At 72.6% G+C, this 113588-nt stretch carries 106 protein-coding genes and 1 pseudogene; 60 read left to right on the plus strand and 47 right to left on the minus strand.

The features are described 5' to 3' along the window. Positions 1–609 precede the first annotated feature (609 nt). The 3 genes from PZC42_RS00005 to PZC42_RS00015 all read left to right on the plus strand — a co-directional run bounded on the left by PZC42_RS00005 (position 610) and on the right by PZC42_RS00015 (position 3548). Positions 610–1605 carry an LLM class flavin-dependent oxidoreductase gene (locus PZC42_RS00005; RefSeq protein ID WP_308199814.1) on the plus strand — a complete coding sequence of 332 codons (996 nt, stop codon included), beginning with the start codon at positions 610–612 and terminating at the stop codon, positions 1603–1605. Positions 1606–1690: 85 nt separating this feature from the next. After that, complete coding sequence (locus PZC42_RS00010; RefSeq protein WP_277207162.1) at positions 1691–2278, plus strand: amino acid permease; 588 nt, start codon at positions 1691–1693, stop codon at positions 2276–2278. 13 nt (positions 2279–2291) lie between these two features. Next, positions 2292–3548: an arginine deiminase gene (locus PZC42_RS00015; RefSeq protein ID WP_277207163.1), complete on the plus strand. Its 1257-nt coding sequence runs from the start codon at positions 2292–2294 to the stop codon at positions 3546–3548. 3 nt (positions 3549–3551) lie between these two features. Here PZC42_RS00015 and PZC42_RS00020 read toward each other — a convergent pair whose 3' ends face one another. Beyond that, on the minus strand, positions 3552–3956 hold the full coding sequence (locus tag PZC42_RS00020; RefSeq protein WP_277207164.1) for a VOC family protein: 405 nt from the start codon (positions 3954–3956) through the stop codon (positions 3552–3554). 74 nt (positions 3957–4030) lie between these two features. Here PZC42_RS00020 and PZC42_RS00025 point away from each other — a divergent pair, with 74 nt between their 5' ends. Beyond that, positions 4031–4621 (plus strand): TetR/AcrR family transcriptional regulator, encoded by a 591-nt coding sequence (locus PZC42_RS00025; protein ID WP_277207165.1) that lies wholly within the window; start codon positions 4031–4033, stop codon positions 4619–4621. Positions 4622–4802: 181 nt separating this feature from the next. Here PZC42_RS00025 and PZC42_RS00030 read toward each other — a convergent pair whose 3' ends face one another. Beyond that, positions 4803–6572: a glycoside hydrolase family 2 protein gene (locus tag PZC42_RS00030; RefSeq protein ID WP_277207166.1), complete on the minus strand. Its 1770-nt coding sequence runs from the start codon at positions 6570–6572 to the stop codon at positions 4803–4805. Between the two features lie 395 nt (positions 6573–6967). Here PZC42_RS00030 and PZC42_RS00035 point away from each other — a divergent pair, with 395 nt between their 5' ends. The 7 genes from PZC42_RS00035 (at position 6968) to PZC42_RS00065 (ending at position 14048) form a co-directional block, all read left to right on the plus strand. Next, complete coding sequence (locus PZC42_RS00035; protein ID WP_277207167.1) at positions 6968–8137, plus strand: inositol-3-phosphate synthase; 1170 nt, start codon at positions 6968–6970, stop codon at positions 8135–8137. Next, positions 8134–9042 (plus strand): SCO3242 family prenyltransferase, encoded by a 909-nt coding sequence (locus PZC42_RS00040; RefSeq protein WP_277207170.1) that lies wholly within the window; start codon positions 8134–8136, stop codon positions 9040–9042. Before PZC42_RS00035 ends, PZC42_RS00040 begins: the two co-directional genes overlap by 4 nt. Beyond that, positions 9039–9917, plus strand: coding sequence for a sugar phosphate isomerase/epimerase family protein (locus PZC42_RS00045; RefSeq protein ID WP_277207172.1), 879 nt, complete (start codon positions 9039–9041; stop codon positions 9915–9917). Before PZC42_RS00040 ends, PZC42_RS00045 begins: the two co-directional genes overlap by 4 nt. Next, positions 9914–10522, plus strand: coding sequence for an EboA domain-containing protein (locus PZC42_RS00050; RefSeq protein WP_277207175.1), 609 nt, complete (start codon positions 9914–9916; stop codon positions 10520–10522). Before PZC42_RS00045 ends, PZC42_RS00050 begins: the two co-directional genes overlap by 4 nt. A gap of 77 nt (positions 10523–10599) precedes the next feature. Next, positions 10600–11481, plus strand: coding sequence for a TatD family hydrolase (locus PZC42_RS00055; protein ID WP_277207177.1), 882 nt, complete (start codon positions 10600–10602; stop codon positions 11479–11481). 3 nt (positions 11482–11484) lie between these two features. Further along, complete coding sequence (gene eboE / locus PZC42_RS00060) at positions 11485–12663, plus strand: metabolite traffic protein EboE (protein WP_277207179.1); 1179 nt, start codon at positions 11485–11487, stop codon at positions 12661–12663. A 5-nt stretch (positions 12664–12668) separates the two neighbouring features. Then, positions 12669–14048, plus strand: coding sequence for an alkaline phosphatase family protein (locus tag PZC42_RS00065; RefSeq protein WP_277209240.1), 1380 nt, complete (start codon positions 12669–12671; stop codon positions 14046–14048). Here PZC42_RS00065 and PZC42_RS00070 read toward each other — a convergent pair. Then, the gene (locus tag PZC42_RS00070) at positions 14014–15219 is read right to left on the minus strand and encodes an ROK family transcriptional regulator (protein WP_277207181.1); all 1206 of its coding nucleotides are present in this window, start codon (positions 15217–15219) and stop codon (positions 14014–14016) included. The genes PZC42_RS00065 and PZC42_RS00070 overlap by 35 nt on opposite strands. A 439-nt stretch (positions 15220–15658) precedes the next feature. Between PZC42_RS00070 and PZC42_RS00075 the strand changes: the two genes are divergently transcribed. The 3 genes from PZC42_RS00075 to PZC42_RS00085 all read left to right on the plus strand — a co-directional run bounded on the left by PZC42_RS00075 (position 15659) and on the right by PZC42_RS00085 (position 20660). Further along, entirely contained in the window at positions 15659–18946 is a 3288-nt protein-coding gene (locus PZC42_RS00075) for a PQQ-dependent sugar dehydrogenase (RefSeq protein ID WP_277207183.1), read from the plus strand. A gap of 99 nt (positions 18947–19045) precedes the next feature. Continuing rightward, positions 19046–19984 carry a sugar phosphate isomerase/epimerase family protein gene (locus PZC42_RS00080; RefSeq protein ID WP_277207185.1) on the plus strand — a complete coding sequence of 313 codons (939 nt, stop codon included), beginning with the start codon at positions 19046–19048 and terminating at the stop codon, positions 19982–19984. Between the two features lie 217 nt (positions 19985–20201). Further along, positions 20202–20660 (plus strand): DUF2255 family protein, encoded by a 459-nt coding sequence (locus PZC42_RS00085; protein WP_277207187.1) that lies wholly within the window; start codon positions 20202–20204, stop codon positions 20658–20660. A gap of 30 nt (positions 20661–20690) precedes the next feature. On the opposite strand, the gene PZC42_RS00090 is transcribed toward PZC42_RS00085, so the two are convergent. Continuing rightward, the gene (locus PZC42_RS00090; RefSeq protein WP_277207189.1) at positions 20691–21836 is read right to left on the minus strand and encodes a winged helix DNA-binding domain-containing protein; all 1146 of its coding nucleotides are present in this window, start codon (positions 21834–21836) and stop codon (positions 20691–20693) included. Positions 21837–21977: 141 nt separating this feature from the next. Here PZC42_RS00090 and PZC42_RS00095 point away from each other — a divergent pair, with 141 nt between their 5' ends. After that, a complete protein-coding gene (locus PZC42_RS00095; protein WP_277207190.1) occupies positions 21978–22247 on the plus strand; it encodes a GlsB/YeaQ/YmgE family stress response membrane protein in 270 nt (89 codons plus the stop codon). Here the strand turns inward: PZC42_RS00095 and PZC42_RS00100 are convergent, their stop codons facing one another. Continuing rightward, entirely contained in the window at positions 22248–23105 is an 858-nt protein-coding gene (locus PZC42_RS00100) for a Cof-type HAD-IIB family hydrolase (protein ID WP_277207191.1), read from the minus strand. Between the two features lie 103 nt (positions 23106–23208). Here PZC42_RS00100 and PZC42_RS00105 point away from each other — a divergent pair, with 103 nt between their 5' ends. Next, positions 23209–25614: a beta-L-arabinofuranosidase domain-containing protein gene (locus tag PZC42_RS00105; protein WP_277207192.1), complete on the plus strand. Its 2406-nt coding sequence runs from the start codon at positions 23209–23211 to the stop codon at positions 25612–25614. 19 nt (positions 25615–25633) lie between these two features. Here PZC42_RS00105 and PZC42_RS00110 read toward each other — a convergent pair whose 3' ends face one another. The 7 genes and pseudogenes from PZC42_RS00110 to PZC42_RS00140 all read right to left on the minus strand — a co-directional run bounded on the left by PZC42_RS00110 (position 25634) and on the right by PZC42_RS00140 (position 34638). Beyond that, on the minus strand, positions 25634–27079 hold the full coding sequence (locus tag PZC42_RS00110; RefSeq protein ID WP_277207194.1) for an RICIN domain-containing protein: 1446 nt from the start codon (positions 27077–27079) through the stop codon (positions 25634–25636). A 163-nt stretch (positions 27080–27242) separates the two neighbouring features. Further along, a complete protein-coding gene (locus PZC42_RS00115; protein ID WP_277207195.1) occupies positions 27243–28928 on the minus strand; it encodes a ribonuclease J in 1686 nt (561 codons plus the stop codon). 111 nt (positions 28929–29039) lie between these two features. Further along, on the minus strand, positions 29040–30611 hold the full coding sequence (locus PZC42_RS00120) for a SulP family inorganic anion transporter (protein WP_438802878.1): 1572 nt from the start codon (positions 30609–30611) through the stop codon (positions 29040–29042). A 169-nt stretch (positions 30612–30780) separates the two neighbouring features. Continuing rightward, the gene (locus PZC42_RS00125; RefSeq protein WP_277207197.1) at positions 30781–32007 is read right to left on the minus strand and encodes an MFS transporter; all 1227 of its coding nucleotides are present in this window, start codon (positions 32005–32007) and stop codon (positions 30781–30783) included. Between the two features lie 106 nt (positions 32008–32113). Beyond that, positions 32114–33705, minus strand: a pseudogene (locus PZC42_RS00130) (peptide chain release factor 3). Beyond that, positions 33702–34118, minus strand: a complete 417-nt coding sequence (locus PZC42_RS00135; protein WP_277207200.1) for a MerR family transcriptional regulator — start codon at positions 34116–34118, stop codon at positions 33702–33704. The pseudogene PZC42_RS00130 and the gene PZC42_RS00135 overlap by 4 nt, the downstream one beginning before the upstream one ends. A 151-nt stretch (positions 34119–34269) precedes the next feature. Continuing rightward, positions 34270–34638, minus strand: coding sequence for a winged helix-turn-helix transcriptional regulator (locus PZC42_RS00140; protein WP_277207202.1), 369 nt, complete (start codon positions 34636–34638; stop codon positions 34270–34272). 90 nt (positions 34639–34728) lie between these two features. Between PZC42_RS00140 and PZC42_RS00145 the strand changes: the two genes are divergently transcribed. From PZC42_RS00145 to PZC42_RS00170, 6 genes are all read left to right on the plus strand, one after another. Then, positions 34729–35133, plus strand: a complete 405-nt coding sequence (locus PZC42_RS00145; RefSeq protein WP_277207205.1) for a nuclear transport factor 2 family protein — start codon at positions 34729–34731, stop codon at positions 35131–35133. A gap of 229 nt (positions 35134–35362) precedes the next feature. Next, a complete protein-coding gene (locus PZC42_RS22420) occupies positions 35363–35509 on the plus strand; it encodes a CGNR zinc finger domain-containing protein (protein WP_277209242.1) in 147 nt (48 codons plus the stop codon). Between the two features lie 42 nt (positions 35510–35551). Further along, positions 35552–36229, plus strand: coding sequence for a pentapeptide repeat-containing protein (locus tag PZC42_RS22425; protein WP_277207207.1), 678 nt, complete (start codon positions 35552–35554; stop codon positions 36227–36229). Between the two features lie 31 nt (positions 36230–36260). Then, positions 36261–36995 (plus strand): response regulator transcription factor, encoded by a 735-nt coding sequence (locus PZC42_RS00160; RefSeq protein ID WP_277207209.1) that lies wholly within the window; start codon positions 36261–36263, stop codon positions 36993–36995. Between the two features lies 1 nt (position 36996). Next, complete coding sequence (locus PZC42_RS22430; RefSeq protein ID WP_277207210.1) at positions 36997–38355, plus strand: sensor histidine kinase; 1359 nt, start codon at positions 36997–36999, stop codon at positions 38353–38355. Next, positions 38352–39314 (plus strand): TAXI family TRAP transporter solute-binding subunit, encoded by a 963-nt coding sequence (locus tag PZC42_RS00170; protein WP_277207212.1) that lies wholly within the window; start codon positions 38352–38354, stop codon positions 39312–39314. The genes PZC42_RS22430 and PZC42_RS00170 overlap by 4 nt, the downstream gene beginning before the upstream one ends. Before the next feature lie 116 nt (positions 39315–39430). Here the strand turns inward: PZC42_RS00170 and PZC42_RS00175 are convergent, their stop codons facing one another. Continuing rightward, complete coding sequence (locus PZC42_RS00175) at positions 39431–40408, minus strand: LacI family DNA-binding transcriptional regulator (RefSeq protein ID WP_277207214.1); 978 nt, start codon at positions 40406–40408, stop codon at positions 39431–39433. 200 nt (positions 40409–40608) lie between these two features. Here PZC42_RS00175 and PZC42_RS00180 point away from each other — a divergent pair, with 200 nt between their 5' ends. The 7 genes from PZC42_RS00180 (at position 40609) to PZC42_RS00210 (ending at position 51788) form a co-directional block, all read left to right on the plus strand. Then, positions 40609–41529, plus strand: coding sequence for a carbohydrate ABC transporter permease (locus tag PZC42_RS00180; RefSeq protein ID WP_277207216.1), 921 nt, complete (start codon positions 40609–40611; stop codon positions 41527–41529). A gap of 44 nt (positions 41530–41573) precedes the next feature. Continuing rightward, complete coding sequence (locus tag PZC42_RS00185; RefSeq protein WP_306573612.1) at positions 41574–42452, plus strand: carbohydrate ABC transporter permease; 879 nt, start codon at positions 41574–41576, stop codon at positions 42450–42452. A gap of 60 nt (positions 42453–42512) precedes the next feature. After that, positions 42513–43841 carry an ABC transporter substrate-binding protein gene (locus PZC42_RS00190; protein ID WP_277207217.1) on the plus strand — a complete coding sequence of 443 codons (1329 nt, stop codon included), beginning with the start codon at positions 42513–42515 and terminating at the stop codon, positions 43839–43841. 105 nt (positions 43842–43946) lie between these two features. Next, entirely contained in the window at positions 43947–46052 is a 2106-nt protein-coding gene (locus tag PZC42_RS00195) for a beta-galactosidase (RefSeq protein WP_277207218.1), read from the plus strand. Positions 46053–46116: 64 nt separating this feature from the next. Further along, entirely contained in the window at positions 46117–49413 is a 3297-nt protein-coding gene (locus tag PZC42_RS00200) for an RICIN domain-containing protein (RefSeq protein WP_277207219.1), read from the plus strand. A gap of 129 nt (positions 49414–49542) precedes the next feature. After that, on the plus strand, positions 49543–50748 hold the full coding sequence (lhgD, locus tag PZC42_RS00205) for an L-2-hydroxyglutarate dehydrogenase (RefSeq protein ID WP_277207220.1): 1206 nt from the start codon (positions 49543–49545) through the stop codon (positions 50746–50748). 32 nt (positions 50749–50780) lie between these two features. Next, on the plus strand, positions 50781–51788 hold the full coding sequence (locus PZC42_RS00210; protein WP_277207223.1) for a LacI family DNA-binding transcriptional regulator: 1008 nt from the start codon (positions 50781–50783) through the stop codon (positions 51786–51788). Positions 51789–51810: 22 nt separating this feature from the next. On the opposite strand, the gene PZC42_RS00215 is transcribed toward PZC42_RS00210, so the two are convergent. After that, complete coding sequence (locus PZC42_RS00215) at positions 51811–52482, minus strand: cation diffusion facilitator family transporter (RefSeq protein WP_277207225.1); 672 nt, start codon at positions 52480–52482, stop codon at positions 51811–51813. Continuing rightward, complete coding sequence (locus PZC42_RS00220) at positions 52479–52850, minus strand: ArsR/SmtB family transcription factor (protein WP_277207227.1); 372 nt, start codon at positions 52848–52850, stop codon at positions 52479–52481. The genes PZC42_RS00215 and PZC42_RS00220 overlap by 4 nt, the downstream gene beginning before the upstream one ends. A 73-nt stretch (positions 52851–52923) precedes the next feature. Here PZC42_RS00220 and PZC42_RS00225 point away from each other — a divergent pair, with 73 nt between their 5' ends. Further along, the gene (locus PZC42_RS00225; RefSeq protein ID WP_277207229.1) at positions 52924–53709 is read left to right on the plus strand and encodes a hypothetical protein; all 786 of its coding nucleotides are present in this window, start codon (positions 52924–52926) and stop codon (positions 53707–53709) included. A 37-nt stretch (positions 53710–53746) separates the two neighbouring features. Here PZC42_RS00225 and PZC42_RS00230 read toward each other — a convergent pair whose 3' ends face one another. The 8 genes from PZC42_RS00230 to PZC42_RS00265 all read right to left on the minus strand — a co-directional run bounded on the left by PZC42_RS00230 (position 53747) and on the right by PZC42_RS00265 (position 61749). Then, positions 53747–55243: a tripartite tricarboxylate transporter permease gene (locus PZC42_RS00230; RefSeq protein WP_277207230.1), complete on the minus strand. Its 1497-nt coding sequence runs from the start codon at positions 55241–55243 to the stop codon at positions 53747–53749. Between the two features lie 10 nt (positions 55244–55253). Next, positions 55254–55703, minus strand: a complete 450-nt coding sequence (locus tag PZC42_RS00235; protein ID WP_277207232.1) for a tripartite tricarboxylate transporter TctB family protein — start codon at positions 55701–55703, stop codon at positions 55254–55256. An 81-nt stretch (positions 55704–55784) separates the two neighbouring features. Beyond that, a complete protein-coding gene (locus tag PZC42_RS00240) occupies positions 55785–56786 on the minus strand; it encodes a Bug family tripartite tricarboxylate transporter substrate binding protein (protein WP_277207234.1) in 1002 nt (333 codons plus the stop codon). Positions 56787–56936: 150 nt separating this feature from the next. Further along, positions 56937–57602 carry a response regulator gene (locus tag PZC42_RS00245; RefSeq protein WP_277207236.1) on the minus strand — a complete coding sequence of 222 codons (666 nt, stop codon included), beginning with the start codon at positions 57600–57602 and terminating at the stop codon, positions 56937–56939. Further along, positions 57599–59266 (minus strand): sensor histidine kinase, encoded by a 1668-nt coding sequence (locus tag PZC42_RS00250; RefSeq protein ID WP_277207238.1) that lies wholly within the window; start codon positions 59264–59266, stop codon positions 57599–57601. Before PZC42_RS00250 ends, PZC42_RS00245 begins: the two co-directional genes overlap by 4 nt. Continuing rightward, on the minus strand, positions 59259–60218 hold the full coding sequence (locus tag PZC42_RS00255) for a Bug family tripartite tricarboxylate transporter substrate binding protein (RefSeq protein WP_277207240.1): 960 nt from the start codon (positions 60216–60218) through the stop codon (positions 59259–59261). The genes PZC42_RS00250 and PZC42_RS00255 overlap by 8 nt, the downstream gene beginning before the upstream one ends. Positions 60219–60275: 57 nt before the next feature. Continuing rightward, positions 60276–61082: a hypothetical protein gene (locus tag PZC42_RS00260; protein WP_277207242.1), complete on the minus strand. Its 807-nt coding sequence runs from the start codon at positions 61080–61082 to the stop codon at positions 60276–60278. 97 nt (positions 61083–61179) lie between these two features. Beyond that, positions 61180–61749 (minus strand): TetR/AcrR family transcriptional regulator, encoded by a 570-nt coding sequence (locus tag PZC42_RS00265; protein ID WP_277207244.1) that lies wholly within the window; start codon positions 61747–61749, stop codon positions 61180–61182. Positions 61750–61861: 112 nt separating this feature from the next. Here PZC42_RS00265 and PZC42_RS00270 point away from each other — a divergent pair, with 112 nt between their 5' ends. After that, entirely contained in the window at positions 61862–62704 is an 843-nt protein-coding gene (locus PZC42_RS00270) for an alpha/beta fold hydrolase (protein WP_277207246.1), read from the plus strand. On the opposite strand, the gene PZC42_RS00275 is transcribed toward PZC42_RS00270, so the two are convergent. Beyond that, on the minus strand, positions 62694–63383 hold the full coding sequence (locus PZC42_RS00275) for a response regulator transcription factor (RefSeq protein ID WP_277207248.1): 690 nt from the start codon (positions 63381–63383) through the stop codon (positions 62694–62696). The two genes, PZC42_RS00270 and PZC42_RS00275, sit on opposite strands and share 11 nt — an antisense overlap. Further along, the gene (locus tag PZC42_RS00280) at positions 63380–64648 is read right to left on the minus strand and encodes a sensor histidine kinase (RefSeq protein WP_277207250.1); all 1269 of its coding nucleotides are present in this window, start codon (positions 64646–64648) and stop codon (positions 63380–63382) included. Before PZC42_RS00280 ends, PZC42_RS00275 begins: the two co-directional genes overlap by 4 nt. Before the next feature lie 149 nt (positions 64649–64797). Here PZC42_RS00280 and PZC42_RS00285 point away from each other — a divergent pair, with 149 nt between their 5' ends. Continuing rightward, the gene (locus PZC42_RS00285; protein WP_277207252.1) at positions 64798–65214 is read left to right on the plus strand and encodes a hypothetical protein; all 417 of its coding nucleotides are present in this window, start codon (positions 64798–64800) and stop codon (positions 65212–65214) included. Next, complete coding sequence (locus PZC42_RS00290) at positions 65211–66746, plus strand: multicopper oxidase family protein (RefSeq protein WP_277207254.1); 1536 nt, start codon at positions 65211–65213, stop codon at positions 66744–66746. Before PZC42_RS00285 ends, PZC42_RS00290 begins: the two co-directional genes overlap by 4 nt. A gap of 43 nt (positions 66747–66789) precedes the next feature. On the opposite strand, the gene PZC42_RS00295 is transcribed toward PZC42_RS00290, so the two are convergent. After that, positions 66790–67146, minus strand: a complete 357-nt coding sequence (locus tag PZC42_RS00295) for a hypothetical protein (RefSeq protein ID WP_277207256.1) — start codon at positions 67144–67146, stop codon at positions 66790–66792. A 291-nt stretch (positions 67147–67437) separates the two neighbouring features. On the opposite strand from PZC42_RS00295, the gene PZC42_RS00300 reads away from it, so the two are divergent. The 4 genes from PZC42_RS00300 (at position 67438) to PZC42_RS00315 (ending at position 70057) form a co-directional block, all read left to right on the plus strand. Further along, entirely contained in the window at positions 67438–68460 is a 1023-nt protein-coding gene (locus tag PZC42_RS00300; protein ID WP_277207257.1) for a 1-aminocyclopropane-1-carboxylate deaminase, read from the plus strand. A 122-nt stretch (positions 68461–68582) separates the two neighbouring features. Beyond that, complete coding sequence (locus tag PZC42_RS00305) at positions 68583–68816, plus strand: helix-turn-helix domain-containing protein (protein ID WP_277207259.1); 234 nt, start codon at positions 68583–68585, stop codon at positions 68814–68816. Then, on the plus strand, positions 68809–69426 hold the full coding sequence (locus tag PZC42_RS00310; RefSeq protein ID WP_277207261.1) for a HipA N-terminal domain-containing protein: 618 nt from the start codon (positions 68809–68811) through the stop codon (positions 69424–69426). Before PZC42_RS00305 ends, PZC42_RS00310 begins: the two co-directional genes overlap by 8 nt. Continuing rightward, positions 69374–70057 (plus strand): type II toxin-antitoxin system HipA family toxin, encoded by a 684-nt coding sequence (locus tag PZC42_RS00315; RefSeq protein ID WP_277209244.1) that lies wholly within the window; start codon positions 69374–69376, stop codon positions 70055–70057. The genes PZC42_RS00310 and PZC42_RS00315 overlap by 53 nt, the downstream gene beginning before the upstream one ends. A 26-nt stretch (positions 70058–70083) precedes the next feature. Here the strand turns inward: PZC42_RS00315 and PZC42_RS00320 are convergent, their stop codons facing one another. The 4 genes from PZC42_RS00320 to PZC42_RS00335 form a co-directional block, all read right to left on the minus strand. Continuing rightward, a complete protein-coding gene (locus PZC42_RS00320) occupies positions 70084–70905 on the minus strand; it encodes a hypothetical protein (RefSeq protein ID WP_277207262.1) in 822 nt (273 codons plus the stop codon). Beyond that, a complete protein-coding gene (locus tag PZC42_RS00325) occupies positions 70902–73025 on the minus strand; it encodes a serine/threonine-protein kinase (RefSeq protein ID WP_277207263.1) in 2124 nt (707 codons plus the stop codon). Before PZC42_RS00325 ends, PZC42_RS00320 begins: the two co-directional genes overlap by 4 nt. Next, entirely contained in the window at positions 73025–73390 is a 366-nt protein-coding gene (locus tag PZC42_RS00330) for a hypothetical protein (RefSeq protein WP_277207265.1), read from the minus strand. The genes PZC42_RS00325 and PZC42_RS00330 overlap by 1 nt, the downstream gene beginning before the upstream one ends. 84 nt (positions 73391–73474) lie before the next feature. Beyond that, complete coding sequence (locus PZC42_RS00335; RefSeq protein WP_277207267.1) at positions 73475–74176, minus strand: hypothetical protein; 702 nt, start codon at positions 74174–74176, stop codon at positions 73475–73477. A 180-nt stretch (positions 74177–74356) separates the two neighbouring features. Between PZC42_RS00335 and PZC42_RS00340 the strand changes: the two genes are divergently transcribed. Both PZC42_RS00340 and PZC42_RS00345 read left to right on the plus strand, forming a co-directional pair. Continuing rightward, the gene (locus tag PZC42_RS00340; RefSeq protein ID WP_277207269.1) at positions 74357–74845 is read left to right on the plus strand and encodes a hypothetical protein; all 489 of its coding nucleotides are present in this window, start codon (positions 74357–74359) and stop codon (positions 74843–74845) included. Between the two features lie 36 nt (positions 74846–74881). Next, positions 74882–75760, plus strand: coding sequence for an alpha/beta fold hydrolase (locus PZC42_RS00345; protein WP_277207271.1), 879 nt, complete (start codon positions 74882–74884; stop codon positions 75758–75760). A gap of 20 nt (positions 75761–75780) precedes the next feature. On the opposite strand, the gene gad is transcribed toward PZC42_RS00345, so the two are convergent. Then, positions 75781–77157, minus strand: a complete 1377-nt coding sequence (gene gad, locus PZC42_RS00350) for a glutamate decarboxylase (protein WP_277207273.1) — start codon at positions 77155–77157, stop codon at positions 75781–75783. A gap of 162 nt (positions 77158–77319) precedes the next feature. Here gad and PZC42_RS00355 point away from each other — a divergent pair, with 162 nt between their 5' ends. Next, positions 77320–78237: a ribokinase gene (locus tag PZC42_RS00355; RefSeq protein ID WP_277207275.1), complete on the plus strand. Its 918-nt coding sequence runs from the start codon at positions 77320–77322 to the stop codon at positions 78235–78237. A 17-nt stretch (positions 78238–78254) separates the two neighbouring features. Here the strand turns inward: PZC42_RS00355 and PZC42_RS00360 are convergent, their stop codons facing one another. The 3 genes from PZC42_RS00360 to PZC42_RS00370 form a co-directional block, all read right to left on the minus strand. Beyond that, positions 78255–79367 (minus strand): class I SAM-dependent methyltransferase, encoded by a 1113-nt coding sequence (locus tag PZC42_RS00360; protein ID WP_277207277.1) that lies wholly within the window; start codon positions 79365–79367, stop codon positions 78255–78257. Between the two features lie 97 nt (positions 79368–79464). Then, positions 79465–81153 carry a LuxR C-terminal-related transcriptional regulator gene (locus PZC42_RS00365; protein ID WP_277207280.1) on the minus strand — a complete coding sequence of 563 codons (1689 nt, stop codon included), beginning with the start codon at positions 81151–81153 and terminating at the stop codon, positions 79465–79467. Between the two features lie 95 nt (positions 81154–81248). After that, positions 81249–81884, minus strand: a complete 636-nt coding sequence (locus tag PZC42_RS00370) for a PepSY domain-containing protein (protein ID WP_277207282.1) — start codon at positions 81882–81884, stop codon at positions 81249–81251. Positions 81885–81956: 72 nt separating this feature from the next. Here PZC42_RS00370 and PZC42_RS00375 point away from each other — a divergent pair, with 72 nt between their 5' ends. From PZC42_RS00375 to PZC42_RS00395, 5 genes are all read left to right on the plus strand, one after another. Then, a complete protein-coding gene (locus PZC42_RS00375) occupies positions 81957–82841 on the plus strand; it encodes an oxygenase MpaB family protein (protein WP_277207283.1) in 885 nt (294 codons plus the stop codon). A gap of 101 nt (positions 82842–82942) precedes the next feature. Beyond that, the gene (locus tag PZC42_RS00380; protein ID WP_277207284.1) at positions 82943–84202 is read left to right on the plus strand and encodes a serine hydrolase domain-containing protein; all 1260 of its coding nucleotides are present in this window, start codon (positions 82943–82945) and stop codon (positions 84200–84202) included. A 41-nt stretch (positions 84203–84243) separates the two neighbouring features. Further along, a complete protein-coding gene (locus tag PZC42_RS00385) occupies positions 84244–85329 on the plus strand; it encodes an AI-2E family transporter (RefSeq protein WP_277207285.1) in 1086 nt (361 codons plus the stop codon). 106 nt (positions 85330–85435) lie between these two features. After that, complete coding sequence (locus PZC42_RS00390; protein WP_277207287.1) at positions 85436–86194, plus strand: MerR family transcriptional regulator; 759 nt, start codon at positions 85436–85438, stop codon at positions 86192–86194. 36 nt (positions 86195–86230) lie between these two features. Continuing rightward, complete coding sequence (locus PZC42_RS00395) at positions 86231–86653, plus strand: hypothetical protein (protein ID WP_277207290.1); 423 nt, start codon at positions 86231–86233, stop codon at positions 86651–86653. A 24-nt stretch (positions 86654–86677) separates the two neighbouring features. On the opposite strand, the gene PZC42_RS00400 is transcribed toward PZC42_RS00395, so the two are convergent. The 6 genes from PZC42_RS00400 to PZC42_RS00425 form a co-directional block, all read right to left on the minus strand. Further along, complete coding sequence (locus PZC42_RS00400; protein ID WP_277207292.1) at positions 86678–87898, minus strand: hypothetical protein; 1221 nt, start codon at positions 87896–87898, stop codon at positions 86678–86680. 27 nt (positions 87899–87925) lie between these two features. Further along, positions 87926–88888 carry a hypothetical protein gene (locus tag PZC42_RS00405; RefSeq protein WP_277207294.1) on the minus strand — a complete coding sequence of 321 codons (963 nt, stop codon included), beginning with the start codon at positions 88886–88888 and terminating at the stop codon, positions 87926–87928. Then, positions 88885–89811, minus strand: a complete 927-nt coding sequence (locus PZC42_RS00410) for an FAD-dependent oxidoreductase (RefSeq protein WP_277207296.1) — start codon at positions 89809–89811, stop codon at positions 88885–88887. Before PZC42_RS00410 ends, PZC42_RS00405 begins: the two co-directional genes overlap by 4 nt. 181 nt (positions 89812–89992) lie before the next feature. After that, entirely contained in the window at positions 89993–90778 is a 786-nt protein-coding gene (locus PZC42_RS00415; protein ID WP_277207299.1) for an amino acid ABC transporter ATP-binding protein, read from the minus strand. Then, positions 90771–91424, minus strand: a complete 654-nt coding sequence (locus PZC42_RS00420; RefSeq protein ID WP_277207301.1) for an amino acid ABC transporter permease — start codon at positions 91422–91424, stop codon at positions 90771–90773. The genes PZC42_RS00415 and PZC42_RS00420 overlap by 8 nt, the downstream gene beginning before the upstream one ends. Before the next feature lie 111 nt (positions 91425–91535). After that, complete coding sequence (locus PZC42_RS00425) at positions 91536–92342, minus strand: amino acid ABC transporter substrate-binding protein (RefSeq protein WP_277207303.1); 807 nt, start codon at positions 92340–92342, stop codon at positions 91536–91538. Positions 92343–92539: 197 nt separating this feature from the next. On the opposite strand from PZC42_RS00425, the gene PZC42_RS00430 reads away from it, so the two are divergent. Then, positions 92540–93022 carry a heme-degrading domain-containing protein gene (locus PZC42_RS00430; RefSeq protein WP_277207305.1) on the plus strand — a complete coding sequence of 161 codons (483 nt, stop codon included), beginning with the start codon at positions 92540–92542 and terminating at the stop codon, positions 93020–93022. A 34-nt stretch (positions 93023–93056) separates the two neighbouring features. On the opposite strand, the gene PZC42_RS00435 is transcribed toward PZC42_RS00430, so the two are convergent. Beyond that, entirely contained in the window at positions 93057–93848 is a 792-nt protein-coding gene (locus PZC42_RS00435) for a polysaccharide deacetylase family protein (RefSeq protein WP_277207307.1), read from the minus strand. Between the two features lie 98 nt (positions 93849–93946). On the opposite strand from PZC42_RS00435, the gene PZC42_RS00440 reads away from it, so the two are divergent. From PZC42_RS00440 to PZC42_RS00475, 8 genes are all read left to right on the plus strand, one after another. Next, entirely contained in the window at positions 93947–95449 is a 1503-nt protein-coding gene (locus PZC42_RS00440; RefSeq protein ID WP_438802879.1) for an amidohydrolase, read from the plus strand. Next, positions 95439–95852 carry a TraR/DksA family transcriptional regulator gene (locus PZC42_RS00445; protein ID WP_438802880.1) on the plus strand — a complete coding sequence of 138 codons (414 nt, stop codon included), beginning with the start codon at positions 95439–95441 and terminating at the stop codon, positions 95850–95852. The genes PZC42_RS00440 and PZC42_RS00445 overlap by 11 nt, the downstream gene beginning before the upstream one ends. Positions 95853–95926: 74 nt before the next feature. Continuing rightward, the gene (locus PZC42_RS00450; protein ID WP_277207311.1) at positions 95927–96565 is read left to right on the plus strand and encodes a nucleoside/nucleotide kinase family protein; all 639 of its coding nucleotides are present in this window, start codon (positions 95927–95929) and stop codon (positions 96563–96565) included. 168 nt (positions 96566–96733) lie between these two features. Then, complete coding sequence (locus tag PZC42_RS00455; protein ID WP_277207314.1) at positions 96734–97441, plus strand: hypothetical protein; 708 nt, start codon at positions 96734–96736, stop codon at positions 97439–97441. Beyond that, entirely contained in the window at positions 97425–97913 is a 489-nt protein-coding gene (locus tag PZC42_RS00460) for a phage holin family protein (protein WP_277207316.1), read from the plus strand. Before PZC42_RS00455 ends, PZC42_RS00460 begins: the two co-directional genes overlap by 17 nt. Then, positions 97910–98491, plus strand: a complete 582-nt coding sequence (locus PZC42_RS00465; RefSeq protein ID WP_277207318.1) for a DUF3618 domain-containing protein — start codon at positions 97910–97912, stop codon at positions 98489–98491. The genes PZC42_RS00460 and PZC42_RS00465 overlap by 4 nt, the downstream gene beginning before the upstream one ends. A gap of 121 nt (positions 98492–98612) precedes the next feature. Continuing rightward, positions 98613–100010 carry a class-II fumarase/aspartase family protein gene (locus PZC42_RS00470; protein ID WP_277207319.1) on the plus strand — a complete coding sequence of 466 codons (1398 nt, stop codon included), beginning with the start codon at positions 98613–98615 and terminating at the stop codon, positions 100008–100010. A gap of 107 nt (positions 100011–100117) precedes the next feature. Continuing rightward, on the plus strand, positions 100118–101833 hold the full coding sequence (locus tag PZC42_RS00475) for a ribonuclease E domain-containing protein (RefSeq protein WP_277207321.1): 1716 nt from the start codon (positions 100118–100120) through the stop codon (positions 101831–101833). 467 nt (positions 101834–102300) lie between these two features. On the opposite strand, the gene PZC42_RS00480 is transcribed toward PZC42_RS00475, so the two are convergent. Beyond that, on the minus strand, positions 102301–102642 hold the full coding sequence (locus tag PZC42_RS00480; RefSeq protein WP_277207323.1) for an ArsR/SmtB family transcription factor: 342 nt from the start codon (positions 102640–102642) through the stop codon (positions 102301–102303). 79 nt (positions 102643–102721) lie between these two features. Between PZC42_RS00480 and PZC42_RS00485 the strand changes: the two genes are divergently transcribed. The 6 genes from PZC42_RS00485 (at position 102722) to PZC42_RS00510 (ending at position 108796) form a co-directional block, all read left to right on the plus strand. Further along, on the plus strand, positions 102722–104092 hold the full coding sequence (locus PZC42_RS00485) for an FAD-dependent oxidoreductase (protein WP_277207326.1): 1371 nt from the start codon (positions 102722–102724) through the stop codon (positions 104090–104092). A 124-nt stretch (positions 104093–104216) separates the two neighbouring features. Continuing rightward, positions 104217–105203: a PstS family phosphate ABC transporter substrate-binding protein gene (locus PZC42_RS00490; RefSeq protein WP_277207328.1), complete on the plus strand. Its 987-nt coding sequence runs from the start codon at positions 104217–104219 to the stop codon at positions 105201–105203. Between the two features lie 90 nt (positions 105204–105293). Beyond that, entirely contained in the window at positions 105294–106265 is a 972-nt protein-coding gene (gene pstC, locus PZC42_RS00495; RefSeq protein WP_277207330.1) for a phosphate ABC transporter permease subunit PstC, read from the plus strand. After that, complete coding sequence (gene pstA, locus PZC42_RS00500; RefSeq protein WP_277207332.1) at positions 106262–107182, plus strand: phosphate ABC transporter permease PstA; 921 nt, start codon at positions 106262–106264, stop codon at positions 107180–107182. Before pstC ends, pstA begins: the two co-directional genes overlap by 4 nt. A 118-nt stretch (positions 107183–107300) precedes the next feature. Further along, positions 107301–108074, plus strand: coding sequence for a phosphate ABC transporter ATP-binding protein PstB (pstB, locus tag PZC42_RS00505; protein ID WP_438802914.1), 774 nt, complete (start codon positions 107301–107303; stop codon positions 108072–108074). Between the two features lie 5 nt (positions 108075–108079). Next, positions 108080–108796 (plus strand): winged helix-turn-helix transcriptional regulator, encoded by a 717-nt coding sequence (locus tag PZC42_RS00510; RefSeq protein WP_277209246.1) that lies wholly within the window; start codon positions 108080–108082, stop codon positions 108794–108796. A gap of 34 nt (positions 108797–108830) precedes the next feature. Here PZC42_RS00510 and PZC42_RS00515 read toward each other — a convergent pair whose 3' ends face one another. The 5 genes from PZC42_RS00515 to PZC42_RS00535 are packed head-to-tail and all read right to left on the minus strand — an operon-like array spanning position 108831 to position 113586. Further along, positions 108831–109790 (minus strand): arsenate reductase/protein-tyrosine-phosphatase family protein, encoded by a 960-nt coding sequence (locus PZC42_RS00515; protein ID WP_277207335.1) that lies wholly within the window; start codon positions 109788–109790, stop codon positions 108831–108833. Positions 109791–109827: 37 nt separating this feature from the next. Next, on the minus strand, positions 109828–110172 hold the full coding sequence (locus PZC42_RS00520; protein ID WP_277207338.1) for an ArsR/SmtB family transcription factor: 345 nt from the start codon (positions 110170–110172) through the stop codon (positions 109828–109830). 24 nt (positions 110173–110196) lie between these two features. After that, positions 110197–111477, minus strand: coding sequence for an APC family permease (locus PZC42_RS00525; protein WP_277207340.1), 1281 nt, complete (start codon positions 111475–111477; stop codon positions 110197–110199). 7 nt (positions 111478–111484) lie between these two features. After that, positions 111485–113173 carry an FAD-dependent oxidoreductase gene (locus PZC42_RS00530; protein ID WP_277207341.1) on the minus strand — a complete coding sequence of 563 codons (1689 nt, stop codon included), beginning with the start codon at positions 113171–113173 and terminating at the stop codon, positions 111485–111487. Beyond that, entirely contained in the window at positions 113170–113586 is a 417-nt protein-coding gene (locus PZC42_RS00535; RefSeq protein WP_277207342.1) for an arsenate reductase ArsC, read from the minus strand. The genes PZC42_RS00530 and PZC42_RS00535 overlap by 4 nt, the downstream gene beginning before the upstream one ends. Between the last annotated feature and the right edge of the window lie 2 nt (positions 113587–113588).

Raw genomic sequence — 113588 nt, forward strand, 5'->3', positions numbered from 1 at the left:
CGGCGCGGATCCGGTTCACGATGCCTTGGCGGTCGGACGGGGCCCAGTCGGAGAACTGACGGAAGACCGGGTCGTTGAACGCGGCGAGCTGCGCGTCGGTGTCGTTCTCGCGCCAGGACCGCAGACGGATCATGTCGTCGGACAGGGATGGTGACGTAGTCGTCGGCACTAGCCCAACCTAGCTAGCCGAGCACCGGAAGCATGCGCGTTCGCGCGCCAACCTGGACCGCAGACATCGGAGCCGACCGTTCGGACGGCACCAGACAGAGCTCTTGTGTCACCAGCCCCGCTCAGTGCTCCAAAACTGACCGTTTCTGACACGGCGACCTCGCGCGCGTGCCGCGCCGGCGACACGCCGCTCAAAACCCCAGTTTCAGAACCCCCGCCGGTGCAGAACCTCCAGCGGGGGTTTTTGCTGCGGCCGAGTGTGCTGTTGATTGGCTGTCGGCGGAACCCCGGTCCTTGAGATCGCCTGGGTGCTCGTGGACGCCGACCAGGAACGATGCAACCTACTGTGCACGCCACGCGCGCCGCGCCCGGGTTCGTGCAAACACGTCGACACCGGCGCTGGCATGATCATGCGGGCGGTTCGACGACGAAGGGGCTCACGTGACACAGGTCGAGGTGACGACGGCGGATCGCTCGGTGGGGGTGATGCTGCCCCGGGACCTGCCCGCCGGGCAGGTCCTCGAGCTCGCCCGACGCGCCGACGCGCTCGGGTTCGACGAGCTCTGGGTCGTCGAGGACCTCGGTTTCCGCGGAGGCACCGCACAGGCGGCGGCGGTCCTCGCAGCGACCGACCGGATCCGGGTGGGGATCGGGGTCCTGCCCGCCGCGGCCCGGAACCCGGCGTTCACGGCGATGGAGATCGCCACGCTGGGCCAGCTCTTCCCAGGGCGCGTCGACGTCGGTCTGGGGCACGGCATGCCCGGCTGGATGCGGTCGGCGGGTGCCTGGCCCCGCAGTCCCCTCACGCTGCTCGAGGAACACCTGCGCGCCGTCCGTGCGCTGGTGCGTGGCGACGTCGTCGAGCGCGATACGGACGCCCGATACGTCACGGTGGACGGCGTGCGGCTGGAGCCCGGAGCCGTCCCCGAGATCACGCCCCGTGTGCTGGCCGGGGTGCGCGGGCCGCGGTCGCTCGCGCTGGCCGGCAGGGAGGCGGACGGCACCGTGCTCGCGGAGCCCTGCGCACCCGAGTACGTGCGCGCGGCGGTGGGTCACATCGCCGCCGCCGGCCCGCACCGGGTCGTCACCTACGACGTCGCCGTGGTCCACGACGACCCGGCCGCGGCGCGAGAGGCGGTGCGCCCGGCCCTGGCGTGGATCGGGGAACCGGACTGGGACCCGCACATCGCACCCCTGCCGTTCGCCGACGAGTTCCGCGCCTTGCGCCGCAGCGCAGGTTCGCGTGCCGACTTCGTGCGGGACCTGCCGGACGCCTGGGTCGACCACCTCGCGCTCGCCGGGACGCCGGCACAGGTGCGCGCCGGGATCGACGCGCGGTGGGACGCGGGGGCGTCCTGCGTCGTCATGGTCCCCGTCGGGCCGGATCCGACGGGAGCGCTCGGCGATCTCGCGCGAGTGCTCCGACCGTTCCCCTGAGCGGGCCGCTTCGGCGCGCGGCACCTCGTCGCGGCTGCAAGGATCATCCCTGATCGCGCAACGCGCCTGGTGAGGGGACGTGCGGATGGCGGAGCAGACGGGTACCGCGGACACGACAGTGCCGTGCGGGACCACGGTCGGCGTCCTCACCCTGACCGCGATGGTGGTCAGCTCCATGGTCGGTTCCGTCGTCGGCGTCGGGCTGCTCGGGCTCGGCAGCGTGCTCGCGTCGTTCGCCACGGTGACGGTCGCGTCCGACGGCGCCACGACCGCCGACGAGGTCGCCGAGCTGCGCCGACCGTCTGTGGCCGGGGCGCTGGACGCCGTCATCGGCGACTGGGGTATCGCCTTCGTCAGCATCGGCCTGATCGTCTCGGTGCTCGGCGCCTACCTCGCCTGGACGCTCATGGCCGCCGAGGTGCTGTACGTCGCCGCCAAGGATCGTGGCGTGCCGCCCTTCCTCGCGCGGGCCACCGACCGTGACGTGCCGGTCAATGCCCTGCTCCTCGGCGCGCTGCTGTCGCAGGTCGTCCTCGTCGCCATGATGTTCTCCGCCGATGCGGTCGACCTCGCGTTCCTCGCCCTCGCGGCAGGCCTCGTCGTCTTCCTGGCCGCGATCACCGGAGCGGTGGCCGGTGGCGTCGGGTTCGTGACCGGTGGGACGTCCCTGTGAGAAGAGGAGAATCATGACGGCAGACGTGAGCGGCCCGGTGACGCACGGCGTCCACTCCGAGGTGGGCCGGCTGCGCAAGGTCCTGGTGTGCGCGCCGGGCCTCGCCCACGAGCGGCTGACCCCGACGAACTCCGACGACCTGCTGTTCGACGACGTGATGTGGGTGGAGGCCGCCCAGCGCGACCACCTGGACTTCGTGCACAAGCTGACCGACCGCGGCGTCGAGGTGGTCGAGCTGCACGACCTGCTCGCCGAGACGATGGCGCTGCCCGAGGCGCGGTCGTGGCTGCTGGACCGCAAGGTGGTGTCGAACAGGGTCGGGCTGGGGCTCGTGGAGGGCACCCGGGCGTACCTCGACTCGCTGACGGCGGGGGAGCTGGCCAGGCTCCTGGTGGGCGGGATGTCCACGACGGACCTGCCGGGCGACTTCCGCACGGGCTACGTCTCGCTCGCCCAGGAGGCGCCGGACGCCCGGGAGTACCTGCTGCCGCCGCTGCCGAACACCCTGTACACCCGGGACACCACCTGCTGGATCTACGGCGGGCTCACGCTCAACCCGCTGTACTGGCCGGCGCGCAAGGACGAGACGCTGCTGATGAAGGCGATCTACTCGTTCCACCCGGAGTACCGGGACTCGACGGTGTGGTGGGGCGACCCGGAGCAGGACTGGGGGCAGGCCACCCTCGAGGGCGGCGACGTCATGCCGGTCGGTTCCGGCGTCGTGCTGGTCGGCATGAGCGAGCGCACCTCGCGTCAGGCCATCACCCAGCTCGCCAAGGCGTTGTTCGACGGCGGCGCGGCGGACCAGGTGGTCGTGGCCGGCATGCCGCGGCTGCGGGCGGCGATGCACCTGGACACGGTGTTCACGTTCGCCGACCGCGACCTGGTGACCGTGCATCCGACCATCGTCGACAACATCCGGCCCTACGTGCTGCGCCCGAGCGACCACGCCCCGGGCGTGGAGGTCACCGACTGCGGCGGCACGCCGTTCGCCGAGGTCGTCGCGCGCGCCATGGGGCTGGACCGGCTGCGTTTGGTCGAGACGGCGGGTGACGTGTACGCCTCGGAGCGCCAGCAGTGGGACTCGGGGAACAACGCGGTGGCGCTCGAGCCGGGCGTGGTGTTCACCTATGACCGCAACACGCTGACCAACGCCGCGCTGCGCCGCGAGGGCGTGGAGGTCATCACGATCGTCGGCGCCGAGCTCGGCCGCGGCCGCGGGGGCGGGCACTGCATGACCTGCCCGATCGTGCGCAACCCGCTCGACTGAGGTTCACTCCTGGAAGGCCGCAGCGAACTCCGCCGACGGCTCGATCGGCTGGATGACGTCGACGAGGACGCCGTCGGGTGCCTCGACGATGAAGTGCCGCTGCCCGAAGTCCTCGTCGCGCAGCGACAGCACGGGTTCGAGGCCGTGCCCCTCGACCAGGCGGCGGTGCTCCGTGTCGGCGTCCTCGACCTCCAGGTTGAGCAGCAGGCCCTGGACGGGGCGGCCGAAGCCTAGGGGGATCGTGGGGTGCGTGGGGTCGAGCAGCGCCAGCTCGAAGGTGCCGCGGCGCAGGCTGACGTACCAGTCGGCCTCGAACGTGGTCTCGAAGCCGAGGACCCGGCGGTAGAAGTCGGCGGCGGCGCCGACGTCCGTGGACATGAGGACGGGGTAGAAGCTGGTGGCGGTCATGGTGCCTCCTCGTCAAGATACATACACTGCGTACGTCAACCACTATACATACGCTATGTATGTCAGGAGGAGCCATGCCACGCGCCACCGCCGCGGCCGCCGCCGAGACGGCCCGCCGCCTCGTGGAGATCGCCGCCGACCTGTTCGCCGAGCGCGGCTATGCCGCCGTCGCACTGGACGACGTCGCCGCCGCGGGCGGGGTCACCCGTGGTGCCGTCTACCACCACTACGGCAGCAAGGCAGGGCTCTTCCGGGCGGTGACCGCGCACCTGCAGCAGGAGGTCGCGGCCACCCTCGTCACGGCGGCGGAGGCCGCCGACGGTCCGCTCGACCGGCTGCGCGCCGGCAGCCACGCGTTCCTCGATGCCATCACGGAGCCGCGGACGGTGCGCATCCTGCTCATCGACGCGCCGGCCGTCATCGGCTGGCAGGATTGGCGAGAGCTCGACGCCGACTCGTCGGCCGTCCACCTGCGCGAGGCCCTGGCGGAGGCGGGGGTGTCGCCCGCGCTGCTGGACGCGCTGACCGCCCAGCTCTCGGGCGCGATGAACGAGGCCGCGCTGTGGCTCGTGGACCGCGACGGCGACCCGGGGGCGCGCGAGGCGGCGCACCGGGCGCTGGACGTGCTGCTCGAGGCGGTGACGAGGGAGCCGGGCCGTCAGTGACGCCGGCGGGTTCTCTGCTGCCCGTCACGCGTACCTGGACGGCGCAGATGGTGGCGTGGAAGGCCGCCCATGCCCAGAGCGACCTCACCGACATGTTGCATCGCCAGCGTCATGAACACCCTGTTCGACGCCGGTCGCGCCGACATGGCCTGGGGCACGTCGACCTCTGTTGCCCTCGTCCTCACGCCCTCGTCGTCGGGACGCGGTGCCGGTCGCGGTACTCCTCGAAGGCCCGCTGCACCGTCTCGTACGCCAGCTTGGGGCGCCGGTACTCGTCGACCACGCCCTTGTTGTTGCGCGTGCGCGGCCGGACGGCGAACCATCCCTCGGTCACCCGGCAGTCGGCGAACTGCCAGACGTAGACCCCCATGACCTCGTCGAGCCCACACACGTGTCCCAGCTGCTCGGACAGGATGTCGGCCTGCCGCTCCTCGCTCCACTTGGAGCGGCGGACGTCCCGGACGCCAGGGATCGCTCCCGCCCCGATCTCGCTCACGATGAGCGGCTTTCCCGCGCCGGGCGACGAGCGCACGAAGTCGAGGACCTCTCGCACGAGCTCGTCGACCGGGGCGTCCGAGTACCACAGCGGGTAGATGTTGATCGAGACGATGTCGGGTAGGTCGAGACAGATGTCGGTCGGGAAGTTGCAGGTGGCCGACGTCGTCGGGCGGCTCGGGTCGAGCTCGCGCAGCCGCTCGTACATGGGCACGTAGACGGACCGCCCGTACTCGGTGTTGCTCTCGTACTCGTTGAGGATGCCCCAGGTGTAGATCGACGGGTGGTTGAAGTGCTGGGTGACCATCTCGGTCAGGCTGGTCAGCGACTGACCGAGGAAGCGCGGGTTGTGCTCGTCCTCCGGTCCGCGTGCGTGCGCCTCCTCCCAGACCAGCAGGCCGAGCTCGTCGCACAGGTCGAGGAAGCGCTCGTCGTTCGGGTAGTGGCTCGTGCGGACGCTCGTCGCCCCGAGGTCCCGGAGGATGTTGAGGTCGCGCATCATGGCCTCGACCGGCAGGGCGCACCCGAACACCGGGTCGTCCTCGTGCCGGTTGAAGCCGACGAACCTGATCGGCTCGTCGTTCAGAAGCACCTTGTCGCCCTCGACCCGCACCTCGCGGAACCCGAACCGGTCGATCAGGTCGTCCACCTTCAGGCCGTCCTGCAGCAGGACCGCCTGGACGTACGTCAGGTGCGGGGCGTCGGGGGTCCACGGCACCGCGTCGGGGACGTCGAGCGTGCACCGGTAGACGAACGGGTCCTCGGTCGCGTCGGCCGCGGTCAGCGTGCGGACGTCGCGGCCGTCGAGGCGCAGCACGATCCCGTCCACCGTCCCGGGCTCGCCCGTGCCGAGGCGCTCGCGGCAGCTCGCGATCCGGACCTCGACGCGCGCCCGCCATCCGTCGTCGTGCCGTATCGGCGTGACGTGGACCCAGTCGACGTACCGCTCGGGCACGAGCTCGGCGACGACCGGACGGGTCACGCCGCCGTAGCTGTAGTAGTCGTTCTCCCGGTGCAGCGCGGACCGCTCCGAGAACCGGTTGTCGGCGTCGATCGTCACGGTGCGCGCGCCCGGGCGGTGCTCGATCACGCCGTCGAACGCGGTGAAGGCGTCCTCGTGGTGCGCCACAGGCGTGCCGTCGACGAACACGTCGGCCATGTGGCTCACGCCGCGGCACACGATCCGCAGATAGCGCTCCTCGTCGAGCGGGCCGAGGAGCGATCCGGCGTCGAACGTCCGTTCGTACCGGGCCACGCCGCGGAACGTCTCCGCCCCGGGGATCGACTCCACGCAGCTGGGGACGAGCATGCGAACGGTACGACCGCCGGAGAGCGTGTCGGCGCGGGGGTCACCGGCGCCGGCAGTCTCCCCGGCATCGTTCAAGGTGACCGTCCAGAGCCCGTCGAGTTCCTGGCGCGGGCGCACGTCGTGCGTGCTGAAGAGTCGTTCCGTCATGGGGCCTCCTCGGCCGGCGGGGGATCAGATCGTGCGTTGCGGTAGGTCATGGCTGGACCAGCCAGGTCCCCAGCGGCTCGTGGTCGTCGCCGCCGCCGGGCGCGACCGTCGAGTCGCCCGCGAGGTGAATCGTCATCGGCTACTTCCTCTGGGGGCGCCCATGGCCGAGAAACCGGTTCACAGGGTAGGGCGGATCCACCGTAGGGTTGCGGACCGCCCTCGTCAATCAACCGTCCCGCAGTCCGGACCAGCGCCGAGCGGGCCGTGGAGCGGCGCCGAGCGCGTGCCGCCGAGATGTCTGAGGGCAGCACCACGGCCGCGACGCTCCGTCGACTTGGGCAGAAGGTCCCCGACATTTGCTTGACAGCAAGCAAAAGACGCGTAGTGTGCGCGATATGGTCAACGATGACGATGTCCGTGGATCCCGGCGTACCGGTGTGTGGTTCATCGGCGCCCGCGGGTCGGTCGCCACCACCGCCACGATCGGTGCGCTCGCCCTCGCGCGCGGCGGTGCGCCGCTCACCGGGCTGGTCACCGAGCTGGAGGAGGTCGCCCGGGCCGGGTTGCCGCCGCTGGACGGGCTGGTGATCGGCGGGCACGACCTCGCCGGCAGCATGGTCGAGCGGGCCCAGGAGCTCGCCCGGACCGGCGTGGTGCCACCCGGGGTCGTGGCGGACGTCCTCGACGACCTCGCCGTCGTCGACGCACGCGTCCGCCCCGGTGCCGAGGGTGTCGCGGACCGTGCGACCGCCGACAGCCTGGAGCACGACCTGCGGTCCTTCCGGGACGAGCACCAGCTCGACCACGTCGTGGTGGTCGACGTCTCCAGCACCGAGCCGCCGTCGCCCGAGGCGGCACGCCTCGGCACGCTCGACGAGCTCGACCGTGCGCTCGACGACGGCGCGGCCGCCCTCCCGCCGTCGTCGCTCTACGCCTACGCGGCCTTCCGGGCCGACTGCCCGTTCGTCGAGTTCACGCCGTCCACCGGTCCGCTCGTCCCGGCCCTCGAGGAGCTCGCCAAGGCCCGGCACCTGCCCTGGGCGGGGCGCGACGGCAAGACCGGCGAGACTCTCGTGAAGTCGGCCCTCGCGCCGATGTTCGCCATGCGCGCGCTCGCCGTGCGGTCGTGGTCGGCGTTCAACATCCTCGGCGGCGGGGACGGCCGCACGCTCGCCGACCCTGCGGCGGCGGCCAGCAAGACGGCCACCAAGGCCATGGCGCTCGAGGCGATCCTCGGCTACCCCGTCGACGGGCCCGTGCGCATCGACCACGTCGCCGACATGGGCGACTGGAAGACCGCCTGGGACCACGTGTCGTTCGAGGGGTTCCTCGGCACCCGGATGCGCATGCAGGTCACCTGGGAGGGGTGCGACTCCGCCCTGGCCGCGCCCCTGGTCATCGACCTCGCCCGCCTCGTGGCCCGGGCGCACGAGGCCGGCCACAGCGGGCCCGTCGCCGCGCTCGGGTTCTTCTTCAAGGAGCCGCTGGGCGGGACCACCCACGCGCTGGCCGACCAGTGGCAGGCGCTGACCCGGTGGTGTGCCGAGCTCGACGGTGTCGCATGAGGTGGCGCGACCTCGCCGAGCTCGTCCGGCTCCCCGCGGCGCTGACCGTCCCCGGTGACACGCTCGTCGGCGCCGCGGCGGCCGGGTGGCCGAGCGGTCGCCGCACGGCGGCCCTGCCGCTCGCCTCGGCCGCACTCTACTGGGCGGGCATGGCGCTCAACGACTGGTCCGACCGTGACCTCGACGCCGTCGAGCGCCCGGACCGCCCGATCCCCTCGGGCCGGGTCCGGCCGGACGAGGCGCTGGCGGTCGCCGCCGGGCTCACCGGTGCCGGCCTGGCGTGCGCCGCGGTCGCCGGGCGGCGTCCGCTCGCCGTCGCGTCGCTGCTCGCCGCCGCCGTGTGGACGTACGACCTCGTGGCGAAGCCGACGCCGGCCGGCCCGGTCGTCATGGCCTCGACCCGGTTCCTCGACGTGCTGATGGGCGCCGGCGGGCGCCGCGCCGCCCTGGGCCCGGCCACGGCGCTCGGCGCGCACACCCTCGCGGTCACGGCGGTCTCGCGGGGTGAGGTGCACGGCTCGACGACCTGCACGGGCCGCGCCGCGGTGGCGACCACCCTCGGCACGGGGATCGCCGCAGCGCTCGCCGCGCTGGGTGCGGTGGACCGGGACGGTGCCGCGGGCCGACGACGGCACGAGCTATCGCGCCGTCGTCCGCGACGTGAGGTGGTCGCCGGCCCCGCCCTCGCCGCGACGTACGTGGCCGCGGTGCTCCCGGCCCAGCTCGACGTCGTGCGCAAGCCTGATGCTCAGAACGCCCGGCGGGCCACCGGGGTCGGCATCCGCGGGATGGTCCCGCTGCAGGCCGCGCTGCTCGCCGGGCAGGGCGCCGTCGGCGCGGCGCTCGGCCTGCTGGCCGTGCTCCCGTTGGCGCGGGCAGGCGCCAAGGTGGTGAGCCCCACATGATCACCCTGGCGTACGGGACCAACGGGCTCGCCGACCACCGCTTCGAGGATGCGCTCGCGCTGCTCGCCGACCACGGGTACGGCGGTGTCGCCCTGACCCTCGACCACATGCACCTGGACCCGCTGGCGCCCGGCCTCGCAGCCCGAACGGCGGAGGTACGGCGGTCGCTCGAGCGGTACGGCCTGCGCGTGGTCGTCGAGACCGGCGCCCGGTACGTGCTCGACCCGCGCCGCAAGCACGAGCCCACGCTCGTGTCCGACGACGGCCGCGAGCGCCGCCTCGACCTGCTGCGCACCGCCGTCGACGTGGCCGCGGACCTCGGGTCGCCGGTTGTGCACCTGTGGTCCGGGGTGCTGCCCGCCGGCGCCTCGCCCGAGACCGGCCAGGCGCGGCTCCGCGCAGGCATGGAGAAGCTGCTCCCGGTGGCGGAGGCCGCCGGGGTCGTGCTGGCCTTCGAGCCCGAGCCGGGGATGCTGGTCGAGCGGGTCGACGACGTCCTGGCGCTGCGGCGCGACCTCGGCGACCCGGCCGCCCTGCGGCTCACCGTGGACGTCGGCCACCTGACCTGCGTGGAGGACGTCCCCGGGCCGGAGGTGATCCGTCGCGTGGGTGACCTGATCGCCCACGTCCAGGTGGACGACATGGTCCGCGGCGTGCACGAGCACCTCGAGCTCGGCACCGGCGCGGTCGACCTGCCCGGCGTCCTCGCAGCCCTGCACGAGACGGGCTTCACCGGCCTGGCCGCCGTCGAGCTGCCCCGCCACTCGCACGCCGCCGCCCGGCTCGTCGCGTCGAGCGCACAAGCGATCCGCACCGCAGCGCACTCCGCCGAAGTCCCCCTCCCCGTGCCGAACAGGAAGCTGGTCCCGCAATGAGGCCCGATATCGACGCCAAGCTCCTGTTCGACACCGCGCGGGAGGGGCGGGTGGCTCCGCTGCTCGAAGAGGTTCGGGGGGATCCTTCGGCTCTGGGCCGGGTGTTTGCTCGGGCCGCGCGGGTGGTGGGGCGCGGGGTTGGGCCGGGCGGGGGGCGGGTCGAGGACGTGGCGCGGGTCCGGCTCCTGGTCGCTGCCTGCGAGACGGTGGGACCGGACGCGGCTGCCGGCGTCGTCGCCGGGCAGTACGCCCGGGGTGACGCCGACGAACGACGGGCCGTGCTGCTCGCTCTGGCCGATCTCGACGGGCTCGGCGTTGGGGACGCCGCGGTCCCCGTGATCCTCGACGCGCTGCGGACCAACGACACCCGGCTGGTCGCCGCCGCGATGGGACCGTACGCCGCGGCACACCTGCCGGCCGACGCCTGGCGGCACGGCGTGCTGAAGTGCCTGTTCACCGGCGTCCCGCTGACCGCCGTCGCCGACCTGGACGCACGCCGGGACGCCGAGCTCGACCGCATGGTCCGTGCGTTCGCCGACGAACGCCGGGCTGCCGGCCGCGACGTCCCCGAGGACGCCGTCCGGCTGCTCGCCACCATCCGCTGACGGACACCCCGACCGCCACCCGACCGCCACCCGACCGACCTGTCCGCACCGCCGCGGACCGACCCGAGGAGAGTGCCGTGCGCATCTTCGACCCGCACATCCACATGACCTCCCGGACCACCGACGACTACGAGGCGATGTACGACGCCGGGGTGCGCGCCGTCGTCGAACCCGCCTTCTGGCTGGGCCAGCCGCGCACGTCCGTCGGTTCGTTCGTCGACTACTTCGACGCCCTGCTGGGCTGGGAGAGGTTCCGGGCCGCGCAGTTCGGCATCACCCACCACGCCACCATCGCCCTGAACCCGAAGGAGGCGAACGACCCGCGGTGCCTCGGCGTGCTCGACCTGCTCCCGCGCTACCTGGAGAAGGACGGGGTGGTCGCCGTCGGCGAGGTCGGGTTCGACTCGATGACCGACGCCGAGGAGACGGTGATGGTGCGCCAGCTGGAGCTCGCCGGGGAGCACGACCTGCCGGTGATGGTCCACACCCCGCACCGCGACAAGGTGGCCGGCACCCGCCGCACGCTGGAGATCGTGGGCCAGGTCGGCCTGCCGCCGGAGCGCGTGCTCGTGGACCACCTCAACGAGAACACCATCGACCTCGTCGACGACGCGGGCTGCTGGGCCGGCTTCTCGGTCTACCCCGACACGAAGATGGACGAGCGGCGCATGGTCGCGATCCTGGACCGCCGGGGCCTGGACCGGGTGCTGGTCAACTCGGCCGCGGACTGGGGGAGGTCCGACCCGCTGAAGACCTGGCGCACGGGCCGGACGATGCTCGCCGGCGGGTACACCGACGACGACGTCGACCGCGTGCTCTGGCGCAACCCGGTCGCGTTCTACGGCCAGAGCGGCCGGCTGCTGCTCGACGACGTCGCCACGGCGGGCGACTACGAGGGCAACACGCTGCAGCGCGGCGAACCCGTCACGGCAGCCGCCACCGCGGGCGAGGAGGGCTGAGCGGTGCGGCTGCGACACCCCGACGGGACCGTCCTGCACGTCTCCTACGGCACCAACGTCCACCCGGCGCAGGACGTCGACGGCCTCGTCGACCAGCTACGGAGGTTCGCCGGCCCGGTCCGGCGACGCCTCGGCGCCGACCGGCTCGGCCTCGGCCTGTGGCTGCCCGCCGAGGCCACGCACCGGCTCGCCGCGGACCCGGCCGCCGTCGGCCTGCTGCGCAAGGCGCTCGACCACGAGGGCCTCGAGGTCGTCACCGTCAACGCGTTCCCCTACGGCAACTTCCACGCCCCCGTGGTCAAGAAGGCCGTCTACCGGCCGGACTGGACGCAGGACGCCCGCCTCGACTACACCCTCGACTGCGCCCAGGTGCTTACCGAGCTGCTGCCCGACGACGTCGCGCGCGGCAGCATCAGCACGCTCCCGCTGGGGTGGCGCGAGCCGTGGGACGCCGACCGTTCACGGGCGGCCCGCGACCGCCTCGACCGCCTCGCGGTCGGGCTCGGGGCGCTCGAGGACCGGACCGGCCGGACCGTGCGCGTCGCGTTCGAGCCCGAGCCGGGCTGCCTCGCCGAGACGTCCTCCGGCCTCGCGGACCACCTGCGCGGCGTCGACACCGACCGCCTGGGCGCCTGTCTCGACCTGTGCCACCTGGCGACCGAGTTCGAGGACCCGGGCGAGGCGCTCGCGGCGCTGGACGGGGCCGGGCTGCCGGTGGTCAAGGCCCAGGTGTCTGCCGCGCTGCACTGCGAGGACCCGGGTGACCCGGCGTCGCTGGCCGCGCTGGAGGAGTTCGTCGAGGCGCGGTTCCTGCACCAGACGCGCGAGCGGGGTGCGCAGGCCGTGCTGCGCCGCGACGACCTGCCGGACGCGCTCGGCCGGGTGGACGGCGCGCCGGGTCTGCCGGGCGAGGGGCCGTGGCGCGTCCACGTGCACGTCCCGTTGCACGCCACGCCGCGCCCGCCGCTGCGCAGCACCCGGGACGTCCTGACCGATGCCCTCGAGCTGCTCGTGGGCGGCCCGCACCCGCTCGTGGAGCACCTGGAGACCGAGACGTACACGTGGTCCGTGCTGCCCGCGCACCTGCGCCCGCGCGACGACGACGGCCTGGTGGCCGGCATCGCGGCGGAGCTCGACTGGACGCGCGAACAGCTCGTCGCCCGCGGGATGGAGGTCCTGTGAACCGGATGCTGGTGCTCGACGTCGTCGGGCTGACGCCGCGCCTGCTGGAGCACATGCCGCGCCTGCAGGCCCTCGCCGCCGCGGGCGGCCGGGCCGAGCTGGGCACGGTGCTGCCGGCTGTCACCTGCTCGGTGCAGTCGACCTTCCTCACGGGCCTGTTGCCCCGCGACCACGGCATCGTGGGCAACGGCTGGTTCTTCCGGGACCTCGGCGAGCCGCTGCTGTGGCGCCAGCACCACCGCCTGGTGGGCGGGGAGAAGGTCTGGGAGACGATCCGGCGCGAGCGCCCCGGCTACCGGGTGGCCAACGTGTGCTGGTGGTACGCGATGGGCTCGACGACGGACACGACGATCACTCCGCGGCCCGTCTACCGGGCGGACGGCCGCAAGGAACCGGACTGCTGGACGTGGCCCCCGGAGCTGCACGACGAGCTGGAGGCCGAGCTGGGCCCGTTCCCGCTGTTCAGCTACTGGGGCCCGACGGCGGGCATCGCCTCGTCGCGGTGGATCGTCGGGGCGGCGAGACGGCTCCTGCCGGACCACGACATGACGCTCGTGTACGTGCCGCACCTGGACTACGACCTCCAGCGGTACGGCTCCGACGGCCCCGAGGCGGTGGCGGCCGCACGGGCCGTGGACGAGGTGCTCGCGCCGCTGCTGGACGACGCCGAGCGGACCGGGACCGCCGTCGTCGCGCTCAGCGAGTACGGCATCACCGCCGCGCGCCGTCCCGTGGACGTCAACCGTGCCCTACGCCGTGCGGGGCTGCTGCACGTGCACACCAACGCGACCGGCGAGCTGCTCGACCCGTGGACGTCGCGGGCGTTCGCCGTCGCGGACCATCAGGTCGCGCACGTCTACGTCCACGACCCGGTGGACCTGCCCGAGGTGGCCACGCTGCTGGGCGCCCTGCCGGGCGTCGCCGAGGTCCTGGACGACGCCGGGCGCGCCGCCCACGGCCTGGACCACGAGCGGGCGGGGGACCTCGTCCTGGTCGCCGAGCCGGACGCGTGGTTCACGTACTACTACTGGCTGGACGACGACCGGGCACCGGACTTCGCGCGGTCCGTGGAGATCCACCGCAAGCCCGGCTACGACCCGGCCGAGCTCTTCTGGGACCCGCAGGACCGCTGGGTGAAGGCGCGGGCGCTGCTGCACGTGCTGCGCAAGAAGACGGGGCTGCGGTCGTCCTTGCGGGTGGTGCCGCTCGACCCGTCGCCGGTGCGGGGCACGCACGGCCGCCTGCCGGCCGACCCGGCCGACGGCCCGGTGCTGCTGTGCTCGGTGCCGGACGCCGTGCCGGGTAGCGGATCGAGGCGCGTCGAGGCGACCGAGGTGCGGGACCTGCTCCTCAGGCTGTCGCGGCAGCGGACTCCGGTGCGCTGACAGCGGCGTCGCGGGTGAGCAGGGCCGGGTGGGCGAACGCGTGCTCGGCGGCGGCGTGGGCGCCGCCGAGCACCCCGGCCCGGGCCCCGGCGATGCTGGTCGCCACGCGCAGGTGCTGAGTAGCCAGCGGCAGCGAGCGGGAGTAGACCACCTCGCGGATGCCGGCGATGAGGTGCTCGCCCGCCCGTGACATGGATCCGCCGACGACGACGGCGGAGGGGTTGAGCAGGCTGACGCAGCTGGCGAGCACCGCACCGATCGACCGCCCGGCGTCGCGCACGGCCGCGGCTGCCCGGAGGTCGCCGTGCCGGACGAGGTCGACGACGTCGCTGGTGGTCCGGGCGGGGACGCCCTGCTCGGTGAGGCGGGCCGCGACGGCCCCGCCACCGGCGATGGCCTCGAGGCAGCCCGTGTTGCCGCAGGCGCACCGGACGGGTTCTGCCCCGGGCACGGCGATGTGGCCGAGGTCGCCCGCGCTGCCCTGGGCGCCGCGGTGGATCCTGCCGTCGGCGATGATGCCGGAGCCGATGCCGGTCGCGACCTTGACGTAGAGCAGGTGCTCGACGTCCGGCAGGGCGGTGGCGTGCTCACCGAGGGCCATGAGGTTGACGTCGTTGTCGACGAGCACGGCGATGTTCCCCAGGCGCTGTCGGAGCGCTCCCACCACGTCGGTGCCGTCCCAGCCGGGCATGATCGGCGGCTTGGTGGGCCGGCCGGTCATGTGGTCGACCGGGCCGGGGAGGCCGACGCCGACGCCGACGACGTCGCCCAACGGGCGGTCGAGGCCGGTGACGAGCTCGGCCAGCACGGTGGCGACGCGATCGAGCACGATGTCCGGGCCGTCGGCGATGCGGAGCTGCTCCAGGTGTCCGGCGAGCTCGTGCCCGGTGAGATCGGTGACGGCGATCCGCGCGTGCGTGGCCCCGAGGTCGACGCCGACGGCCAACCGGGACGCGGGTGCGAGCGCGAAGGTCGCTGCTGGTCGCCCGCCGGTGGAACCGGCGTCGCCGACGGGGGCGACGAGCCCGAGGCGCAGGAGCTCGTCGATGCGCGTCGACATCGTGGAGCGGGAGAGGCCGGTGGTGCGTGCCAGCTCGGCGCGGGTGCGGGACCGCCCGTCGCGAAGCAGGTGCAGGACGGCACCGAGCTCGGGTGCCGGAACGGTCGACATCCTCCGAGTCAACCACATTCACGGATCCCGGCGCGGGAAGTTGTGTCAACTGGCGCCATCTTTTGCTTGACGATCGACAGAAGTGCGCTAGGGTCGGGCCATGGTCAGGGAGGACCGCGCAGCGCTGTCGCTGCACGACAGACATCGCGAGCCCGCACGATCGGGCGTCGCGACTCACCGTGGGCGGACGGGCACCGCCCACGCGCCGAGCCCCTCGGAGCGCATGGCGCACCCCGGTGGTGGGCGTCAGGGCTCGGCGCCCGCCACCACCTGCAGGACCACGAGCGGGCAGATCTCGTGCTGCAGCGCAGAAACGTGAGAGACCCCGCCGGCACCCAGTTCCGTCGTGGCAGCGACGGGGGTCCGTGGCGGGGTCTCTCACGCACCTCATCCAGGAAAGGGAAGTGCGATGGTGCATTTTAGACGTTCACGACTCGTCGTGGCACTGGCAGCGGCGTTCGCCCTGACGGTGCCGATGGCGGCCACCGCCCACGACGGCGTCGACCACGGCTCCGAGGAGGGGGCCGAGGCGGCGCTCGACTGGTCCAACTACGAGAAGATCCTGCTCACCAAGGACGTGGGGGAGCCCATCGGGCTCTCGGTCATGCCGGACGGCAGCGTGCTCCACAGCGCGCGCACCGGCGAGATCCGGCACACCGATCCGTCGACCGGCGTCACACGCGTGACGAACACGATCGACGTGTACGCCAACTCCGAGGACGGGATGCAGACGGTCGCGCTCGCTCCGGACTTCGAGGAGACCGGCTGGGTGTACCTCTTCTACGCCCCGCGGGTGATGGAGGGCGACGCCTACCCGACCACGACGCCCACCGGCTCCGCGCCCAACCAGCTCCCCGCCGGCGAGGACGAGTCCTACTGGGACCGGTGGCTCGGCTACAACCAGCTCACGCGGGTGCAGTGGGACGATGCCGCCGGCGCGCTCGACATGGCCACCGAGCAGGTGATCCTCCAGGTCGAGGTGCAGCGCGGGCAGTGCTGTCACGTGGGCGGGGACATCGACTTCGACGGCGACGGCAACGTCTACGTCTCCACCGGGGACAACACCCCGGCCGGCACGCCCGGTGCCAACGGCTACGCGCCGAACAACAACGCGCCGCGCATGAACCCCGGCTTCGACGCCCGGCGCGGAGCCGGCAGCACGAACGACCTGCGCGGTGCGATCCTGCGCATCCAGGTCGAGGAGGACGGCAGCTACACCATCCCCGAGGGCAACCTCTTCGAGCCGGGGACGGACGCGACGCGGCCCGAGATCTTCGCGATGGGCCTGCGCAACCCCTTCCGCATGAATGTCGACGACGTCACCGGCGCGGTGAGCTGGGGCGAGTACGGTCCCGACGCGGGGACCGCCAACCCCGACCGCGGGCCGATGGGCTACGTGGAGTGGCAGAGCACCACGGTGCCGCTCAACGGCGGCTGGCCGTACTGCCACGGACCGAACACCAACTACAACGACTGGGACTTCGCGACCTCCACGCCCGGTGACTGGTTCGACTGCGACGCCGGTGCGGTGAACACCTCGACGTGGAACACCGGCCTCGAGGTCCTGCCGCCCGCCACCGCGCCGCAGGTCTACTACGGGGACAACCCCGGCGACCAGCCGTTCGACGAGTTCGTCGAGTTCGAGGCCCGGGGCGGCCAGGGACCGATGGGCGGGCCGACCTTCCACTTCGACCCGGAGGGCCCCAGCACCCAGTGGCCCGAGTACTGGGACGGCAAGGCGTTCTTCTACGAGTTCTCCCAGGACTACCTCGCCGCGCTGACCATCCCGGACCCGGACGGACCCGTGACGCACGTCGAGCACGTGCTGCCGAACGCCGCGCTGATCAACAACGTCCAGGAGACCACCTCCGGGCCGATCGACATGGAGTTCGGCCCCGACGGATCGATGTACCTGCTCGACTACGGCAAGGGCTTCTTCCGGCAGAACCCGGAGGCGGGCCTGTACCGCATCGACTACGCCGAGGGGAACAAGACCCCGACCGCCCGGATCTCCGTCGACCAGGACTCCTCCTCCGAGGCGCCCCTGACCGTGACGCTCGACGGGTCCGGCTCGACCGACCCCGAGGGCGAGGAGCTCACCTACGAGTGGGACCTGGACGGTGACGGCACGTTCGACGAGACCGGGGTCCAGGTCACCACGACCTACACCGAGCTCGGCCAGTACACGGTCCGGCTGCGCGTCACCGACCCCGGTGGGCGGTTCGGCCTCACGTCGCGGGCGATCACCGTCGGCAACATGGCGCCGACGCTCACCGCGGAGGCGCCGGCCGACGGCGGGTTCTTCGCGTGGGGCGACGCCGTGCCGTACACGTTCAGCACCACCGACCCCGAGGACGGCGACGAGACGGTGTGCTCGAACCTGTCCTGGACCTTCGGCCTCGGGCACGACACGCACGCCCACCCCGAGGTGCTCGGCAGCGGGTGCTCCGGCGCCTGGAGCACGCCGGTGGACGCTCCGGAGCACGGTGAGACCGAGAAGCTCTTCGGCGTCGTCGTCGCGACCTACACCGACCAGGGCAACGGGGACATCCCCCCGGCGCAGGCCGAGGTCTCCCTCGTCCTCAACACGTTCGCCCAGGAGGCGCAGCACGCCGACACGCTGCAGGGCGTCGAGGTCGTCCAGGACCCGACGGCGGGCGGCCTGTCCAAGGTCACCTCGTTCGACCCCGGTGACCACCTGGCCTGGGACCCGGTGAACTTCACCGGGATCGACGGCCTCGAGGTGCGCGGCGCGGGCACCGGCACCATTGCGCTGCGCTGGGGCGCGGCCGACGCCGAGCCGTTCGCCACGGCGGACCTGGACTCGGCGGGCTGGTCCACGGTGACCGCGGACGTGACCGCGTTCCCCGAGGGCACCGGCGAGCTGTTCGTGACCTCCACCGGGGGCGTCGAGCTCGACACGCTGATCTTCGGCGGCCCGGGCGTCACCGACGTCACCCCGCCGGAGGTCACGGCCACGCTCGACCCGGCCGAGCCGACGGGTGAGAACGGCTGGTACACCGGACCGGTCACGCTGCGGCTCGCGGCGACGGACGACGGCCAGGTCGGCGACGGCGAGGTCTCGTACGACGACGGCGAGACCTGGCAGAGCGTGCGGCACCCGTGGACGGGGGAGCTTGAGCCGGTCACTCTCGACGAGGACGGCGTGCACGAGGTGCTCTACCGTGCGACCGACACCGGGGGCAACGTCTCCGAGGTCGGGACGGTGACCGTGTCGATCGACGCCACGGCGCCCGAGGTCGCGGTGGTCGGCGTCGAGGACGGCGACGAGATCGGTTCGTCGCAGACACTCGAGATCGACGTCGAGGTGACCGACGCGACGTCCGGCGTGGCGTCGTCGAGCCTCACGCTCGACGGTGACCCGGTCGAGGCCGGCGAGCTCGCCCTCTGGTCGCTCGAGCTCGGCGAGCACGAGCTCGTCGCGACCGCCACGGACGAGGCCGGGCACACGACCGAGGTGACCGTGGCGTTCACGGTGACCACCTCGTTCGCCGACCTTGCCGCCCACGTCCAGCGGCTCTCCGACGAGGGCTCCCTGAGCAGTCCCGAGGCGGCACGGCTCGACTCCGCGCTCGACCGGGCGGAGCGGCACGCCGACGCGGGTCGCACCGCCCAGGCGGTCCGCGCGCTCGAGCGGTTCACCGACACCACCGACGAGGAGGTGCTGGTCCGCGACGCCGAGGCACTCATCGCCCAGCTCGGCTGATCCACCTGGTGGGGCGCGTCCCGCGCCCCACCAGGACGCCACGCGTGGCGTCCGTCAGACCCTGCGACACAGAGGTCGCAGTCGACCCAGGAGGTTCCTGTGAAGCGCAAGACCATGATTCGCCGTCTCGCAGCGGGTGCGGCCACCGCCGCCCTGCTGGCCACGGGTGCCGCGACCGCCACGTCGGCGACCGCCGCGCCGAGCGACAAGGCGAGCGACAAGGCGAGCTCCGCCGCGCAGTGCGCGGGGCGGGGTGTCCCGGCCAGCAAGATCTCGATCCAGCTCTACTCCTACTGGGGATGGCAGAACCAGATCGGTGTCGAGAGTCTGCTCGAGGAGGTCGCCGACATCGGCTACAAGAACGTCGAGCCGTTCGGTGCCTCCTACGGCAGCTACTCGGCCTCGGAGTACCGCGACCTGCTGAAGTCGTACAAGCTGAAGAGCCCCACGGCGCACGGCAGCACCGACGAGGCGACCTTCGACCAGACCCTGGCCGACGCCAAGGACCGCGGGCAGAAGTACGTGGGCTCGGGCGGCTTCGCCGCGCCGGGCATCGGCAGCTACGAGGACGTGCTGGCCACGGCCGAGACGATGAACCGGCTCGGCGAGCGCTCCGTGGAGAACGGCACCGGCAAGCTCTTCGGCCACAACCACCAGTCGGAGTTCACCACCACCTACACCGACCCGACCACGGGCGAGACGAAGAGCGCGTGGGAGATCCTCGTCGAGAACACCGACCCGCGGTACGTCACGTTCCAGCTCGACGTGTTCTGGGCCGCCGACGCCGGCGTGGACGTCGTCGAGCTGCTCGAGGCACACGGCGACCGCATCGAGCTGCTGCACATCAAGGACGGCGACCTCAACGGCGACGCCCGGGGCATCCCCGGCAACGTCGGCCAGGGCGACATCGAGTGGGAGCCGATCCTGCAGGCCGCTCACGGCAGCGTGAAGTACTACGTGGTCGAGCGGGACGGCGCACCCGCGAACGCCGACTTCGCCCAGGAGAGCTTCGACTTCCTTTCCTGCGTCACGTACTGACCTCGTCCGCGACACAGCAGGGAGCAGGAGGCCCCGCCCGGTCCCAGGACCGGGCGGGGCCTCCTGCTCCCTGCCCGGCTCGGCGGCCGGACCGGCGGAATACGTCGGACGGCGTCCAGGTTCGACCGGTTGACACCAGCAGCCCGACCTGAGGACCACCCACATCCATCCCCTGCAGCAGCGCATCACCCTGCCACCCCGACGCGAGGAGTCGCCCATGCCCAGATCCAGCCTGCAGGACCTCGCGACGCTCCCGTCGGCCCAGCTCCTGACGAGCGACGGTTCGGGGCCGGGTGCCGCGGCCTGGGTCGTGGCCCTGGGGAGGGAGCTCTACGTGCGGACCGCGCCGGGGGCGGACGTGCCGCGTCTTGGCGGTGGTCGCGCCCGCGTCCGGGTGTCCGGCGTCGAGCACCCCGTGACGCTCGCCGAGGTCGCACCCGAGGTGCACGACCTGCTCGACGACGCCTATCGGACCAAGTACGGGCGCTGCGCCCCGGACAAGCTGTCCGCCGTCGTCTCCGACGTCGCGGCGGCCACGACTCTCCGCCTCAGCCCGCGGCGTCCGTCGCTGTGGGAGCGCACGGTGCCGCTGCTCGACGCCGTGACGGCGTGGGGGCGAGACCGCCCGCGGCGGAGAGGCGCCCCGGCGGCTGAGGCGCGCTGCGTCGCCTGCTGACCCCAGCCGTTCATGCCCCGCCGCACGCGGTCAGCCGGCGAGACGGCGGACGTCACCCTCCGGCAGTCGGGCCCACCAGTGGCGGTAGCGGCCGTAGACCACCGGCTCCCGGTCGGCGAGGAACGCGCGCAGCGCCGCGGCCTCCGCCTCCAGCGCCGTCCAGGCCGCCCGGGAGAGCGGTTCGAACGCCGCCGCCTCGACCCCGTCCTCGGTGACGCGCCAGACGCCCACCACCCGTCCGTCCACGAGCATGGTGGGCAGCGTGTCCCCGTTGCGACGGATCACGTGCGGCCGGTGCTCGTCGGGCAGGACGCGGCGCCGGTCCCGGTGGGCGAGCACGATGCTGTCCCACATGCCGAGCAGGCGCGGCGGCGCAGGGGTCCCGGCATCCGGCCGGGGGGCGTCCGGCAGGTCCAGCAGCTCGGTGCCGTCAGGTCCCTCGACGCCGACGAGCTCCTCGCGCAGTGCCGCGACGGCGGGGCCCGTGAAGCGCCGCCGCAGCATCGTGAACTGCGCGAAGTCCGCCTCTGACGCAGGACCGAAGGCCGCGAGGTAGCGCTTCAGCAGGTGCACCGGCGCGGGATCGTCGCCCGCTGGGGCGTGGTTCGCCGCCGTGGGCGCCCCCGCGAGGTAGCGCCGGGCGCGGGGCGAGTACGACCAGGGCGGGCCGGTCGGCACGTGGTGCAGCGGTGCGAGGGTGCGCAGCGCGAACCAGGCGGCCGGTGCGCGCTCCTCGTCGAGGAGGCGGGTGAGCTCCGCGACGATCTCGCCCTGGGTGCGCGGCTCGGCGGCGAACTCCAGCAGCGCGTCGCGGAGGTCGTCGGCCTCTGCGGGAGTGAGCCGGGCCGGCACGAACCGGCGGTCGCCCAGCCGCGAGCGCCGCAGCGGGTCGGTGACGGCGCGGTGGTAGGGCGCCCAGTCGTCCTGGTGCACCGCGTGCAGCGTGATGCGCATCAGGGTGGCGCGCACGACGTCCCCGGCCCGGAAGGCGACGTCCAGGTCGGCGGGGTCGAACGCCGCCACGCGGTTCCAGAGCGCGAGGTACGGCGACGCCGGTTCCTGGGCCTGGAGGGCGCCGACCTGCCGGACGGCCTCGGGCACCGCGATGTCCTCGCGGGCGAGCAGGAGCTGGCGGGCGAGTGTCGCGCGGCCGAGCGCGGTGTCCGAGAGGCGCACGGGTCGAGCATCGTGCACCGGGCCGGGCCCGGCAACGCGCGCTCGCCGTCAGAGCCGACGGCCGCGGTCCCGCAGGTGCGCGCACCCGGCTCTCGGCGCAGGATGGACAGCGCACGACGTCCGACCACGAGAAGGGGCACCATGACCATCGGTGGCATCATCACGGCGATCATCATCGGAGCGATCATCGGCGCGCTCGGCCGTCTCGTCGTGCGGGGCAAGCAGGACATCTCGATCATCGCGACGATCCTCGTCGGCATCGTGGCGGCGCTCATCGGGACGTGGATCGCGAGCCTGATCGGCGTGCAGGACACGAGCGGGATCGACTGGATCGAGCTCGCGCTGCAGATCGGGCTCGCGGCGATCGGTGTGTCCATCGTCGCGGGGAGCTCCGGCCGCCGCGCCGGGTGATCAGCCCGTCACGGTGGATCCTCGTTCCTCGAGCAGCGCCGCGAGCACCTGGACCACGCCGTGCTCGGCGTTGCCCGGTGCGGTGTAGCGGGCGTGCGCCAGGACGTCCGGGTGCGCTCCCGACATGGCGAAGGACCACTCGGCGGCGTCGAGCATCTCGATGTCGTTGAGGTAGTCGCCGAACACCATGGTCTGCGCGGGTGTGACACCGAGCTCCGTCTGCAGCCGGCGCAGGCCACGGCCCTTGTTGACGCCCGGGGGCATGACGTCGATCCAGTGCGGGCTGGAGACGACCACCTGGTGGGTGGCGCGCAGGTGCACGAGCGCCGGCAGGGTCCCGGTGGCGGAGTCGACGTCGTCGTACACGGCGACCTTGAGCACCTCGTCGTCGACGGCCAGCAGGTCGTCGACCACGGTGAGCTCGCGGTAGTAGGTGCGGATGTGGTCGACGAACGCGTCGTCACCGCGCTCGACGTAGGCGCCACGCTTGCCGGCCAGGACGGCGCCGCCGTCCCGGGTGGTGCTCAGCCCGCGGACGGCGCGCACGACGGCGGTGACGCCGTCTCGGTCGAGCGTCTCGGAGGACACCTCCTGGCCGCCACGGGTGACGAGCGTGCCGTTCTCGGCGATGATGACCAGCTCGTCGTGGCCGGGCGTCGACGTGGCCGGGAACGACGCCGCGATGGTCGCGTGCTGACGCCCCGAGGCGGGGACGAACGTGATGCCGGCGTCGTGCATCCGCTCGAGGAGCGGCCACAGCCCGTCGGGCACCGCGCCGTCGGGGTCGAGCAGCGTGCCGTCCATGTCGGTGACGACGAGGCGGATCTCGTCCGGGCGGGGGAGGGTGGGCGAAGACATGGGGCCATGATCGGTCGAGTGGTGGGACGAGCGCACGGACGTCCACGTGTGAGCGTTAACATCCACCACGACCCGGGACCCCGACCCTGCGCAAGGAGCCACCATGGCCGCCGTCCTGCGGACCCCCGACCTCGCCGACGTCCGCCTCGATGACCCACGCCTGGTCGCCGCCACCGCCCGCGGCCGGCGCTACCTGCTCTCCCTCAGCGCCGAACGGCTGCTCCACGAGTTCTACCGCGTCGCCGGCCTGCCGCCGACCACGCCCGAGGGGTACGGCGGGTGGGAGCGCAGCGACGCCGTGAACTTCCGCGGGCACACCCTGGGGCACTACCTGTCCGCGCTGGCGGCGTCGTGGGCGTCGTGCGCCGACGGCGAGACGGCAACGGCGCTGCGGGCCGAGATCCGGGCCGGGGTGGTCGGCCTGGAGCGCTGCCAGGACGCCTACGCGACCAAGCACCCGCGGTCCGACGGCTACGTCTCTGCCTTCCGCGAGTCCGTGCTGGACCAGGTCCAGGGCACGGGCGACTCGGACGAGAACGTGCTCGTGCCCTGGTACGACCTGCACAAGGTGCTCGCGGGGCTCCTCGACGTGCACGCGTACGTCGGTGGGCGCCTCGGCGCCCGGGCGCTCGCGGTGGCGACCCGGTTCGGGCTGGCCGTGCACCGCCGGGTGGCGGCGCTGGGCAGCACCGAGGTGCTGCTGCGCACCGAGTACGGCGGCATGAACGAGGCGCTCTACCGTCTGCTCGCCGTCACCGGCGACCCCCGGTTCCGGGTGGCCGCCGAGGCCTTCGACGAGGTCGACCTCTTCCGGGAGCTTGCAGCCGGCCGGGACGTCCTGCCCGGGCGCCACGCCAACACGACCATCCCCAAGCTGCTCGGTGCGCTCGCCCGCTACCGGGTCCTGACCGAGCGGCCCGAGACCCAGGTGGGCCTCACCGAGGCGCAGCGCTCCGACCTCGCGACGTACCGGGCGGCCGCGGAGCAGTTCTTCGACATCGTGCTGCGGGACCACACCTACGTCACCGGCGCGAACAGCCAGGCCGAGCACTTCCACGCACCCGGCACGCTCTACGAGCGCGCGGCGCGGCAGGGCGTGCGGGGCAACGCGGAGACCGCGGAGACCTGCAACACGTACAACATGCGGCGCCTGGCCCGTGGCCTGTACGAGCTCACCGGGGACTCCCGCTACGCCGACTACGACGAGCTCGCGCTGCGGAACCACATCCTGGCGTCGCAGCACCCCGAGCGGGGGACCACCACCTACTTCAACGCGATGGCGCCCGGGTACCACAAGGTGGTCCACACCCCGGACACCGAGTTCTGGTGCTGCACCGGGACCGGGATGGAGAGCTTCGCCGGCCTGGGGAGCACCCTGTACGCGGTGGCCGACGACGGCGCGCGGGTCGTGACGGTCGACGGCTTCCACGGCTCGGCGTTCGCTCACGCGGGCCTGCGGATCGTCCAGGAGGGCGACCTCCCGGCGTCGGACACCGTGACGCTCCGGGGCGAGGCGATCGATCCTGCCGCACCGCCCGAGCCGGTCACGGTGCGGCTGCGCGTCCCGGACTGGGCCGGCGAGCCGACGCTCGAGGTGGACTCCCGCCCGGTCGAGGTCGAGCGTGACGGTGGCTACGCCGTCGTCCACGGGTTCGGGGCGGGCTCCACGCTGCGCTACCGGCTGCCCGCCCGCGTGACGGCGCACCCGACGCCGGACAACCCGGCGTTCGTCGCCTTCCGGTACGGCCCGGAGGTGCTCTCGGCCGGGCTGGGCGCGGCCGACACCGACGCCTGCGAGCCGACCGGCATCCTGGTGCGGATCTCGGACCACGACCCCGACGCCCAGAGCGTGGTCACGACACCGGCGGGCAGGTCGGTCGCGGACCTCGTCGCCTCCGAGCCGATGGAACGCCTCGCCGACGCCCCGGACGGTACCGTCCGGTTCGCGCTGCGTGGCACCCTCGACGGCGACCACCTGCGGTGGGCGCCGCACCACACGCGCTGGGACGAGCGGTACGCGATCTACCTGCACGTCGAGGAGGCGGGCTCGCCGGAGGCCCTCGCGCGCGCCGAGCGGGCGGAGGCCGAGCAGCGGCGGGCAGCGGCCACCGTGGACGAGCTGACGATGTTCGACGGCAACAACTTCGAGAACGCCAAGAACGTGCGCTCGGAGCGCTCGAGCGTCCGGACCCGTGCCGGACGCACCGGACGCACCGCCCAGGCGGACGGGTGGTTCTCGGTGGACCTCGCCGTCGACCCCGCCGGGAGCGACCTGGTGATCACGCACCACCGCGACGATGCCGCAGCCCGGCTCGAGGTCTCGGTGAGGGGGCTTGGTGCGGAGCTGGTCACGCTGCTGGACCTCGACGACGACGGCGCGGACGTGGACGGGTTCGTCGAGCGGCCCGTGCCGCTCCCGGCCGGCGAGGGACCGGTCACCGTGCGCTTCGCGGCACCGGACGGTCCGCTCCCCACGGTCTACGGGGTGCGAACCGTCCGGCGCGGCTGAGGCGGCCGGTCGAGGTGCGTCAGTACACGTACGGCCAGCCGGCGCCGTCGTAGCCGAGCAGGTTGATGCCCAGCACCGAGGAGTTCGGCCCCGTGTAGTGGTGGTACATCAGCACGTCGGCGTCCGTGTCGGAGAACACCGTCTGGTGGCCCGGACCGTGGATCGAACCGTGGCTCGCGAGGATCTCGGTCCCCCCGCCGTTCATCAGCGGCACCCCGGCCCGGTCGACGTAGGGTCCGGTGACCGAGGTCGACCGGCCCACCATGATCCGGTAGGTGCTGTCAGTGCCCTCGCAGCACTTGTCGAAGGACGTGTACAGGTAGTAGTACCCGTTGGCCCGGTGGATGGTCGGGGCCTCGACCGCGTCGCCGCCGCGGCTGGCCAGGGAGTGGAACGCGGTGCCGGAACGCATGCCCGTGCTCGGGTCGAGGCGGATCATCTTGATCCCGGACCAGTGGGAGCCGAAGCTCATCCACCAGGCCCCCTGCTCGTCCACGACGAGCGCCGGGTCGATGGCGTTGAAGTTGTTCGCGCTGTTCGACTCGATCACCAGGCCGCGGTGCGTCCACGAGCCGGCGGCGCCGGTGGGGCTGGTGGCGAGGAAGATCGCCGACCGGTTGCTGTGGAACGTGGATGCCGAGTACCAGAGGTAGTACTGGTTGTTCGCATAGTGGATCTCGGGTGCCCAGAGGTGGGCGCTGCCACCCGTGTAGGTGTCCGCCCAGGGCGTGCCGCCGGGGAACGCGGACCCGGCGTCGGTCCAGTGGGTGCGGTTGGTCGACGTCTTCAGCGGGACACCGGGACCGGTGCTCGCCAGGAGGTACCCGCCGTCGGGAGTCTTGACGACCTCGGGGTCGTGCAGCCCGGTGTGGCCGGTGACGGCCCCAGGATTGGGGTAGTTCGCGCCGCCGGTGGAGCCGACGGGGACCAGCCGCCAGCGCTGGTTCGCACCGTCGGTGTCGGCGAACTGGGAGACGCGGGCGCCGTCGGCGGTCGACCACTCCCACACCTCCAACGCCTTGCCGCTGTGGCGGTTGATCAGCCGCACGGAGCCGTCGGAGGAGTCCGCGAGCCGGAAGCGCTGGTTCGTCGCGTTGTTGTCGGTCCACTGCACGACGTCGGCACCGTCGGCGGTGGACCGTCCGGAGACGTCCACGACCTTGCCGCTGTGCCGTGACTGCAGGCGGTAGTCGCCGCCGCCGGAGTCGAGGAACCGCCACTGCTGCCAGTCGCCGTCGTTGCGGGTCCACTGGCCGATCCGCGCACCGTTCGCGGTCGAGGTCTCGTACACGTCCAGCGCCTTGCCGCTGTGCACGTTGACCAGCACGTACCACCTGTTGGTGTCCACGACGGCGGCACGTGCCGGCGTGACGAGGGACTGGGTGAGGACGAGCACCGCGGCGACCAGGAAGGTCAGCAGGGCGCGGTGCCGTCGGTCGGGGATGGTGCTCGAACGTGCTTGCACGGGAATCCTCCACGTTGAGGGTATGTGTGAGCGCTCACCTGGCACGTCGCACTATTCCATCGTTGTAGAAGTCCTGGCAAGGGCGCGCCCCCAGGCTGGCGAACGCCTCGATCCGGCACGGTTCGACATGCCGAACCGTGCCGGATCGAGGCGTCCGTCAGGATCAGGCGTCGATCACCAGGGCGATGACGACCGGCTCCCGGCGGGACGTCCGCGCGAGGGAGCGCCCGACGGCGTTCGCCAGCAGCTTCTCCAGGTCCTCGCCCTCGGTGACGCCTCGTTCGGACGCGGTGGCCAGCGCCTTCTTCAGGGCGGCGGTGGCGGCCTCGAGGCTCTCCGGGCTCTGCACGAACCCTCGGTGCAGGTACTCGGGAGGCTCGGCGAGCTCCGTCGTGCCCGGCTTCAGCAGGACGAGCACGGTCAGCACCCCGCCGGCGCTGAGCTGCCGGCGCTCGGCGAGGGTGTCCTCGGTCGCGTGACCCACGGTCTGCCCGTCGACGAACACCAGGTCCGCCTGAACCTGGCCGACGATGCGCGCCGTGCCGTCCACGAGGTCCACCACCACGCCGTCACGCGTGATCAGCACGCGGTCGGGGTCGACCCCGGTGCGCTCGGCGAGCGCACCGTTGGCGTGCAGGTGCTTGGGCTCACCGTGCACCGGCATGACGTTGCGGGGCTTGAGGATGTTGTAGCAGTAGACCAGCTCGCCGGCGCTGGCGTGGCCCGAGACGTGCACGCGGGCGTTGCCCTTGTGCACGACGTTCGCCCCGAGGTCCGTGAGCTTGTTGATGATCCCGTAGATCGCGTTCTCGTTGCCCGGGATGAGCGAGCTGGCCAGCAGCACGGTGTCACCCTCGCTGACGCGCACCTCGTGAGACTCGTTGGCCATGCGGGAGAGCGCCGCCATGGGCTCGCCCTGGGAGCCGGTGCAGATCAGCGTGACCTGCTCGGGTGCCATGCCACGGGTCTTCTTGTAGTCGATCACCAGGCCGCGGGGGACGGTCAGGTAGCCGAGCTCACGCGCGATCCGCATGTTCCGGACCATCGAACGTCCCACGAACGCGACCTTGCGACCCCGGGCGTGCGAGGCGTCCAGCACCTGCTGGATCCGGTGGACGTGGCTGGCGAAGCTGGAGACGATCACCCGGCCGGGGGTGGAGGCGAAGACCTGGTCGATCGCCGGGTTGAGGTCGCTCTCGGAGATCGAGAAGCCGGGGACCTCGGCGTTGGTGGAGTCCACCAGCAGCAGGTCGAGGCCCTCCTCACCGATCCGACCGAAGGCCCGCAGGTCCGTCAGCCGGCCGTCGAGGGGGAACTGGTCCATCCGGAAGTCACCGGTGTGCAGCACGGTGCCCGCGGCGGTGCGGATGACGACGGCGAGGCCGTCCGGGATCGAGTGGTTCACCGCGATGAACTCGAGGTCGAACGGGCCGGCGGAGTACTTGTCCGTCGCCTCGACGCGCTTCAGGACCGGCTTGATGCCGTGCTCCTTGAGCTTCTCGGCGATGAACGCCAGCGTCAGCTCGGACCCGATGAGAGGGATGTCCGGGCGGTGCTTCAGCAGGTACGGCACGCCGCCGATGTGGTCCTCGTGCCCGTGGGTGAGGACGATCGCCTCGATGTCGTCGAGCCGGTCGGTGATGCTTGCGAAGTCCGGGAGGATCACGTCGACGCCGGGCTGGTGGTCCTCGGGGAACAGGACCCCGCAGTCGACCACGATGAGCCGTCCGGCCTGCTCGAAGACCGTCATGTTGCGGCCGATCTCGCCGATGCCGCCCAGCGGCGTGATGCGCAGCGCGCCGCGCGGGAGTCGGGGCGGGCGGCCGAGGTCTCGGGGCGCAGTGTGCATGTCGTCCTTTCGCACGGAGGTCCGTGCCGATGAGTCCGGTCCTTCGTGGCGTGCTGTGCACGCAGCGAAGGACCGGGATGGTGCGGGCCTCTCACACGAGAGTGCCCGAGATCAGTGTCCCCCGCCGAGCTTGCCTGCGAGCAGGTCGAGCCGGGCGATGGTGTCCGGGTTCGCGCCCACGATCGTGACCGTCTTGCCCTTGGCCTCGTACTTCGTGCGGACCGCATCGAGGCTGGCGACCGTCGACGCGTCCCAGACGTGGGCCTTGGTCATGTCGATGACGATGTTGCGCGGGTCGCCCGAGTAGTCGAACTGGTAGACCAGGTCGTTCGAGGACGCGAAGAACAGCTCACCCTCCACAGCGTAGACCCGCTGGTCGTCCTCGTCGGAGGCGTCGAGCCGCGTGACGGTGGTGAAGTGCGCGACCCGGTTGGCGAAGAGCACCATGGCGACCAGGACGCCGACGCCGACGCCGTAGGCGAGGTTGTGGGTCCAGACGGTGACGATCACCGTCGAGAGCATCACCGCGGTCTCCGACCTGGGCATGCGCCGCAGGGTGTCGAGCTGGACCGAGTGCCAGTCGAACGTGCCGACGGACACCATGATCATGACGGCGACGAGCGCGGCCATGGGGATGACGGCCACGACGTCGCCGAGCCCGACCACGAGGATCAACAGGAACACGCCGGCCAGGAACGTCGAGATCCGGGTGCGTGCGCCGGAGGCCTTGACGTTGATCATCGTCTGGCCGATCATCGCGCAGCCGCCCATGCCACCGAAGAAGCCGGTGATGATGTTGGCGGCGCCCTGGCCCCAGGCCTCGCGGGTCTTGTTCGAGTGGGTGTCGGTGACGTCGTCGACCAGCTTGGCCGTCAGCAGTGACTCGAGGATGCCCACCAGGGCCATGGCCAGGGCGAACGGCGCGATGATCTGGAACGTCTCGACGGTCAGCGGGACGTTCGGGAAGAACAGTGCGGGCAGCGACTCGGGCAGGTCGCCCTCGTCGCCGACGGTCGGGACGTTGATCGCGGCGAAGATGGTCGCCGCCGTGAGGAGGACGATCGCCACCAGCGGCGCCGGGACCACCTTGGTCCACCGGGGGAGCAGCACCATGATGACCAGGCCGATGATCACCAGGCCGTAGATCCACCAGCGGTTGCCGGCGGTCACCTTGTCCCCGAAGAGGTGCGGGAGCTGGGAGGTGAAGATGAGGATCGCCAGGGCGTTGACGAAGCCGACCATGACCGAGCGGGGGATGAACCGCATGAGCCTGGCCACGCCGAGCACGCCGAGGGCCACCTGGAAGACGCCGGCGAGGATGACCGTGGCGATGAAGTACTCGATGCCGTGGTCGCGGGCGACCGGGGCGATGACCAGGGCGACCGCGCCGGTCGCGGCGGAGATCATGGCGGGCCGTCCACCGAGGAAGGCGATGGAGACGGCCATGGTGAACGAGGCGAAGAGGCCGAGCCGCGGGTCGACGCCGGCGATGATCGAGAAGGCGATCGCCTCGGGGATGAGGGCGAGCGCGACGACGAGGCCGGCAAGGACCTCCGTCTTGAGGATGCGGGGAGACTTCAGCGCCGCCAGCACCGAGTAGGTCTGACTCGCCTCCGGCGCGCCGGTGACAGGCTGCGGCGTGGGGGCAGGATCGGACAGGGGGGGACGGGCGTCGTTCGACACGCAGCTTCCTTCGGGTTCGGTGGGCGCGCGCGCCCGCGGACCAGGTCGCGAGACTCGGTCGGGATGGACAGGACTGAGGCACGCGACGCTGCGTACGAGAAAGGTGGGTGGCGTCGGCCCTCACAAGAGTGTGGGCACGCTGGAGGGCCGAGCCGCGGTGAACTCTACCCTAACGTGAAGGCAGGTTTGCGTCGTCCCGACTGGCGGTCAGGGGCCCCTCGGGCGGGGGGTCGAGCGGCGCGGGGTCGGGTTCGCGGGCGACAGCCGCCCAGACCGCGATGCCGACCGGGACGACGGCACTGGCCAGGAGCACGGGAGCGTAGCTGCCCACCTGGTCGAAGACCGCGGCGAAGAGCAGCGGTCCACAGGCGGTCCCGCCCACGCTGATCGAGGCGACGAGGCCACGGATGGACCCGATGTGGCGCGTGCCGAAGTAGCGCGGCAGGGTCGCGGCCTCCACGGTGCGGATCATGTTGGCGGCGACACCGAGCAGCGCGCCGAAGGCCACCGCCGCCCACCCAGGGCTCACCTGGGTCCCCCAGCACAGCGCCGCCGCGAGGGACAGCATCGAGCCGACCGTCACCCACCGGGGCGGGAACCGGTCGAGGAGATACCCCGTCCCCAGCGTGGCCAGGAGCCCGGCGACCGTCTGCGGGACGAAGTTCGCGGCGGCCTCCGTGGCCGTCAGGCCGCGGTCCGTGAGCAGGCTGATCTGGTGGAACGCCACCGCGGTGGTGAGGAGCCCGGAGACGGCGACGGCGCCGGCGATCAACCAGAAGGCGGGATGGCGGACGACCTGGGACCGCGTGAGGCCGCCGGGTCGGGGCGGGGGACCTCCGTCGGATGGTGGGGCCGCGCCGTCCGGGCGCTGGCCGAGCCGCTCCGGCCGGTCCCGCATCGCGAACAGGGCGAGCGGCAGGACGACGACCCACACGGCGACACCCTCGACCAGCCCGGCCGTCCGCCAGCCGTGCTGGGCGATGAGGCCTTCGAGCAGCAGCGGCGTCATGGAGATCCCGACGGCGCCGACGGCGGACACGAGGCCGGTCGCCATGCCCCGCCGGCGGTCGAACCACAGGGCGACGACCGTCGTCGCCGTCAGCCCGAGCGCGCCCTGGCCCGCCATGCGCACCCCGACGAAGCCCGCGGTGAGCCCGACGAGCGAGCTCACCGCGGACAGGCCCACCAGCACGGCGCCGAACACGAGACCGATGACCGCCATGGTGCGCCGCACCCCGAAGCGGTCGAGCGCGCGGCCGATCCACGGCAGCGCCAGCGCACCGGCGAGGGTCCCGATGAGGTAGGCCGTCGAGACCGCCGAGCGGGAGACGCCCAGCTCGTCGATCAGCGGGTCGATGAACAGCGAGATGCCCACGGTCTGGCCGGGCCCGGTCATGGCCAGGGCGACGGCGGCGTAGACGACGATGTGCCGGCCGTAGAAGCCGCCCGGGGACAGCGCCCCGGGGCGGGACGAACGGGATCTCAGAAAGTCTCCGGGGAGGTCAGGACTCGCTCGCGATGAGCGGCGTCAGGGCGATCTTGGGGTGCCCGCGCTCGAAGGCGCGCGCGTGCCACACGTCGCGCAGGAGGGCCAGGCACTCGCCGTCGCGACGACGGGCGACCTCCGCCCCGGGGTAGGCCGCGAGCGTGGCGGCGTGCTCGGGGTCGAGGAGCCGGGCCACCGAGAGCGGGAGCTGCTCGAGAGTCATCGGCGCCGAGAACTCGTGCTCCATGCGGAACGAGGCGACCTCGAACTGCAGCGGGCCCACGGCCGCGAGGATCGGGCTGGCGTCCCCCCGCAGGTCCGAGACGAGGACCTGGACGACGCCCTCCTGCTCGAGCTGGGACATGCCCTTGCGGAACTGCTTCGACCGGCCCGGGTCGGAGGCGCGTGCCACGGCGAAGTGCTCGGGCTCGAACGCCGGCATCGGCGGGAACCGCACCGATGGGCCGTCGGGCTCGTGGACCGTGTCCCCGACCGCCAGCGCGTTGGCGTTGACCAGGCCGACGACGTCGCCGGGGTAGGCGTGCTCGACCGTCGACCGTTCGCGGCCGAAGACGGACAGGGCGTACTTCGTCGCGAAGGGCCGTCCGGTGCGCTCGTGCGTCACGATCATGCCGCGCTCGAACCGTCCCGAGCACACGCGCACGTACGCGACGTGGTCGCGGTGCTTCGGGTCCATGCCGGCCTGCATCTTGAACACGAACCCGCTGAAGGGCGCGTCGACCGGGCGTCGCGTGCTGTCGGCGGCGGGGCGGTCACCGGGAGCGGGGGCGAGGTCGACGACGGCGTCGAGGAGCTGGCGCACGCCGATGTTCGCCAGCGCCGCCCCGAAGAGCATGGGCGTGGTCTCGCCGCTGCGGAACGTGGCGAGGTCGACCGGCTCCAGGAGCTGGGCGCCCTCGACCGCCTCGGTGTAGTCGGCGTCGAGCTCCTCGGCCGCCCGGACGGCGTCGAGCGTCTGCTCCTCGGCGATCGAGGCGCCGCCCGGGGTGCGGCGGTAGGTCGTCACGTGGCCGTCCTCGCGGTCGAGCAGCCCGAGGAACCGGCCCGCCTCCCGACGGGCCACGTCACCGGCGTCGGCCGCAGCCCGATGCGCTCCTCGAGCTCGTCGCAGAGGTCGAGGACCTCGCGTCCGGGCCGGTCCCACTTGTTGACGAAGGTGATGACCGGCACGCCGCGGCGGCGGCAGACCTCGAACAGCTTGAGCGTCTGCGGCTCCAGGCCCTTCGCGGAGTCCAGGAGCATGACGGCCGCGTCGACCGCGGTGAGCACGCGGTAGGTGTCCTCGGAGAAGTCCGCGTGCCCGGGGGTGTCGAGCAGGTTGATCACCACGTCGCGGTACACGAACTGCAGCGCGGCCGAGGTGATGGAGATCCCGCGCTTCTGCTCCATCTCGAGCCAGTCGGAGACGACGCCGGAGCGGTTGCCCTTGCCGTGCACCGCCCCGGCCTCGTCGATCGCGTGGGCGTGCAGGGCGAGGGCCTCGGTGAGGGTCGACTTGCCGGCGTCGGGGTGGGAGATCACGGCGATGCTGCGCCGTCGGGCGGCCTCGGACGCGACCGATGTGCTCTCTGCGGCGAGTGCTGTCATCGGGACCGGCTCACCACCCGGCGCTGGCTGCGCAGCTCGCTGCGCAGGTTGCCGGCGAACTCCTCGGCGCTCTCGAGCTGGGCGCGCAGGCTCTTGCAGCGTTCCTCCGCCGCGGCCTCGAACATGCTCAGCCGGTCGAGCGTCGCCTCGCGGCGGGCCGGGTCGACGTCGTCCTTCTCGAGCTCGTCGAGGGTGGCCAGCAGGTCCCGCATCTCGTCGAGGGAGAAGTCCAGCGGCTTCATGCGCTTGACGAGCATCAGGCGGGCGATGTCCGACTCCGTGTACAGCCGGAACCCGCCGTGCGACCGCGCGGACGGGATCACGAGGCCGACCTCCTCGTAGTACCGGATCGTGCGCAGCGAGAGGCCGGTGCGCTCCGCCACCTCACCGATCTGCTTGCGGTTCAAGCCCATGGACACTCCGTTCGACCCTCGTACTCTACCGCCGCGGCAGAGCGTCGAGAGGCCTGGGCAGTGTGCTGCGCAGCACGCTGGATGTCATACGCTCACGTCACGGTAGAGATCGATCCGCTCGCGTCGAACGCCGCGCCCGAGCTGCTGTGGGTCACTGCGGTTCGTCGTAGCGCTCGCGCGCGTCGAGAACCTCGGCGATGTGCGTCTCGGCCCACTGCCCGAGCGCTGCCAGCGGCGCCTGCAGCGTGCGTCCCAGGTCGGTGAGCTCGTACTCGACGCGTGGCGGAACCTCGGCGAAGGCGTGTCGGCTGACGAGTCCGTCGCGTTCGAGCTCCCGCAGCGTCTCGGTGAGGACCTTCCCGCTGATGCCCTCCACCTCGCTCTTCAGGTCCCGAAAGCGGGTCCGGCCGCGGGCGAGGACGATCACGATCATCGCCGTCCACTTGTTGGCGATCCGCGCCAGCGACGTCCGCGAGGGGCACGTCGAGGTGAGCACGTTCCAGTCAGGTTCGTATGACATGGGTCACAGTGCTCCGTTGGTGACGTTGAAGTAACTGGTTTCGAATAGTGACTATAGGCAGACACGAAACAACGCACAAGGGAGATCCTGATGACCGAGTCCGTCAACACCGCCGCGGTGGCCCAGCGGTACTACGAGGCGATGTCCGCGGGCGACATCCCGGCGGGTACCGCGCTGTTCGCCGACGACATCGTGTGGCACCAGCCCGGCGCCAACCAGTTCTCCGGCGTCCGCGACAGCGCCGCTGCCGTGGGCGAGATGCTCGGCGGCATGATGGCGGCGTCGGAGGGAACGTTCGCGCTGACGTTCACCGGCGAGCCGATGGTCAACGGCGCGCTGGCGGCGATCCCGGCTCACTTCTCCGGCAAGCGCGAAGGCGCTGAGATGTCGATGTCCGGGGTGGACGTGCTGCGCGTCGAAGGCGACAAGATTGTCGAGATGTGGCTGTTCTCGGCCGACCAGGAAGCCGAGGACGCCTTCTGGGGCAAGGGCTGAGGTCGCCCCTCCACGGCCGGCTCGGTATCTCGAGCAGTGGCTTCGCGAGGTGGGAGTCTGACGACAGCCATCAGGTGAGCCAGTGCAGGACGAGCGGGATGGTTGCGGCGGCGAGCGGCGTCTGGACACCGGCGATCGACGCCATCAGTCGGACGTCGCCGCCCAGGCGCGCGGCGAGGACCGCCGCCGACGGCGCCGTCGGGACGGCGCTGATGATCAGAACGACACCGTGTTCGTCGACACCAGTCGCACCGGGCGCCGCGCCTACTGCACGGCGCGGTGCGGCAACTTCGACGCCGTCGCCCGCCACCGGCTCACTCGGACGACGAAGGCCGGGGACCAGCCCGGTCGCTCAGGAACGCGCGGCCGACGATGAGGTGCCATCGCCGGCCGGTCGCGTCGTCCTAGGCTGGTGCCCGTGCCGCGCCGTGAGAACCAGCCGTCCCGTCCGGTGATCGACCCCGTCGTGCTGAGCGACCTCGTCGCGGGCAGCGCCGACGACCTCGTCGCGGCAGCGGACCTCGACGGGATCGAGCTCACGGACGTGGAGCTGGACCGGGTGGAGCTGCGGGGTGCCCGGGCCGACGCCTCACGGCTCGACGGCCTGCGCGCCCGGGAGGCCGACCTGCGACACCTCACGCTCACCGAGGTCGTCCTGTCCCGGGTCGACGTCCCGGTCGTGCAGGGCGTCCGCACCCGGTGGCGGGACGTCGAGGTGCGCGACGCCCGCATCGGCTCCGCCGAGCTGTACGAGTCGACCTGGCAGTCGGTGCACCTCGTCGGCTGCAAGCTGGGCTTCGTCAACCTGCGCGGTGCCGAGCTGCAGGACGTCGTGTTCACGGACTGCACCATCGACGAGCTCGACCTGGTGCAGGCCCGGGCGACCCGGGTCGCGTTCGAGGGCAGCCGGCTGCGGCGACTGGACGTGCAGGCCTCGACGCTGCAGCACGTGGACCTTCGCGGTGCGGAGCTGGCCGAGCTCGTCGGCACCGATGCGTTGCGGGGCTCCACGATCACCCCGGCGCAGCTCGGGCAGCTCGCGCCCCATCTCGCCGCCAACCTGGGCATCACCGTTCTCGATGCCGCGGACCGGTAGCGCCGCGGCAGTTCTTCACCCGCTCGCCGGTGTGCGTACCACGCGGCCCCACCTGTCGGTCGGGCCCGCGCTCGGCTACGGTCGGACCGTGGAGCTGCTGGTCGTGGAGGACAACGAGCATGTCGCGGGCGCGCTCGTCTCCGTCCTCGGCAAGCACGGCTACGACGTGCTCCACGCGGCCGACGGCGCGGGCGCGCTCGAGGCGCTGAGCCCCCGGACGGACCTGGTGCTGCTCGACCTCGCGCTGCCGGACATGGACGGCTTCGAGGTGTGCGAGCGGATCCGCAAGGTCTGCGACACCCCGATCATCATGGTGACCGCCCGCACCCAGCTCGAGTCGAGAGTGCGCGGGCTCGAGCTCGGCGCCGACGACTACGTCACCAAGCCCTACGACATCCGCGAGGTCCTCGCCCGCATCGACGCTGTGCTGCGCCGGGGCCGGTCGCGCGAGTGGGACGGCCGGGCCGACGTCGCCCGCATCGAGGTCGGCGAGGTGCAGGTCGACCTCGCCGCCCGCGTGGTGCGTCGCACCGGCGGCGCCGTCGTCTCCCTGACCCGCAAGGAGTACGACCTGCTCGCCCTGCTGGTGCGGCACCGTGGGACGGCGCTCGCGCGCGAGCGCATCCTGCGCGAGGTCTGGGGCTCCAGCTGGAAGGGCCTGGGCCGCACGCTCGAGGTCCATGTCGCCTCGTTGCGCCGCAAGCTGGGTGAGCCCGCCGTCGTCGAGACGGTGCGCGGCGTGGGGTACCGCGTCGGGCAGCAGTGACGTGCGCAACCGCCTCGCCGCGCTCGTCTACGTCCCGCTCGCCCTGGTCATCCTGCTGCTCGGGATGCTCTACGCGTCCAGCGTGACGCGCGCGCACCAGCAGGAGGTGTTCCTGGACAGGCTGCGCGACGCGAGCTATCTGGTGCTGCCCGCCCGGCAGGCCATCCTCGCCGACGACCCGTCGCTGGTCGCGGGTGACCTCGCGCGCTACCGAGAGGTGTACGGCATCGGCACCGCCGTCGTCGACCAGGCCGGCGTCACGCTGGTGGCCGAGGGGCTCGACGTGCAGGACTACGTGGAGCGTCATGCGGCGCTCGCCGGTCGCCGGGCGGAGATGCGCGAGACGTTCTGGCCGTGGGACGCCCAGCGGATCGTGGTGGCCGAGCCCGTGTTCGACGGCGGTGACCTCGTCGGCGCGGTCGTGACGTCGTCGCACGCGGGGGAGGTGCAGCGAGCGATCTGGCACAGCTGGGCGCTGCTGGGCGCGGCCGGCCTCGTGATGGCGCTGCTCGCCATCGTCCTGGCGGACCGGGTCGCGGGCTGGGTGCTGCGACCCGTGCGTGCCGTGGACCAGGCGATGGAGAAGATGGGTGGCGGGCGGCTCGACGAGCGCATCCCGCCGTCGACCGGTCCGCCCGAGCTGCAGCAGGTCGTCAGCCGCTTCAACGAGATGGCCGAGCGCGTCGAGCACCTGATGCGCCGCCAGCAGGAGTTCGTGGCCAACGCCTCGCACGAGCTGCGCAACCCGCTCAGCGCGCTCATGCTGCGCATCGAGTCGCTCGCCCTGACCGTCCCGGAGGAGGACTCGGACGAGGTGGCGCACGTCCGGGCCGAGGCCGAGCGGATGGCACAGATCCTCGACGCGCTGCTGCTCCTCGCCGACGGCGTGAGCATGGCCGCCGCGCAGCCGGTCGACGTCGCCGACGTGATCGCGCGACGCGTGGACGGCCGCAGGGTGCTCGACCCCGACCGCGAGCTGCGGCTCAGCACGCCCGGGGGTGAGGTCCTCGGGTGCGGTGACCCGACGGCGCTGGCGAGCGCCTTCGACACCGTCGTGGAGAACGCGATCAAGTTCGCGCCGGAGACCGAGCCGATCGACGTCTCGGTCGACCGGTCGGGCGGCATGGTCGAGATCGTCGTGCGGGACCACGGCCCGGGTGTCCCGGCGGAGCATCTCGAGCGCCTCACCGAACGGTTCTGGCGGAGCCCGGGGCACAGCTCGGTGCGCGGGTCCGGGCTGGGTCTCGCCATCGCGTCCGAGCTCCTCGCGTCGGTCGGCGGTGGGCTGCGCCTCGAGCTGCCCGACGACGGCGGGCTACGGGTGCGGCTGCGGGTCCCGGCCGGGGAGGAGGAGTCGTGAGGCGCCTCGTCGCGGCGGTGCTGTCGGTGCTGCTCCCGGCCGCCCTGCTCGCCGGGTGCCTGGGCGGGGAGAGCGACCCCTGGGACGGGCAGCGGCCGGAGACGCTCACGATCGCGACCGGCGGGACCAGCGGGATCTATCACGGCTACGGCCGGGCGCTGGCTGACGTGCTCTCCTCGCGGTACGGGATCGAGGTGGAGGTGCTCACCACCGGCGGCTCCGTGGACAACCTGCACCTCCTCGCCGACGGCACGGCCGACGTGGCCTTCAGTGCGGCGGACGCCGTGGCGGACGCCGTCGACGGCGTGGGGGACTTCGCCGAGCCGGTCGAGGTCCAGGCGCTCGCCCGGGTGTACGACGACTTCGCGCACCTGGTGGTGCCCGCGGACTCCGAGGTCGAGGAGATCGCCGACCTGCGCGGGCTGCGGGTTTCGGTCGGGGCGGCCAGGTCGGGCACCTCGCTCATCGCGGGCCGGGTGCTCGCGGCCGCGGAGCTGCCGATGGACGAGCTGCGGGTCGCCGAGCTGGGCATCACCGAGTCGATCGACGCGCTGGCCGGCGGCAGTCTCGACGCGCTGTTCTGGTCGGGCGGGCTGCGGACCCCGGGCCTCGTCGGGCTCTCCGAGGAGATGCCGGTCCGGCTGATCCCGCTCGTGGAGGTGGTGGACGAGCTGCGTCAGGAGTACGGCCACGGCTACCGGCACGGCGTCGTCCCGGAGGGCGTCTACGGCCTGGCCGACAACGTCGCGACGCTGGCCGTGCCCAACATCCTGGTGGCCGGCCCCGACCTGCCGGAGGGCGTGGCGCACGGCCTGCTGCACACGCTCTTCGACGCGCGCGGCGAGATCACCTCGACCGTTCCCTCGGCCGCGCTCCTGGACCGGTCGCGCGCCATCTACACGGAGCCGGCGGACCTGCAGGTCGGCGCGCTGCGGTACTACCGGGAGGTCAAGCCCTGACGGTCTGCCCGGTCATCGTGTGGATCGTGACGCTGCTGGCCAACCTCCTGCTGCCGGCCGTGCTGCTCAAGAACGCCGTCGAGAGGCGCCGCGAGGGCGCGGAGGGCTGACCTCGGTCAGGGCGCGGCGGTGCTCGCCCGCTCGACGAGGCGGGTCGCGACGAGGGTCCGACCGTGCGGAATCGTGTGGTCGGCCATCTGGCGCAGCACGCCGGCGACGCACCGCCGTCCGACCTCGGCGAAGTCCTGGTGCACGGTGGTCAGGGGTGGCCGGAACGCGACGGCGTCCGGGACGTCGTCGAACCCGACGACGCTGACGTCCTGGGGCACCTCGCGTCCGGCCTCGGCGAGCGCGCGGATCAGTCCGAGGGCCATCTGGTCGTTGGCCGCGAACACCGCGGTCGCGTCGGTGCGGGCGATCTCCTGGCCCACCTCGTACCCCGACGCCGCCGACCAGTCGCCGCGGTACACCGGGGGGACCTCACGCCCGGCCTCGCGCAGCGTGCGTCGCCAGGCGTCCTCGCGACGCTGCGCGGCGAACGACTCGGACGGGCCGGCCAGGTGTACCACCGTCCGGTGCCCCAGGCCGAGCAGGTGCTGCACGGCGGTGCGCGATCCAGCGGCCTGGTCGGTGTCCACGACGGGATAGCGGTCCCCGGCGTCCGAGTCGGCGACGACGACCGGCACGTCGGTGGGCAACAAGATGCTGGCAGCGTCGAGCAGGTGCACCTCCATCAGGAGGATCACGGCGTCGACGGCGAGCTCGCCCATCCGCGTGAAGGCGCCGTTCACCCCGTCCTGCGTCGGCGCCTCGACGGGGATGACGGTGATGGCGTAGCCCTCGGCCGCGGCCGACGTCGCGATGGCGTCCAGGGTGCGCACGTTACCCGTGCTGGACAGCGAGAAGAGGATGACCCCGATGGTGCGGAACCGGCCCGAGCGCAGGGCGCGGGCCGCGCTGTTCGGCCGGTAGCCGAGCTCGCGCATGGCGGCCAGCACCTGCTCGCGGGTGGTGTCGACGACGCCGGGATGACCGTTCGAGACACGGGAGACGGTCTGCGACGAGACGCCGGCGCGGCGCGCGACGTCGGCCATCGAGACGCGCTGAGGTCGCCCGGTCGGGCTCCGGTCGGCCAAGGGTCCTCCGCTCAGGTCACAACTCGGTCTCGCGGTCCACCGGGGTTGACGCAGCCGGTCCCGCGATGCACGATCAGCCTAGTCCATGTTCACGTCAACATCGGTCGCTGCGAACGCACGATGTTGACGTGAACATCCCCGTGAACCAAGGAAGACGAATGACGACGACGTCCCCACCGGTGGTGGCCACACCACCCACGTCTCTCGGCCCGCGCCGCCGACGGCGTTGGACCGGCTGGATGTTCATCGGTCCCTTCATGCTCGTGTTCGCGCTCGTGTTCCTCGCACCTATCGCCTACTCGCTGTACCTGTCGGTGTTCCGCACCCAGATGGTCGGCGGCACCACGTTCGTCGGTCTCGACAACTACGCCCGGGCGCTGCAGGACCCGCAGTTCTGGGAAGGCCTGAGCCGCGTCAGCCTGTTCCTCGTGGTGCAGGTGCCGATCATGCTCGGCATCGCCCTGCTCGTGGCGCTCGCCATCGACTCCGGTCGCCTGTACGGCAAGAGCTTCTTCCGCATCTCGATCTTCATGCCCTACGCGGTGCCCGCCGTCGTCGCCTCGCTCATGTGGGGCTTCATGTACGGCACGCGGTTCGGGCTCGTGGGCAACATCAACGACACGTTCGGCATCACCCTGCCGAACCCGCTCTCGCCCGACCTCGTCCTGGCCTCGATCGCCAACATCGTCACCTGGGAGTTCGTCGGCTACAACATGCTGATCTTCTACGCGGCGCTGCGCGTGGTCCCGCACTCGTTGTACGAGGCGGCGGAGATCGACGGGGCCTCCCAGTGGCAGGTCGTCCGGTCGATCAAGATCCCCGCGATCCGCGGCGCGCTCGTCATCGCGACGATCTTCTCGATCATCGGCAGCTTCCAGCTCTTCAACGAACCGAGCATCCTGCAGTCGCTGGCGCCCAACGCCATCACCACGTCGTTCACCCCGAACCTGTACGCCTACTCGCTGTCCTTCTCCGGCCAGCAGTACAACTACTCCGCGACCGTCGCCATCATCATGGGCCTGATCACCATGGTGATCGCCTACGTGGTGCAGCTGCGCGGCATGCGCAAGGAGGCGTGACCACGGTGAGCACCGCGACCATCCCGTCCGTCCGAGGACCCCGCCTGAAGACACGGACCGTCAACAAGCACAGCGTGGACCGCCCCCGCCGCAGCCCGCTGCTCACGGTGCTGACCGCCGTCGTCCTCGTGTACTCGCTCGTCCCGCTCGTGTGGCTGCTGATCAACTCCACCAAGACGCAGCAGGACCTGTTCACCTCGTTCGGCCTGTGGTTCGGCGACTCGTTCGCCCTGTGGGACAACATCACCACCACGCTCACCTACGCCGACGGCGTGTTCGTCCGCTGGCTCGGCAACACCGTGCTCTACGTCGTGCTGGGCGCCGGCGGGGCCACGTTCCTCGCGATCCTCGGCGGCTACGCCCTGGCCAAGTTCGACTTCCCGGGCAAGCGCGCCGTGTTCGCCGTCGTCATCGGTGCCGTCGCCGTGCCCGGCACCGCGCTCGCCGTGCCGACGTTCCTCATGTTCAGCCAGCTGGGGCTGACCAACACGCCGTGGGCCGTGATCATCCCGTCGCTCATCTCGCCGTTCGGCCTCTACCTCATGTGGACCTTCGCGGCCGAGGCGGTCCCTACCGAGCTGCTGGAGGCCGCCCGGATCGACGGCGCCGGCGAGTTCCGCACGTTCTTCCGGGTCAGCCTGCCCCTGCTCGCCCCCGGGATCGTCACCGTCCTGCTGTTCACGATGGTGGCGACCTGGAACAACTACTTCCTCCCGCTGATCATGCTGCGGGACTCCTCGTGGTACCCGCTGACGCTCGGGCTCAACGCGTGGAACGCGCAGGCCGCGACCGCCGGCGGCGAGGCGATCTTCCACCTCGTCATCACCGGATCCCTGCTCACCATCCTGCCGCTCGTGGCCGCGTTCCTGCTGCTGCAGCGCTACTGGCAGTCCGGCCTCGCCGCCGGGAGCGTCAAGGAATGACCTGGTGCGGCCGCCGGCCGCACGTCCGACCGTTCGACTGACAACGAAGTGAGGACTGACATGACCGTACGATCACGCCGCGTGCTGCGCGGCACCGCCGTCGCCGGCGTCCTGGCCCTGGGCCTGGCCGCCTGCAGCAGCGGGGAGACCGGCTCGGGCGAGGCCGCCCAGGACGCGGAGGCCGCGCTGGAGGAGGGCGGCGAGATCACCGTCTGGGCGTGGGACCCGACCCTGGAGTCGGTCGCCGCGGACTTCGAGGCCGAGAACCCGAACATCACCGTCAACCTGGAGAACGTCGGGACCGGCAACGACCAGTACACCGCGCTGCAGAACGCCATCGCCGCCGGTGACGGCGTGCCGGACGTCGCGCAGATCGAGTTCTACGCGCTGCCGCAGTTCGCGATCTCCGAGGCGCTCGCGGACCTGACGCCGTACGGTGCCGACCAGCTCGAGGGCACCTTCACGCCCGGGCCGTGGGGTGCGGTGCAGCAGGAGGGCGCCGTCAACGCCCTGCCCACGGATTCCGGGCCGATGGCGCTGTTCTACAACGCCCGCGTGTTCGACGAGCACGGCATCGAGGTCCCCACCACGTGGGACGAGTACGTCGAGGCGGCCCGGCAGCTGCACGAGGCCGACCCCGACGCCTACCTCACGAACGACGTCGGTGACGCGGGCTTCACCACCTCGCTCATCTGGCAGGCCGGCGGCCGCCCGTACCAGGTCGACGGCACCGACGTGACCGTCGACTTCACCGACGCCGGCACCCAGCAGTTCACCTCCACGTGGCAGACGATGCTCGACGAGGAGCTCGTGGCCCCGGTCGGGTCGTGGAGCGACGAGTGGTACCAGGGCCTGTCCGACGGCTCGATCGCCTCGCTCGTCATCGGTGCCTGGATGCGCGGGAACCTGGAGTCCTCCGTGCCGGGAGCCTCCGGTGACTGGGCCGTGGCCCCGATGCCCCGGTGGGAGAGCGGTCAGGACGTCACCGCGGAGAACGGCGGCAGCTCGCTGGCCATCCCCGCGGCGAGCGAGAACGCCGACCTCGCCTGGGCCTTCCTGGAGTACGCGACCGTCGGGGACGGCGTCGCCACACGGGTCGCGGAGGGAGCCTTCCCGGCCACCGTCGCCGAGCTCGAGGACCCCGCGTTCCGCGAGCAGGAGTTCGAGTACTTCGGCGGACAGGCGGTGAACGAGGTGCTGGCCGAGTCGGCGGCGCAGGTCGGCGAGGGCTGGCAGTACCTGCCGTTCCAGGTCTACGCGAACTCGATCTTCAACGACACCGTCGGGCAGGCGTACGTCTCGGGCACGACGCTGACCGAGGGCCTGGCCACCTGGCAGGAGCAGTCGGTCGCCTACGGCAACGACCAGGGCTTCACCGTCGACCAGTGACCCGCTCGCGGTGAGGTACCGGCGGGGACCGACGTCCGTCCCCGCCGGCACCGCACCCCGTGCCCGCCCCGCCTGCCCGTCCACGCCGCACGTCCAGGAGCACCCGTGACCGACGTCCCCCGCCGCCTGCTCGCTGGCCCCGAGCTGACCCGCCCCGCACGCCTGGGGTACGGCGCCGACTACAACCCGGACCAGTGGCCCCGTGAGGTGTGGGCCGACGACGCCCGGCTCATGCAGGCCGCCGGCGTCAACGTCGTCTCCGTCGCGATCTTCTCCTGGGCCCGGCTCCAGCCGGCGCCCGACCGGTGGGACTTCGGCTGGCTCGACGAGGTCATGGACCTCATGCACGCGCACGACATCTCCGTGGACCTCGCCACCGCCACCGCGTCCCCGCCGCCGTGGCTCACCACCGCGCACCCGGAGATCCTCCCGGTGACCCGCACGGGGGAGACCCTGTGGCCCGGCGGACGCCAGCAGTGGCGGCCCACCTCGCCGGTGTTCCGCGAGCACGCCCTGCGGCTCGTCGAGGCGATGGCCACCCGGTACGCCGCGCACCCGGCGCTCGCCGCCTGGCACGTCAGCAACGAGCTCGGCTGCCACAACGTCGAGGACTACTCCGACGACGCCGCCCGAGCCTTCCGTACCTGGCTCACCGCGCGCTACGGCACGCTCGACCGGCTCAACGAGGCGTGGGGCACGGCCTTCTGGTCGCAGCGCTACACGGCCTGGGAGCAGATCCTGCCGCCGCGGCTCGCGGCCTCGTACCCGAACCCCACCCAGCAGCTCGACTTCAAGCGCTTCTCCTCGGACGCGCTGGTCGACCACCTGCGTGCCGAGCGCGACGTGCTGCGCCGCATCACCCCGGACGTCCCCGTCACCACGAACTTCATGGTCATGGGCGAGACCAAGGGCATGGACTACGCCTCCTGGGCGCCGGAGATCGACTTCGTCTCCAACGACCACTACCTGCAGCCCGGACCGCAGGGCCGCGAGGAGATGTCGTTCTCCGCGAACCTCACCAGCGGCCTCGCCGGCGGCCGGCCCTGGTTCCTCATGGAGCACTCCACCAGCGCCGTGAACTGGCAGCCGGTGAACGTGCCGAAGCGGCCGGGCGAGCTCGCCCGCGACTCCCTGACCCACGTCGCCCACGGCGCCGACGCCGTCTGCTTCTTCCAGTGGCGCCAGTCAGCCGCCGGGGCCGAGAAGTACCACTCGGCGATGGTGCCCCACGCCGGCGAGGACTCGGCGCTGTTCCGCGACGTCGTCGCCCTCGGCCGCACGCTGGAGGACCTCGCCCCCGTGGTCGGCGCCGACCGGGCCCCGGCGCGCGCCGCGATCCTGTTCGACTGGGACTCCTGGTGGACGTCCGAGCTGGACTCGCACCCCACCGAACAGCTCCGGTACCGCGCCGAGGCGCTGGACTGGTACCAGGCGTTCCTCGACGCGGGGGTGCGTGCCGACGTCGTCCCCGTGGCCGGCCTCGAGGACGGCCGCACCGACCTCGACGACTACGACGTCGTGGTGGCGCCGGTGCTGCACGTGGTCCCGGCCGCGCTGGCCGCCAGGCTGTCCCGCTGGGTCGCCGCCGGCGGGCACCTGGTGACGACCTACTTCTCGGGCATCGTCGACGCCGACGACCACGTGTGGCTCGGCGGTTACCCGGGCGCCCTGCGTGACCTGCTCGGCCTGCGCATCGAGGAGCTCAACCCCCTGCGCGACGGCGAGAGCGTGCGGCTCGACGACGGCTCGACGGGCACGCTGTGGACCGACCGCATCGACGTGGCACCGGGCACCGAGGTGCTGGCACGCTACCTCGACGGCCAGCAGGCGGGCCGTCCGGCGGTGACCCGGCGGCCGGTGGAGCGGGGCTCGGCGGCCTACGTGTCCACGCGGCTCGGCGCCGCGGGCGTCGGGCCGCTGCTCGGGCGGCTGCTGCACGCCGCGGGAGTGGGCAGCGAGCTGCCGGAGCCGTTGCGCGGACGGGTCGAGCTCGCCGTGCGCCGCACGGCCGACGAGGAGTTCTGGTTCCTCGTCAACCGCACCGACGAGGCGCTGGGCCTCACCGGTGTCGAGGGCAAGGTCCTGGTCAGCACGACCCCGCACGACGGCGCGGACCCCGCCGCCGCTCGTGCCCCCCGCCCGACCCCCGCTGCCGACACGCTGGCGCCTCGCGGCGTCGTCGTGCTGCGCCGTCCGCGTACCCGGCCCTGACGACCACCCGCGCTACCGCGGGGAACCCTGATCCATCGCACCGACGCGAGAGGAAGGCTCACCGATGAGCACCTGCCAGGAGACCGCACGACCATCGTCACGAGCGACGCGCACCCGGCGCGCCGTCGCCGCACTGACCGGCGGCCTGCTGGTCGCCGGCCTGGCCGTCGCACCGAGCACCGCGGCGCCGGCCGCGGCGCCGGCCGCCGGGCAGGAGGCGGACGTCACCGTCCGGCCCGACCCGTCGTACGCGGGCGAGCCGTTCGAGGGCTGGGGGACCAGCCTCGTCTGGTTCGCCAACGCCACCGGCGACTACCCGGACGAGATCCGCGAGGAGCTCGCCGACATGGTCTTCGGCCCCGACGGGCTGAACCTCAACATCGCCCGCTACAACATCGGCGGCGGCAACGCCCCGGACGTGCCCGACTACCTGCGCGCCGGCGGCGCCGTCGACGGCTGGTGGCAGGCCCCGGAGGGCACCACCCGCACCGACGTCGACTGGTGGGACCCGGCGGACCCCGACCACTGGGACCCCGACGCGGACGCGACGCAGCGCTGGTGGGTGGACCGCATCAAGGACGACGTCACCCACTGGGAGACGTTCTCGAACTCCCCGCCCTGGTTCATGACCGTCAGCGGATACGTCTCGGGCGGCTTCGACCCGACCACCGACCAGCTCAAGACGGAGAGCATCGACGACTTCGCCGCCTACCTCGTCGGCGTCACCGAGCGGCTCGAGGACGCGCACGGCATCGAGGTCGACACGATCGACCCGTTCAACGAGCCCAACACGAACTACTGGAGCACCCGGCTCGGCTCCGACGGCGACCCGACCGGTGGCCGCCAGGAGGGCGCCCACATGGGCCCGGGCCTGCAGGCGCAGGTCATCCCGGCACTCGCCGACGCGCTCGACGGCGCGGCGACCGGCGCCGTGATCTCCGCGATGGACGAGACCAACCCGGGGACGTTCGCGACCAACTGGAACGCCTACCCGCAGGCCGTGCGCGACCAGGTCGCCCAGCTCAACGTGCACACCTACGGCACCGGCCAGCGCACCACGGTCCGGGACATCGCCAAGGGCGAGGACAAGCCGTTGTGGATGAGCGAGGTCGGCGGCAACTGGAGCTCGACGGGCCAGGACTTCGAGACCATGGAGTCCGCGATCGGCAGCGCACAGCACATCATCGACGACCTGCGGGAGCTCGAGCCGAGCGCGTGGGTCTTCTGGCAGCCCGTCGAGGACTACGACAACATGGCGCCCGGCGGCGAGAGCGCGGACGGCATGAACTGGGGCGAGATCCAGATCCCGTTCGACTGCACCGCCGAGGACACGCTCGAGACCTGCCCGATCTACACCAACACCAAGTACTGGGCGACGCAGAACTTCACCCACTACATCGCACCGGGCGACCGGCTGATCGGGGTGGACGACCGGAACAGCACCGCGGCCGTCGCCGCGGACGGCGGTTCCGCGACCGTCGTGCACGTCAACGCGGGCACGTCTGCCCGCGCGGTCGAGCTGGACCTGACCAGGTTCGCCGAGGTGGCCGACGGCGCGACGGTCACGCCCGTGGTCACGCACGCGGACGGCTATCTCGTCGAGGGCGAGCCCGTCGCCGTGGGCCAGGACGACGGCACGGCCACGGCCACGCTGACCGTGCCGGCCGAGTCCGTGACGACCTTCGTCGTCGACGGTGTCTCCGGCGTGGCCGACGGCGCGGCGCTCGCCCAGGAGGGGCACGTCTACCGGATCGACGGCGTCCAGTCCGACCGCTCGCTGGCCCCCGCCGGCGACGGTGTGCAGATCGCCACCGACGACGCCGCCGCGGCGGACCAGCTGTGGACGCTCACCGACCTGGGCGCCCCCGAGGGCGCGGGCTCGCACCGCACGCGCTACGCGGTGACGAACGTGGCGACCGGCGAGCAGCTCGCCGTCGACGCCGACACCTCCGCGGTGCTGGCCGAGGCGCCGGCAGACCTGACGGAGACCCCGCAGGCCGCCCGCTGGATCCTGTCCACCACCGGTGACGGCACGTACACGCTGGTCAACGCGGCCTCAGGCACCCTGCTCGAGGTCGGTGGCCAGGCCACCGCGGACGGCTCGCCGGTCGGGACCTACCGCGCCAACTCCGGTGCGAACCAGCGCTGGGCGATCGTCGACGAGACGCTGCTCGGCACCGAGCCGGTCGCCGTCTTCACGACGCCCGGATCCGCCCCCGAGCTGCCCGCGACCGTCACGCCCGTCTACCCCGACGGTGCGCGGGCCGCCCTCCCCGTGACCTGGGACGTGCCGGGCGACGGCGCGTGGGCCGCGCCCGGCACGGTGGAGGTGTCCGGCACGGTGGCGAACCCTGCCGGCGGCACCGTCACCGCGACGGCGACCGTCACCGTCGACGTGCTCACCTCGACGCGGACGGCGTCGGCGGCCACGTACCCCGGTGGCGAGCCGGAGCTGCCCGCCACCGTGACGGCCGTGACCGCCGGCGGGGTCGAGGTGGAGCGGGCGGTGACCTGGCAGGCCGCCGCCGAGGGGGTGTACGACGAGATCGGTGTCGTGCAGCTGGACGGGACCGCCGACGCCGGGGCGGGCGAGACGCTGCCCGCCACCGTGCGCGTGCTGGTCACCGAGCCCGGCGAGGCCAACGCGGCGCTCGCCGACGGCACCACGGCGTCGGCGACGTACACCGAGCCCGGCTACCCGGCCGAGCGGGTGATCAACGGCGACCTGCGCGACAAGGGCTGGTCGAACTGGCGGTCCGGGACCAAGAACCCCACCGACACCCTCACGGTCACCCTCCCAGCACCGCGGGACGTCACCGGCGTCACCGTGCACTTCTACCGGGACGGCTCGCACCGGAGCTGGGCGGAGAGCCTGCAGGTCGAGGCACGGGTCGAGGGTGCGTGGCAGGCCGTCGGGGACCCGGTCGAGGTGACGCCCGACGGCGGGGCGCCCGTCGCCGAGGTCCCGGCGGACGTGCGCAGCGACGCCGTCCGGGTCGTCATGACCGCGCACGCCGAGACGCACCTGGTCGTCAGCGAGATCGAGGTCCTGGCGAAGGTCCCCGGCGACCCCGACCCCACGTGGGCCGAGGACGCGACCTACACCGGCGGCGAGCAGGTCTTCCACGAGGGCTCGTTCTACGCGGCGGGTTGGTACACCCGCCAGGAGCCGGGCGCCTCGCCGTGGGGCTCGTGGCAGGAGGCGGTCCGCGCGGCGTCGGGCGACGCCCTGTGGACCGCCTCGCGGGTCTTCACCGCCGGTGACGTCGTCGTGCACGACGGCGCCACCTACGCCGCGCAGTGGTGGACCCGCAACCAGGAGCCCGGCGACCCGCACGGGCCGTGGGCCGCGACGGCCTGACCACTTGCCTCGCGAGCGTCTCTGTCCGTCAGGAATCAGCGACTGATTCCTGACAGACAGAGACGCTCGTACGTGGCGGACCTACACTCCCAGCAGGAGCGACGCCGCCGACGCCAGAGGAGCCGTCCGATGAGCACCCCCGGACCGACCGAGACCGTCGGGATCGTCGGCGGCGGCATCGTCGGTCTCGCCGTCGCCCGCGAGGTCCTGCGACGGCGGCCGGACACGCGGGTCGTCGTCCTCGAGGCGGAGGACCGGCTGGGCGCCCACCAGACCGGCCACAACTCCGGCGTCGTGCACGCCGGGATCTACTACCGCCCGGGCAGTCTCAAGGCGCGGCTGTGCGCGCGCGGCCGCGACCTGCTCCAGGAGTACTGCGCCGAGCACGGCCTGCCGTACCGGGAGGTGGGCAAGCTCGTCGTGGCGGTCGCCGGCACCGAGACCGGCCGGTTCGACGCGCTGGAGCGGACCGCCCGGCAGAACGGGGTGCCGGGGCTGCGCCGCCTGGACGGCGCCGAGATGCGCGAGGTCGAGCCGCACGTGGCCGGCATCGCGGCCCTGCACTCCCCGCACACGGCCATCACCGACTTCGTGGCCGTGTGCGCCCAGCTCGGGCGCGACGTCGAGGCCGCGGGCGGGCAGGTGGTGCTCGGTGCCCGCGTGACCGGCATCGAGCGGTCCGGCGGCGGTGTGGTCGTGTCCTGCGGGGCCGCGCGGCACACGGTGGACAATCTCGTGGTGTGCGGCGGCCTGCAGTCCGACCGCCTCGCCGGACTGGCCGGGGGAGAGCGCGGTCCCGTGATCGTGCCGTTCCGCGGCGAGTACCTGACGGTCCGCCCGTCGAAGCGGGACCTGGTGCGCGGCATGGTCTACCCCGTGCCCGACCCGCGGTACCCGTTCCTGGGCGTGCACTTCACCCGGACCGTCGCCGGTGAGCTCGAGGTCGGGCCCAACGCCGTCCTCGCCCTGGACCGCGCCGGCTACCGGCGGCTCGCGGTGAGCGTGCGCGACACGGCCGCCGTCCTCGGCTGGCCCGGGTTCTGGCGGATGGCCGCCCGGCACTGGCGCACGGGGGTGCGTGAGGTGTACGCCTCGGCCGTGACGTCGGCCGCGATGCGCGCCGCGCGCCGGTACGTCCCCGAGATCGGCGGCGCCGACGTCGTGCGGGGCCGGACCGGGCTGCGAGCCCAGGCGGTGGCGCGCGACGGCTCCCTCGTGGACGACTTCGTCGTGGAGACGTCCGACGGCGTCACCTGCGTGCGCAACGCGCCCTCGCCCGCCGCGACGTCGAGCCTCGCGATCGCCGAGCACGTCGTCGACCGGGTCTTTCCGTGACCGGCGCTGATAATCTCCCGAGGTGATGAGCGATGCGTGAGGCGACCGTGACGATCCACGACGTCGCGCGCCACGCGGGCGTTTCGGCCGCGACGGTGTCGAACTTCTTCAACTGGCCGGACAAGCTGTCGGACAGGATGCGCACCCGCGTCGAGGCGGCGGTGACCGAGCTCGGCTTCGTGCCGAACATGCCTGCGCGGCAGCTGCGCCGCCAGCGCAGCGGGATCGTCGGCCTCAGCGTCGTCAACGCGTCCAACCCGTTCTTCGCCGGCATCGCGACGGCGGTGGAGCAGGTCGCCGAGGACGCGGGCCTGTCGGTGGTGGTCGGGTCCTCCCACGAGTCGGCGGACCGCCAGGAGAAGTTCCTGACCCTGTTCGAGCAGCTCCGCTTCGACGGCGTCGTGGTGGCGCCGTCGGACGACGAGCTCGAGCCGCTGCGCCAGCGCCGCGACCGGGGCACACCGGTGGTCCTGGTGGACCACGAGGATCCGGACGGTCGGCTCTCCTCGGTGTCCCTGGACCACCGGGAGGGGGGCCGGATCGCCGCCGAGCACCTGGTCACCGCCGGGCGGACCCGGCTGCTGTTCGCGGGCGGCCCGGAGGGTGTGCGGCAGGTCGCCCGCCGGCTCGAGGGCTGTCGCGAGGTGGTCACGGGGATCGCCGGCACCCGGCTGGAGGTGGCCCGGTCCGCGGACCTCGACCTCACCGACGGTGAGGAGATGGGCCGGTGGATCGCGGGTCTCGACCTGGCCGAGCGCCCCGACGCGGTGTTCGCGGGCAACGACCTGCATGCGATCGGCCTGGTGAACGCGCTCGTCGCGAGCGGGGTGGCCGTGCCCGCCGACGTCGCCGTCGTCGGGTACGACGACATCCCCTTCGCGGCCCGGGCGGCCGTCCCGCTGACGACCGTGCGGCAGCCGATCGCGGAGATGGGACGGGCCGCGGCGCGGCTGCTGCTGGACGAGATCGCCGAGCCCGGTCGCGAACCGCGTGACGTCGTCTTCCCGCCGGAGCTCGTGGTGCGGGCCTCTGCGCCCTGACGCCGCGGGTCGGCGTGACCCGTCAGTCGTCGTCCTCGACGAGCTCGCCCTCCCACGCCTCGAGCCCCTCGCGCACGGCGAACGCCGCGACGACGAACCCGGCGACCGGGTCGATCCAGGCCGCGCCCGTCCACCAGAAGGCGAGCAGGCCGGTCAGCGTCGCGACGGACAGCCAGACGCAGACCCGGGTCTCGGCGGCGTCCGCGAGGATGAGCGGGTCGCCGAGCGCACGGCCCACGCGGTACTTCGCCGCGGCCAGGACGGGCATGACCACGAGCGAGGCCACCAGCACGCCCAGCGCGACCGGGGACGTCTCCGGCACCTCCCCGGCGATCAGCGCGCGGACACCTTCGACGGTGACCCACGCCGCGAGCAGGAAGAACGTCGCGGCGACCAGGCGCAGCGTGCGGTGCTCGCGGCGCAGCTCGGAGGGGTCCGGCTCGGCGGCGTCCGGTGCTTCGCCCCCGCGACGCAGCCGGGCGGAGAGGCGGAGGGCCACGAGGACGGCAGCCACGGTCTCGATCCCGGAGTCGAGCCCGAACCCGATGACGGAGACGAGGCCGGCCGCGACCCCGGCGCTGATCGCGACGACGCCCTCGACGACGTTGTAGGCGATGGTCAGGCGGGCCAGCCGCAGGCCGCGACGGGTGAGTGCCGTCGTTGTGCCGCGCTCGAGCCGCGGGACGGCCGTCACGCGGCGTCCTCGCGCTCGGTGCCCGACGTCGGCCCACCGGTCGGACAGGTGCACCCGGGCCCGCAGCAGTCGGGTTCGACGACGAGAGTGAGGCGCAGCAGGTCGTCGAGCGCGTGGGCCAGGTGCGGGTCGCAGAGGCGGTACTCGGTGCGACGGCCGTCGCGCCGTGCCGTGACCAGGCCGCAACCGCGAAGGCAGGCGAGCTGGTTGGACATGACCTGGCGGGACACGCCGAGCAGGGCGGCGAGGTCGGCCGGGTAGGCGGGCGCGTCGCGCAGGGCGAGCAGGACGCGTGCCCGGGTGGGGTCGCCGAGGGCGTGCCCGAGCCGCGCGAGCGCTGCGGTGTGGGTCGGGGTCGACGTCTCCATGGACCCGACAGTACACGGAACCCTGTATTCAGGAGCCATGGATCGTTCCGGGGCGACCGGCTATCGTCGTCGCGTGCTTACCTGCCGTCGGCTCGCCGGCCTCACCGGTGCCCTGCTCCTGTCGGCGTCGCTGGTCGCCTGCACGACGGCGCCCGAGGATGACGACGGTCCCCCGGCGGCCGTCGTCGAACCGGCGGAGGAACCGTCGGACGACGGCGAGGTCGCCGATCCGGTCGAGGACGCGGAGCCGGTCGGTGGTGCACCGAGCCCGGATGCCTGCGACGACATCCGCATGGTCGAGGACCGGCAGTACGCGGGTGCGGCGCTCTCCGGGTGCATCTCCGCGCTCCTGGTCGCGTGGGGGACAGGGCGCGAGTACATGGACGACGGCGACTTCGTCGCCACGGTCGAGTTCGTCTACACCGAGGACGTGCGATCCTTCGACGTCGAGATGGACGGGGACGTCTCCGGGCGCCTGCGGGTGATCGGCACCGACTCCTGGTTCGACCGGGGCGCGGGCTGGGAGCCCGACGACACGATGGGGCCGCTGTACGCCGCGCTGTCGGACCCGGCAGCGCTGTTCGAGATCATGCTGCCGGACTCGACGTGGACCGTGCAGCCGGAGCGGGAGCTCATCTCGCTCCCGAACGGCGACGACGTGGAGGCCTGGGCCGTCACCCTCGACGAGGGCTACGCCCTCGAGGAGATGGAGGTCGAGGCATGGACGCTGTGGTTCGCCGACGACCTCACCCCCGTGGGCAACTCCGGCACGTCCGCGATGTGGGGCGTCAGCGCGACCACGACCCAGATCCTCTACGACCTGGGCGACGAGGACATCGTCATCGAGCCGCCGGTCTGATCGACCCCGTGCGGATCCTGCCCGCGCGGGGGAGCGGTCACGAGCTGACCAGCACCCGCTCCCGCCGCCTGCGCAGGTGCGACAGCACCGTCAGGCCGACCGAGACGGCGGCGATGCCGAGCAGCGTGGCGGAGATCGGCTTGGTGACGAAGACCGACCAGTCCCCTCCGGAGATCTGCAGCGCCTGGCGTGCCGCCCGTTCCATGAGCGACCCGAGGATCAGCCCCAGGATCAGCGGTGCCGCCGGGAAGCCGGCGACCCGCATCCCGTAGCCGATCACCCCGAAGCCCAGCAGCAGCCACAGGTCGAACACGCTGAAGCTCAGCGCGTAGACCCCGATCACGCAGAACACCACGATCAGGGGGAGCAGCATCGCCTTGGGCATCCGGAGGATCCGGGCGAACAGCGGGATCAGCGGCAGGTTCAGGATCAGCAGCACGAGGTTGCCGACGTACATGCTCGCCACCACGCCCCAGAAGACGTCGGGACGTTCGGTCATCAGCAACGGCCCAGGCGTCACGCCGAGCACCAGGAGAGCCCCGAGCAGCAATGCCGTCGTGCCCGAACCCGGCACGCCCAAGGTCATCAGCGGGACGAACGAGCCCACCGCGGCGGCGTTGTTCGCCGCCTCCGGTGCCGCGACGCCCTTGGGGTTGCCGGAGCCGAACGACTCGCCGTCCTTGGCGATCCGCTTCTCCATCGCGTACCCGAGGAAGGACGCGATGGTCGCTCCCGCACCCGGGAGCACGCCGGTGAAGAACCCGAGGACGGAGGTCCGCGTCATCGGCGGGGTGATCGAGGCCAGCTCGGACCGGTTCAGCCGCAGCGAGGTGATGGACTTGCCGTCGTCGTTCTGACGTTGCCGCACCAGGCGGAACACCTCGGCGAGAGCGAAGACGCCCAGGGCGACCACGAGGAAGTCGATGCCGCTGTACAGCTCCGGCAGGTCGAAGCTGAACCGCAGGATGCTGGTCTGCCGGTCGATGCCCACGAGCGAGACCATCACGCCGAACACGGCGGCGATCATGCCCTTGGTGAGGTTCTTCCCGGACAGGGACGCGACCGCCGTCAGACCCAGGACCATGAGGGCGAAGTACTCCGCCGGCCCGAAGCCGATCGCGAACCGTGCCAGCTGCGGTGCCACGATCATGAGGCCGACGACGCCGACGGTGCCGCCGACGAACGAGGCGATCGCCGCGATCGCCAGCGCCTTCCCGGCCAGGCCCTGGCGTGCCATCGGATAGCCGTCGAACGAGGTCGCCACCGTCCCGGCGACCCCGGGGGCGTTCAGCAGGATGGACGACGTCGACCCACCGAAGATCGCCCCGTAGTAGACCCCCGCGAGGAGGATCATCGCCGAAGCCGGCTCCATCGAGAACACGATCGGCATCATCAGCGCGATCGCGGCCATCGGGCCCAGGCCCGGCAGCATGCCCACGATCGTCCCGACGAGGACGCCGATGAGCACGTAGAGCAGGTTCTCCGGCGTGAGCGCGACCGCGAACCCACCGGCAAGCTGGTTCAGGATGTCCATGGTGCGTTCCTCACAACGGCAGCGGGCCGGACGGAAGGGTGATGCCCAGCGCGTAGGCCAGGGTGGCGTGCAGGCCCGCGGCGATCCCGATCGCGACGGCGGCGTTGACCCAGTGCCTGCGGTAGCCGAGGTAGAAGGCCATCGCGAACAGGTAGACCGCGGTGGTCAGCGCGAAACCCAGCGGCACCAGCAGCGCGATGTAGAAGACCATCGAGATCAGCATGACGATGGCGTCCCGCCGACCCGGCTCGCTCGTCGGCTCCGCCGCGGTGGGTCGCTGCAGGAACAGCAGCCCCGACAGCACCAGCATGGACAGGCCCAGCACCTTCGGGAAGGTGGCAGGCTGCATGGACACCTCGAGCGCGAAGTCCGGGATGCGGAACGCGATGACGAGGTAGCCCACGGAGAACAGTGCGATCGCGATCGCCACGAGCCGTTGACCGGTCATGATGGAGCGCACGATGCCTCCCTCTCGGGGTGTGTGACTGATGGGTGCGGGGCTGTCGGGGCTGTCGGGCCGTCGGTGGCCCGCTGCCTGCGACTACGAGCTCAGGCCGATGTCGGTCAGGATCGACTCGAACTGCGTGCTCTGCTCGTCGAGGAAGACCCCGAACTCGGCGCTGTCCATGTAGGCGTCGTCCCAGCCCAGGCGATCCCGCTCGGTGGCCCAGGTGTCGAGCTCGAGCATGTCGGCGAACAGCTGCTCGTAGTAGGCCACCTGCGCGTCCGTCAGGCCGGCCGGGCCCATGACACCCCGCCAGATGTCGAACGTGAAGTCGATGCCGGACTCCTGCAGCGTCGGCACGTCGGGCAACGCCTCGACGCGCTCCTCGCTCGAGACGGCGACGATCCGGACGTCCCCGGAGGCGACGAGCGGGATGGCGGACGCCACGTCGGTGACGACGGCGTCGGTGTGCCCGCCCACGGTGGCGAGCAGTGCCTCACCGCCACCCTCGAAGGAGATGTAGTTGACGTCTGCGGCCGAGACCCCCGCCGCGCCCGCCGCACCCGCGATGGCGATGTGGTCCATGCTGCCCACGGCGGAGCCGCCGCCGATGCTGAAGCCCCGCGGGTCGGCCGCGATCTCGGCGAACAGGTCCTCCGCCGTCTGGATGTCGGAGTCGGCGGCGACCCCGTACACCGAGTAGTCGGCGATCAACCGGGCGATCGGGGTGAAGTCCGTGTGGTCGTGGGGCGAGGCTCCGGACAACGGCACGAGGATGATCGGCGGGCTCGTCACGAACAGGGTGTGCGGGTCGCTCTCCTTCGAGGCGACGTGCGACCAACCGATCGATCCGCCGCCGCCCTCCATGTTCGTGACGGGGAGCCGCACGTCGATCAGGTCGGACCCCTCCAGCACGTTGGCGGAGGTGCGGGCGAGCGTGTCCCAGCCGCCTCCGGCGCCGGCCGGCGCGATGTACTCGATCGACCCGGTCGGCGCCCAGGGGCCGTCGTCGTCGGCGCTGCCGCTGGCCGTGCCGCCGCTGCAGGCCGCGCAGACCAGTGTGAGCGCGGCTGCCGTCGCGGCAGTGATCTGAAACATGCCTCGTCGCATGGGTGCCCTCCTTCGGGTGAGCGCCCGGGGTCAGGTCCGGGCAGCTGGTGGGCACAGCGAATCATCGGCCGACGGCCACGTGAAGCCTTGCGTAGGTTGTCCACACAGTGGACATAGCGGCCTCTGTGGTCTTTGTGGTCACCCGGACCAGCTGTACCGGTGCTCGGGCCGGCCACGGGAGCCGTAGCGCATGGTCATCTCGGCCAGGCCCTGCGTGACGAGGTGCTCCAGGTACCGCCGGGCGCTCACCCGGGAGATCCCGGCGAGCTCGGCGCACTCGGCGGCGGACACGGGCTCGCCGGCCTCGCGCAGCGCGGCGCTGACCAGCTCGATCGTCGGTGCGGCCAAGCCCTTGGGGAGGCGGTTGCGCGACACCGGGCTGCGGAAGAGCTGGTCCACCTCCTCCTGCGAGACCGACGCGGACTCGCGCAGGTGGCGCCGGCTCGCGGCGTAGCGCTCCAGCTGGACGCGCAGGGCGTCGAACGTGAACGGCTTGATCAGGTAGTGCACGACGCCGCCACGCAGGGCCGCCTGCACCGTCCCGGCGTCCTGCGCGGCGGTGACCGCCAGGACGTCCACCGCCTGACCGTGGTCCCGCAGGGCACTGATCACCTCCAGGCCGGAGCGGTCCGGGAGGTAGATGTCGAGCAGGACCAGATCGGGCTCGAGCCTCGCGACGGCGCTGAGGGCGTCGGCCGCGTTGTGCGCGGTGCCGCACACCTCGAACCCGTCCACCCGCTCGACGAACCCACGGTGGACCTTGGCCACCATGAAGTCGTCGTCGACCACCAGCACTGTGATCATCGGCCTGCTTCCGTTCCCGTCGGTGGAGGTGGTGCGCCGTCGGCCGGCACCGGTGCCGGCCGTACGCCGTCGAGCCACGCGTGCAGCGTGGAGCCTGCGGCCTCGACCCCGCCGCCACGGCGCTGGCAGGTCATCCGTACGAGCGCGAGGCCGATCCCCTGGTGGGCACCACGCCGCCCGGTGGCGCCGTCCTTGGTGGTGACACCCTGACGGAAGACTGCCTCGACCATCGACGCGGGGATGCCTGGCCCGGAGTCCCTGACGATGACGTCCACCCGGGTGCCCGTGGTGGAGACGGTCACCTCGACCCAACCTCCCGGTTCGATCGCGTCGATCGCGTTGTCCACCAGGTTGCCGACGACGGTGACCAGGTCGTATGCCAGCGTATCGCCCACCGGCGGCAGCGCGGAGTCCGGCGTGACGTGCAGCCGCGCCCCCTGCTCGACCGCCAGGCTCGACTTCGCGATGAGGAGCGCCGCCAGGGCGGGCTCGCCGATCGAGGCCACCACCTCGTGGACCAGCTTCTCCCGGAGCTCGCTGGCCTGGTGGATGTAGCGGGCCACGTCGGCGAACTCGCCCAGCTCCACCAGCCCCGCGATCGTGTGCAGGCGGTTGGAGAACTCGTGCGCCTGGGCGCGGAGGGTGTCGGTGGCGGTCCGGCTGTCGTCGAGCTCCCGGCGCAGGGAGGTCAGCTCGGTGCGGTCTCGGAGGGTCGCGACGGCGCCCGCGTCCCGCCCCCGCACCAGGACGGGCATCCGGTTGAGCACCAGGACGCGGTCCTCCTGGACGACCACGTGGTCCTCGCCCTGGACACGTCCGGCGAGGACGTCCAGCACGGACTCCTCCAGGGGCAGGTCGGCGAGCGCGGTGCCGACGCCGTCGTCGGGCAGGCCGAGCAGCCGGACGGCCTCGTCGTTGATGATGGTCACCCGCCCGGCGGCGTCGATGCCCACCACGCCCTCCTTGATGCCGTACAGCATCGCCTCCCGGTGCTCCACCAGGCCGGCGATCTCGCGTGGCTCCAGCCCCAGGGTCTGCCGCGTCACGCGACGCGCCAGCAGCAGCGAGCCGACCACGCCGATCGCGCCGCCGAGCAGCAGGTACACCAGCAGGTTGGGCACGGCGTCGGCGAAGAGCTGCACCGGGGTGGGGTACTTCACCGCCACCACCACGAACCCGAGGATCTCTCCGGTGTCCGCGTGCAGCACGGGCACGTGGGAGACGAGCTCGTGCGCGGCGCCGTCGTCGCGGACGCCGACCCACGACTGCCCCGAGGCGACCGGGCTGTCCTCGGTCGGCACCGACTGCCCCTCGGTGCCGTGGGTGTCCGCATGCACGGTCGCCTCGATGGTCGCGACGAGCACGTAACCGGCCCCGTACACGATCCGCGTGGTCTCCGCCTGGCCGCCGGCGGCGCTCCGCAGTCCCTCGTTCCCCGGCTCGGCAAGACTGTTGCGCACCACGGACGTGGCGGCGAGGTTCTCCGCGGCGGAGAGCAGCCGCTGCCCTTCCTCGTTCCGGAAGGCGGCGTCCGCCCCGGCGACGGACGTGGCGGCCACCGCCGCCACCGCGAGCAGCACGATGCACAGCTGCAGGATCAGGAACTGGCTCGCCAGGGAGAGACCGCGGCGCGCCCGGGCGGTCCGCGTCGCGGTGCTAGCCATCGTCGGGCCCGCTGATCGACACCACTTGCTGGTCGAGGAAGTCGCGGAACTCCTCGGGGGGCAGGTAGGCGTCGGTCCAGCCGTTGACGGCCAACGTCTCCTGCCACTCGGGTGTCTCGCGGAGCTCGACGATCAGGTCACCGAGCGCGTCGGTCTCCGCGGGGCTCAGGCCCGGCGGAGCGAGGACGCCGCGCCAGTTCTCGAAGACCACGTCGACGCCCACCTCCTGGAGGGTCGGCGCATCGAGCCCCGCGACCCGGGCGGGCCCCGTGACGGCGAGCACCCGGAGCTGGCCGGAGTCGAACTGGGTGGCGTTCTGCGCATACCCGGTCACGGCCACGTGCACCTGCCCACGCACGATGTCCGGGAGGAGCCGTCCCCCACCGTCGTACCCCTCGTAGACGACCTCGTCCACGTCGATGCCGATGGCCTGGGCCACCATCAGGGGGGCCTGGTGGTCGGGCCCACCGGGCTGCGACCCGCCGCCGACCACGATCCCGCCCGGGTCCGCACGCCACGCGTCGACGAGGTCCGCCATCGTCCGGAACGGCGAGTCCTGGGCGACCACCACGACGTTCGGTTCGACGAGGAGCCGGGCGATCGGCGTGCAGTCGGCCAGCCGGGCGTCGCCCGACCACTGTCCTTGAGCGCCGGCGAGACCCAGGCCCATCACCATGAGCAGGCGCGGGTTGCCCTCCTCGTGGACCAGGCGCTGCATCCCGACCATGCCCCCGGCTCCGGGCAGGTTGAACACGTCCGCGCCGTCGACGGCGGAGGAGGCCTCCAGAGCGCGCGCGAGGTTGCGGGCCGTCAGGTCGTACCCGCTGCCCGGGGGGTTGGGCACCATGATCCGCACCCCGTGGGGATCGACGTCGGCGCTGACGGCGCACCCGCCGGTCGCGAGCAGCAGCACCGTCAGGACACGCGATGTCCACGCCATGCCACGCTGCATGAGCACACGGTACCCGCAGGCGTTCCGGGGCCGCGCCTGTTCCCGGTCGCGGGTACGTCACGGTTCGAGGTGTACCTCGCCGCGGGCGACGACGGCCCGGTTCTGCAGCACGGAGACCTCGACACGATCCTCGTCCGCGGTCGCGTAGACGTCTGGTCGGGGCACGTACTCGACGAAGTGGTCGATCCGCATCGACACCCCGGCGACGGAGCGCTCCGGCCGCAAGATGCTCGCCGCGCGCGACGCCGCCGAGACCAGGACGTGGCCCGAGACCCGGTCGAGCGTGGGGTCCACCTGCCGCGGATCGTCGGACTCCCACCCGATCTGGCCGAGCAGCCGATCGCCGCGCTGGTGCAGGACGGTGAGCGGTCCGGCATCGTGCCGGACGGGCGCCGTGCCGATCGGTGGCGCGTCGCCCCGGACCGCCGGGTAGGTCGCCGGGTCGATCGCCTGTGCCGAACCGCTGCCGTGCGCGATCTCGCGCGAACCCACCCGCAGCGTCACGGACGCCTCGAAGGCGCTGGTGACACCGTGACGCTCGCGGCGAGAGTGCAGGCGGGCGAACGCCGTCGCGCCGAACGACCCGGAGTCCGGCAGGCGCGGCGGCCGCCCGGCCCACCGGAACGAGATCCTCAACAGGCTCAGGTGGTGGTCCGGCGGGATGGCGAGGCACTGGCGGGCCAGCACCATCCCGACCTGCCGCACGAGCTCCAGGCCCGTCAGGAGCGGCATCGGGCCGCCGTCCGGCAGGCCACGGGGCGCGGAGACCCGGACAGGCAGGTGCCAGGCCTCCGTGCCGGCCGCCGTCGCGCTCCCGACCTGGACGACTCCGGGACCGGCGTCACCGGCGTCCTGCCCGCTCACGAACATGCCCCGTTCAAGTTCTCCATGCTCCAAGATGCCTGGTCACGGCGGATCAGTCCACCCGGACGGCGGTGGAGACGAGGCTTGGGCGGTCGCGTCATCCGTCAGCAGGTGCCGCGGCGTCGAGCAAGGTCTCGGCAGCGGCGCGCGCGTGCCGGGCCATGGTCGTGTCGCCCGAGATGGCGGCCGTCGTCTGGGCGCCCTCGGCCAGGAGGGTGAGCTGCGGTGCCAACCAGGCCGGGGCGCCGGCGTCGGACACGAGGCGGGCCACGTACTCGCCGAAGTCATCCTTCTGGTCGCGCACGACGGCCGCCGCCGCGGCCGACCCAGGACCCATCTCCCCGAAGGTGTTGATGAAGGCGCAGCCGCGGAACGTGGGTTCGCGGAACCAGGCGTCGAGGAAGTCGAAGATCGCGAGGATCCTCTCGCGGGCCGTGGTCGCCCGTTCGCTCGCCGCGGCGATGCCCGCCGCCCACGACTCCCGGCGGTGCTGGAGGACGGCGACGAGCAGCTCCTCCTTGGAGGCGAACATCGCGTAGATGCGCTTGAGCGGGACGCCCGCCGCCTCGCGCACCGCGTCCATCCCCACGGCCTGCACCCCGCGGGCGTAGAAGAGCTCGTCCGCAGCCTGCACCACGCGGTCTCGCGCGGTCCTGTCGTCGACCATGCCACCTGCCTCCTCGGATCTCTCGTCACCACTTGCGCGGAGAACGATCGTTCTCTACTGTAGCCGACAGGAGGGAGAACGATCGTTCTCCCGTCTCTTGGAGGGACAGACCATGGGCTACATCAGCGTCGGCCGCGAGAACACCACCGACATCGAGATCTACTACGAGGACCACGGCAGCGGGCAGCCGGTCGTCCTGATCCACGGCTACCCGCTGGACGGCAACAGCTGGGAGCTGCAGGCGCGCGAGCTCCTCGACGCCGGCTACCGGGTCATCACCTACGACCGCCGCGGCTTCGGCGCCTCGAGCAAGGTCGGCACCGGCTACGACTACGACACCTTCGCCGCGGACCTGAGCACCGTCCTCGAGACGCTCGACCTGCGGGACGTCATCCTGGTCGGCTTCTCCATGGGCACCGGCGAGCTCGCCCGCTACGTCAAGAACCACGGGCACGAGCGCGTCGCCAAGCTCGCGTTCCTCGCCTCGCTCGAGCCGTTCCTCGTCGCGACCGACGACAACCCCGACGGCGTCCCGCAGTCCGTCTTCGACGGCATCGCGGAGGCCGCCCGCAGCGACCGGTACGCCTGGTTCACGGACTTCTATCAGAACTTCTACAACCTGGACGAGACGCTCGGCTCGCGCATCAGCGAGGAGGTCGTCAGGGCCAACTGGAACACCGCGACCGGTAGCGCGCCCGTCGCCGCCTACGCCGTCGTGCCGGCCTGGATCGAGGACTTCCGCGACGACGTGAAGGCTGTGCGCGCGGCGGACAAGCCCTCGCTCATCCTGCACGGCACCGCGGACAACATCCTGCCGATCGACGCGACCGGCCGGCGCTTCCACGAGTCCTTCCCCGAGGCCGAGTACGTCGAGATCGACGGTGCCCCGCACGGCCTGCTGTGGACCCACGCCACCGAGGTGAACGAGGCCCTGCTCCGTTTCGTCAAGGCCTGAGACCCGGGTGCGTCCCGGGTCCTCGGCTCCCGGGACGCACCAGCCCCGACTCGTAGGCCAGCACCACGAGTGCCGCCCGGTCACGCGCGTCCAGCCGGGTGAGCAGCCGGCTCACGTAGGTGCGGGCGGTCGCCGGCGAGAGGAAGAGCTCCGCCGCGATCTCCGCGTTCGTCAGGCCGCGGCCGACCGCGCCGAGCACCTCGCGCTCCCGGTCGGTCAGCGCGTCCAGCACCTCGTTGCCGGACGGCGGCGGCCCGGTCGTGACGGCCCGCATGACACGCGCGGTGACCGCGGGCGACAGCACCGAGTCCCCGGCGGCGACGGCGCGGACCGCGGTGCGCAGGTCCGACGGCGTCACGTCCTTGAGCAGGTAGCCCGCGGCCCCGGCGCGGACGGCCGCGAAGACGTGCTCGTCCTCGTCGAAGGTCGTCAGCACCAGGACGCGCACGTGGCGCAGGGCAGGGTCGGCGACGATCGCGCGGGTGGCCTCGATGCCGTCGACGCGGGGCATGCGCACGTCCATCAGCACGACGTCGGGCTGCACCCGGCGGACGAGCGCGAGGCCCGCCTGACCGTCCGCGGCCTCACCGACCACCGCGATGTCACCGTCCCGCTCGGCGAGCGGGCGCAGCCCGGCGCGGACCAGCTCCTGGTCGTCGACGATGGCGAGGCGGATCATGCGTCCAGCCTCGCCGGGAGGTCTGCGACGACGGTGAACCCGCCGTCCGGTGCGTCGTGTGCCCGGAGGGTGCCGCCGAGGAGGTACGCGCGCTCGCGCATGCCGTCGATCCCCGCACCCGCCGGCCACGCGCCCGGCGCGCCACCGGCGCCGCGCCCGTCGTCGGTCACCATGATCCGCAACCGCCCGTCCGTGACGGCGAGCCGCACGAGCGCCGCCCGAGCGCCCGAGTGCCGCAGCACGTTCGTCAGCGACTCCTGCACGATCCGGTAGGCGGCGGCGTCCACGGTGGCGTCGATCGACCCGGTCGGCACCTCCACCCGCGTCGACACCGTCAGCCCGCTCGCCCGCGCGGGCTCGACGAGCGCGGCCAGGCCTGCCGGCCCGGTCGCGGCCGGCAACGTCTCCCGGTGGTGGGTGCCCGGCTCGTCCCGGTCCTGCGCGCTCCCCGCCGCGCCGTCCGGGTGGAGCGGGCGGCGCAGCACCTTCACGGTCGCCCGCAGCTCGTGCAGGGTGGCCGACGTCGCCTCGCGCACGTGCCGCAGCGCGGTACGGGCGCCGTCGTCGTTGCGTCCCACGGCCTCGCTGGCGACCCCCGTGTGCAGGGCGACGACGGACAGGTTGTGCCCGACGACGTCGTGCAGGTCGCGAGCGATGCGCATCCGTTCGGCCTGCAGCCGTTGGTCGGCGGCCCGTGCCTGCTCCGCCGCCGTGAGGGCGCGGACCGCCTCGGTGTGCTTCCGCGCCCCGCGGGTCAGCCGGACCGCGACCCCCAGGGCGACGGCCGCGGCGACCAGCGCGACGTTGGTGACCAGGTCGTAGACGGTCAGGGTGGCGGACGGGTCGTCGTCGGTCACCCGGAAGAACGTGGCCACGACGATGAGCACGGCCCCGGAACCGACGGCCCAGCGGGTGCGGTCCAGCTCGGCCGCCGCGTAGAGCGCACCCACGGCGGGCAGGGCCATGCCGATCGGGGCGAAGCCGAGCGCGTAGTACGCGAAGACCGCCAGCACCGTCGCGACGACCATCACCACGGGTGCGCGACGGCGCAGCAGCACCAGCGCCCCGAACCCGGCGGCGAAGAGGTACGCACCTGCCCCGTGGCCGGTGGCCTCCCCGGCGCCGTCCGTCCCGGCGGCGTCCGTCGCGACGACGAGCGCGATCACCAGGGTCATCGAGAGCGCGAGGAGGACGTCGGCCACCCAGGGTGCCGGCGGCGTGGTGCGGGCACCGGCGTCGTCGTCGGCGGGGGAGGGCCTGGACACGAGCCCCAGCGTAGGGCCGCCGAGCGCGGCTCGCCCTTCCCCGCAGGCGCGCTCAGGGACGTTCAGGGTGACGTGTCGCCCCGGGGCGACACCAGGAGACGCTCGTGGGCCGATGCGGAGGCCCGGGCCTGCCGAGGAGCGTGGGTGGCATGACCGCACAGCCTCCTTCCCAGCACACGTCCCGGCGACCACGAGGCATCCGGTGGCCGCTCGTCGCGGGCCTCGCCTCCATGGCACTGCTGTGGCCGCTCACCGGACTGATCGGGGCCGGTGGGACCGGCCCGGGCCGGGCCTTCGCCATCATCGGGCTCACCGCCCTCGTGTGGATCGGCGTCGTCGGGTTCGGCCACGTCGCCCGGCCCGTGGCCACCCTGACCCTCACCGGCGTCGCCTTCGGGATCGTCGCGCTGGTGGCGTCGATGCTCGTCGGTGGCGGCGGCGTGCTCGGTGACGGGGCCGCACCCTGGACCCTCGTGCCGGTGCTCGCGATGGACGCCTTCTGGGGGTTCGTCGCCGGGCTTCTTGCGCTGGCGGTCCAGCGTGCCCTGGCGGGAGCGGGCCGATGACCGCCCGTCCCCCCGCCCGACGCCGCGCCGTCGTCCGTGGCGCCGCCGGTGTCGTGGTCGCGGCGCTGGCTGCGGGGTGCGGCGCGATCCCCGGATCGGTGACCTCGGTGGCCGACGTCGCGTTCGACCGCGAGCTGGCCGTCCCGCCGCTCGCGCAGTCCGAGGTGGTCGACGGCGTGCGCACGTTCACGCTGGAGGCTCGGACCGGGACGTCGGAGCTGTTGCCCGGCGTCTCGACCACCACCTGGGGGTTCGACGGCGCGTACCTCGGCCCGACGCTGCGCGCCGAGCGCGGGGAGCGGGTCGCGGTGGAGGTGACGAACGGCCTCCACGAGGCCACCAGCGTGCACTGGCACGGCATGCACCTGCCGGCGGCGATGGACGGCGGCCCGCACCAGGAGATCGAGCCCGGTGGTACGTGGCACCCCACGTGGGAGATCGACCAGCCCGGGGCGACGCTCTGGTACCACCCGCACCCGCACGGCGAGACCGAGGAGCACGTCTACCGAGGGCTGGCGGGGATGTTCATCCTCGACGACGACGCCACGCGCGCGGCCGACCTGCCCTCGGAGTACGGCGTCGACGACATCCCCGTCGTCGTGCAGGACAAGGTGCTCGACGACGCCGGGCAGCTCCTCCTGAAGGACGACGGCGGCGAGCCGGGGACCCTCGGCAGCACCGTGCTGACCAACGGGGTGGCGGGCGCCTACCAGGAGGTCACCACGGAGCGCGTCCGGCTGCGGCTGCTCAACGGGTCGACGGCACGGACCTACCAGCTCGGCTTCGAGGACCGGGCGTTCGAGCTGGTCGCGACCGACGGCGGCCTGCTCGACGCCCCCGTGACCCTCGACGACGTCCGCCTCGCCCCGGGGGAGCGCGCCGAGATCGTCGTCGCGATCCAGCCCGGCGAGACCACACGCCTGCACTCCTTCGAGGCTGACCTCGGTGGGGTCGCGGCCGGGTTCGCCATGGGCGGCAACGACGCGTTCGACGTGCTCGAGCTGCGCGCGGCCGACGACCTCGTACCGTCGCCGGAACCGGCCTGGACGCCGTCGTCGTCCGCCGAGGACGACGCGCTCGACCCCGACGACGCGACCGTGACCCGCACCTTCGAGCTCGACGAGCGCCGGATCAACGGTGAGCTCATGGACTCCGGCCGCATCGACGAGGTCGTCACCGTGGGGGACACCGAGGTGTGGCAGGTGCGCAACACGATCCCCATGCCGCACAGCTTCCACGTGCACGACGTGCAGTTCCGCATCCTGACGATCGACGGGCAGGCACCGCCGCCCGAGCTGACCGGATCGAAGGACACCGTGTACCTCGAGCCACGGCGCACCTACCGGCTGCTCATGCGGTTCGAGGACCACGCCGACGCCCGGGTGCCGTACATGTACCACTGCCACATGCTGCTGCACGAGGACGAGGGGATGATGGGCCAGCTCCTCGTCCTCGTGCCTGGTTCGGACGTGACTCCCGGGCCGCTCCGGGGTGGCGCCGTCGACCAGCTCGACGGGCACCACGACCACTGAGTTCGGCGCCTGCCATGATCGGCGCAGTACCGACAGGTGTGCCCTACTCGGTGATCTTCTCGACCTCGGCGAGGACGAGTCCGGGGTCGCCTTCCGCCACACAGGCGGTGACGGCGTCACCCCTGTGCTCGTGCAGGTCGTCGAAATCCTCACCGCCGCCGGACACCGTGTCGCCGAGGACCAGCCTCTCGCCGGACGACGTCGTGAGCTCTCCCTCAGCAGAGAGAGATACTCCCGCAGGCCAGACGACGACGCGGACACGGTCACTGTCAGCAGTGGGCGCCATGCCGAGACATCCTTCGGGGGTCATGGCGACGACGCCCTCGAACGCAGCATCACCTCCACCGAGGTCGGCCACCTGCATCAACGCCGTGGTGCTGCCTTCCGTCTCGACCCTCATATTGGACGCCACACCCGACGCGACTGATCCCGAGCCGCACGCGGCCAGCGCGGCTCCCATGACCAGGACAGCCGCCACCGTCAGGAGGCTGCGCCATCGAGGATGATCTTCATGAGCTGAGCCATCATGAGGCTCAGGGCGGTCCAGCCAGCTACTCATGGGTTCTCCAGCAGGTCGAGCCCATCCGGCCGCGTGTGCCGGAGCGGGACGTGGTGTCTGCGCAGGAACGATGCCAGCAGATTCCGAGCGTGTCAGCAGGCTCGCCGTGCCGCCCGGGTGAAGAATCGGCGGATGGCGCTCGCAGACTTCCCTCGGCACCCGTTGACCTTCGGCCCCAGCCCGATCCACCCCGTGGACCGGTTGAGCGACCACCTCGGTGGCGCACGCCTCTGGATGAAGCGCGAGGACGTCTCCAGCGGCCTGGCCTACGGCGGCAACAAGGTCCGCAAGCTGGAGTACCTCGTGCCGGAGGCACTGGCCCAGGGCGCGGACACGCTGGTCTCGATCGGCGGGGTGCAGTCCAACCACACGCGCCAGGTCGCTGCCGTGGCGGCGCACCTGGGGATGCGGGCGGTGCTCGTCCAGGAGCACTGGGTGGACTGGCCCGACGCCGTGAACGACCGGGTCGGCAACATCATGCTGTCGCGGCTCATGGGCGCGGACGTCCGGCTCTCCCCGGCGGGCTTCGGCATCGGGTTCAAGGACTCGTGGCGCGAGGCGATCGAGGACGTCGAGGCCTCCGGTGGGACGCCGTACGCCATCCCGGCCGGGGCGTCCGACCACCCGCTGGGTGGCCTCGGGTTCGCCCGGTGGGCGCACGAGGTCGCCGAGCAGGAACGCGACCTGGGCGTCTTCTTCGACACGATCGTGGTGTGTGCGGTCACCGGCTCGACCCAGGCCGGGATGATCGCCGGGTTCGCCGACCTGGTGGAGAACTTCGGCGGACGGCGGCGGCGGGTGCTCGGCATCGACGCGTCGGCCAAGATCACCGAGACCCGCGACCAGGTCGCCCGGATCGCCCGCCGCACCGCGGCGGCGATCGGTGTGGGGCGCGACCTGCGCGACGACGAGATCACCGTGCTCGAGGGGTGGGCGGGCGACGCGTACGGCATCCCCGTCGACTCCACGGACGAGGCGATGCACCTCGTCGGGGGGCTCGAGGGCGTCATCCTCGACCCCGTCTACGAGGGCAAGTCCATGGCTGGGCTGATCGACCTCGTCCGCCGCGGCGACATCCCGCGCGACTCGAACGTCCTGTACGCGCACCTGGGTGGGCAGCCGGCGCTCAACGCATACAGCGGCCGCTACCACTGACGGTCGGCGTCCGGTGCACGGAGCGCATCCTGACGATGAAATGGTAGTCAAGGTGCTTGACTACTGATTCGTAGTCGAGCACCTTGACTACAGATCCGTAGTCGTCGGCGAAGGGGCGGAGCATGCCGTACACCGGGCGAGTCACCAGTCCCGAATCGCTGGGTCGCATCCTGCAGCAGGCGCGCCTGCTCCACGGGTGGAGCCAGCGTGAGCTCGCGGCACGTATCGGCACCACGCAGCGCTATATCTGGGAGATCGAGTCCGGGAAACCGTCGATCTACACCGAGCGGCTCTTCGCGGTGCTGCGTGAGACGGGTACCGAGCTGTCGGCCACGATCGGGACGGACGATGAGTGAACTGGTCGTCGACCTCTACGACACGACGGTGGGCACCCTGACCGGGCGAGGGGCCGGTTTCGACTTCCGTGCCGACCCCGGTGCGATCGATGCGTTCGGCCTGGACAGCCTCGTCCTGTCCGTCGCGGTGCCGCTCGCCGTCGTTCCGGCGCGCGCTCGTCGTGGACGACGGCAGAACTACTTCAGGGAGCTCCTGCCGGAAGGCCAGATGCTGACTCGTCTCGCGCAGCAGGCCGGGACGCAGGCCCACGATGTCGTCGCCATGCTGCGCGCCTATGGTCGCGACGTCGCCGGCGCGCTACAGATCTGGGACCCGGAAGCGCCCGGCGAGCCCAGGACGCCTGCCGTCGAGCCGCTGACTCGCAGGGGCGTCTCCGAGCTGCTCGCCGACGTTGCTTCGTTCCCGCTGGCGAACAAACCGAACGGAGGAAAGACGTCGCTCGCAGGTGTCCAGGACAAGGTCGTCCTGACCCGTACGGCTCGCGGATGGGCGCGCGCTGGACGGATACCCGTCGACGCACATCCTCAAGCCCGAGTCCCGGGACTACCCCACGATCATCTACGACGAGGAGTACGGCGCCAGGTTCGCTCGGGCGCTCGGGCTCGCTGACTTCCACACAGGCATCGAGGAGTTCGACGGAGTGCCCGCCCTCGTCATCGAGCGCTTCGACCGGACGGAACCGGGAGGCGCCGAGACCCCGCCGCAGCGCATCCATCAGGAGGACTTCAACCAGGTTCTCGGGACGCAGGGGGACCAGAAGTACCAGCGATACGGAGGCAAGGTCTCACTGGCTCGAGTGGCTCGTGAGCTCACCGTCCTGGGTGACGTCGACGGCGTCCGGCGCCTGGCACGCATGACGGTGCTGGCGGCGGCCGTCGGAAACCTCGACATGCATGCCAAGAACCTCGCGTTGCTCCACCACCGTGACGGGACCGTGCGCCTCGCCCCGGCCTACGACGTGGTGCCGCAGGCGCACCTGCCGAACGACGGCGAGCTCGCACTCTCCGTGGACCGCACCGATCGCCATGCATCCGTCACCCGGTCGCATCTCGTCGCCGAGATCGACTCGTGGGGAGTGCGGGAGGCGCGGCGGATCGTCGAGGAGGCTCTGGACACCGTCCTCGCGACGGTGTCCACCCAGGCGCCGGATCGCCATGCCCATCCGGGACTCTCTGAGGACATCCTGCGATTCACGACCAACCTCCGCGAGGGACGCGCGGTCGGTGCCCGCCAGCCCTGAGGCACCGGGCCCCCACAGCCCGGCCGTCAGGACGACTCCGGCGGGTTCGCCACGACCTTCTCGGCCACACGGGCGACCAGGGCGTCGACCTCCAGCTCCTCGGGCACCTCGGCGTCGACCGGAGCGAGCGTCGCGACCAGGGCGACGGTGCCGGACACCGCCGTCATCACTACCGTGACGCGCTGCTGCGCGCCGGTCGCCGGATCGGTCTCGACGGCGGTGAACCCGGTATAGCCCTGGTGACCGGCCGCCGTGTCGCGCTCGGTGTAGTCCTGCCAGCCTGGCGCGATCCAGCCACCGGCACCGCGGGTGTGCTCGCCGATCCGGCGCAGGGAGGTCAGCTCGACCCCCGCGTCGGCGGCATGGTCGATCAGCTGGTCGGGCCAGTGCTTGTCCCTGATCGACCCGGCATAGATCTTGCCGATCGGGTGCGGCGCCGGGTCCCTGGGGTCGGGGGTGAACACGCTCGTGTAGACCGACACCGCACCGTGCTGCACGCCGGAGACGGCGGTGGCGACCTCGACCTCCTCGTCGTGCGGGGACCAGCCCCGGGTCAGGAAGTGGCTCTCGAGGTAGCGCAGACCTGGCAGCAGGTGCGGGGCGGGCTCGTGCGGTGGGTAGGGGACGACCCAGCCGGGATCGACGGGGATCTGAGCGGCACCCGGCGGGAGGTCCCCTGTGGTCAGAGCCCACGAGCCGGGCTGCCATCTCTCGCGCAGCGCCTGCCGGATGGGCTCGCCCCAGGTCAGCGCCCCGGCGACGAGCGCACAGAGCACCAGCGCGGCAACGGGCACGATGATCTCCCCGCGCCAGGTGCGGCGCCGCCGTCGGGTGGTCGGCATCGTCATGTCAGCTCTCCCAGCTCTCGTCGGAGGTCGGCGTTGACCGCGAAGGTGCTGCCGAAGACGTCCTTCATGTTGTCCGAGTGGGGGTCGAGCCGTTCCGTGGCGCGCTCGACCTCCTCGGCGGAGTACCCCTGGGCGGCGAGCATGTCGCCGACCGCCTGCTGGAATCGCCCCGTCGTCCGTTCTCGCAGACCTGGTTCGGTCGTGAGCACCTCTTCACGGGCGGGCCCGACGCCGTCGGGCAGGAACGGTGGCAGCAGTGCTCCGACGCCCGTCGCGGCCAGGGAGGTGCCCGCCGGTGACCGGGTGGCCGCCACGCTGAGGCCGGAGGAGAACCAGGCGGCGGTCGCGGCGGTGGCGTCGTCCTCGGCGCGGGCGACCATGATGGACTCAGATTCGACCGCCCCGAGGACTGCTGCTGCGTCGCGGGTGGCCCCCTCGGCGAGCGCCTCGGCGTCGCCGCTGCTGCGTCCCTCGGCCGTCACGCCGGTCACGGCGTCGTCCAGGTACGTGTCGACGCGCTGCAGCCAGTAGCCCGACGACGCCTCCGTGCCCGACGTCGCGGCGATGACGTCGCGGAACGCGAACGCGTCCAGGTGCGGCTGGACGATCTCGGCGTACTCGCCGGTGCCCTCGGCGAGCTGCGGTGTGCCCAGCAGGCCAGGTTCCGGGCGCGGCCTGCCGTGCTGCTGCCACTGCACCGCGTCGCCGGCCGAGACCAGGTACGGCGCGTAGGCGTCGGCGACGTTCCGGCTGGCTGCGTCCGAGACCGGGTACGGGCCGCCCAGCAGGCCGTTGCCCGGGGTGACGAGCTCCTTGGTCGCCGCCGAGGCGAGCAGCGCGGTCCGGCGCTGCCGGCAGACGTCGTCGGTCCCGGTGCCTGCACCGACCGCGGCCGCGAGCAGGCCCGTGACCGCGGTGCCGCCGTCCGGCCAGCCGTCGGGCGGCGTCGTGCCGAACCAGGCGTGGGTCCGGGCCAGGGACACCTCCTCGTCCGACGGCGCCAGGTGCTCGAGCGCCGCTGGTGGGTGAGCGGCCAGACCGTCCGCGATCGCGACCGTCAGGGAGCCTGTGGCGACCAGGTCGGCGTCGTCGCTCTGCTGCTGCCGGCGCCCCACCAGCGCGTCGGCGGCCCCGACGTGCACCGCCGACGGCAGCGACGGTGCCAGGAGGGCCGCGGCCAGCTCCGCCCGGTCGCCGATCTCGACGTACGAGGCGGGCAGCTCCTCCACCAGCGCACGGCCGAGGGCTTCCTGCTCGCTCGGGGTGGCGCTGCGTGCCCAGGCCGCGAGGCCGTCGGTCAGCGCGACCGTGACGTCGTCGTCGACGGACGTCACTCCGATCGCCGTGTAGAGCTCGGCCGGCGTGGTCGTCTCCCAGAAGGCTGTCCACAGGACCGGGTCGCTGCCGGCGGCGCGGATCGCGGCGAGCAGCTCGTCGCGGGCGGCGGCGCGCGTCTCGGAGGGCATGTCGGGTCCGGCGCCGAGGACGAGCCCGGCCAGATCCAGTCCGCTCTGCCACGAGCCGGTGTACGCGGTGAGGCCGGTACCGGCGGCCGACGCGAGCCGCACGGCCCGGACGTGCGCGAGCCCGGTCAGGTGAGACGCCGTCTGCCGGGAGCCGGCCTGTTTCGCGTCCCGGGCCTGGCGCCACCGCGATTCGGCAGCCATGACGTCGGCGCGCGCCTCTCCGCCGCGCATCCGGGCGAGCCAGGACAGGCTGGCCCAGTCGGGCTGGCGGGGATCGAACGGATCGGCCGCGATGCGCAGAGCGGTCGCCTCGTCGTCCGCTGCGCGGTCCACGCGGACGAGAGCCTCGTCACGAGCCAGGATCGCCCGGTGCGCGTCCTGCTGCTCACCCGCCAAGGAGCCCGAGCGGCCGGCCAGAGCGCGTGACGCCCGGCCGAGGACCTCCGCGCAGAGGTCGACCTCCGCGCGGAGGTCGGCGAGAAGCTGCCGGGCGGTGTCGACCGCCCCGGACACGTGGCCCTCCAGGTCACGTTCGACCCGGGCCAGCCCCGTGCGTGTCTCGGTCAGTGCTCCGGCGGCACGGGCGGCCGTCGCGGACAGGTCGCTGAGCTCGCCGGGGGAGCCGGTGAGCGCGAGGAACTCCACGTCCTGCATCAGCGCACCGCGTCCGTCCCGGGACCGGCCGAGCGGCCGGAGCCGCCGGCGGTCTCTGTGTCGCTGCCGGTGATCGCCCGGGCCAACCCCTGCGCCGTCACCGACTCCGCCGCCTCGAACGTCGCCGCTGCCTGGGCCATCCGGCCCGCGAGCGACTCCAGGGTCGCGACGAGCGTGCGGTGCGTGGGCGTCCACGTGTTGAACAGGGTGGTGATCGCGTCCGCCAGCACCGGGTCGCCCGCGGCGCTCGTGGCGGAGCGGGCGCCGACGTGCTCCGCGGTCGCGCCACCGAGCAGGCTCGTGGTGTCACGCAGCCGGGCGGCCAGCGCGGCGAGCTCGGAGGGGTCGAGGTCGAGTCGGGGCATGTCGACGGACGCTAGTGGCACGTCCGCCCCGACCGCCGTGGCTGTCCACAGACCTGTGGACAACCCGACGGTGCCGGGCGCCGGTCAGTCCCACCAGAGGCGGTACCAGTGCCCGGTGTCCGTACCGGCCCCTGTGCGGGGGTGGTCCTGCAGCCCCCACCCCCACCAGGGAGTGACCTCGTGCGGAGGGACGGCGGCGTCGTCCACGCCGAGCCCGGCGACGAACCGGTAGAGCTCGTCGCACTGGCACCCGGGGCAATGGTGCTCACCCACCGCGAACTCGTGGTCGCAACGCACCAGCACACCCTCGACGGTCACGCGCTCGTCGCACCGGCCGGGCCCCACCACGTAGCCGTGCGCCCGCAACCTGTCCGGGTGCGCGACGACGGCGCGCAGCACAGCGCCGATGCTCGGCCCGTCGTTCTGCCGCTCCGTGGCGAGGTAGTCGGCCGGCAGGCGTTCCAGCAGGTCAGCAGCCACGCCGGCGTCCAGGTCGACGAACCGGTAGAACGACGACGCGCCCAGCGCGTCGGGCAGCAGCACCGGCTCGAGGACCTGGTCGAGGTCGGCGCGGAGCATCCAGCCGTGCCGGTCGTCGCACCAGAAGTGCGTGGTGGACTCCGACCCGGCCACCTGCTCCTCGAGCCGCCAGGCCGTGGTCAGGTCGACGAGCTCGGGCGACGTGAACCGTCGGCGCGGCAGGGAAGGCCGGCCGGGCGCGGCCGACGACGGGTCGTCGGGCACCGGGTCCGGGGGCAGGCCGGGGGTAGCAGCGGGTGCGGGCACGGGGTCCTCCACGGGGTCTGATGAGTGTCGGGCGACCGCCACCCTGCCGCCGTCGGGCCCTCCGCCGTCGTGCGGGCACCCGAGCCTGTGGAAACCTAGGGACGGTGGTCGCCCGTGCCGCGTTGCGCCACGGGAGAACGACCGTGACAACGAGCCCAGGAAGGCGCATCCTCAACTCTGATGAGCGACACCACCATGCGGCCCGAGCCGCGTACCTACCCGCAGACCCCGACCGCCGAGCCGGTCAGCGACGAGCTCCTGGTGGTCCACCTCAAGCGCGACGGAAACGTCCGGCCCGAGTACTTCCGGCCGCCGGAGCTGGTGGGTCACGAGGTCGGTGACGGTGTGCTGGCCGTGACCCTCGCCGCGGACGGCGACACCCCGCAGCGCACCCGCCACTTCCCCCTCGCGGAGATCGCCGAGTACGTCCTCGAGGCGCCCAGCGCCGCCTACGAGGCGGCGTTCGACGCCTGGACGCAGTCGAAGTTCGGCGTCGACGCCGAGACCTACCGCTCCATGCGGGACACCTCCAAGGGCGTGACCATGGCGGAGAACATGCGGCGTCAGATCGCCGAAGGGCTCGGGGTCGACCCCGACTCGGTGCACTTCGGCGGCTCCTTCACCATCGACGACGACGAGGACTGGGAAGGCTCGCCCGACGACGAGTGAGCGATGAGTTCTCGCCGGCCCGCGCGTCTACCTGCCATGGCTACCGAGACCCGCACCCTGGACGTGCCTGGTTCCGTCCTCACCTACGACGTCCACGCCCCCGCGACCGACGGAGGGCTCCCGCCCCTGTTCGTGCTCGGCAACCCGATGGAGGCGGCCGGCTTCGCCCAGCTCGTCGGTGAGATCGGCGACCGGACCGTCCTCACCTACGACCCCCGCGGCACGGCCCGGTCCACCCTGGACCCGGACGGTGGTGTGCGCGTCGAGGACCACGCGGCCGACCTGCACGCCGTCGCGCAGGCCGCCGCCGTCGGGCCGGTCGACGTCTTCGGTTCCTCCGGAGGTGGCGTGACCGGGCTCGCCTGGGCGGCCGCGCACCCCGAGGACGTACGGTGCCTCGTGTCCCACGAACCGCCGTTGACGGCGCTGCTGCAGGACCGTGACGTCCTCGTGCGGGCGCAGGCCGACATCGTCGCGACGTACGAGGAGTCGGGGTTCGGGCCCGCGATGGCGAAGTTCATCCGGCTGGTCTTCACCACAGAGCCGCTCACCGAGGCCTACCTCGACCAGCCCGCCCCGGACCCGGCGCAGTTCGGGATGCCCACCGAGGACGACGGGCGACGTGACGACCTCCTGCTCGGCAGGTCGCTGAGCACGATGCCGCGGTGGGAGCCCCCGCTGGACGACGTCCGCGCCCTGCTCCGCGACGGTGACCTGCGGGTGCTGCCCGCCATCGGCGCTGCGTCCCCGCCCGGGGCGCTCGCCTCCCGCGGGGCCGCCGCGCTCGCCCAGGAGCTCGGGACACGTCCGGTGGTGTTCCCCGGCGACCACGGCGGCTTCGCGAAGAACGAGTGGTCGCCGGACAACGATCCGCCGGCCTTCTGGGCGCGGCTGCGCGAGGTGCTGGCCTGCTGAGCTGCGCCGGCGCGACGACCTCAGATGTGGGCGAAGCGCCCGGACGGCGCCCGGTGCGGTGGGTCGGAGCGGAGACGGTCGAGCGCGGCGCCGATGTCCTTGACCAGCGACTCGGCGAGGTCCGCGGTGAACGCCTCGCGGACGACGATGCGCAGCACCGAGACGTCCTCGGCGTCGGCGGGCATCGTGTAGGCCGGCACCTGCCACCCGAAACGACGGAGCTCGTCGGAGATGTGGAAGACGGTGAACGGAGAGCTGTCCGGGTCCCGTAGCCGGAACGCGACGACGGGGATCGCCGAGCCGTCGGCCACCACCTCGAACACGTCCATCGCGGCCAGCTGGCCAGCTACCTGGGTGGCGGTCTCGCGGAGCTGCTCCATGACCTTCGTGTAGCCGTCCCGCCCGAGCCGGACGAAGTTGTAGTACTGCGCGATCACCTGGTTCCCGGGCCGCGAGAAGTTGAGCGTGAAGGTCGGCATGTCGCCGCCGAGGTAGTTGACGTGGAAGACGAGGTCCTCGGGCAGCTCGTCGGCCCCTCGCCACACCACGAACCCCACCCCGGGGTACGTGAGGCCGTACTTGTGCCCGGAGACGTTGATCGACTTCACCTGGGGGAGGCGGAAGTCCCACTCGAGGTCGGGGTGGATGAACGGTGCGACGAAGCCACCGCTCGCCGCGTCGACGTGGAGCGGGATGTCCGTGCCTTGCTCGGCGTTGTAGGCGACCACGCGGTCGTGGATCTCCTTGATCGGCTCGAACTCGCCCGTGTACGTGGTCCCGAGGATCGGGACCACGCCGATGGTGTTCTCGTCGAGGCGTGCCACGACGTCCTCCGGATCCACCACGAACCGGTCCTCGGTCACCGGGACGTACCGCGGCTCCACGTCCCAGTAGCGGCAGAACTTCTCCCACACCACCTGCACGTTCGACCCCAGCACCAGGTTCGGCCGGGTGGCGTCGAGACCGGCATCGGTGCGCCGGAGCCGCCACCGCCACTTCATGGCGAGCCCGCCCAGCATCACCGCTTCGCTCGAACCGATCGTGGACGCCCCCACGGCACCACTTCCGGCGGGGGCGTGAAAGAGATCGGCCACGATGTTCACGCACCGGCGCTCGATCTCCGCCGTCTGCGGATACTCGTCCTTGTCGATCATGTTCTTGTCGAACGACTCGGTCATCAACCGGTCGGCCTCGGGCTCCATCCAGGTGGTCACGAACGTCGCCATGTTGAGCCGCGAGTTGCCGTCGAGCATCAGCTCGTCGTGGATGAAGCGGTAGGCGGCCTCGGGCGTCGCCGACTCGTCCGGCAGGCGGTTCTTCGGGACCTGACGCCGACTGAACCGTCCCGCGTACGCGGGGTCGGCGTACGACACCGACGGATCGTGAGGGTGGATCATCTCGGACTCCGATCGGGTCGAGGGGCCCGTCCCACACTGCACCCGTGCCCGACGGCGTGCAACCGATCGGGGCGCCGGGCCGGCAGGGCGACCTCGTCGTCGTGCCGGATACGGGATCATGGGAGCCCAGACGTCGAATCCCTCAGGAGGTGGCCCGACGCAATGACCGCGATCGTGGTCGTCGGCTCCGTCAACGCCGACCTCGTCACCCGCGTCCCCGCGCACCCGGCTCCGGGGGAGACCGTGCTCGCCGACGGGATGACCGTGCTGCCCGGCGGCAAGGGAGCGAACCAGGCGGTGGTCGCCGCGCGCCTCGGCGGTGACGTGGCGCTGGTCGGCGCCGTCGGCACCGACGCCTTCGCGGCGGCCGCCGTCCCCGGCCTGCGCCGCGCCGGGGTCGACCTCACCGCGCTCGCCACGGTGCCCGGCCCCACGGGCGTCGCCCTGGTCACGGTGGACGACGAGGGCGAGAACGCCATCGTCGTCGTCCCGGGGGCGAACGGCTCGGTCGACGCGACCGCCGTCGGGCGGCACGTCGGTCTCGTGGCGAGCGCCGACGTCGTCGTCGTCCAGGGCGAGATCCCGACCGCGGGGAGCGAGGCCGCCGTCCGCGCCACGACCGGCCGGGTGCTGCTCAACCTCGCCCCGGTCGTGCCGGTGCTGCGTGAGGTGCTGGCCCTCGCCGACCCGCTCGTCGTCAACGCCGGCGAGGCGTGGCGGCTGCTCTCGGACGCCGGGCGACCGGTCCCCGAGGGCGAACCGTTCGCCGTCGTCGACGAGCTGCGCGACCTCGGGCCACGTTCCGTGGTCCTCACTCTCGGCGGGGCGGGGGCGGTGGTGCTGGACGGGGCCTCCGACGCCGGCCCGGTCGTCGTGCCGGCGCCCGTGGTGAAGGTCGTGGACACCACGGGCGCCGGAGACGCGTTCGTCGGAGCGCTGGCCTGGCGGCTCGCCCAGGGGGACGGACTGGTGGACGCGGTGCGCACGGCGGTGCGGGTCGGCGCGTACTCCGTGACGACCGCGGGGGCGCAGCCGTCGTTCCCGACGGCGGACGACGAGCTGCCGTCGTTGTCTCGCTGAGACCGGGGCGCCGGCGCTCAGCGGCGTGCGACGTAGTAGGCATTGATGAAGTCGCCGGGTACCGACTCGATCCGTACGTCGGAGAATCCGGCGTCGGTGAGCATCCGCTGCGCGGTCTGCCGACCCCACACCGTGCCCAGGCCGTCGCCGCCCTCGGCCAGCGAGACCGTCATGCAGTGCATGGTCGAGACCGTGTACAAGAAGGCCGCCCACGGGATGTCGAGGTTGTCGTCCAGCGAGCTGGAGGCGTCGATGTCGACCATGAGGAACACCCCCTCGGGATCGAGGTGCTCGGCGACCTCGCCGAGCACACGGTCCGGGTGCGCCTGGTCGTGGACGGCGTCGAACGCGGTGATCGCCTCGAACGTGCCGGTGCCGGCCAGGTCGGCCACGTCGCGCACCTCGAAGTGCAGGTTCCCCAGCCCGTGGGCGTCGGCCTCCTCGCGAGCGACGGCGATCGTCTCCGGCAAGAAGTCGTAGCCGTGGAAGTCGCTGTCGGGGTACGCGCTCGCCAGCAGGTTCAGGGCGTGGCCCTGACCGCAACCGATGTCGGCGACGCGGATCCCGGACCGCAGGCGCTCGTCGAGCCCGCCGACCATCGGGACGACATGGTCCAACAGGGCGGCGTCGTTGCTCTGCGCGCTCTGCTCGGCCATGAGTTCGTGGAACCGTTCGAACGACCCGTACTCCACGCCGCCGCCGTCGGCGAAGCAGCGCACGATCGGGTCCTCGACCCGGGCCAGCATGGGGATGAACTGCATCTGGGAGGCGAGGTTGTCTGCCCCGGCGCCCCGGGTGAGCACGGCTGCGTGGTCCGGCGGGAGCCGATAGGTGTCGGTGTCGCGGTCGTGGGACACGACGCGAGAGACCGTCATCGCGCCGAGCCACTCACGCACGTACCGCTCGTGCAACCTCGCCGCGGCCGCGATCTCGCCGCTGGTCGACGGCGGCAGCCCGGCCAAGGCGTCGAAGAGACCGGTGCGGTGCCCGATGCTGACCATGAGTGCGGTCGATCCCTGGCTCAGCGTCGCGAAGAGCTCGGCGGCGAAGGCCTCGACGCCGGCCGGGTCGGGCTGCTCGGTCCCGGTGTCGGGCGCAGTCTGTGCGGCCGTGCTCTCGGTGGTGGTCATGATGCCGCCCTCCTCGTCGTGTGCTCACGACGCTAGGGACGGCGGTCACGACGGCGCATCGGCAGAATCATGCAGATCTGCGGCGATCTGCAGGACGTCAGAGCAGGCCGTGGTCACGGGCCTGTGCCACGGCCGCCGTCCGCGAGGCGACGCCGAGCTTGAGATAGGCATTGGCGAGGTGGCGGGCTACCGTGCGCTCACTGATGTGCAGGCGTGCGCCGATCTCCCGGTTGGTACCACCCTCGGACATCACGGCGAGCACCTCCACCTCGCGCGGTGAGAGCCCGGCGGGTGAACGGTGCCGCCGCCGCTGCGCCAGGAGCTGGCGAAGCTCGCGCTCCGCACCGAGCGCGGCAAACGTGGCGGCCGCCAGGTCGCGCTCCTCGCGCGCGGTGTCGGCGTCGCCCAGGGCCTCCGACGAGCGGGCGATCTCCACCCTGGTACGTGCCACCTCCCGTGGGGCGTCGATCCGTTGCCACCGGTCCCGCGCCTCGCGCAGCATCGGCAGAGCGGCCGTGTGCTGACCCTGGGCGGCCTGGGTCGAACCCCGCCACCGGCTGGCCTCGGCCTGCCAGCCCGGGCTGTCATGGCGGTCTGCGATGTCGGTCAGCTCGTCGACCAGGACGTCGAGCCGACCGAGGTCGTCCTGGGAGAGCGCCACCTCGATGCGAGCGGCCAGCAGCGGGGCGCGGCCCAGTGGGGCCGGGCAGGCCGCCAGCGCGGCCTCGAGCATGGATGCGGCGTTGACCGGGTGCCCTCGTGCGAGGTGGAGCAGTGCCAGTCCGGGCAGGGGGTCGCGGCCAAGGACTCGGGCGGCCCGGTACGCCTCGTCCGCGGCGGCGAGCTCGCCGCGGAGCCGGTGCAGCTCCCCACGCTGGTAGTGCGCCTCGCCTGCCGCGACGGCGTCGAGGTCGGCCAGGTCTGCCGCCGCCTGCTCCGCCTCACGCAGGGCGCGGGTCCACTGTCCGTGGACCTGCAGCAGCTGGACGCGGTGGACACGGCAGATGCCGGTGAAGAGCGTCGCCGGGGTGAAGTCCCGGCACCAGGCCTCGGTGAGGTCCGTCCAGTGCTGCGCCCTCGGCAGGTCGCCGAGCTCATGGCACAGCTGCATCATCTGGCAGTACAGGTTGCCTGCCCACGGTGGCGCCGTCCGGCCTCCGAGCACAGGGATCATGGCCTCATCGAGAAGCTGCACTCCTCGGCGGACCTCCCCACGCCGGATCGCCAGGCTCCCGGCCAGGAAGAGTCCGTGGGACTGGAGTGTGGGTTCCTGGAAGCGATCGCCGAGCTCGAGGACGCGCCCGATCAGGTCGTCGGCACGTGTTGTGTCGCCGGCGTCCAGCGCGCCGTACGCGTCGACCGTGAGCAGGAAGCCGTGCTCGACGGCATCCGGTGTCTGGGCGAGCAGCCGTCGGGCACGGGCGAACCAACCTGAGCCGGCGGCGCCGTGGCCCCGTGCCGCCTCGGAGTACCCCACCTCGAGGGCAGCCAAGGCCGCGCCTGGCGTGTCACCGGTGCTGATCCGACGCCGGCAGACCTCCTCGCTGGTGGTGGCGTACTCGTCGATGCTGCCGAGCCACCAGTAGGCATCGGCGAGGGAAGCGAGATCATCGACGTCGAGCGTGAAGACGGCGTCGACCGTCGCCGGTGCGGGACCTGACGCGCCCGCGGCAACATCCGCAGCCGCCCGCCGTGCGCCGGTCAGGAAGAGGTCCCGGGCCGTGGCCCAGTCGTGGTCGCGGACGGCGCGGCGGGCTGCAGGCAGGTCGTCGAGGTCCGGTGCCATGCATGTCACCCCTGGTTTCGATGGTGCCACGGGACCGCGGCGCACGGCTGGCCAGCTCCTTCGACCACCCCGTGCGCCACGCCGCCGGTCGTGGGTCAGTCGTCCCGCGTGACGCTGCCGTCGCCGAGGTCGACCCGGTACTCCTCCTGGCCACCGGTGGCCGGCAGGATGGAGACCTTCCAGCGGGCGGCGTCGTCGCCGGTCTCCAGGTCGGCCTCCTGCAGGGTGCCGCCCGACTCGCCCACGACCCGCTGCACGGCCTCGGCCAGGCCGACGACGGCGCTGTCGAGGGCCTCCCGGTCCGCAGGATCCAGCCCGTCGGGCGTCGTGGCGAGGACCTTCGTACCGGTGCCGTCCACCGTGACCTCGATCGTCCCGTCGTCGGCCGCGACGTCGACCTCCCAGGAGGTGGCGTCGTCGTGGATCGCGTAGGCGGCGCCGCCGGCCTCCGACTCCGCGGCCGCGATGGCCGCGAGCGCCGTGGTGGTGCGGTCGCCGAGCACGTCCGACCCGCCGTCGTCGGCCTCGGTGTCGTCCGGGCCCTGTCCCTCGTCCCCGGCAGCGCCGTCGGGGGTCTCGGCGGAGGCCTCGTCGGTCGCCCTGGTGGTGGCTGTGCTCGTGTCTGTCGGGGCGTCGTCGGAGGTGTCGCCCGCGCAGGCGGCGAGGACGAGTCCGAGCGACAGGGAGAGGGCGGCGAGCCCGGCAGGGCGGGCGCTGTGGTGGGGCGTCATGGGGTACATCGTGGCGGTCCGGCGAGGCCCGTGCACGGAGGTTCGGTGCGATGCGTCGGGGATACTGGCCGTATGGCGACCGTGAGGAACCCGCTGGAGCGACTGCGCGCTCGGGTCGGTGACGCCCTCTTCCTCAAGGTGGCCGGGCCGGACGGGCACGCCGCCCGCGACCGCATCCATCTCACGCCCGGCCCCCGCTGGTTCGCTCCTGGCAGCCCGGTCCGCCGCGTCCATGCCGACACCGCGACGTTCGTCGGCGGTCTGCGGGCGTTGCTCCTGCAGTCGTTGCACCCGCTCGCGATGGCGGGCGTCGCCGGGCACTCCGGGTTCCGCGGCGACCCGTGGGGCCGGCTCGCCCGGACGTCGACGTTCCTGGCGACGACGACGTTCGCGACGGCGGACGACGCCCAGGCGATGATCGACCGCGTGCGGGCGGTGCACGAGCGGGTCCGGGGCCGGGCCCGTGACGGCAGACCGTACCGTGCGAGCGACCCGCACCTGCTCGCGTGGGTGCACGTCGCCGAGGCGGACTCGTTCCTGGCGGCGCACCAGCGCTACGGGGAGCGCCGCCTCACGCCCGCCGAGGCAGACGAGTACGTCGCCCAGTCGGGCCGCGTCGCCCGGGCGCTCGGGGCCGAGGAGGTGCCGGAGACCGTCGCGGCGCTCGGTGCCGCCCTCGAGCGGTACCGTCCCGAGCTGGCGGCGACGCCCGAGGCGCTGGACACCGCCCGCTTCCTGCTGCGCGAGCCACCGCTGCCCTGGCCGGTCCGCCCGCCCTACCGGTTGCTGGCCGCTGGTGCGGTCTCGCTCCTGCCGCCCTGGGCGCGGGCAGAGCTGCGTCTCGGCACCTGGTTCGACCGCTCCTGCGGCGGCCCGGCGGGAGCGGTCGCCGTCCGCGCGATCCGCTGGGGTCTGGGACCCGCCGAGAGTCGCGACCGTCTGGGTGAACCGGTGTGACGCCTCCGTCGTGAGGTGGAGTCGCGTTCTCCTGCTCGCGACGGATCCGTGACCTGCCCCGACGCGGGCACGATGGGGGTCCCCGGACGAAGGAGACACCTGTGCGACGTCGCACCCGTTCCGTCATCGCCCTCGGCACGGCCGCGATCCTGGCGGTCCCGCTCGCCGCAGCACCGGCGAGCGCCACCCCGGTCGACCCGTTGCCACGTCCTGTCCATGACGCCGTCGCCGAGGTGCTGGCCGACGTCGCGCACGAACGCCGGGTGCTGGAGGCCCAGCCTCGCACGTTCGCCCCGGAGGCCGCCGAGCCCGGCTGGCGCGCGACCCTCGACCAGACGCTCGACGAGGCCGTGACCGGTCCCGTGGTCGGCGTGACGGCGCGGCTGGAGACCCCGGACCTCGACTGGCGCGGCTCGGCGGGGCAGCGGGAGCACGATCGTGCCGCGCCGGCCCGTCCGCAGGACCGGTTCCGCGCGGCGAGCATCACCAAGCCGATGATCGCCACGCTGGTGCTGCAGGAGGTCGAGGCGGGCACGTGGTCGCTGGACACCGGTGTGGACGAGGTGCTGCCCGGCCTGCTGGACGTCGACGTGACGATCGAGGAGCTGCTCGCGCACCGTTCCGGCCTGCCGGACCATCTGCTCGAGCTGATGCAGAGCCGGCTCACCGACCCCGACGACTTCGACGAGCAGTGGGCGGCGATGGGCCAGGAGTACACGGCAGCCGACCACGTCGCTGCCATTCGCGCGCTCCCGCGTGAGCTCGCCCCCGACGAGGACTTCCTCTACTCGAACGCCGGCTACGTCGTCCTGAGGCTCATGCTGGAGGAGGCCACCGGCGAGCGCGTCGACGACCTGCTGGAGAAGCGGGTGTTCAAGCCCGCGAGGATGCGGCACACCGACTACCCGCAGGTGCCCGGCACGCGTGGGCCGTTCCTCGTGGGTGCCGCCTACACCGGGCCGTTCGGCGCGGGGATGTACTCGCTGCCCCAGTTCCACCCGAGCTACTTCGACGCGGCGGGCGCGGTGACGACGACGACGGCGGACCTGCACGCGTTCACCGATGCCCTGCTGGGTGGCAGGCTGCTCGAGCCCGCCACCGTCGCGGACATGATCGACCCGCGCGCCGACGACTTCTACGGCCTCGGGATCTACCGTCTGCCCGACCCGTGCGTGCCGGGGGAGTACCTGTACGGGCACGACGGCGCCGGCATCGGCAGCCTCTCCATGGTGCTGACCTCGGCGGACGGCGAGCGCCAGCTCTCCTACGGTCTGACCGGACGGGACTACACCATCGCGCCGGACCAGATGCAGGAGGGGGCTGCCGCCGTCCTCAACACCCTGGCGGCCGCGACCTGCTGACCCTCTGAGCGAGCAGGCCGGGCGGGTGCGAGTCTGGCCCGATGAACAGTCAACAGCGCACCGGGACGGTCGCCGCTCTGTGGGGCGACCGGCTCGGTCGTCCCGCGACACGTGCTGCACAGGTGCTCCTCCTGCTCACGCTGGTCTCGTGCGCCGTGTTCGTGATGGCGCGGTTGTCGTTGCTGGTCATCCCCGTGCTCATCGCGCTGGTCGTCGCTGCGGCACTGGCTCCGGTGGTCGGCTTCCTGCGGCGCCACGGGTGGCCTGCGCTGCTCGCGACGTGGACCACGTTGCTGGCTGGGCTGGTCCTCCTCGGGGTGGTGCTCTGGCTCGTGGGACTGGAGTTCCGCGACGAGTGGCCCAACCTGCTCGAGGAGGCCGGGCGTGGTCTGGACGAGCTGGAGCGGTTCGTCACCGAGGGCCCGCTGGGGATCAGCCCGGAGCAGCTCGAGTCGCTCCGGGAGACGGCCACCGAGGCGTTGACGAGCGACGCGGCGCAGGCCGGTGCGATCCAGGGCGCGACCGCCGCCATCGAGGCGGTCGCCGGGCTCCTTCTCGGTCTCGTGGTGCTGTTCTTCCTGCTCAAGGACGGCCGGCGCATCTACACGTTCCTGCTCACGCCGTTGCAGGAGGCCACGCGGCGTCGTGCGCTGAGCGTCGGTGAGCGTTCGGTCGAGGTGCTCGGCGGCTATCTCCGCGGTACCGCCATCGTCGCGACCGTCGACGCGGTGGCGATCGGGGTCGGGCTGCTCATCATCGGTGTCCCGCTCGCGCTGCCGCTGGCGGTGGTCGTCTTCCTCGGCGCGTTCATCCCCCTGCTCGGTGCGGTGCTCGCCGGGACCTTGGCCGCACTGGTGGCGCTCGTGACCAACGGCCCCGTGGCGGCGCTCATCGTCGTCGCTCTCGTGATCGCCGTGAACCAGCTCGAGGGCGACCTTCTCGCACCGGTCGTCATGGGGAAGGTGCTGTCGCTGCACCCGCTCGTCGTGCTGCTCGCCCTGACCGCGGGCACGATCCTCGCCGGCCTCGTCGGTGCTCTGCTGTCCGTGCCGATCGCGGCCGTGGCCTGGGCGGCGGTCAAGGAGTGGAACGAGACCGCGCCGGCCGGCGAGGAGCTCGTGACCTGACGGGCCTCAGCCGTCGCGGGTGACGTCTCCGGAGTCGATGCGGGGGATGCTATGGCTCATCGCGGCCCTTGCGCTTGACGCGACGTCAACCTCTACCGTCGATGCCATGACCAGCTCGATCCAGGACGTCGCCCGGCTCGCCGGAGTCTCGAGCCGCACCCTGCGGCACTACGACCAGATCGGCCTCCTGCCGCCGTCGGGCACCGGGCACGGCGGGCTGCGCTACTACGACGACGTCGCCATCCGTCGCCTGCAGCGCATCCTGCTGCTGCGCGAGCTCGGGCTGCCGCTGGACGAGATCGCCGGGGTGCTCGACGAGCAGACCGACGAGGTCGACGCGCTGCGCCGGCACCTCGACGTGCTGCGCCGTGAGCGCGGACGGCTCGAGAGGCAGACGGCGTCGGTGGAACGAACGCTGACCGCACTGGAGAAAGGAACAGAGCTCATGGCCGAGGACATGCTCGACGGGTTCGACCACACGCAGCACAAGGACGAGGTGACCGAGCGCTGGGGCGCCGACGCCTACGCCAGGTCCGACGCCTGGTGGCGGGGGCTCGGGGCCCAGGGACAGGCCGAGTGGAAGACCCGCACCGAGGAGCTCAACGCCGCGTGGACCGCGGCAGTCGGCCGTGGCGTCGACCCGACGTCCGACGAGGCCCAGGCGCTGGCCGCACGGCATGCCGAGTGGCTCGGCGCGGTCCCCGGCACGCCGGGTGCCGACGCGGGCCGGCCGTCCAAGGAGTACGTCATCGGTCTGGCCGAGATGTACGTCGCGGACGCACGCTTCGCGAAGAACTACGGAGGCAACGAGGGGGTGACGTTCGTCCGCGACGCCCTGGTCGCCTACGCCGAGCGGGAGCTGTAGCCGTCGCGTCCGGGCATCGAGTGGGACACTGGCCGGGTGGGGGAGAACTGGGCTGCGCAGCGCACCGAGGCCGCCCGGGAGCACGCCGCTCGGCTGGCCGCCCGGCAGGACGCAGAGCACCGGCTGGCCGAGGCGATGCTCGCGGAGTTCGTCACGGCGGCCGGCGCCGCTCGTCTGGCGGCCGAGCCCCTCCAGGTCAAGGGCTACGGCGGGCGCGGCACGGCCCGCACCTCGCTGCGGGGCTGGTACCTGCGCACCGACCGGACCGCTGCCGTGTCCACCGCCGGCGACTTCTACGTCCTCACCGCACCGCTCGGTCTGCTCGACAGGGTCCGCGGCGTCCGGCCCGAGCCGAAGCGGCCGCCGCTCGTGCTCGGCGCCGGCGGCAAGGACGGCGACTCCATCGACCTCGTCGACGCCCTGGAACGGCTGCTGCCCGGCTGGCGCGAGCGCCGCTGACGCTCAGCGCCGAGGTTCAAGGGGTCAGGTCGGCACCGTGTGTCCGCTGTGCCGCTCGAACGCCTCGACGAGAGCTTCGGCGTCGGCGACCTGGTCGAGGTGGATCACGACCGGTGACCCGTACTGTTCGTGCTGCTCCAGCGCGGCGGCCTCGGCGGTGCGGTGGAACACGTCGTTCCACGGCACCGTGGCGCGTGCGGCCACGTCCCGCGGGTGGCGCACCGCGACCACGAGGCGCCGGCCGGCGTCGTCGAGGCGCAGCCCCGTCACCTCTGCCCAGCGGACCCGGCCGACGTCGATCCCGGAGGTGCGCTCGGCGAACCCGGACACGTCGAGCGACACGGCGGGGTCACCCGGCAGGAGCTGGTGCGGCATGGTCCCCAGGGCCCACGCCACCCACCCTGCACCGACGGCCAGCAGGCACAGGGAGGCGACCACCCACTCCCACGCGCTGTCGCCGGTCACCACGTCCTCGAGACCGCCGGTCGTGAAGGAGACGAGCAAGGCGGTCAGCACGACGGCGCCCGCGGCGGGCAGCAGCCAGCCTGCGACGGCGAGCGCGGCCCGCCGGGCCGTGTGGCGGACCGGTCGGGCGGCGTGCAGGGTCTGGCCCGTGGTGCTGTCGTCCCCGGACCGACCGACCCCGAACCGGCGGAACGCGGCGACCAGCTCGTCCTCCGAGGCCGCGAGGCGTGAAAGGTCCACGAGCAGCGGCGTGCCGTGCTGCGCGAGGCACGCGCGAGCCTCGGCCGCCGCGCTCCGACCCCGCTGCGGGACGACCAGTCGCTGCGGGTCCCGGACGTGCACGGCGAGCCGCGGGCCGTCGTCGTGCACGACCTGGACCGACATGACCTGGTTCCACCGGACGAGGTCGGCCGTGTCCCCGGGGGCGGCACGGTGGCGGAGCCCCGTGCGGTCCAGCTCGAGCGGGGGGTTGCGGCGTGCCGTCCGGCGCCCGCCCTGCCAGACGACCGCGAGGAAGCCGGTGACGACGAGCGCGAGCGGGCCTGCCGCCAGGAGCGTCGTGAACCACCACACCTCGTACTGCCAGTAGGTCACGGGCGTCCCGGTGCGTGCCGCGTAGTCGGCCCAGTCGCCCTGGAGGGTCCACGCCCACAGCGCGGCGCTCGTCGCGACGAGCAGCACCGTGGGGATCAGCCAGGAGGTGAGTCGGCGTGTCGTCGCGCGTCGATCGGGACGCCAGCCGAACGTGACCGGGTCCGCGTCGGGCGCCGGGCTCGCCATGGGAGTCCTCTCGTCGTCGTGCGGTCCTCAGGCTCGCACGGCGAGCCCGGCGGCGACGAGCTCTGCGACCCGCGGCGAGGCCAGGTACCCGGTCCACGTGCCGTCGGCCCGCCGGACCGCGGCCGCGTGGTGCCACGGTGCGGTGTTGCGGACGCGCAGCGCCTCGACGAGCGGTGCGCCTGCGAGCAGCGGGAACGTCACGGGCGTGAGGTCGTGCAGGGCGAGCAGGTCCCGGTGGTCGCGGGCGTTCACCCACCGTCCGGCCGCCGGCCACGTGAGGGGGCCGTCGGCCGCCAGCGCGGACCGTACCGCCTCGATCGCCAGCGGCGCACCGAGGGTGAGGAGCAGCGGCACGTCCCACCGGGTGGGGGCCTGGCGCCGCAGCACCTCGTAGGCGACGACCGTGCCGAGCGAGTGCGCCACCAGCACCACGGGCTCGTCGGTCGGCAGCGCCGCGGCGAGCCCGGCGTCGACGGCGGACCGCGCGTCCTGGTCGTGGAGGTAGGTGTGCACGTCGCGAGCCAGCAGGAGCACGACCGCACCGCTCAACCCGGGGACGAGGCGGTCGATCGCCGCGAGCGCAGCGAGGAGGGAACGGGCGATCGCGTCGGCGAACGAGCCCCCGAGGCGGACGGTGGTGCCCTCCTCCGGTCCGACGGCGGTGCTCGCCCCGGCCGGTACGCCGGCCCCGGCGAGCACCTCCCGGGCGACGGCGAGCGCGAACCGGGCCTCGTCGAGGGACAGGCGGTGCAGGGTCGGTCCGGAGGCCGGGTCGTCGAGGACGTGCACGGTCACCGGCGGGCGCGCGCCGCCGTCGGGCGGGGTCAGGGTGTCGCCGTAGTAGACGAAGGTGGCGTCGTCGTCGGCGAGCCGGAGCGGCGACCCGGTGGCGGCCAGGCCGGCGTTCAGCGCGCCGAGCCAACGTGACTCGACGGCGTCGGGGTCCTGGCCGTCGGCGTCGCGGCCGTGGAGGAGCACCAGGCGGGTCACGAGGCCACCAGGCCGGCGACCTCGTCGGCGCAGCCCCAGCTCAGGGTCACCCCGGCGCCGCCGTGCCCGTAGCAGTGCACGATGCCCGGGTCTGCGGCGTCCCGCTCGACCCGCACCGTCGGCCGCGCCGGACGCAGCCCGACGACGTGCCGCAGCACGCGGGCGTTCTCGACCTCGGGCACCAGGCGGGCGGCGCGTCGAAGGATGTCGGCCGCCGTGCCGGGGTCCGGTGCCCGGTCCCACGCTCCGGCGTCGTCCGTACCGCCCACGACGACCTCCTTCCCGCGCGGGATCACGTACGTGGGGTCGGTGCTGTCGAGCCACCAGCGGTCCAGGCCCCACTGCTCCAGCACGACGGTCTGGCCCCGGACCGGCTGCACGGACGCGTCGCCGGTGAGCTCGCGGGCACCGAGCCCGGTGCAGTTGACGACGACGTCACGGGGGCCCCGGGAGTCGGGCAGCGCCTCCAGCGACGCTCGGGTGAGCGTCCCGCCGAGCGTCTCGACGCGGGCGGCCAGCCACGCGAGGTAGACCGGCATGTCGACCGCCGGCGCCGTGAACGTCCAGCCCGCGGTGTACGACGGCGGCACGTCCGCCGTGCGCACGAGCTCCGGCACGGCGGAGCGCCACCAGGGGTCGGGCGGCGGCTCGGCGAAGACCTCCGTGCCGGGCCGCATCCGGACGCCGGACGCGGGGTGCGTGGCGGCGAGCTCGGCGAACACGTCGAACGAGGCTGCCGACCAGGCGGTGACCCGGTCCTGCGGCAGCGCGAGGTACGGGTACCAGAGCGCGGCGGCGACGGCGGACGTCGTGTCCTGCGGCATGTCCCGGGCGAGGACCTCGACCCGGTGGCCCGCCTCCAGCAGCCGGACCGCACAGCTCAGCCCGATGACTCCCGCGCCGACGACGCTCACGTCCATCATGCGCGGAGTCTGACATGCGCGTCGATCGTTCGGGAGCAGGCCATGGCTCGTCGCCAGGATCTACGCCCGCCAGACCGAGTTGTTGCCTCCGCCTCAGTCGAGCTGTTGTCGACTGAGGCTGCGGTTCCGCGCCGGGCGAGTCCCTCGTTCCTCGGGCCGCGCCCTCTGCTTCACCTCCGCCTCAGTCGAGGGGATGCAGGATCCTGTGCAGGAACCGTCGCGTCCGTTCCTCGCGCGGCGCGGTGAACAGCTGTGCGGGCGTCCCGCGCTCGACGACGACGCCGCCGTCGAGGAACAGCACCTCGTCCGCGACGGAGCGGGCGAACTGCAGCTCGTGCGTCACCACCACCATCGTCCAGCCCTCGTCGGCGAGGCCCTTCATCACGCTGAGCACGTCGCCGACGAGCTCGGGGTCCAGCGAGGACGTCGGCTCGTCGAACAGCAGCAGGTCGGGCTCCAGCGCCAGCGCCCGGACGATGCCGACCCGCTGCTGCTGGCCGCCGGACAGCTCGCGCGGGTAGGCGCCGGCCTTCTCGGCCAGGCCGACCCGGTCGAGCAGGGCGCGCCCGCGCTCCTCGGCCCGGGCGCGGGGTACCCGCTGCACCTGGACGGGCCCCTCGGTCACGTTCTGCAGCACGGTCCGGTGCGGGAACAGGTTGTGGTGCTGGAACACCATCGCGGACCGGTCCCGCAGGGCGCCGCGCCGCGCCTCGGCGGCCCGACGCGCCCGGCCGGAGCGCGGGGCACCCTCGAACGTCACGGAGGGGCCGCCGTCGAACGCGAGCGTGCCGGCGTCGGGCGTCTCCAGGCCGTTGAGCGAGCGCAGCATCGTCGTCTTGCCGGACCCGCTGGGGCCGATCAGTGCGACGACCTGCCCGCGGCGGACGTCGAGGTCGATGCCGCGCAGCACGTGGTTGTCCCCGAACGACTTGTGGATGCCGCGGGCGGTCAGCAGGGCGTCAGACATACTGCTCCAGCTTCTTCTCGATGCGGTCCTGGCCGAACGACAGCACGGTGCAGATGATCCAGTAGATGATCGCCGCCTCGGTGTAGAGCAGCAGGAACTCGCTGGTGAAGTTCGCGATCTCCTGGGCCTTGCGGAACAGCTCGGTCACCAGGATGAGCGAGGCGAGCGAGGTGTCCTTGACCAGCGAGATGAAGGTGTTGGACAGGGGCGGCACGCTGACGCGCGCGGCCTGCGGCAGGATGATCCGCCGCAGCGTGCGCTGCCGCGACATGCCGACGACGTAGCCGGCCTCCCACTGCCCTGTCGGTACCGAGAGGATCGCGGCACGGATAACCTCGGCCGCGTACCCGCCCACATTGAGGGAGAAGGCGATGACGGCGCTCGGCCACGGATCGATCGTCAGGCCGAGCGACGGTAGCCCGTAGAAGATGACGAAGAGCTGCACCAGCAGCGGCGTGCCGCGGATGATCGAGACGTACACCCGCCCGACGGCGCGCAGCACCCGGTGGGTCGACAGTCGCAGGAGCGCGACAGCCAGCGCCAGGACGAGGCCGATCGCGAACGACACGAGGGACAGCGGGATCGTCCCTGTCAGGCCGCCGAGGACGATCGGCCACCACGAGTCGACAAAGAGCTCGAGGTTCATGTGCTCACCTCACCATCGGCGCGCACCGGGACGACGACGGCGCGCGGGGGACGTGCGAGAGCGTCGGCACCCGCTCGGGTGCCGACGCTCCACGCAAGGGCTACCGGTCGGTCACTCGGAGACGTCGGCCCCGAAGTACTTGTCCGACAGCTCGGTGAGCGTACCCTCCGCCCGCAGCTCGTCGAGTGCACCATCGATCGCCTCGGCCAGGGCCGCGCGCTCGGTGGTGACGACGAACCCGGACTCGGAGGTCTCCTCGGTCTCTGCCGCGATCTCGATCGGGGCGTCGGGGTGCTCGTTGAGGTGGTCGAGCACCGTGAGCGAGTCGTTGACGGTGGCGTCCACCCTGCCCTGCTCGATCAGCGCGACCGACTGGGCCCAGCCCTCGACGACCTCGATCCGCGCGCCGGACTCCTCGGCGAGGGTGCGCCAGTTGCTGGTCCCCGACTGCGCGGTGGTCTTGCCGTCCAGGTCGGCGAAGCTCGACACGGAGGTGTCGCCCTCGGCCACGACGACGACGCCGCGCGAGACGGTGTACGGCTGCGAGAACTCGTACTTCTCGAGCCGTTCGGGGGTCATCGACACCTGGTTGGCGATGGTGTCGAACCTGCCCGCGTCGAGACCGGCGAAGATCGCGTCCCACTGGGTCTCCTGGAAGTTGACCTCCAGGCCGAGCTTCTCGGCGACGGCCTCGGCGACCTCGACGTCGTAGCCGACGAGATCGCCGGAGGCGTCATGGAACGTGAACGGCCGGTAGGTGCCCTCGGTGGCGACGGTCAGCGTGCCGTCGGAGACCAGGTTCAGGTCCGAGCCGTCCGTACCGCCGTCCGACCCGTCGCCGGATCCTCCGCAGGCCGCGAGCGCCAGGGCGGTGAGAGTGGCGGTCGCGGTGGCGAGGATGGCGCGGTGGCGTCGCATGGGAGATCTCCTGTGTCGTGGTGCCGGCGGCGGGATGTGCCGCGGGCGGCGGTCGTGGTCTCATCGATGAGTTCGATCGATCCGATCGACGTTCACGATGTGTCCGAGTGCGTCAACACGATGTCATGGCCGGCGCATTCCCGCTGTGAGCGAGGCCACGCCGGTGCGGCAGCCTGGTGGCGTGGGAGGCTGGCCCGATGAACGCCGACGACGTCACCGCCCTGATCGCCGAGGTCACCGAGACCGAGCGCGAGCTCGTCCTGCCCCGCTTCTCGCACGACGACGCCTGGCGGCTCGGCTGCCTGCTCGTCGAGCTCGCGACCGAGCGGGACCTGCCCGTGACCGTCGACGTCCGCAAGGGCACCCAGCAGGTGTTTCACGCTGCTCGGGAGGGCACGACGCCGGACAACGACTCGTGGGTCGACCGCAAGGTGCGCGTCGTGTACCGCTTCGGGGCCTCGTCGTACCTCGTCGGTCTGCGCGCGGTGGCGGCCGGGCGCGACTTCAACGACCTGCACCGGCTCCCGCTGCAGGAGTACGCGGCCCACGGCGGAGCGTTCCCGGTCCGCGTCGACGGCGTGGGCGTCGTCGGGGTCGCGACGGTGTCCGGGCTCGCCCAGGGGGACGACCACGCGCTCGTGGTCGAGGCCCTGCGGACCTTCGCCCGGACGGCGGCCTGAGCGAGAGCTGCCGGGCCCGAGAGCTCCGGGTCCTTCAGAGATAGTCCTCGAGCCGGGCGATGGTGAGCCCGGCGTCGGCGGCGAGCTGGCGGATCGCCCGGAGGTCTTGCGGCAGGCTGTCGGTGAAGTGCGCGAGGACGATGTCCCCGGGCTTGAACCCCGTGCCCGCGGCGTAGGCGACCTCACCGTTCTCCGCGACCGCCGTCCAGTGGACGATCGCGCCGAGCCCGCAGCGTCGCGCGGCCTTCTTGGTGGTCGCGTCCGAGGCGCCGTAGGGGGCGCGGAACAGGTCTCCGACGTGGTCGGTGCTTCCGTAGCGTTCGTCGAGGACGTCGACCATCCCGCAGATCTCTCGCTCCTGCCTGTCGGCGTCGAGCGTCGTGAGCTGGGCGTGGGTCAGGGTGTGCGAGTGGACGTGGTTGCCGAGGGCGATGTACTCGTCGAAGTACGAGCCGTGGAGCGCGACCGGACCCTCGTTGAGGAACAGCGAGACGGGCATGTCGTGCTCCCTGACGATGTCGAGGGCCTCCTTGCTGGCATGGTTTCCGTCGTCGATGGTGACGAAGACGACCGGATCGTCGGTCTCGACCCGGTGAACCAGAGACGGGGCCGGGCGGTCGGGGTCCGTGCTCCTCTCCGCCCCGACTGGCACGGCGTGTCCGTCGGCAGGTCCCGCGGCGCCCGCGGTCCCGGCGTCGTGGTGGAGAACGGCGCCCACCACGGTCACCGTGAGCACGAACATCAGGAGGATCGAGTCGACGCTGACCGGGGAGCCGGCTCGACGGTCACGGCCGCTGTGGCGAGGTGAGGCAGGGGCATGGCGCATGGCCTCAAGGTCTCGACGGAGTTCGTCGGCACGGTCTTCGTCGTGTCACAGTCACGTCGCAGGCGCCGGTGCGGGGCCGAGCGACATACGGTGTGCGGGTGACAGCGACCCTCCTGCAGAACGCCCGCCGGGCGGGCCGGTTCGACGGACTGGTCGACGTGCTGCTCGACGACGGCCGGATCACCGCCGTCGTGCCCGCGGGCGCCGCGCCGTCGAGCAGCTCGACGACCACCCGGCAGGCCGTGGACCTGGACGGACGCGTGCTGGTCCCCGGGCTGTGGGACGCCCACACCCACCTGACGCAGTGGGCGCTGGTGCGGCACCGCCTGGACGTCTCGGAGGCCACGAGTCCGGCGCACGCGGCGGCGCTCGTGCGTGCGCGGGTGCACGGCGCGACCACGCCGACGCCGCAGGGCCAGCCGCTCGTCGGTTACGGGTTCCGCTGGGCCGGGTGGGACACCGAGCCGACCGCTGCGGCGCTCGACGAGGCCGTGGGCGACGTGCCGGTCATCCTGCTCTCCGGTGACCTGCACAGCGCGTGGGCGTCGACCGCCGGCCTGCGCTACCTCGGCATCCACCACCACCCGACCGGGCTGCTGCGCGAGGAGGAGTGGATGGCGGCCAGCCCGCGGATCGTCACGGTGGACGACGACGTCGCGGACGAGCTCGTCGTCGACGCGGCGCGCGCCGCGGCCGAGCGCGGCGTCGTCGGCATCGTCGACTTCGAGCTCGCCGACAACCTCACCGACTGGCGCCGGCGTCTCGCGCGGGGCTGGGGCGGGTTGCGCGTGCGTGCGGGGGTGTGGGAGCAGTACCTCGGTGAGGTGCTGGAGGCCGGGCTCGCCGACGACGACCCGCTGGACGGTGCGGCGGGCGGGCTCGTCACGCAGGGGCCGCTGAAGGTCATCAGCGACGGCTCGCTGAACACCCTGACCGCGTTCTGCTTCGACGCGTACGCCGGGGCGACGGGGGAGGACGCGCACGGGATCCTCAACATCGCGACCGACCAGCTCGCCCCGCTCATGTCCCGCGCGCACGAGGCCGGGCTGCGGTGCGCGATCCACGCGATCGGGGACCACGCCAACGCCCTCGCGCTGGACGCCTTCGCCGCCGCGGGCGCCCGCGGCTCCATCGAGCACGCCCAGCTCCTGCGGGCCGACGACGTCGCGCGGTTCGCGGCGCTCGGCGTGACGGCCAGCGTGCAGCCGGAGCACGCGATGGACGACCGCGACATCGCCGAGGACCTGTGGCCGGACCGCACGGCCCGGGCGTTCCCGCTCGCCGACCTGCGCCGGGCCGGGGTGCCGCTCGCCCTCGGGTCCGACGCGCCGGTCGCCCGGCTCGACCCGTGGGTCGCCGTCGCCGCGGCGGTCACCCGCTCCCGCGACGGCCGCGAACCCTGGCACCCGGAGCAGAGCCTGGACCTGCGCACCGCGCTCGAGGCCTCGGTGGACCGGCGGTCGCTCGACCTCGACGTCGGGGGGCCCGCGGACCTGGCGGTGGTCGACGTCGACCCGTTCGCCGTCGACCCGGACGGGCTGCGGGAGATGCCGGTGGCGGGCACGCTGGTCGCCGGGCAGTGGACGCACCGTGCCTTCTGAGCAGCCTTCTGAGCAGCCTCCTGAGCCGGAGGGCCCGGTGCCGGGCGGCGAGGTGCCCGACGGCGGCACGTCCGGTCACGCGGAGCACCTGCGCTCGCGGCTCGCGGACGTCGAGGCCCGGATCGCCGCCCAGCGACGACTCGTCGACGACATCGTGGGGGTGGTCCGCGACGAGAACATCGACGACGAGCACGACCCCGAGGGCGCGACGCTGGCCTGGGAACGACAGCAGGCGGCGACGCTCGCCGCCGAGGCCGCCGTCGAGCGGGACGCTCTGCTCGCGGCGCTCGACCGACTGGCCGCCGGGACCTACGGCGTCTGCGAGGTGTGCGGTCGGGCGATCCCCGCCGGTCGCCTCGAGGCCCGCCCGGCGGCGACCCGGTGTGTCGAGCACGCCGGATAGTCCTCTTGTAGCCCCCGTGCAGCCCCCGTGCAGTCCTCTGCCGGGCCGCGGCCGGTGCTGCGAGACTGATCCACGTGCGTGCGGAACCGGTGACGTTCGACGGGGTGGTGGCCCGCGTCGTCGGCCTGGTCCTGGCGCAGCCCGCAGGCCGGCCCGTGCGGCTCGTCGTGGACGGCCACCCGTCCACCGGCCCCGCCGAGCTCGCCGACGCCCTCGTCGCTCCCTTGCGCGTCACCGGCCGGCCGGTCGCGCGCGTCCGTGTGCTCGACTTCCTGCGAGCGAGGTCGTTGCGGCTGGAGCGGGGCCGCCGTGACCCCGACGCGCTGCTGGACGAGTGGATCGACGTCGACGGCCTGAACCGCGAGGTCCTGCGCGCCGTCGTCGAGCAGGGCCGCTACCTGCCCACGCTCCGCGACCCGGGTTCCGGACGGTCGACCCGCGCCGGCTACGAGCCCGCGCCGCCGGGCACCGTCGTCGTCCTCGACGGGTCGTTGACGATCGGTGTCGGCCTCGATGTCGACCTCGTCGTCCACCTCGCCCTGCAGCCCGCGACGGAGACGCGCAGGACACCGCTCGACGACGCGTGGACCCTCGCCGCGTACAGCCGCTACCGGCACGAGGTCGCACCCGAACGCCGCGCCGACGTCGTCGTGCGGTTCGATCACCCGGGTCGGCCGGCGCTGGTGGTGCGCGGCCCCTCGGCGAACCTGTGACCAGCAGGGACGTCCCCCAGATGTGAGCACCCGTCACATGGGTGATGGTCGAGGAAGGTCATGAAGCGGCCGACGGGAACGGAAGGGCCCGGCGACCGCCGCAGCAGGCCGAGCCTCGCCGGTTCCCTCCGTCCGGACGCCCCTCGGGGGGGCGGAACGGAGGCAGACATGAGTGACACGTCCTACCCGCCCAGGGCCACCACCACTCCGGCGGCGTACCCGCCCGCGGGGACATCCACGAGCGCAGACCACCGCGACGAGAGCTCGTCGGGCGGTGCTCGTGAACGCGCGTCAGAGACGGCCTCGCACGCCGCCGACGCCGGACGGGATGTCGCGCACGACGCGCGGGAACGCGCCGGCGACGTCGCCCACGAGGCGGCCGACCGCGCCAAGGACCTCTGGGGCGAGACGCAGTCGCAGGCGTCGTCGCAGGTGTCCCACCAGCAGAGCCGGCTGGCCGAGCAGCTGCGGAACGTCGGCGCGGAGCTGGAGCAGATGAGTCGCGCCAGCGACGAACCGGGCTACGCGAGCCAGGCCGCCGAGCGTGGGTCCCAGGCCGCGGACCACCTGGCGGGCTGGTTCGAGCAGCGTGAGCCGGGCGACGTCCTGCACGAGGTCGAGGACTTCGCGCGCCGTCGACCGGGAGCGTTCATCGCGATCGCCGCGGGAGCGGGCCTGATCGTCGGTCGGCTGCTCCGCGGCGCTAAGGAGGCCAAGGACAGCGGGTCGACCAGGTCGTCCGCGGCCTCTGCGACCGGCTCGCCCGCCGGCTCGGCGATCGAGTCCTCGACCGGCTCGGTGGCCGGCGGCGACGAAAGCGCGCCGGGCACGGCCCCCGCGGCGACGGGAGGTGTCTCCGATGCCGACCGAACCTGACGCGCACCGTCTCGGCGAGCCCGGCCGCCGGGTGCCGGACCGCACCTCCACCGGGGTGCTCGGGTCCGGCTCCACGGGCACGGACCCGGGTGACCGGAGCCTGGGCGACCTGATCTCCGAGGTGACGCAGGACCTCTCGACGCTCCTGCGTCAGGAGGTCGAGCTCGCGAAGGCAGAGGCCGCCCAGACCGCCAAGAACGCGGGCAAGGGAGCAGGGATGCTCAGCGGTGCCGCGTACGCCGCCGGGATGGTGCTGCTCTTCCTGTCGATCGCGCTCTGGTGGGCGCTCGGCAACCTGATGGGCTACGGCTGGTCGGCGCTCGTCGTCGCGGTCGTCTGGGTCGCCGTCGCCGGGGTGCTCGCCCTGATGGGCAAGAAGGAGGTCCAGCAGGCGCCTGGCATGGACCGGACGACCGACTCGCTGAAGAAGATCCCGCACGCGCTCCAAGGACACGAGGAGAAGAACCGATGAGCACCTCCGACCCGGACCAGGTCCGCGCCGACATCGAACGGACGCGTCGCGAGCTGAGCGACGACGTCGACACGCTGGGCGACCACGTGCGGCCGAGCAACGTGGCCCAGCGTCAGACCGACCGCGCCAAGGAGGGCATCGGCCGCCTGCGCGACCGCGTGATGGGTTCCGCGAGGTCCTCGAGCCACCAGGCGGGGGACTCCGTGAAGCACGCCGCGGGCACCGTCAGCGACAAGGTCGGTGGCGCACCGCAGGCCGTCAAGGAGCAGGCCCAGGGCAACCCGCTGGCCGTCGGGGTGGTGGCCTTCGGCCTCGGCCTCCTCGCCGCCTCGCTGATCCCGGCCACCCGCCAGGAGGCGCAGGCCGCCACGAGGGTGAAGGAAGCCGCCGAGCCGCTCGTCGAGGACGCCAGGGACGCGGGGAGCACCATGGCGGAGCATCTGCGCGGCTCGGCCCAGGAACACGCCCAGGGGCTGAAGGAGTCCGCGACGGAGGCCGGCCGCGACGTTGCCGGCCACGGCAAGGAGTCCGCCCAGGAGGTGGCCGGCGAGGCGCGGGGCGGCAGCTCCGGGACCTGACGGCGCTCGGTCCGGACCGTCCCGCGAGCCGGTCGGGGCTCGCATTCGACGCCGATGAGGACGATCATGCTGCTCACCGCCGTCGGCCCGTCGGCGGCCGGCGGCGGGCCGAGGAGGAACCATGATCGTCGCACCGTTTGGACGCTTCACCGAGGGCCGTGTCCCCGACCCCGGGATCGCCGCCCTGTTCACGCGCGAGAACCGCTGGCAGGCCCGCCTCGACGTCGAGGCCGCGCTCGCGCTCGCGGAGGCGGACGCGGGCCTCATCCCCCAGGAGTCCGCCCGCGCGATCGCGCTGACCGCCCGCATCGAGAAGCTCGACATCAAGCGGGTCCTCGCCGCGACGGCGGAGGCCAGTCACCCGCTCGTGCCGCTCATCGAGGAGTTCGCCCGCGTCGTCGGCTCCAAGCACGGCGGGTGGGTGCACTGGGGTGCGACCACCCAGAACATCACCCAGACGGCGGACGTCCTGGTCCTGCGCGACGCGCACCGGGTGATCCTGCACCAGCTCTCGCGGGTGCTGCGCTCCGCGGCCGGACTGGCCGAACGGTCGGCCGGGCTCCCGATGGCGGGCCGCACCCACTCCCAGCACGCCGTGCCGATCACCTTCGGGTTCAAGGTCGCGGTGTGGATCGACCAGCTCGTGGCACACACCGAACGCCTCGAACGCCTCGACGACCGGCTGTTCTGCGTCCTCATGGGCGGCGCCGCCGGGACGTTCGCTTCCTTCGGGGACGCCGGCCGGGTCATCGAGGCCGGGGTGGCGCACCGGCTCGGCCTGCACCCCATGCGGGTCCCGTCGCGGGCGATCAACGACGGGATCGTCGAGCTCGTGCTCGTCCTCGCCCAGCTCGCCGGCACGATCGGCAAGATCGCCAAGGACGTGTACGCGCTCATGCAGCCGGAGTTCGCCGAGGCCTTCGAGCCCGTACCGGACGGCACCGTGGGCAGCTCGACGATGCCGCACAAGCGCAACCCGCAGCTCGCGCTCGACCTGCTGACCATGTCGGCGGAGCTGCGGGCGCTCGCGGCCCCGGCGCTCGAGTCGATGTTGCACGACCAGGAGGCCAACGGGGCGATGACGGCGCTGCTCGAGGACCTCGCGGCGTCCGCCGCGGTGCTCGCGGGCGACATGCTCGCCCGCCTCGAGGTCATCGTCGGCGGGCTGGTGCTCGACCCCGAGCGCATGCGCGACAACATCAGCCTCTCGGCGGGCATGATCGGGTCGGAGTCGCTCATGCTGGCGCTGGGGGAGAAGATCGGGCGACAGAGGGCCCACGACGTCGTCTTCGAGGTCGCGCAGGCCACTGCGACCAGCGACCGCCCCTTCGTCGAGCGGCTGCTCGACGATCCCGTGGTCGCCGGAGCCTTCGACCGCGCCGAGCTCGGGGAGCTCATCGACCCGGCCGCCTATCTCGGGCTCAGCGCGGAGATCGCCGGTGAGCTAGCCGCCTGCGCGGCCACCACCGCGGACCGCCTGGACGCGCTGCCGGAGCACGCGCCACCCATGACGCGCTGAATGGTCTGCGCAACGGTTGCTGTTGCACATCGTGAAGCCGAACGTCAGAGTGGTCCACGTCACGATCGGCTTCTGAGGACGGCAACGCGAGGAGGCGGCGGCACCGCATGGCACGTCTGGGCGGCAGCACGGGGGCGGCGAGCCTCCGCCGCTGGACGCTGCGCGCCGTCGGGGTCGCCCTCGGGGCCGCCGCGACCAGCGTCTGCCTCGCCACCGGCGCGTCGGCCGACGACGGCGGGGCCGACGAGCGGTCTCGGGACGGGCTGCTCGCGGGGGTCGTGAAGACCACCACGGAGCGGGTCACCGACCCCCTGCTGGACACGGTCGGCACCACGGTCGAGAAGGTCACCGAGCCGGTCGGCACGTCGGTCGAGAGCGTGTCGAAGAAGGTGACCGAGCCGGCGGAGAAGCCTGCCGCGAAGCCGGCCGAGGAGTCAGCCGAGAAGCCGACGGAGAAGCCGACGGAGAAGCCGGCCGAGAAGCCGACGGAGAAGCCGACGGAGAAGCCGGCCGAGAAGCCGACGGAGAAGGCCGAGAAGCCGGCGAAGGCCACCGATCGCTCCGACGAGACGCCGTCGGACCCGGCAGGCGAGGGCTCGGACCGGCCCGAGCAGAGCGACCGGCCAGAGGAATCTGCTCCGGAGGCAGCGGCCTCGGAGGACCGTGCGGAACCGGCGTCGGGCACGGCGGACGACGAGACCGCCGACGTGGGGGCAGAGCCTGCCGAGGGCGGGACCGCCGACGGGGAGCCGGAGACCGCCGGCTCGAGGCCCGGCCCGGTCGTCGGACTCCTCGAGGGCGTGACCGGAACGGTCGTGGCACCGGTGACGGGAACCGTCGGAGGCATGCTCCACGACGTGGTGGACCCCGTCACCGAGGGGCTCGCTCCGGTCTCCGAGGCGACGGGGGACGTCGTCGAGAGCATCTCCGGACCCGTGACGGAACCGCTCAAACCGGTGATCGGCGCGGTGGGGGAGGTGGCCCGTCCGGTGACGGACGCCGTCCGGCCGGTGCTCGCACCCGTGGGGCCGGTCGTCGGCGCGGTGACCGAAGGACTCCAGCCTGTCGTCGCGCCCGTCGTCGAGGTGCTGGACCCGGTGCTCGATCCTGTGGTGCGACCCGTCGTGGGCGTGCTCGATCCGGTGGTCCGCCCGGTCGTCGACGCCGTGGCTCCGGTGGTCGGTCCCGTCGTCGAGCTGGTCGATCCCGTGGTCCGCCCCGTGATCGACGTGGTGGACCCGGTGCTCGGTCCGGTGCTCGACCCCGTGCTCGACCCCGTGGTCGACCCCGTGGTCGACGAGCTCGAGCCTCCGGTGATCGACCAGCCGGGCGAGGCCGACCCCGGGTCGGGCGCGCCGGTGGGGGACGTCGCCACGGTGACCGGGGGGGCGAGCGCCGGTCCGGCTGCCTCGGTGCAGGGGGCCGCGACCGGGCGGGCCGCGGTGGCCTCGCAGGAGGCCGGACCTGCCGCCGAGGCCACGACCGCAGCGGCTTCCGCGGTCGACGTCGCGAGGACGGGCGACGTGAGCGCACCGGCCGTGGCGCACACTCCGGCCCCGGACGCCCTGGCGTCGCTGGCCGGGCCCGGCCCTGCCGCGGCCGTGGCGAACGGCTCGACCGTTCCAGGATCCCCGGTCGGAACCGCTGCCGCCGTCGCTGGCGGCTCCTCCAGCTCCGTACGCGCAGGGGCGAGCACCGGCGACGTCGCCGCTCAGCTCGCCGCCGCGTCCCGCGCCGGCGCCGGCCACTGGCTGGTGCCCTCCCCCGAAGCGTTCGCGCCGCTGCCGGTGCCTGACTTCGAGATCACCGTCTCTCCTGCCTGACGTGGCTCTGTCGCGCCGCTGAGCGCGCCCAGCCGCGGGTGGCCGTCTGTCGCCTGCCTCCCACGTCACACAGCAGGAGATCTGCCATGCGTACGAGCATGCGACGGGTGCTGCCACCAGCACTCGTGATGGACGGGTTCGCCGTCACCACGCCGCACCCCGGCTGACACCGACCACCGCGGAACCGGTGCGGTCGTGGGGCGTCGCAGGGGGACGGCCCACGACCGCACGGCCCGCGGTCTGCCGAGCCGGTGCATCAGGAGGCCGCAACGGTCTCCCGCCGGTGCCCGGTTCGTTCGGGGCTGTGTCGGCGACGTCGTGCGGGCGGGGGCCCGTGCGGTCGTCGCAGCCCTTCCGAGAGGAGGCGGCGCCGCTGGGTGCTGCTCTCCGCCGAGTCGGTGCGGTCGTGGGGCGTCGCAGGGGGACGGCCCACGACCGCACCGTGCACGTTGCCCGGGGGCGAGGAGTCAGGACACGGCGCGCAGGGCGTCGGCGAGTCGGTCGAGCGCGCCGGGAACCGGCGCGTAGTAGGACCAGCGGCCCCGCTGGGTGCGGGTGAGCAGCCCGGCGTCGACGAGGATCTTGAGGTGATGGCTGACGGTCGGCTGGCTGAGGCCGACGGGCGCGGTGAGGTCGCAGACGCAGGCCTCGCCGTCGGCAGCGGTGGCGACGGTGGACAGCAGGAGCACCCGCGTCGGGTCGCCGAGCGCCTTGAAGACCCGGGCGATCCGCTGCGCTTCCTCGGCGTCGACGGCGGCGCGCAGCGGTGTGCAGCAGGTGTCGACCGCGAGCGGCAGGACGTTCGTCATGCACTCCATCTTGCCACGCATCGACGTTTGTGGATACGTTGTCGACGACACATTGAAGTTCGTCGATGAGGAGTGTGGCATGGAGACGACGACGCAGCACCCGGTCGTGGTGATCGGCGCCGGGCCCGTAGGGCTCGCCGCCGCGGCGCACCTGCTGGAGCGTGGCATCGAACCGCTGGTCCTCGAGGCCGGCGCCGGCCCGGGATCCGCCGTCGCGCACTGGGGTCACGTGCGACTCTTCTCGCCGTGGCGCTACTGCCTCGACGCGGCCGCCCGCCGCCTGCTGGAGGGCGCCGGGACCTGGAGCAAGCCGAACCTCGACGCCCTGCCCACCGGGAGCGACCTGGTGCGCGACTACCTCGCTCCGCTCGCCGCGACCCCGGCCCTGCAGCACCGCGTCCGCTACGGCACCCGTGTGACCGCCGTCGCCCGCGACGGGGCCGACCGGACCCGCTCGCTCGGCCGGGAGCGTCGGGCGTGGCTGGTCCGCACGGAGTCCGACGGCGGCACGCACGATCTCCGGGCAGCTGCCGTCATCGACGCCTCGGGCACGTACGGGCAGCCGAACCCGCTGGGCAGCAGCGGGCTGCCCGCCGTGGGGGAGGCTGAGGCCGTCCCGTTCCTCGCCGGGCCGCTGCCGGACGTGCTGGGCCGGGACCGCGAGCTGTTCGCCGGCCGCCGCACGCTGGTGGTCGGCATGGGTCACTCGGCGGCGAACACGCTGCTCGCGCTCACGCAGCTTGCCGAGGAGGTGCCGGGCACGGAGGTCGTCTGGGCCATCCGTGGCGGGTCGCCGCGACGGCTGTTCGGCGGCGGCACCGACGACGAGCTGCCCGCCCGGGGCCTGCTGGGGACCCGGCTGCGCGAGGCGGTCGAGGCCGGCCGGCTGGAGCTGTGGACGCGGGTCGCGATCGAGCGGTTGGCGCCCGTGGACGGTCGCGTCCGCGTGACCGGCGTCGGCCGCGCGCCCCAGGCCCGTGCCGAGGGCCCGTTCGAGGCGTTCGTCGACGTGGTGTCCGGAGCCACGGGCTTCCGCCCCGACCTCGACATGCTGCGCGAGGTCCGCCTCGACCTCGACGACGTGGTCGAGGCCCCCGCCCGGCTCGCCCCGCTCATCGACCCGAACCTGCACTCCTGCGGCACGGTGTCGCCGCACGGCGAGAGCGTGCTGGCGCACCCTGACGAGGGCTTCTACCTCGTCGGCATGAAGTCGTACGGCCGCGCGCCCACGTTCCTGCTCGCCACGGGTTACGAGCAGGTGCGCTCGGTGGCGGCCGCGCTGGCCGGCGACCGCGCCGCGGCCGACGCCGTCGAGCTGGAGCTGCCCGAGACGGGGGTGTGCTCCACCGACCTCGGCGGCGACGCCGAGGGGTCGGCGTGCTGCGGGGGCTCGTCCGAGCCGCAGCTCGTCACGCTCGGCGTCGGGCGCTCGCTGAAGGATAGATCGTGATCGATTGGTCATGCTGAAGCGAGCCCTCGTTCATTCGACGTTCATATAGACCGCGTTCTATCGATCTCGTCCGACAAGGAAACAGGGCGGGTCGAGTCCCGCCCCAGCAGACGGGATCACTGACGTGCTCAAGAACCACAAGCGTGCCGCAGCGCTGATCGGCGCAGCCGGCCTGGCGTTCTCGCTCGCCGCCTGCGGCGGCTCCGACACGCCCGGCGACCAGCCCGAGGCGACCACCGAGGGTGGCGAGAGCGGCGAGGCGCTGTCCGGATCGGTCGTCATCGACGGTTCCTCCACGGTCGCCCCGAACACCGAGGTCGCTGCGGAGCTGTTCGGCGACATGCATCCCGACGTGCGTGTGTCCGTCGGCGTCTCCGGCACCGGCGGCGGCTTCGAGAAGTTCTGCAACGGCGAGACCGACATCTCCGAGGCCTCCCGTCCGATCAAGGACGAGGAAGCCGCGACGTGCGAGGAGAACGGCATCTCCTACGCCGAGCTCGGCATCGCCAACGACGGTCTCGCCGTCGCGATCAACCCGGACAACGACTGGGCGCAGTGCCTGTCGATCGAGGAGATCAGCTCGATGTGGCGGCCCGACGGCCCGGTCGACTCCTGGGCCGACGTGCGGGACGGGTTCCCCGACGAGCCCATCACGCTGTTCGGCCCGGGCTCCGACTCCGGCACGTTCGACTTCTTCACCGAGGAGGTCAACGGTGAGGGCGGCGCGATCCGCGCCGACTACAACGACATCGGTGAGGACGACTTCGGTGCCGTCCAGGGTGTCGCCGGCGCGACCGGCGCGACAGCCTTCATCCCGCTGTCGTTCGTCGAGGAGTCCGGCGACATGGTCCAGCCGGTCGAGATCGTCAACGACGCGGGCGACTGCATCGCTCCGTCGCTCGACACGGTCATGGACGGGTCCTACAACCCGCTCGGCCGTCAGCTCTACGTCTACCCGAGCGACGCCGGCCTCGAGAAGCCCGAGGTCGTCGCGTTCGTGGAGTTCTACATCCTCAACCAGGCGCAGATCGCCGAGGAGGCGGGCTTCATCCCGCTGAACTCCGACCAGGAGCAGGTCGCGAACGACGCGCTGGCCGAGCTGGTCGGTTGATGTGGTCCGCCGGTCCGGCACCCGCACCGGGTGCCGGACCGGCGGCCTCGTCGACTCCCCAGAACCCGTCGCACGAAGGAAACAGGTCGCATGACCATCGTCTCGGCACCGATCGAGCCGCCCTCGGTCGAACCACCCCTCTCGCTCGAGCCGTCCAGCCGACGTCTCGGTGAGAAGGCCATCGTTGCGCTGCTCTTCGCCGCCGCCGCCCTCGCCGTGCTCATCACCGTCGGGATCGTGCTGGCGATCGCCGGGCCTACGGTCGAGTTCTTCCGCCAGATCCCGTTCTCCCGCTTCTTCTCCACCGAACCGTGGGCGCCGAACTTCGTCCCCGACGGCTTCGGCGTCTACAGCATCCTCGCGGGGACGGCGTCCATCGTCCTGTACTCGTGCATGATCGCGCTGCCGGCAGGTCTGGGCGCCGCGATCTACCTCAACGAGTACGCCAGCCACCGGGCACGCAAGATCCTCAAGCCGGTGCTCGAGGTGCTCGAGGGCATCCCCACCGTGGTCTACGGACTGTTCGCCCTCGCCTTCGTCGCGCCCCTGCTGCAGCAGATCTGGCCCACCTTCCTGCCGGGCAAGCTCGGTGACCCGCCCGGCTTCCAGTTCGTGCTGTCCGCCGGCGTGGTCCTGGGGATCATGATCATCCCGACCGTCGCCTCGGTGTCCCAGGACGCCATGAGTGCGATCCCCGGGGGCCTGCGCGAGGCCGCCTACGGCCTGGGAAGCACCAAGATGCAGGTCGCCACGAAGGTCGTCGTCCCCTCGGCGTTCTCCGGCATCGTCGCCTCGTTCGTCCTCGGGCTCTCCCGGGCGGTCGGGGAGACCATGGTCGTGCTCATGGCCGCCGGCGCGATCGCGAACCTGACCCTGTGGCCGAACGACCCGGTGCTGACGATGACCGCCTTCATCGGCCGAACGGCCACCGGCGACGTCGGCTTCGGCACCACGACGTACTACACGCTGTTCGCCGTCGCGGCACTGCTGTTTGTCATCACGCTCGTGATCAACACGATCAGCATCGCCCTCGTGCGCAAGTTCCGAGAGGTCTACGAATGAGACAGTCAGGGCGCACCCGCATAGCCGTCGACGCAGCCCGCGCCGGCACGGAGTCGTTGGAGCGGCGCGGGATCGATGTCAAGGGCGAGCTGTTCCGCGCCGTCCTGCTGCTGTGCATCTCGATCGGCATCGTCATGCTCGCGACGCTGCTCGCCTACGTGATCGTGGCAGGCTGGCCCCGCCTCGACCTCAGTCTGTTCACCGAGATGCCGTCGACCCGTGACCCGAACACCTCCGGATTCCTCCCGGCGATCGTGGGCACCCTCTACGTGATGATCGGCGTCCTGGTCACCACCGTGCCGATCGGTGTCAGCGCCGCGATCTACCTCGAGGAGTACGCCGACTCGAGCAAGTGGTACAACCGACTCATCGAGGTGAACATCCAGAACCTCGCCGCCGTGCCGTCGATCGTCTTCGGCATCCTGGGGCTCGCCTTCATCGTCCGTGGGCCGTGGGGGCTGGGGTTCGTCGCGTTCGCCGGGTCCCTGACACTCATGATGATGGTGCTGCCTACCGTCATCATCGCCTCCCGCGAGGCGATCCGTGGCGTGCCGAGCACCCTGCGTCACGCCTCGCTGGGCCTGGGAGCCACCCGGTGGCAGACGGTCTCGCGGCAGGTGCTGCCGGTCTCGTTGCCGGGCATCCTGACCGGGACCATCCTGGCGATGTCCCGGGCGATCGGCGAGACGGCGCCACTGCTCCTCGTGGGTGCGACCACGTTCGTGCGCTTCCTCCCCGAAGGGCTCTTCGACGGGGCCTACTCCGTGATCACCGTGCAGATCTTCCAGTGGGCGATGCGGCCCCAGGAGGAGTTCCGCACCTTGGCCGCCGCCGGCTCGATCGTCCTCGTGGCGCTGCTCCTGCTGATGAACTCCGTCGCGATCTGGCTGCGCAACAAGTACAGCCGCGCGTACTGACCGTATGACCGCCCGGAAGAAGGACTCAGAGATGACCGACCAGGCAACCCGCGCCGCCGGCCCGGCGCCCAGCCCCCAGCGCGCTGCACGGGACGTCCCCGACGTCCCGAAGGAGCCGGTGTTCACCACCCAGGACCTCAACATCCACTACGGCAGCTTCCACGCCGTGACCGACGTGTCGATGGAGTTCGGCAAGAACGAGATCACCGCCCTCATCGGCCCCTCCGGCTGCGGCAAGTCGACGGTGCTGCGGTGCCTCAACCGCATGAACGACCTGATCCCGGCGGCGCGGGTGTCCGGTGAGGTGCGGTACCACGGCATCGAGCTGTACGGGCCGAAGATCGACCCGATCGAGGTCCGCCGCCGGATCGGCATGGTGTTCCAGAAGGCGAACCCCTTCCCCAAGTCGATCTACGACAACATCGCCTACGGACCGCGTGTCACGGGGATGAAGGTCGACAACATGGACGACCTCGTCGAGCAGACGCTGCGCCGCGCCGCCCTGTGGGACGAGGTCAAGGACAAGCTCAAGCAGAACGCCTACGGTCTCTCGGGCGGGCAGCAGCAGCGTCTGTGCATCGCTCGTGCCATCGCCACCAACCCGGACGTCGTCCTCATGGACGAACCGTGCTCCGCGCTGGACCCGATCGCCACCCTGCGCATCGAGGAGCTCATGGCCGAGCTGCGGGAGCTCTACACGATCATCATCGTGACCCACAACATGCAGCAGGCGGCCCGGGTCTCCGACCGCACCGCGTTCTTCACCGTGAAGGTCAACGAGACCACGGGAGACCGCACCGGCGGGCTCGTCGAGTACGACAGGACGACCAAGATCTTCGAGAACCCGTCCGACCAGCGGACGGAGGGCTATATCTCGGGGCGGTTCGGGTGACCACCATGACGGTCGCCGGCTCCCCGACCCTCGCCGGCGCCACCACCGTCGTCGTGCTGGTCGACCCGACGGCCGACGGCGACGAGCAGCTCGCTGCCGGGCTGCGCGAGCACGGTGTGACGCTGCGGACCTACGCGGACCCCTTGCTGGCGATCGCCCGGCTCGGGCGTGACACCGCCGACGTCGTCGTCATCGCCGCTCGGCTCGGTGCCGAGGTCTCGGCCCAGGTGGCCGAGATCGTCCGTGAGGAGTTCTCGCTGCCGGTGATCCTGGCCTACGACGACGTCGACGTCGACGTCATCGGCCCCGCCGTCCTGGCCGGTGCCCGTCCCCTCGTCCACCTGCCGTACGACCCGACCGCGCTGGTCGGGGTCCTGCAGCAGGTGCGTCCGGCGCGGCCCGCGCCCGCCGTCGTCCGGGTCGGAGACCTCGTCCTCGACCCGGCCGGCTACGACGCCCAGCTGGCAGGCCGAGGCGTCGACCTGACGATGCTGGAGTTCGAGGTCCTCCTCGAGCTCGCGTCCCGCCAGGACCACGTGGTGGCCCGGACGGACCTGGTGCGCCGTTGGCCCACCTCGGCGGACCCGGACGAGAAGCTGATCGGGATCGTCGCACGGTTGCGGCGCAAGTTCGACGCACTGGGTCGCGCAGGGGCGATCCACACCGTGCGGGGCATCGGGTATCGGCTGGAGTCGCCGGCCTTCCGTCCTGGCTTGGCCTGAGGGCCGCTCGTCCGCCGCGCGGCCCGGGCCGTGCTCAGCCCGACCGCGGCAGCAGGTCGGTGAGCAGATCGTGCACCCGGGCGGTGATGTCGTCGACGATCCGGGAGATCTCCTCGACGGACCGGCCCGCAGGGTTCTCGATAGGCCAGTCGAGGTACCGGCGTCCCGGGACGACGGGGCAGACGTCCCCGCACCCCAGAGTGACGACCACCCGGGACGCCCGGATCACCTCGTCGGTCAGCGGTCGTGGCATCTCCGTCAGCCGGTCGATGTCACGGCGGGCCAGCTCGGACCGTACGCCGGGGTCGATCCGGGACCAGGGGACGGTCCCGGCGGTGCGCACCCGCACGCGGTCGCCCGCTGCAGCGCGCAGCACGGCGGCCGCGATCTGGGAGCGGCCGGCGTTGTGCACGCAGACGAACAGCACGTCGAGGCTGCGCCCCGCGGCGTCGACGGAGGCCGGGTCGCCGTCGTCGACGGGGGCCACGAGAGCGGAGAGGCGGTCCGCGGCGAACCGCGCCGTGAGCGCCGGGAGCTGGTTGCGGACGCTGGCACGGGCGGCCAGCAGGTCGTAGCTGTCGGCGACGAACCGGGCCACGGTCTCCGGGGCGAGAACCTGGGCGTGGTCTCGCGCCAGCTCCGCCGTGATCCGTGCCAGCAGGCGCGCATGGTCCGACGGGTCGACCGGCTCGGGGTGCCGGACGGTGGGCGAGGCGATCGCCGCTCCACCGAAGCGTGCGAGAGCGTCCGGCGTGGGACGGTAGCCCGTCTCACCGCCCGGGCCGGCGACCCGAGCGACCAACGCCGCGTCTGCCATCGCCTCGAGGTGGCCGCGTACGCCGTCGACGTCCCCGTCGCGACCGGCGAGCAGCGACGCCGTCGGCTGCCCCGACGCGTCGGTGATCACCAGGGCGAGCAGGCGCAGCCGGTCCGGGTCTGCCATCGCCATCACCTGGCGCAGGCGCAGTTCCTCGTACCCCGCGGTGCCACTCATCGGGGACCGTCCCGCGGGACTCCGTGCGCAGCCGGGGTCAGCGGAGCAGGTCGCCGACCGCGTCGAGCCGGGCGGGTTCGATCATGTACCAGACCTCGCGGCCCGCGGGGCGCCGGGTGAGGATCTCGGCCTCGGTCATCACCTTGAGGTGGTGCGAGACCGTGGGCTGACGCAGCCCCAGGGCGCGGGTGAGGTCGGCGACGCGGCTCGCGCCGTCCGGGGACGTCCGGATCAGGCTGAGGATCTGCAGCCGGGTGGGGTCGGACACGACCCGCAACAGGGCCGCGGTGCTCTCCGCCTGCTCCCGGCTCAGCGTCGCGCGCAGAGCAGGCGTCCGTTCCCGGGACGGCCGGGAGGACGGTGCGGGCTCTGCGGGGGACATCGGCCCAGGATACCGTTCGATCGGTCATGGTCGATGGGTTCGCCGTCGGCGCACGATGCGGAGCAGGATCCCGACGGCGAACACCGCGACGCCCGCCAGCACCGCGGGGACGGGCAGCGTCGCCACGAGGACGACGCAGGCCGCCAGCCCGAACGCCTGCAGCCAGCGCGGGTACAGCCGGTCGGTGCCCTGCTGGGTCCACGCGGCGGCGTTCGCGACGGCGTAGTACAGCAGCACCCCGACGCTCGAGAACCCGATCGCGCCCCGCAGGTCGACGGTGAGCACCAGGACCACCACGACCGCCGCGAGCGCCACCTCGGCGCGGTGCGGGACCCGGAACCTCGGGTGCACGGCGGCCAGCCACCGGGGCAGATCGCCCTCGCGTGCCATGGCCAGCGACGTCCGACCGATCCCGGCGACCAGCGCCAGCAGCGCCCCGAGCGACGCGGCGGCCGCCCCGACGCGCACCACGACCCCCGCCCAGGGCGAGCCCTCCACCGCGGCGGCGAGCGGCGCCGTCGTCCCCGCGACCCCGGCGAGCCCGAGCGACGCCAGCAGCGTCACGGCGACCACCGCGTAGACGACGACGGCGCCACCGAGCGCGAGCAGCACCGCCCGCGGGATGGTCCGGCGCGGGTCGCGCACCTCCTCGCCCATGGTGGCGATCCGGGCATAGCCGGCGAACGCGAAGAACAGCAGCCCGGCGGCCTGCAGGACGCCGTAAGCGACGGGCCATCCGCCAGGCCCGCCCCCGGAGACCGGGGTGCCGCCGTCGGGCAGGAGGGTCGGCCCGGGTCCGCCGGTCCACACGACCGCGGTCCAGGTCGCCAGCGCCAGGAGCACGAGCGCGACGATCCAGCGGGTCAGCCGGGCGGTGCGGGTGACGCCCCGGTAGTTGACGGCGGCGAGCGCGACGACGGCGCCCGCGGCGACCGGACGCTCCCACCCGGGAGGCGCGGCGTAGGCGGCGAAGGTCAGCGCCATCGCGGCGCAGCTCGCCGTCTTGCCGACCACGAATCCCCAGCCGGCGAGGTAGCCCCACCAGTCGCCGAGGCGCTCGCGGCCGTAGACGTAGGTGCCACCGGCCACCGGGTACTGCGCAGCGAGCTGCGCCGACGACGTCGCGTTGGCGTAGGCGACGGCGGCGGCGATCGCCAGGGCACCGAGGAGCGCCCAGCCCGTGCCGGCCGGCAGCACGGCGGCGGCCGCCGGGCCGAACGCCGCGAAGACGCCGGCGCCGATCATGGAGCCGAGGCCGATGGCGACGGCGTCGCGGGTTCCGAGCCGTCGGGCGAGCTGTGTCACGTTCCTCCTAGGAGCGGTAGGCCTGGTAGTTCTTGTTGCCGCCGGACAGGTTGGACACCTCGCCGAACCCGAGGTTGCGCAGCACGTTCTGCCCCGCGTTGCCGCTGACGCCCTTGTTGCAGTACGTCACCGTGGGCAGGGTGGGGTCGAGCTCGCCGGACCGCGACCGCAGCTCGGCCAGCGGGATGTTCACGGCCCCGTCGACGCACGACCTCGCGTGGTCCTTGGCGGAGCGGACGTCGACCACCTGGATCTGCTCCCCGGCGTCGCGGCGCCGGTCGAGCTCCGCCGGCGAGATGAGCGGCGTGCGGCCGTCCACGGCACCGGCGAGCGCCATGCCCGTGTAGTGCACCGGATCCTTCGTGGTGGCGTACGTGGGTGCGTAGGCGAGGTCGAGGTGGAACAGGTCGTCGGCGGTCGCGCCGTAGGTGATGGCCGTGGCGAGCACGTCGATGCGCTTGTCCACCCCGGACGGCCCGATCGCCTGCGCGCCGAGCAGCCGACCGGTGGCCCGGTCGGCGACGGCCTTGATCAGCATCTCGCGTCCGCCGAGGTAAGGCGGGCGGTCGGGCTTGATGTTGTGCACGACGGCGACGTCGTACCCGGCGTCGCGCGCGCGGTCCTCGGTGAGTCCGGTCTGGGCGACGGCCTGGTCGAAGACCCGCACGATGGACGTGCCGAGGATGCCGCGGTGGGCGGGCGTGCCCCCGGTCAGGGCGTCACCGGCGATGCGGCCCATCTTGTTGGCCGTCGACCCGAGCGGCACCCAGGTGGGCTCGCCCGTGGCGACGTCGAAGCTCTCGGCGACGTCTCCCACGGCCCAGACGTGCGGCACGTCCGTGCGGCCCTGGCGGTCGACGGCGACGGCGCCGGTCGGCCCCACGGTCGCGCCCGCGGCCCGCGCCAGGTCGAGGTTCGGCCGCACGCCGACCGCGACGAGCACGAGGTCGGCGGGGATGCTGCGCTCGCCGTCCTCGCCCTGCACGACGACGGAGGTCACGTCGCCAGGGGCGCCCGCGGCGTCCTCGGTGCCGTCGGTGCCGTCGATGCGCCCCAGGCGCGTGCGGGTGAGCAGCTCGACCCCGTGGGAGCGCAGCTCGGCGTCCACGCGGGCGGACATGTCACCGTCCATGCGGGGCATGGCGTGATCCTGTGCCTCGACCACGGTGACCTCGAGGCCGCGGCCCACGAGCTGCTCGGCGGTCTCGAGGCCGATGTAGCCGGCCCCGACCACGACGACGCGGGCGACGTCACGCTCGGTGATCCAGGCGTGGACCGCCCGGGCGTCGCCCGGGTTGCGCAGCGTGAACACCCCGGGGCGGTCGATGCCGGGCACGGGCGGGACCACGGGGGAGACGCCGGTGGCGAGCACGAGCTCGTCGTAGGTGTCCGTGAAGGTCTCGTCGGTGGCGAGGTCGAGGACGGTGACGGTCCGGGCGGCGGCGTCCAGCCCGGTGACCTCGTGGCCGGTGCGGACGTCGACGCCGTAGCGCTTCGCGAACCAGGCGGCGTCGCGCGGCGTGAGGTCGTCGATGCTCTCCACCTCGCCGCCGAGGTAGTAGGGCAGGCCGCACCCGGAGTAGGAGATGTCGCTGTCGCGCTCGTAGATCGTGATCTGCGCGTCCTCGGTATTGCGGCGGGCCTTGGCCGCGGCGGACGTGCCGGCGGCGACCGAGCCGACGACGACGATCTTCATCGGGCGACCGGCTCGACGTCGAGGGAGGCGAGCAGACCGCGCACGCGCCGCTCGATCTCGTCACGGATCGGGCGCACGGCCTCGATCCCCTGGCCGGCCGGGTCGTCGAGCTCCCAGTCCTCGTACCTCTTGCCGGGGAACACGGGGCAGGCGTCGCCGCAGCCCATGGTGATGACGACGTCGGAGGCCTGGACGGCCTCGGTGGTGAGGACCTTGGGCTGCTCGGCGCGGATGTCGATGCCTCGCTCGAGCATGGCCTCGACGGCGACGGGGTTGATGGTGTCCTTCGGGGCCGACCCGGCCGAGCGGACCTCGACGCCGCCGCCGCCGAGCTCACGCAGGAACCCGGCGGCCATCTGGGAGCGGCCGGCGTTGTGGACGCAGACGAACAGGGCGGACGGTGTGCTGGTCATGG

The sequence above is a fragment of the Isoptericola croceus genome (assembly GCF_029382255.1).
GTDB classification, from domain to species: domain Bacteria; phylum Actinomycetota; class Actinomycetes; order Actinomycetales; family Cellulomonadaceae; genus Isoptericola; species Isoptericola croceus.

Bases quoted from the DNA above. Each gene is read 5' to 3' on its own strand.
- PZC42_RS00030 (WP_277207166.1), bottom strand. From the start codon at position 6,572: ATGACGGAACGACTCTTCAGCACGCACGACGTGCGCCCGCGCCAGGAA.
- PZC42_RS00510 (WP_277209246.1), top strand. From the start codon at position 108,080: ATGACGGTCGCCGGCTCCCCGACCCTCGCCGGCGCCACCACCGTCGTC.
- PZC42_RS00305 (WP_277207259.1), top strand. From the start codon at position 68,583: ATGCCGTACACCGGGCGAGTCACCAGTCCCGAATCGCTGGGTCGCATC.
- PZC42_RS00370 (WP_277207282.1), bottom strand. From the start codon at position 81,884: ATGACGCCCCACCACAGCGCCCGCCCTGCCGGGCTCGCCGCCCTCTCC.
- PZC42_RS00520 (WP_277207338.1), bottom strand. From the start codon at position 110,172: ATGTCCCCCGCAGAGCCCGCACCGTCCTCCCGGCCGTCCCGGGAACGG.
- pstC (WP_277207330.1), top strand. From the start codon at position 105,294: ATGACCATCGTCTCGGCACCGATCGAGCCGCCCTCGGTCGAACCACCC.
- PZC42_RS00460 (WP_277207316.1), top strand. From the start codon at position 97,425: ATGCCGACCGAACCTGACGCGCACCGTCTCGGCGAGCCCGGCCGCCGG.
- PZC42_RS00485 (WP_277207326.1), top strand. From the start codon at position 102,722: ATGGAGACGACGACGCAGCACCCGGTCGTGGTGATCGGCGCCGGGCCC.
- PZC42_RS00325 (WP_277207263.1), bottom strand. From the start codon at position 73,025: ATGCAGGACGTGGAGTTCCTCGCGCTCACCGGCTCCCCCGGCGAGCTC.
- PZC42_RS00015 (WP_277207163.1), top strand. From the start codon at position 2,292: ATGACGGCAGACGTGAGCGGCCCGGTGACGCACGGCGTCCACTCCGAG.
- PZC42_RS00355 (WP_277207275.1), top strand. From the start codon at position 77,320: ATGACCGCGATCGTGGTCGTCGGCTCCGTCAACGCCGACCTCGTCACC.
- PZC42_RS00475 (WP_277207321.1), top strand. From the start codon at position 100,118: ATGGCACGTCTGGGCGGCAGCACGGGGGCGGCGAGCCTCCGCCGCTGG.
- PZC42_RS00040 (WP_277207170.1), top strand. From the start codon at position 8,134: ATGAGGTGGCGCGACCTCGCCGAGCTCGTCCGGCTCCCCGCGGCGCTG.
- PZC42_RS00045 (WP_277207172.1), top strand. From the start codon at position 9,039: ATGATCACCCTGGCGTACGGGACCAACGGGCTCGCCGACCACCGCTTC.
- PZC42_RS00345 (WP_277207271.1), top strand. From the start codon at position 74,882: ATGGCTACCGAGACCCGCACCCTGGACGTGCCTGGTTCCGTCCTCACC.
- PZC42_RS00240 (WP_277207234.1), bottom strand. From the start codon at position 56,786: ATGTTTCAGATCACTGCCGCGACGGCAGCCGCGCTCACACTGGTCTGC.
- PZC42_RS00530 (WP_277207341.1), bottom strand. From the start codon at position 113,173: ATGAAGATCGTCGTCGTCGGCTCGGTCGCCGCCGGCACGTCCGCCGCG.
- PZC42_RS00320 (WP_277207262.1), bottom strand. From the start codon at position 70,905: ATGACGATGCCGACCACCCGACGGCGGCGCCGCACCTGGCGCGGGGAG.
- PZC42_RS00410 (WP_277207296.1), bottom strand. From the start codon at position 89,811: ATGATGGACGTGAGCGTCGTCGGCGCGGGAGTCATCGGGCTGAGCTGT.
- PZC42_RS00400 (WP_277207292.1), bottom strand. From the start codon at position 87,898: ATGGCGAGCCCGGCGCCCGACGCGGACCCGGTCACGTTCGGCTGGCGT.
- PZC42_RS00270 (WP_277207246.1), top strand. From the start codon at position 61,862: ATGGGCTACATCAGCGTCGGCCGCGAGAACACCACCGACATCGAGATC.
- PZC42_RS00265 (WP_277207244.1), bottom strand. From the start codon at position 61,749: ATGGTCGACGACAGGACCGCGCGAGACCGCGTGGTGCAGGCTGCGGAC.
- PZC42_RS00125 (WP_277207197.1), bottom strand. From the start codon at position 32,007: ATGACCGGGCCCGGCCAGACCGTGGGCATCTCGCTGTTCATCGACCCG.
- PZC42_RS00210 (WP_277207223.1), top strand. From the start codon at position 50,781: ATGCGTGAGGCGACCGTGACGATCCACGACGTCGCGCGCCACGCGGGC.
- gad (WP_277207273.1), bottom strand. From the start codon at position 77,157: ATGATCCACCCTCACGATCCGTCGGTGTCGTACGCCGACCCCGCGTAC.
- PZC42_RS00175 (WP_277207214.1), bottom strand. From the start codon at position 40,408: ATGGCCGACGTCGCGCGCCGCGCCGGCGTCTCGTCGCAGACCGTCTCC.
- PZC42_RS00230 (WP_277207230.1), bottom strand. From the start codon at position 55,243: ATGGACATCCTGAACCAGCTTGCCGGTGGGTTCGCGGTCGCGCTCACG.
- PZC42_RS00190 (WP_277207217.1), top strand. From the start codon at position 42,513: ATGACCGTACGATCACGCCGCGTGCTGCGCGGCACCGCCGTCGCCGGC.
- PZC42_RS00415 (WP_277207299.1), bottom strand. From the start codon at position 90,778: ATGTCTGACGCCCTGCTGACCGCCCGCGGCATCCACAAGTCGTTCGGG.
- PZC42_RS00385 (WP_277207285.1), top strand. From the start codon at position 84,244: ATGAACAGTCAACAGCGCACCGGGACGGTCGCCGCTCTGTGGGGCGAC.
- PZC42_RS00085 (WP_277207187.1), top strand. From the start codon at position 20,202: ATGCCCAGATCCAGCCTGCAGGACCTCGCGACGCTCCCGTCGGCCCAG.
- PZC42_RS00200 (WP_277207219.1), top strand. From the start codon at position 46,117: ATGAGCACCTGCCAGGAGACCGCACGACCATCGTCACGAGCGACGCGC.
- PZC42_RS00360 (WP_277207277.1), bottom strand. From the start codon at position 79,367: ATGACCACCACCGAGAGCACGGCCGCACAGACTGCGCCCGACACCGGG.
- PZC42_RS00050 (WP_277207175.1), top strand. From the start codon at position 9,914: ATGAGGCCCGATATCGACGCCAAGCTCCTGTTCGACACCGCGCGGGAG.
- PZC42_RS00100 (WP_277207191.1), bottom strand. From the start codon at position 23,105: ATGTCTTCGCCCACCCTCCCCCGCCCGGACGAGATCCGCCTCGTCGTC.
- PZC42_RS00180 (WP_277207216.1), top strand. From the start codon at position 40,609: ATGACGACGACGTCCCCACCGGTGGTGGCCACACCACCCACGTCTCTC.
- PZC42_RS00290 (WP_277207254.1), top strand. From the start codon at position 65,211: ATGACCGCCCGTCCCCCCGCCCGACGCCGCGCCGTCGTCCGTGGCGCC.
- PZC42_RS00140 (WP_277207202.1), bottom strand. From the start codon at position 34,638: ATGTCATACGAACCTGACTGGAACGTGCTCACCTCGACGTGCCCCTCG.
- PZC42_RS00010 (WP_277207162.1), top strand. From the start codon at position 1,691: ATGGCGGAGCAGACGGGTACCGCGGACACGACAGTGCCGTGCGGGACC.
- PZC42_RS00535 (WP_277207342.1), bottom strand. From the start codon at position 113,586: ATGACCAGCACACCGTCCGCCCTGTTCGTCTGCGTCCACAACGCCGGC.
- PZC42_RS00420 (WP_277207301.1), bottom strand. From the start codon at position 91,424: ATGAACCTCGAGCTCTTTGTCGACTCGTGGTGGCCGATCGTCCTCGGC.
- PZC42_RS00105 (WP_277207192.1), top strand. From the start codon at position 23,209: ATGGCCGCCGTCCTGCGGACCCCCGACCTCGCCGACGTCCGCCTCGAT.
- PZC42_RS00115 (WP_277207195.1), bottom strand. From the start codon at position 28,928: ATGCACACTGCGCCCCGAGACCTCGGCCGCCCGCCCCGACTCCCGCGC.
- PZC42_RS00425 (WP_277207303.1), bottom strand. From the start codon at position 92,342: ATGCGACGCCACCGCGCCATCCTCGCCACCGCGACCGCCACTCTCACC.
- PZC42_RS00455 (WP_277207314.1), top strand. From the start codon at position 96,734: ATGAGTGACACGTCCTACCCGCCCAGGGCCACCACCACTCCGGCGGCG.
- PZC42_RS00340 (WP_277207269.1), top strand. From the start codon at position 74,357: ATGAGCGACACCACCATGCGGCCCGAGCCGCGTACCTACCCGCAGACC.
- PZC42_RS00330 (WP_277207265.1), bottom strand. From the start codon at position 73,390: ATGCCCCGACTCGACCTCGACCCCTCCGAGCTCGCCGCGCTGGCCGCC.
- PZC42_RS00300 (WP_277207257.1), top strand. From the start codon at position 67,438: ATGGCGCTCGCAGACTTCCCTCGGCACCCGTTGACCTTCGGCCCCAGC.
- PZC42_RS00435 (WP_277207307.1), bottom strand. From the start codon at position 93,848: ATGCGCCATGCCCCTGCCTCACCTCGCCACAGCGGCCGTGACCGTCGA.
- PZC42_RS00365 (WP_277207280.1), bottom strand. From the start codon at position 81,153: ATGGCACCGGACCTCGACGACCTGCCTGCAGCCCGCCGCGCCGTCCGC.
- PZC42_RS00430 (WP_277207305.1), top strand. From the start codon at position 92,540: ATGAACGCCGACGACGTCACCGCCCTGATCGCCGAGGTCACCGAGACC.
- PZC42_RS00135 (WP_277207200.1), bottom strand. From the start codon at position 34,118: ATGGGCTTGAACCGCAAGCAGATCGGTGAGGTGGCGGAGCGCACCGGC.
- PZC42_RS00465 (WP_277207318.1), top strand. From the start codon at position 97,910: ATGAGCACCTCCGACCCGGACCAGGTCCGCGCCGACATCGAACGGACG.
- pstA (WP_277207332.1), top strand. From the start codon at position 106,262: ATGAGACAGTCAGGGCGCACCCGCATAGCCGTCGACGCAGCCCGCGCC.
- PZC42_RS00470 (WP_277207319.1), top strand. From the start codon at position 98,613: ATGATCGTCGCACCGTTTGGACGCTTCACCGAGGGCCGTGTCCCCGAC.
- PZC42_RS00255 (WP_277207240.1), bottom strand. From the start codon at position 60,218: ATGCAGCGTGGCATGGCGTGGACATCGCGTGTCCTGACGGTGCTGCTG.
- PZC42_RS00025 (WP_277207165.1), top strand. From the start codon at position 4,031: ATGCCACGCGCCACCGCCGCGGCCGCCGCCGAGACGGCCCGCCGCCTC.
- PZC42_RS00285 (WP_277207252.1), top strand. From the start codon at position 64,798: ATGACCGCACAGCCTCCTTCCCAGCACACGTCCCGGCGACCACGAGGC.
- lhgD (WP_277207220.1), top strand. From the start codon at position 49,543: ATGAGCACCCCCGGACCGACCGAGACCGTCGGGATCGTCGGCGGCGGC.
- PZC42_RS00515 (WP_277207335.1), bottom strand. From the start codon at position 109,790: ATGAGTGGCACCGCGGGGTACGAGGAACTGCGCCTGCGCCAGGTGATG.
- PZC42_RS00295 (WP_277207256.1), bottom strand. From the start codon at position 67,146: ATGAGGGTCGAGACGGAAGGCAGCACCACGGCGTTGATGCAGGTGGCC.
- PZC42_RS00020 (WP_277207164.1), bottom strand. From the start codon at position 3,956: ATGACCGCCACCAGCTTCTACCCCGTCCTCATGTCCACGGACGTCGGC.
- PZC42_RS00035 (WP_277207167.1), top strand. From the start codon at position 6,968: ATGGTCAACGATGACGATGTCCGTGGATCCCGGCGTACCGGTGTGTGG.
- PZC42_RS00095 (WP_277207190.1), top strand. From the start codon at position 21,978: ATGACCATCGGTGGCATCATCACGGCGATCATCATCGGAGCGATCATC.
- PZC42_RS00390 (WP_277207287.1), top strand. From the start codon at position 85,436: ATGACCAGCTCGATCCAGGACGTCGCCCGGCTCGCCGGAGTCTCGAGC.
- PZC42_RS00275 (WP_277207248.1), bottom strand. From the start codon at position 63,383: ATGATCCGCCTCGCCATCGTCGACGACCAGGAGCTGGTCCGCGCCGGG.
- PZC42_RS00245 (WP_277207236.1), bottom strand. From the start codon at position 57,602: ATGATCACAGTGCTGGTGGTCGACGACGACTTCATGGTGGCCAAGGTC.
- PZC42_RS00310 (WP_277207261.1), top strand. From the start codon at position 68,809: ATGAGTGAACTGGTCGTCGACCTCTACGACACGACGGTGGGCACCCTG.
- PZC42_RS00375 (WP_277207283.1), top strand. From the start codon at position 81,957: ATGGCGACCGTGAGGAACCCGCTGGAGCGACTGCGCGCTCGGGTCGGT.
- PZC42_RS00070 (WP_277207181.1), bottom strand. From the start codon at position 15,219: ATGTCGACCGTTCCGGCACCCGAGCTCGGTGCCGTCCTGCACCTGCTT.
- PZC42_RS00480 (WP_277207323.1), bottom strand. From the start codon at position 102,642: ATGACGAACGTCCTGCCGCTCGCGGTCGACACCTGCTGCACACCGCTG.
- PZC42_RS00250 (WP_277207238.1), bottom strand. From the start codon at position 59,266: ATGGCTAGCACCGCGACGCGGACCGCCCGGGCGCGCCGCGGTCTCTCC.
- PZC42_RS00065 (WP_277209240.1), top strand. From the start codon at position 12,669: ATGCTGGTGCTCGACGTCGTCGGGCTGACGCCGCGCCTGCTGGAGCAC.
- PZC42_RS00220 (WP_277207227.1), bottom strand. From the start codon at position 52,850: ATGGAGACGTCGACCCCGACCCACACCGCAGCGCTCGCGCGGCTCGGG.
- PZC42_RS00145 (WP_277207205.1), top strand. From the start codon at position 34,729: ATGACCGAGTCCGTCAACACCGCCGCGGTGGCCCAGCGGTACTACGAG.